Origin of the sequence: Gordonia insulae (genome assembly GCF_003855095.1) — a bacterium.
In the GTDB taxonomy this organism is placed as follows: Bacteria; Actinomycetota; Actinomycetes; order Mycobacteriales; family Mycobacteriaceae; genus Gordonia; species Gordonia insulae.
In genome coordinates, this window is the sequence record NZ_CP033972.1 from 1 (window position 1) to 112,472 (window position 112,472).

The following is a 112,472-nucleotide window of genomic DNA, read 5'->3' on the forward strand; positions in this document are numbered from 1 at the left end:
CCGGGGCTGCTGCGCCTGCGCGTGCAGCAACTGCCGATGCGCTTCGGCCTGCCGAAAGTGCGCGTCCGCGATCACCGGATCGGACGGTGGCGGATTCGAGGTGGGGCGTCGTGGCCACCGCATCACGCCTCCTCGAGCTGCTTGTGCAGAGCCTCACCGATCCGCACCTGCAGGTGCGCGGCGTCGGCGAGATCCGAGATGCTGTCGGCCTGAGTGGCATTCGTCGTGACCAGCGTGCTGTTGGTGTTCGTCAGCGCCACCAACGCACTGGCTTGGGCGGCGATCCGGTCCCGGAGCTCGGCGGTGTTCGATTCCACGGTGGCCTTGGGGACGAGGTCCCCGCGGACGATCGCCCTCATGACCATCGCGAGTACACCGATGAGCACGAGGGCGAGTGTCCCGACAACGTAGAGCGCGATGTTGTCGGTCAGGTGCGGCGGGATCATTCCGCGCTGGCGGGCTCGCTCGCCTTCGGGGTCACCTGCGGGCGGGTGCCGACGAAACCGAGTGCGATGGTCAGCAACGCGAGCAGCGCGCCCTGCTGTTCGGTGGTGAGGTCCAGGCCGAACGCGACGACGAGCGGGATGCCGGTCTGCACGACGGCGACGAGCGCCGGGTAGATGCTCTCGCGCACGGTGATCACGACGACGAGACCGAGGATCGCGTTCGCCGCGGCGAGGATGACGCCCTGGGTGTCGGTCGAGATGCTGAACCCGAACGTGGTCAGGAGCACGAGTGCCGCTGAGATGAGTGCTGTCCAGGCGGCGGGCTCACGTCCGAAGACGAGGCGGGCGGGTGAGGTGGTGGTCATCACTTCTTCCCTTCGAGGGTGTCGCGGGTGTTGGGCACACCGCTCTTCGCGGCCTCGGCGGCCACGAGGTCGTACAGGGTGCGGTTGCCGCCCTGCTCGAATCCGCCGTACTCGCCGGCGTTACGGCCGCCGGTGAGCTGCTGGCGGATGTCCTTCACGTCAGACCCGATCGGGCCGACGTAGACCTTGAGGCACTTGTAGATGAGGGCTTCAACCTCGGCCATTGTTGCCATCGCAAGCCAGTCCTTTCCTCCGTTGTAGATCGATGTCGCCCTCGAAATCAGTTCGTCCCAAGGGAAGTTCGGCCCCGGGTCGGTGTGGCCACCGCCCCATTGGCCGAAGTCTCGATGCCCGCACACGCCCGGCGCGGTCGGGAACTTGCCGCCGACGTACCGGATCGGGATGTCACGGACGGCACACCGCCAGGCGACGAGCGCGGCGGTGCGCGTGAGCTGGAGGTCTTCGTTTTTCCCATCGCGGGCGTCCGGCTCCAGCCACTTGTCGCGCTTCCACGCCGCGAACGATCCGGCCATCAGAATGTGATCGCCGCGGGTGTTGGCGTTCATCGCCGACCACGGGTTCTGATCCCACGGCACGACGAGGACGGTTTCCCGGTCGTCGCAGACGGCGTTGTAGGACACCTGCGCTGCTGGGGTGCAGAGGTAGTTCGTGATGCTCGCCGCGGTGCCCGAGCCCTCCTGGGTATGGATGACGATCCAGTCGACATCGCGGCCGCCAGAGTGGCGGTTCGGCGAGATCTGCGTGCGGGTGACCGGGTTGGGTATGGCAGCCATGGGAGCCTCCTTGGCGGGTGTCGATGATGTGGTCTCGCCCGGGAACCCGCGGCCGGCGAGCCACTTCGCGGGGTCGATGCGGGTGCCGCCGTAGCCGCGTTCCCAGACGGTGATGTGCAGGTGTGGTCCGGTCGATCCGCCGTTGGAGCCGACGTAGCCGATCAATTGGCCCGCGGCGACTTTCGAGCCGACCTTCAGGCCCGTAGCGAACGCGTCCCACATATGCCCGTACTCGACACACCCAGCCCCCTCGTCGTCGTCGGAGTCGATGACGATCCACTGGCCATAGCCGTCGGCGCCGCCGATGTACTGCACGGTGCCGCCCTGGCAGGCGTAGAACGGGGTTCCGTCCTTCGCGGCAAAGTCGAGGCCGTAGTGGAACCCGCCGTCACGCAGGCCGAAGCCTGAGCTGATTGAGTAGGTGCCCTTCTTCAGTGGATACACACGCATGGGTCAACCACCTTGTGTTGCAGAGGGATACGTCAGATCGCATTCGCGAGCGCGGCGAAACCGCCCTGCGCTTGACCGAGCAGCCCGAACGCGCGATCCCACGGACCCTGAGCGCGTTTGTCGAACCCGATCGTCGGCTGCTCGATCGCCGCCTCACCGGGCACATGCTCGATGGACACCTCCGACACATACTGTTCGACGACGTTGCCGGCATCCCAGCATGTGATGGTGTCGCCCAATTGGTAGCGGCGAGCGGTGCCGTTGTCGGCGCCGAAGCTGATGCCCCGACCGTCGGCGGTCCCCGCGGTGGCGGTGATGACCAGCGACTCCTTGCCGCCCTCATCGTCGAGCATCTTGTGCGCCACCGCGTACGCGTCGAGACTGTGCGCGGCGGTGTTGTCGGCGAACCGTTCCGGTAGGCAGTCGTCGGGGCCAACCGCGTTGCGGATGTCGTGATCCCAGAACACCTGGTAGGCGAAGAACACGTTGTCGAACAGGTCACCGACACCGACTGACAGCCCCGCGATACCACCGGCGCCGGGGATGGTGGCGATGGCCGCGATGATCGCGGCGATGGCGAGGTTGGCGCCGATCTCGATCACGTCGTTGATGACCGACGGCGACTTGCCGCCAACGATCGCCTGCCACAACGTCGGATGTGAGGCATGGTATTTGAATCGGCCGATCTGGCCTGCGTCGGAACGGAACTGGACGTTGCGACGGTCACGCTTGAGGTGGGTGTCGAAGACGTAGCCCGCCCGGTTCATGCTGTACGACCACAGCCCGTCGTTGACCGGCTTGAGGAGCTGGGTCAGGTCGAGGAAGTTGTCGGACGAGTAGTTGATGATCGACTGCAGCGCGGCTAGGGACGACGTGTTGAAGACCTGAGGGGAGGTGCCGTGCCCGTCCCACACGTTCATCGTGACACCCATCTCCAGGCGTTCGATTGTTGGCGTGAACAGGTCGGTGAGGCTCGGGAAGCGGGCCTGTAGCCCGACGCCGCCCTCGCCGATGTCGAAGATCAGGTCGAGCAGATCTTCGACCGAATCGATGTCATCGAGGTCGGGTTGCTCCCAGCCTTCCGGCTGTTTGATCGGCAGCGCCGCGAACACTGGCACATCGAGTCGGGTCGCCACCGAGGCGAGATACGACTTCATCACCGGGTCGGGCCAACCCCACCGGATGTCTTGCTTGCCGGTGATGTTGAACTGCACCTCGGGCGGGAACAGGTTGTTGACCCACGCGTTCATCGACGACAGCCAGATCGTCTTGTTGCTCTTGACTGTGTACTCCCACGGCGCGCGGCCGGGCGCCCCGTCGAAGTCGACATCCATGATCCGGCCGGAGAACGCGGGCAACCCGTTGTATCCGGCGCGGAAGTGCCAGCACGTGGTGTCGATGTTGTCCTTGCGGATCTGGTCGACCAGCGGATGGTCGGGCGCCAGCGAAAAGCGGCCCTCTTCTGGCGCGAGCCCCCACGTCGGTTTGATCATTGCGCGTTCGTAGCGGCCGATCGGACGCCATTCGATCACCGAGTTGGCGCCGGTACCGCTGCGGCGGCCGACGTCGAAGTAGTCGAATGCCGCCTCGTCGTTGTTGGGGCGCGCATACCCGGGTGCAGTCACAGGGCGCTCCGGTAGATCTGCGGCACCGTCACATCGAGCTTCGTCGCCCCGGTGGTGCTGGTGCCGGTGATGTTGACGGGGATGCCGGTGGTGCGGGCCGGAGCCTGGCTACGCCACCGGTCATCGTCGCCGCCGACCGCGGCCAGCGTGTACAGACTCATGGTGCGGTCGACGCCGGCCTGGTCGGTGACGCCGTACCAGTTCGGGTCGGTGTCGATTTCGAGATACTGGCCGCCCGCCAGGTTCGGCAATTTGACCTGCTCGTCGAGCAGGCCGAGGCGCGGGTTGGTGATCGGCCCGGTCAGCCGCATACGCACCCACGACGGCACGGTGCCGTGATTCTCGACGGTCGCGGTCGCGAATTGTGCTGCGGTGAAAGAGTATTCGAGCGGGTACGTGCGCCAGTCGGATTCGTCGGATTGCAGCACGATCTCGTCGAGGATGAAGGTGTAGCGGACGCGGTCCCAGTTGGCCGGGCCGGGGCGTTGCGCGAGACGCATCACCTGCCAGCGGTCGGACTCGACGAGACGCAGACGCATCTGATTGTCGCCGCGCTGCGTTTCACCCTCACCGAGCCCGTCCCGCCACTTCGAGAGGACGTTGACCGCGGCAGCGTCGGCGAGCCCGTGACGGACAGGATGCACGATGGCGCCGATCGCCACCTGCCCGGCCTGCAGGTCGGTGCCGGTGACGGTGATACCGCGCTGGCCGACACCGTGGATGGTGTCGTGTTCGAAGGGGGCGCCGTCGATGCCGCGCACGTACTGCGGGGTGACGGGGCTGCCCTGCTGCAGCCAGGTTTCACCGTTGAGGTCGGTGAGCTGATAGTGCGGCATCAGCGCCTCGATGCGATCTGTGGGGCGTTGAATGGGTCCTTGATGCCGTCGACCTTCACGGTGATGTTCTTGCCCTCCTTGACAGCCCAGATGAGTTCGGCGATCTGCTGCTGGATCTGGCCACCCACGCTCGACAGGGTCGAGGACACAAGCCCGGTGTCGGTGGTGCCGGTGCCGATCTGCGGGGTGATGTTGCCCAGGTCGACGTTGCCGGTGATCGCCATGTTGGCGTACGGCTCGATCGTGTTGTAGGCGGCAAACCCTGCACCGGTGGCCAGGCCGAGCCAATCGTTCCAGTTCTTCGGCGCCATCACATCCGAGGTGTCATGCGTGTAGCCGCCGAAGCCGACTGTGCCGCCCCCGGCGAACCGCGGCGGTTCCACCTGGCCGGCGTTGATGGCCTTGAGGAACGACCGCATGCCGGGCTGTTCGGCGACCTGCTTGCGGATGATCTCCTCGCCCGGCATGCCGAGAAGGTGGACGCTGTCAGTGTTGCCGACGCCGGGGATGGTGCCGCCGGTGGCCATCTTCGGAACCTGCTCGACCTTGTAGCCGGACGGATTCTCCTTGGCCAGCTTCAGCGCCGCCTCGGCGTCGCGAACCTTCTGCTGCGCCTTGGTGATCGACTGCTCGGCCGACATCCTCGTCGACTCTTTCGCCTTCGGGTCGAGTTCGCGCTGACGTTGTTCGGCGATCGCGAGCGCCGCCTTGGCATCCTCGAGGTCCTCGGTGGCATCGGGAACCGACTTGACCTTCGTCTTCTTGGTCTTCGTCTTCGAGTTGGTGCCGTCGGTGCTCTTGTCCGACTGGTCAGCCCAGTACTCGTCCCACGCCTTCTGCTTCTCGTAGTTGTCGATGATGCGCTGGCGGTACTGCTTTTCGCCCTTCCACCACCACGGTTCGAGCGGGTTGGAGAAGTTGAGCGTGACGAGGTTGGGGTCTTCGGGCGGCTTCGACGGGGTCGACGTCGCGCTGCTGTCCGAATCCGACGACGAGCTGTCGTCGCTCGGGCTGGCGGATGCGCCGGGGGTGGCCGACGGCGAAGTCATCGTCAGACCCGCGCGCAGCCCGTCGTCGGACTCGCGGCCGGGCAGGCCCGAGCCCCACGGGCTTCCGCCCTCGGCGTTGAAGATCTTCGCGGCGATGATCGACTGCTGCTCCGGAGTGGCCTGACCGGCGGTCGGTGCGTACTGCGTGCCGCCGTAGCCCGCCCACGTACCTTTTGCGATCTGGTAGAGGCCGGACGCCTCGTTGCCGCCAGAGTTGGCATCCTGGATGCCCTGCACGATGGTCGGGTTTCCGCCCGACTCACGCTGGATCAGGTGCGCCCACTCTGGGTTTGGCGACGTCCAGGTGCCGTCAGGCTTCTGAACGATGGGGACGATCGCGACCGAGGGTGCGGCCGCGGCCCCGCCTGCTGCGGCGAGCGCTGCCATGTGGCCGAGTGCCCAATGCACATGGTCGGCGTGACCGTTCATCGTCCCGGCGCCGTAGAAGCCGAAGCCGTCGCCGACATTCTTGCCGTCCTTGATGTTGTGGTCGAACGGCGAATGGATCAGCTCGAGCGAGTCGGCGAAGTTCTGCGCGATCCACGCGGCGATCTGGCCCATTGGTCCGCCGAGGTCGATCGCCTTGCCGGCGTTGTGGTAGTCGGCGTGTCCTTCCGTCTGCACGGTGCGGGTGGCCGAGGTGAGGACGGCGTTGGGGAACTGGGTGCGGACGGCATCCCACATCGACTGCTGCTCGGGCGTGGTGATGCCTTCGCCGGAGATGTTGCCCAACTGGACGAGCCCGCCGTCGGCGAAGCGGGGGAACTGGCGCTGGTTGACGGCGTTCATGAAGTCGACGCCGTAGTAGTCGACGGCGGAGGCCTGGTGCACGAACTCGCGGTTGGACAACGCGGCGAGCACCCGGTCGTCACGGGGTCCGCCCGGACCGGAGACCAGCCCGCCGTAGGCCCGTTTGAGCACGCCGAGACCCTGGCCGAACGCCGGGTTCTCGATGACCGATGCACCCGATCCGGTGACCGTCGCGTACACCTCGATGTTCTTGCGGGCGTTGGCGAGCCAGTCCCGCTTCTTGCCCTGATAGTCGCTGTCGTCGGCCTTGACGATGATCTGCTTGCCGTTACGGGTTTCGACCTCGACGCCGATCTCGCGCAGCTTGCCGAGCACCTCCGGTGCCAGCGGTGCCTGCACCTCGATGTTCTTGTCGTTGTTCGTGGTGACCTGGGCGCCCATCGCGCGCAGCCGGTCGAGCACGCCCTGACCGCCCGGGTCGGTCACCGAGATCGCCTTACCCTCGGGGATCTGATGGATGTTGTTGGCGAGCTCGAGCGCTTTCTGTCCGCCGGCCTTCATCGCGTCGCCGGCATCGATGGCGTTGGCAGCCATGGTGCGGATGTTGCCGCCCGCGTTCACTGCCAGGTCGCCTGCGGACTTCATCGCGCGCCCGGTCTCGCCCAGCGCCCCGGGGAGGTGCGACCCGAGTTCACCGGCCACCTTGAGCGCGTTGCCGATCGGGATGAGAAATGCATCGGCGATGTAGGAGCCGACCCCGAGGACGGTGGCACCGAACTGAGTGAGGTAGCCGCCAAGGATGAGTAGGCCACCGCCGAACTGAACACCCGCTTTCGCCGCGGCGAGGAAGGCGTTCTCGATGTCGCGGGAGTGCGTGGTCACCCAGTTCGCGGCGTCGCCGACCTGCGGAGCGAACGCCTCGGCCAGCTTCACCTTCATGTTGTCAGCGGCCATCGAGATGCGGTTCCTGACGCCCTCGATCGAGGATGCGGCGCCGCCCATGTCGTCACCGGCACGTTGCGCGGCGCCCCCGACGTCGCCGAATTCCCGCTTGGCTTTCGCCAGATCAAGGCTGTCGATCGCCTGGCCGAGGTCCTCCCACTGGGTGCCGAACAGTTCGACGCCAATACGGTTTCGCTCAACCGGGTCCTTGATGTTCGCCAGCGCGAGGAGCGTCGTGCGGGACATGCCCAGCGCGGCATCTCCACCCTTCGCGAACGCGGTCGCTGTTTCGTCGACGTTCAATCCGAGCGAGGTGAAAGCGTCCTCGGTCGACTTCGATCCGTCAACGACTCGAATGCTCAGTTCCTTCATCGCGTCCGCTGCGATGTCGGTGTCACGCGCACCGGCCTTCGACATCTGCGAGATCGTGCCCAGCGCTGTCGCCCCGTCGATTCCGAGCTTGCGCCACTGGGTCGAATACTCGACCAGAGTGTCGAGCAGGTCGCCAGAGACGTTGAGCCCCCTCTGCTGCGCGACCGTGATCAGATCGAATGCCTCGGTGGCGTTGTCGGCGAGGCCGGTCTTCACCATCTGCCCGGCCGCGCGCGCCGTCTCTTCGACGTCGTAGCCCATCTTCTTGAGAATCTCGAGCTTCTCGATGACCGGCTGAATCTGGGCCGCGCTCGCATTGCCATCGAGGAGCCCCGACTGCATGGCGACACCGGCGGCGCGCATGTTCTCGTTGACGCCTTCGCCCCACGCATTGCCGTAGGCACCGCCCGCCGCCTTGCCGACCTCAGCCATCTGCCGATCGGTGAAACCGAACGTGGCTTTTGTCTCGCCTCGCTGAGCCTGGATCTCGAAGCCCTGCATGACGTTGTCGGCGAGCAGCTTGCCTGCGCCGATACCGAGCGCCGCGGCACCGGCCAGCGCGATGCCGACAGCGCCGCCCTTGCCGCCGATCTTCGCGACACCGGGCGCGAAGCCATCCAGGAAACCGCCCGCCGACTCCCTGCCCGATTCGGCTGCCGCCTGACCCATGCCGGAAAACGACTGCGAGAGTGCCTGCTTGCTGTCGGAACCCGCCTTACGGAACGCGCCGGTGATGCCGTCACCCGCCGACTTCGCGTCGGCCTCGGTTTTCTTGAGCGCCGACGACATCTGCGTCTGCGCCTTATCGACCGACTGGGCGGCGTCCCGACTGCCCTTGGTGAACGCCTTCTCGGTCTGCTGGCCGGCATCCTCGGCTTTGCGGCCGAGCTGCTTGAACTCGGTGCCCGCCTTGTCGACATCGGACTTGAACTGGTCGATGTCGAGTTCCATCGTGGCGCGGAGCTTGCCAACGTCAAGAGGCATCGGGTGTGCTCCTTTCGGCGCGTAGGGCGCGAGCCAGCCGCGTTTCGGTTTCGATCAGGTCAAAGATGCGCAGTTGCAGCCACCGCCAGGTGCGTTCACGCAGGACACCCGATTCGACGTCGACCGCGAACTCGGTGTGCAGGTCGAGTTCGATTTCGCGCCAGTGTTCGAGCAGGTTGCGCCAGGTGAGAGGTTCAGGTTGCCGCGATGGGGCGTACTCGAGAGGGTTTTCCCACTCGCGGTAGTTGGTTCCGGGGACGGGTTGGCCGCCGCCGGGGTCGTCTACTCCGAGGGCGCCGGGGCGGGGGTCGTACCAGCCGCGCGAGCCTTTGACCCAGCCTTCTTGGCCGGCGCCTTCTTGGCGGCCGCCCGCCGCGTCGCCCGATTCGGCTTCTCCGGCTCCGGGTCCTGTTCGGTCTCCGATGCCGGTGCCGAGAAGTTTGGGAGCGGAATCATCCCCGATTCCCAGAACTTCTCGGCCATCTCGTGACTCATGCCGAACCACATGAGCGCGGTCTGCAGCGCACGCAGTGCTTGGTCGCCCGACACGTTGTCGGTTTCCATCTGCTCCCACGCCGACCCGGCATCACCGGTGATGACCTTGGTGTCGGGATCGTAGGTGGCGCCATAGATTTCGGCGCCGAGCTGCAGCGCCAACGTCTGCGACTCGTCGCGGGACTGCCCGATCAGGTCGGGGTTGGTGTAGTAGTCGCGGATGCGCAGCACCAGATCCGCCGACGGTGACACGGCGTACTTCTGGCCGTTGATCGGCAGGGCGAGTTCCGGGGTGAGGAACTCGCGCAGGTCAGAGAATCCCACTGAATGGCCTCCTATTCAGCGTGGGGATCAGGGGGTGGTGACGGTGGGCTTCGTGATGGACTGCGGCTTGCCCTGCACGAGGATCTGGCCGGAGAACTTCTGCAGCGAACCGGGCTTGCCGCCGTCGACGGTCACCTTCGAGATGACCTGCGCCTGGTAGGCGATGTCGAGGCCGTCACGCCGCCACCACCGCAGGATGACCGAGTTGCCGAAGTCCTCGGCGGCGGCGATCAGGGCGGCCTGGCCGGGGTCCTGGGTGAACTCGTCATCTTCGATGACACCGCGGACGTTGCCGGTGACGTCGATGTTGTAGGCGCCGGACACGCCGACCTCACGCTTCCAGCCGTCGTCGTAGATGTCGGTGGCGTCTTCGGTGCCGATATCGGGCTTCGGCGAGAAGTCCGTCAGGCCGTAGATGAAGCTGAACGTGGGGGCTTCGTCGGTGCCTCCGGTCTGGATCTGCACCTCCCATTTGCCTGCCTGGATCAGATCGGGTGCGGCGCCGGTTTCGTGAACGAGAGGAACTGTGGGCATTGTCATTCTCCTGGGTTGTAACGGATTTCGTACGAGTCGGGCTTCGACCAAGCGCCGTTGTCGAGCTGGGTCTCACCGACGACGGTGCGCAGACACCACAGGGGTGACACACCACCCGGCCACGGGCCGGGAGTCTCGGAATGCATCGCCTCGAAGAAAGCGTGCGTGCGGGCGTTGACCGCCAAGCCCCCGTCGTCGCCGGGTTCACGGAATCGCCACTGGGCGTAGATGAGAGGGTTGGCGGTCTGCAGGCTGTCGTCCTTCTCGGGGGCGACGTTGTACAGGTTGACCGAGACGGCGCGCACCGGCGGGTCGGGGAGTTGACCGAAGACGACGAGCGGCAGGTCGGGGACAGCCGGGATGTCAGGAGTCGGCCGGTAGCAGACGAGCCCGAGGTCGTGGGCGCGCTGCGCCATCGCCATGATGACGTCGTACGGGTTGACGGCGGTCACGACAGGGCATCCCGGATTTCGTCGGCGACCGCCTCGAGGATTTCGCCGACGTTGTTGGTCAGCCCGTTCTCGAGGTACTTCGCCTCACCCTTGCCCTTGTGCTTCCAGCCCAGTTCCTCGTGCTGCCGGGCGGCGTAGACGCTGGAGTATCCGACGGCGGCCTGGGTGCCTTCGGCTACGGCGACACCGGAGCGTTCGAGGTCGCCATACTCGAGCGGCACCTTCCGGTTCGATTCGTCGAGCAGAAGGTCGGCACCGGCCTGCAGTCCGCGTTCGGCGGCGGGTTCGATGTCGAGTTCGTCGCCGTCCCATTCGATCTGGATGCCCACGGCGGTCTCCTCAGTCGAGGTCGATGGTGTAGTGGTTGGGCATGTCGGCCATGCCGGTGTCGTGGCGTTCCTCGGCGATCACCCGACGTTCGAGTGCGGAGTGCGACGGCACGGTGACGATCGAGTCGACGGGGATCGTCGGCGTGTTCAGCGGATAGGTGATGTGCGCCTGCGACACGATCTGTTCGCCGTCACTGTTGCGGATGAGTTTGGCGCCGTAGCGAACCCGACCGTGTTCGGTGGTCGGGGTGGCGTAGGTGGCGCCGAACGAGCCTTGCCCCGTCTTGCGTTGGACGGTGGTGGCGATGGTGAGGAACTCGTCCATTAGACCAACCCGGATGCGAGACCCACGTTGCGTAGGACGGCGAGCGCGGTGGTGCAGAGCCGGATGGTGGAGTCGATGCGGGCCTGCGTGGCTGCAGCGACCGAGGCGGGGTCGTACTTCCAGGTGGCTCCGTCGACGGTCGTCTCCGTCTTGACCATCGCGATTCCTGCCGCGCCGGCCGCGACCGCCGTCACCCCCGCTTCGATCCACTGCTCGACCTGTGCGCAGGTGGCGTCGCGCATCGCGGCGGCGAGATCGTCGTCCGACGGCTTGCCGGACGGCACCGTGTCGTACAGGTCGTTGCGGCACGCCCGGCCGACGAGGATGGATGCCTGCCGCAGCATGCGGTCGACGTCGTCGGTGTCAGGTTCCGATCCGATCCAGGTGACCAGCTCGGCGTTGGTGGCGTAGACGATCATGATCAGGCGACATCCGGAGGTAGCGGTACGTCATCGGTGATCTCCGGTTCAGCCTGCTCGCCGAACGCGACATCTTCGGTGAGTTCCACTTCGCGCGGCTTGGGCTTGCGGCTGCGCTTCGCCTTGACCGGCTCCTCGTCGATGACGCTGTAGCCCTTCACTGACAGCGCGGCGGCCAAGGCCGGACTGTCGGGTGTGTCGGCGATGCCGTCAACGAACTCGAGTTCGCGGGCCGAATGGATCTCGGTGCCCGAGAACGAGGGTCGTTTGTGCTGGATTCGCACGATCGTTTCTCCTTGGGGGAGTGGGGAGTCAGGCGACCCAGCGGGAGGCCACGCCGGGCCGCCTGACATCTGGGGGCCTACTCGCTGGGCTTGGCCGCCGGCTTCCTGGCGGCTGCCCGCTTCGGCGTTTCCACGGTGTAGCCGTGGCGGTCGAAGTAGGCGAGTGCGTTCGGGTCGTCGGTTTCGCCGACACCGTCGACGAACTCGACCCCCGCCACCGTGCCGTTGTACTTCTCGACGGGGGTGCGGACCTTCGCGGCGGCCATGGTCACTGCACCTTGATGTTGCGCAGGACCGAGGCAGCCTTGGTGGCCTTGAGCGCGCAGCCGACCGGCCCGAGCTCCACCTCGCCCTTCTTCACCGCGCCCGCGGTGCTGAAGTCGGGCAGCCACGTCTGCACCAACTGGCCGCCAACCGTCGAGACGCCATGGAAGCCGTCGAGGGCTGCCCGGTAGGCGTAGATGTCGGTGAGGCCGGTGATGTTGCCGCCCGCACCTCCGCCATCGGTGTCGCGGGTGGCGATCGGGATGACCGGGTTGTTGGTGCCCGGCTTGTTGCCGGCGTCGACGAGCAGGACGCCACCGTAGGTCTCGCGCTCGATGGGGCGGCCGTTGGCGCCGACGAGACCGTCGACCGGGTCCTTCACGTACTGGCCGGAGCGGCGGGCGATGGCGCGCACGCGGGCCAGGGCGCGGGTGTTGGCGACGATGATGGTCGGCGATCCGTCGAGGGTGGACAGCCACTCGTCGAGCAGGTCGAGCGCCTTGAACGCCATCCGCTGGTCGGTGTCGAAGTCGGTCCAGTTGATGTAACCGGTCGACACGCCGTTGCTCAGCGGCAGGTACTCGGTGGCCGAGCCGGTGAGCGCCTTGTCGAGGCCGTCGAAGCCGTTGGAGTCGACGGCGGTGTCACCGTTGATGAGCTCGTCGTTGAACTTGGCGCTGGCGGCCTTCACCTTCTGGGTGATGTTCAGGGCGACGTTGCTGGATGCGGCGGGCCCGAGCTTGGCGAGGACACGGTCGACCTCGAACGAACCACCCATGACGGCGAGCGTGACGCTCTTCTTCTCGGTGGTGACGTTCTGCGGCGTGTACTCGGTGTTGTAGGCGCGGGTCGCGGCGGTCGGCTGGGTGACCAGTCGCCGGTAGCCGTAGTCGAGGGTGCCGCCGCCGGTGGGCGACACCGCATCGTCGAAGGGCAGCGAGTCGAGGACCGCGTTGGTCTTGCGGAACTCGTCGATGACCATCGGGTCGTAGTCCTCTTGCGCGTTGAGCTTGGACTCAGCGAGGGACACAGCCATGGTGTTCTCCTAGTTGTGTTGTGCCTCGCACGGCGCGAGGTCGGTGGGGTTATCCGCCAAGGGCTTTCGAGATGGCGCCCTCGAGGCTTGTGGGCTTCTTCGCTCCACGGTCTCCGCCGCCCTCGCTGCCGCTCCGTTCGGGCGGTGCAGCCTTCTTGAGTCGGTCGGCGAGCTTTTTGGCGCGGCCTTCGATCTGGTCGGCGGGTACGCCGTCGAGGAGTTCGAGGTCGTCCTTGTCGAGCTTGTAGTCGACGGCAGCCTGCAGGAGTGCGGCGCGACGCTCGGCAGCTTCGGCGCGGGTCGTCGCTTCGGTGGCGGCGGCCTCGGCTTTCTGCTGCTCGTTCATCTGGGACTTCTTGAGCTTCGCCAGTTCCTGCGCGGCGGCGTAGTTCTCCTTGGCGCGCTGTTCGTGCTTGCGCGCTTCGGCTTTCCAGTCGGTTGTGTCGGCCTTGGTGGCTTCGGTCTGTGCAGACTCGGTGCCGGTGGCCGTCTCGGTCGTCTGGGTGGCGGTGTTGGCGGCCTGGTCGGTCGCCGTGCTGTCTTCAGTTGTGGTGGTGTCGGCTTCGTCAGCCATGGGGTGTTCTCCTGCCATGCGGCATCGGACCGGCCACCGTGCGGTGGGTCGGCCTGGGTGGATAACGGGGTGGCCACGAGTGGCCGATCCTCACCGCGATGTCGGTGAGAAGCTCTACTGTGTCGCCATGGCAGAAGTGACAATGCAGGCGACCGGCCGCACCTGCGAGAAGTGCGGAAAGGGTTCCCTTTTCATCAAGACCGTGAAGATCTTGGGCCACGGATCGTCGACGCCGCGACGGGTTAACCGCTACGAGATGTGCGAGGGCAATCCGAAGTGCAGCTACAACGAGCCGCTGTAGCGGTGCAGCTGGTCTGTCGGGGTGCGCTCCTATCATGGTCGACATGAATAGAAGCTGGTTAGAACCGTCAGGTGAAGTGTGCCCGAGATGTGGTGTCGAGATGACCGTCAGGGTCGTCGAGGTGAATGCGTGGCAGGGCACTTTCGAGAAGCGCGGTGCCCCGACTTGCACGGAGACACCGGGCTGCAACTCGAGCCGGTCGACGTCGTGAGCGGCGAGCATGTCGGGCGATTCCATCAGCTATGAGGAGGCGGAGGGCGCGGGTCCGTGCCCCTCGTGCGGTGAGCCGCTCTACATCTGTGTTGTCGTGTTCCAGGACATGCGCCGAGGCGCGATTAGGGCGTCTTCGGACCCCGCGTGCTTCGCGCCGTGGTGCGAACGCAGTGTTGACTACTAGCTAGCGCGCCGCCGTGATGCGCTCACGTGCCGGCTGACGCTTCGCCGACGTCGTGTCGACGTGCTCGCGGATCTGCGCCTGCCGCGCCCGCACCTTCGCCCGCGCCGCCTTACGTCCCGCGTCGTCGAGCGCGGCGGCCTCCTCGCGCCTGGCCGCGCGCACCTGTCGTTCGAGGTAGCGGAGCTTCTGGCGGTCCTTGTCGCCCTGCGGGTCCGCCGTCTCGCCGAATGAGCGCGTCCGGCCCGGCTGGTAGCGCGTGATGCTGTGGCGGCAGCCCGGGTGGAACAGGCCGCGGCGCTTCGCCTCGTCAAGGGTGGTGCGTTGACCCTCGGGTTTCAAGGCCAGAACCTTGCCCTCGAATGGTCGGCACTTCTCGCACTCCTGCGGCACATCCGACACGATCACCAGGTTGTGGCCGTTGGCGATCAGCCGGTTCGTGTGGCCTTGGATCGCGGCCTCTTTCGTCGCCTGCCTGCTGGCCATCTCGACGTAGCTCGCTGCCTCCCAGCGTTTCCCGGCCCGGTCGATGAAGCCGGTCACCCCGTTGGCGGCCAGCCTGCGCAGCGCCCGGTCGGCGGCCTCGCGGCGGGTGATGGCGCCCTGCGCGGCCAGTGGGGTGGTCTCGACGATCACCCGGCGGTAGATGTCGTCGACCGACCGGAAGATGCGGGAGCGCGACGCGGTCAACGTCTGCTCGAGTTCAGCAGCCACGGCGGCCACGGCGTACGGGTCGACCATCGCCGAGGCGGCACCGGCCGCGGTCATCTGGCCGACGGCGACAGCAGCACCCCGGTTGCCCGCCTGGACGATGACCTCGCGCACCGCGATGGCCGAGTCGGCACGCAGCTTCTCCAGCACAGCGAGCGCCAGGCGTTGGAAAGTCTGGATCTCGCGCAGCTGGCGTTCGGTCCAGTGCTCGTCGGCGTCGAGCCCCTTGTTCAGGTGCACGGCCAGTTGCCGCAGCAGTTCGTACTCTGCGGTGCTGTACAGCTCGACGATGCGGGCGGCGAGCTCTTCGGCCTGATGCGGGGACAGCTCGGCCATCCGTCGATGCTACTTCGCGGGCGAGTCGGGCGTCGGAACTGCGTCCTTCGCCTCGTCATCATCGGCGAGCTCGTCCATCGGGTCATCGTCGTTCTCGTCGGTCGGCGCGTCGGCTCCGAAGTCAGACTCGCCCGGGCCCATGATCGAGATCGGCGCGGTGTCCTCATCCTGGATGCGAGCCACCTCGGCCTCGACCTGCTTGTCGTCCCAGTCGGGGTTGACCATGCGCACCCGCGTCTCCGTCGACGCCGCTTTCGCCTGCGCCAGGATGTTGACCGTGTCGGCGACCGCGCGCGGCGACTCCTGATGCGTGTCCGGCCACTCCACCTCGATCGGCTCGGCCGGCGCGGTGCCGCCGAACAGGTGGGCGTCGATGCGCAGCTGCGTGGTGGCCAGCCGTGACAGCCCCGACCACAGGCGGATCTTCGCCGAGCGGGTCGCGTTGGTGTCGCGCTCCTTGGCGTCCACCTCGGTGGCCGTGGCCGCGACCTCGTCTTGTAGGCCGAAGGTGATGGGGGAGTAGCCGACCCGCGAGATCGCCTGCCGCAGCAAGCCCTCGAAAGTGCGCTGGTGTTCGTCGACGCGGATGTCGAACTGCTGGGCTTCGAGCAGTGACACCGCCTCACCGTCCTTCGTCGCGGTGCCGATCGGCGAGAAGATCGTCTGATCGAGATCGAAGGCGCTACCCTTGCCCGCGCCCAACGAGGTCAGGATCTCCTGCGAGGCGAACATGCGGCCTTTGCCCAACTCGAGGTCGCGCATCCACGACGACCACGTCTCATCCATCGCATCCAGCAGTCGGATGACGTCGATGGTGAGGTCGGAGCGGCCGAGATGGCGCAGCGCGGGTTCGTTGCGCCACTGCGGGTTCGGTCGCATGTTCGGGAAGTACTCGACGGCCAGCTCGTCGACGCCGAGGCTGACGATGGTGCCGTCGGACAGGTGCTCGGCGAGGTGCTGGGTGTCGGGGTGCTCGGTGAGCGGCTTCTGACGTCCGATGTTGTCGCGGGAGCCCATGTACAGGCTGTGCTCGATGCGACCTTTGCCGTAGTACTCGACGTGGCGCAGCACCACGTTGTCGCCGAGGTCGTGATCCAGTTCGGTCCAGAAGGTGCAGCCAGTCAACCGTCCCCACCGGAACTCGGGGATGGCGCGGTCGGCGTCGACATAGTCGATCCAGGTGTGGTCGTCGACGTCCTTGTCCCAGACGACGCGGCCGTACACGCCGGACAGCATCGAGGCGGCCTCAGCGCCCACCAGCATGCGGCTGTACACGTCGTCGACGTTGAGGATGTCGTCGACGAGCTGCTGAGCGGCCTTGTCGCCCTCGGCGGCGCGGAAAGTGACCGGCTCTGACAGCAGGGTCGATGCGGCGATGCGGCCGATGTCGGCGGCCACCGGCACATGCAGCTTGCGCGGCGGATGCAGAGTGGACGGCGTCTTGCCCCACCAAGCATCCCAGGCGCGGCGGGTGCGGCGGGTGCGGGATCGGGTGCGCGCCTTGGACACGTCGTCGTAGCCGGTCGAGCCGCCGCGGTAGTAATCGACGAGGAGGTCGGGGTCGCCGGCCCACCAAGCTTGCCGTTCGCGGCACGCTTCGAGGACTTGGTCGTGTGGCTTGGGGGCCACGGGGAGTTGGCCGCGGGCAATCCGGTCACGCGGCCACCTCCTCATCTGTGGTGTCGTGCATGGTCAGGTCGATGTAGGGCTGCCACCACGGGCGGCTGGTCAGCACCCCGTAGCGCAGGGCGTCGACGGCGTGGTCGTCGACCTTGATCGGCGCATCCTCGCCCTTCTCCGACTTCTTGGTGTCCCACACGTAGTTGGGCAGTTCGCCGATCAGCTCGGTGCAGCTGTCGTGGATGAACAGGCGGCCCGCGGTCAGCAGGGAGGCGATGACGCCGATTCCGTCGAGCACCTTGTTGTTGCCCTTGAGAATCTGCTCGAAATGGTCGGCCAGTAGCTGTCGTCGGAAGCCTGCGGCGGCGGGGTCGACGAAGGTGCGGTCCGGTTCGCCTGCTGTGCGGTAGAACTCGGCGAGGCTGGCGGATCGTTCGGCTTCGGTGCCGGGCCCGGGCGCCCACTCGGCCACCACGTACAGGTTGTTGTCGACGCCGAGGCTGATGAGTTCGCCGCGGGTGGCGTTGGTGACGCCGTAGTCCACTCCGCAGCCGAGCAGGGCTTGCATCTGCGGCAGTTCGGTGACGACGTGGCGGTCGGGGTCGAACATGTCGTAGATGGCACCCTCGGCCAGCGACCATTCGCCCAAGATCATGCGCTTGTACCAGAGGCCGGTGTACATGGCTTTGGTGCTGGCGACGAACTCGGGGTCGAGGTTGTGGGCGTTGTCGTCGAGGGTGAAGCTGACCCTGACCAGGTTGATGGGTCGGTCGGGGTGACCTTCAGGTAGCTCGGCGTAGTCGGCGCGGCGGTCATGGAAGGTGCCGTGGCGGTCGATCCACAGCATCGCCTTGTCGAGCCAGTTGAGCTTGAACCAGTGCCGCGGGCCTTCGGGGTTGCAGGTGGCCCACAGGGTGGCTCCGCGCACCGAGAGGCGGCTGGTCAGCATGTTCCAGTAGCTCTCGGGCAGCGTGGACGCTTCGTCGACGTAGGCGCCGGCCAACGTGATGCCCTGGATCTTGGTGCGGGCTTCTTCGTTGTTGGCGCCGATGAGTAGGACGGGGCGGCCGCAGATCTGGACGATGCCGAGGCCGCGGAGGATCTTGACGCGGTGGGTGCCGAGCATGTCCTGGATGGGCAGGACGAGGTTGTTGATGACGGTGCGTTCGGTGCGGCCGGTCATCAGGAGGTTGCCGGCTGGGCCGGTACGGACGAAGCGGACCCATTCGATGAGTGAGCCCATGGTTTTGCCGGCGCGGACGCTGCCTTCGTAGATGTTGAGGCGTCCGCAGGAGTTCTGTGCTGCGAGTAGCGCTTTGCCTTGCAGCGGCGTGACGGAGAGTGTCACTGAACAATCCTCATCGTCCACGTCCTGGAGCACGTGACGCAGTCACATCGAAGGGACGGCTTCTGCCGAACGACGGCGACCTTGTGGCCAGGCATGTGGTGGTGCAGCACGATTCCTGGGATCATGCACAGGTTGCAGATCGCCGACCACCACATCGCAGCCGTGCTCACGCCGTCTCACCCCCGCCGAGCATGGCGTCCGCCCAGGCATCCACCGCGCTAGCCTCGGTGTCCACCGACAGGTCACGTAGTCGGTTCGCCGCGGTCGTCGCGATCGAGCTGGCCTGCATGATGTTGCGCTGGTCGGCATACGTCGGCTTGGCCAGCGTGTGCTCGTTGTAGATGTTCTCGGCGCCGCCGAAGCTGTAGACGACGGCCTCCTCGTGCAGCTGGTCGAGCAGGCCCTCGGCCTCGACCAGATAGCGTTCCTCGAGGCGGACCCGGCGGGCTGCGGCGTCGATCTTGCGGGCCTCCACCGCTTTCGCCGTCTTCGACCGGTCGAACGTCAAACCCGCCTGCTTCGCCCACCGATTGACAGTCTGCTTGCTGCGACCCATCTCGGCGGCGATGGCGTGCAAGCTCATACCGGTGGCGTGCAGGTCGGCGAGTGTGACGTCGTCCTGGTCGGTCCATGGTCGTGGCATGAGCGTTCTCCCGTGCGGGTGAAAGGTCGACCCGTGCGGGTCTGGTCAGGTTGGTTCGGCGATCCCGGTGATGTCGGTGAACCGATCCCACAGTTGATCGATGCGGCCAGGTCGGGGCGGTCGGCCGTCGCGAGCCTGCTGGCGGATCTCGTAGATGGGCTCGAGGAGGTGGTCGCGGATGTCGATGATGTGTCGTGGGTCGACGTGGCCACGGTCGCCTTTGACGGCTGCGGCGACTTCGGCGCAGAGCAGGGTGAAGCGGTCGTTGGTGTCGGCCTGGTCGGTCATCAGGACGCCTTGGTTTCGCGCCACGTCCCAAGGTCGCCGACCTTCACCACCAGATACCTGCGAGCCGCCGGCTTCGTCTGCTCAACCAGCTCGAGTACCACTTCGTCGAAGCTGCGTGCCCGCTCCACGAGTTGGCGGAGCGCGTCGAACGCTTCAGCTTGTCCGTCGACGGTGGGGGCGGCGGGGATGATGCCGATCGTATTGTGGTCGTCGGTCCACAGGACGCCGTAGAAGGGTCCTGCCAGCGTGATCCACCGTCCGGGCCGGTGGCGAGGTCGCCGGTGGTGGACCAGGCGGTCGGCGTGTCAGGCATGCGACCATGCCGCATCCCAGGCGTCCACCCACGCCTGGTGCTGACGGCTGCGGCGGGCTCGTGTGCTGCGCAACCATCCTGCGGTGACGACGGCGAGCCGTAGCGGCATCAGCAGGGCGTAGAGCAGCACGGTGGGACCTCCTGAATGGGATTCGGCGGTGGTTTCGGTGTCGAGGCTCGACCTGCGCTCGCACCCGACGCAGTCGCACGCCCTGCGCTGTTCCCGGAGATGGGAGATATGGCGAAGCCCGCCAGACCAGGGGGATGGTGGCGGGCTTGCTGGTTGCACACTGTGTGCGCATGCGCAGCATATCATTGGGGGTCGCCGGATTTGTCAAGCCTGCAGCATCTTCGGTCTCGCGCGTGTCTCCCGTGCCCGTTTGTGCGCGGCCAGCACATCGCCGAGATGGTAGAACCACAGGCCAGTGTCGACGTCGCGGGAACCGTTGAGTAGCTTGCGTTCCCGCAGGTGTTTCACGCGTCGCGCCGTCAGCCCCTTCGCCTGATCGCCGAGTTTGTGGGCCAGTTTCTCCACCTGGTCGGCGGTGACGACCTGCCGGTTCGCCTCGATGACCATCTTGTGATTGACGTGGTACTCGCGTTCCAATGTGCCTGTCGAGCGAGCACACCGGTCCAACACACGGCGCAGCGACTCGAAGATCTCGCGCCCGTCAGCCATCACCGCGATCGCCACCCGATGCTTCTTCAACCACGCCGCCGTGGCTTCGAGGCCCATCGGATCGGGGTCGACCTTGCGATGCTCGCAGATGTGGCGCACCGTCGTGCTCAGCTCGTTGGACAGCTCGTCGATGAGGTCCTGGGCGCCAATATCGTAGGGCGGGCGCGAACACGGCTGAGATTGGACGTGAGGCCCAGCAACACCATTGCGGGCCAACGTGTCCGTCGCGGCGATCGTCAACCGATCCACCATGTCCCCGACCCGCTCGAGCTTGCCCGCCAACTCGTCCAATTCACCGTCAGTGACGGGCAACTTTTCCTGCGTCATGCCTGCTCACCGCCCTGCACGCGCGACTCAGAGCTAGGAACGTGTGGTCGTTCGAGGGGTAGCGACTTCCAGACTTCCTCGTGAACCGACTTCCCGGGATTGATACCGAGGGCCGCGTTGATGACTGTCGTCATGGCGACGTCGATGATGATCGACAGAACGCCCCCGAGTGCCGGCCACCGATTCTCCGCCCAGTCGATGCATTCCTGCAGCGAGGCTCCCTCGGCGAGCGGTCTGTGAAGCGTGGGAACGCGATTGACGATGCGGTTCATGCTGTTTCCCCTCGACGGTTGTACACGGATGGCCGGATGGCGGCCGCCCCGATCTGGTCGCGACCGATGCGTCCCTCTTTCAGTCCGGGCGGCGGATGCCCGATGTGCCAGCCGTCGGAGTGCTGGCAGCGGTAGACGCTCATGGTGTTGTCGCCGATGTGGCGGCGGATCTTCTTGGCGTCGCTCTTGCGGTGGTAGGCGCGTTTGCCGCAGATGCAGGTGTGCCAGTCGGTGAAGGTCATGCCGCATCACCGCGGGCGTTCTTGTAGCCGGCCACCTCGAGCAGGGTCAGCATGTCCTCGAGCGGCATCACGGCCAGATGGATGGGCGGGCGTCCACCGACGCCGCGGCGCTTGACGGTGAGGAACCCGAACGCCGCGCGGGCCCGCCCGATCTGATCGTCGAGCTGCTCGAGCCAGTCCCGCCAGTTGGGCGTGGCGACGTCCTTGGTCTGGACGATGACCATGCCGTTGCGGTCGAGGAAGATGTCGCCCTGGTCTTCCATGCGGCCGGGGCGAGTGCGGACGGCATCAGTGAATCCTTTCTCGTGACAAATGGCGAGAATGTCTCTCTCGTATTTGTCGCCTTTTGCTTTCATGCGGTTCGCCATTGTTCGCCTTCTTTCAGAAATCGGGAGTGTCGGGGAATTCGGTGGTGCGTGTTTTCTCGGTCACGTTGTTTTCGACGAGGGCATCGGGTGTCGGCCGGTCGCAGTCGTGCTCGATGTGCGCCCAGCTACGCGCCACCGGTGGCCACCGGTGGGTGGCGCTGGCGATGTCGGCGCGCACTCCGACTCGGATGTAGATGCGGCGTCCGATGCCGGCGTAGGTGCGCCAGCCGATCTCGTTGAGTGGGCGCGGGTCGAGTTGGCGGGGCAGGCCGCCGATGCGGGCGGCGAGGACGGTTGCCCGGCATCGCGGGCACGCCACCGGGTCGAGGTCGGTGGTGTGGTCGCTCTTGGGTGTGGCGGGCCGCTTCGGCGCGGCTTTCTGGCGGTGGGATGCGCCGCAGTCGGGGCAGACGTGGGTGGCCATCAGATCGCCTCCGTGGCCTGTGGATAACTCACCCGACAGGGACCGCAGGGACCGAAATTGTGCATTGTTACTCCCGTAGCGTTTTTTCGGTGCTTGCTCTTGCTAATTCCCCTGGTCGCACTCTCATTTTTCGCATAGAGGAAACTTTTAGAAATTTCGGTCCCTGCGGTCCCTTTGGGGGTATATGCGCTGGTCAAAACAGGGACCGTTCGAAAAGTCTTCGGTCCCTGTACGGTCCCTTCGGTCCCTGTAGCACCTTGAGGCAGGGACCGAAGTGGGGACCGTGCGGTCCCTGTGCATAACTCACTCATTCGCCACTCCTCGGATCGTCGATATCTGCCTCGATGAGTGCGATTCCGCGGTAGAACTTCCGGTCGTTCGACTTGGCTATGCTGGTGCCCGTTCTGCGCCGGATTTCCCGGCCGAAAGTCTGCGCACTCAGCTCGCCGACCCCGTTGTCCTTGCACCACCGCGCATAGACCTTGCGGACCTTCGAGGTGTCGGCTTTGACGACGTCGGAGCCGGGCGCCAGGTGCAGGCAGTCGATGACGAACTGCCCGAACGCGTCCTCCTCGCGTTCGTAGCGCGCGGTGGCGTCGATAACCGACCGTGGCTCCCTGAGACCGCTGGTCGCGTCTTGGGCGCCCGCGACGATCCAGGCGAGAATGCCGGGTCCTTCTTCGTCGATGAGGATGTCGGCGAGTCCTTCGACTTTCTTCTCTTCGGGCACGGTGTGTGTGAACGGAATGAGCCGCAGGCGCCGCCAGAATGATTCCCCGCCCATTTCTACGGCGGGCTGATGATTGCCTGACAGGATGAGTGTGTGCGATGGCGTGAATTCGAATGGGTTGGAGTACAAGAATCTCGCGGTGATGCGATCACCGCCGGTGAGACTTTTCATCCGTTCCTCGTCGAACCGTCCGTCGGTCGGCACTTCGGAGCAGACAGCGAGTCGGGCGCCTGCCAGCCGGGCGAGTTCGGTGTCGTGGCTGTAGCGATTGGAGATGAGTACCGAGCTGGGCAGTGTGATGGCGTAGTCACCGAGGATGCGGGTGATGGTGTCGGTGACGACGCTCTTGCCGTTGCCGCCGGGCCCATGCAGGAAGGGGAGCACGTGATGGCTGACGCGGCCGGTGGCGGCATATCCGAGTACCCGCTGCAGGTAGCCGATCATCTCGACGTCGCCGTTGAAGGTGTCGAGGAGGAACCGGTCCCACCGCGGCGTGGGTAATGTCGGGTCGTATCCGGTGGCGGTGATCTTGGTGTGATTGCCGGCTGGTCGGTGCTCGTGCTGCAATCCGCTACGCAGGTCGATGGTGCCGGTGGGCGTATTGAGCGCGAACGGGTCGGCGTCGAGCTCGTCGGCGGTGACCCGGATGCGTCTGTCGCGGCGCGCGATGGCGATCATGTTCTCCAGCCCGGCGCGGCCGCGGCTCTTGGTCTTGAATGCCCGGTCTTCTTTGTCGCCTTCGGGGAGTGCGTTCGCAACCGCGATGGCTGCGTCGAGTGCGCACGAGTCGTCCTCGCTGATGGTCCACCGGTTGCTATCCCAGGAGAGCCAGGCCGATCGTGCCGGGTTGTATCGCAGCTTGTGACCGTGGTGATGGACGAGACGTTGCGAGTTGCCCAGGTCGGTGTAGCTGGCTCGGATTGGCTGTCCGGCCGGCGCGAGCGCTGTGGCGCCTTCGGTGCGTGCCGCTCGACTGATGGCGGCGATGTTGTCTCCGTCGATGACGGTGAATTTCGGCTCGTGGCTGTGTGCGCCGAGCTCGCGGTCGATCTGCGTCTCGCCCATGAATGCGGCACGCTGTTCGCCCCAGGTGATGCCGTCGCGGACTTCTGAGGGTGCGACGGCACGGGCGTTCGATCCGCTGCCGCACAGCTCTTCCAGGCGCCGGGTGAGCATCGCGATGGCGTCGGTGTGGCCGGCGGCGGTGATGCAGCCTTTGCGCCGCGCGCAGGCCAGCCGGGTGGCGCAGGCGAGCATCCATGGGTGGCGGGCGTCGGGTGTCTCGGTGGCCCAGGCGGCGATCATCTTGGTGACGTAGCCGCAGGTGGTTTCGGCCCATGTCCAGGTGCTGGTGTCGACGGGTTCGTCGAGCATGGGGTCGCTGGACAGTTCTGGGACGCCGTATTCGTCGAGGCGGTCGCAGATTTCGCCGAGGGTCAGTGGTGAGCCGGTGTCGCCGACTGCCGAGGTGGGGACGGGGTCGCCCTTGTGGTTGGTGGTGCCGGGGACGCGCAGGATTCGCGGTAGGTCGAAGACCGAGTCGACGGCGATGCCGCGGTGTCCGGCGATGGTGGCGACGAGGCGTCCCCACCGTTTGAGGATGGCGGCGGCCATCGCGGTGCGTTCGGCGGTGTCGAGGACGGTGTTGTCGTCGTCGTCGATTTCCCAGAGTGGTTGGAGTCCGTGGCCGGAGGAGATGATGATCGATGGTCGGGTGCCGATGGCGGCGCTGATGTCGTCGATGAGGGTGTGGGCGTCGTCGATGGTGGTGCAGGCCCCGGGTTTGATGTCGAGGTCTGCCCAGAGGCAGGTGAGGGCTTCGACGGTGTCGGCGGCGCCGCGGGGTCCGGTGCGGGGTGGTCCGGCGACGGGGTTGACGGCGAACCAGACGTCGGCGTCGGGGAGGCCGGTGGCGGCGATGGAGACGAGTTGCGGGGTGTTGACGATGGTCTGGAATCGTCCGTCTGCCGGTTTGTAGCAGAGTGCGGTGTGGGTGTGGTGGCCGAGCGTGTCGAGGACGTCGGCGAAGGTGAGTGGGGTGGTCGGCGTTGACCGTGGGTTCACGTTGCGCGCCTTTCGTTCTCGGTGGTTTGCTGGCAGGTGTGGCATTGTCTGCGGCGCCAGGTGGTGGCGGGTAGGCGTGCGCCGCATGTGATGCAGGTGGGGAAGTGGCCGGCGGGCATCAGACGGCGCTCCCGAATACTGGTTGCGCCGCCCACCATTCGAGCCGCTCAACCCGCATTTCGAGCGCTGAGGCCACATGCACCTCAAGTTGCGCGCCACGGGACTCCTCCCAACCAGTCAGGGTGGCGACCGCCGTGCAGCCGTCGAGCATTGCGATCAAGTCCTCTCGCAGGTAGTCAGCCCATGACTTGCCCTCGCCCTCCTCGCCGAACTCGTGCGGGGAGACGACGTCATAGCCGATGGCACGCAACATGTTCGCGGCCTGCTCAAATGCGGGGAAGTTGAAGCTGGGGTAGCCGGTCATGGGTCCGGAAATGTAAATGCGGTGCGCAGCCATCACGCCACCCCCAGCGACTCGGCGACCACACCGACGAGATCCCGCGCGGCCGGCGGTGTGACGGCGTTGCCCGCCATGCGCACCTGTTCGCGCCGGTTGCCGAGGACGATGTACTCGCCGGGGAAGTCCATGGCGGCGACGATCTCGCGCGGCTCGAGCATCCGGAATCGGACGTCCTCGATGTCGACGGTCGGCCGGGCGGCGTCGAGGAGTGGCTGGTGGCCGCTCGTGGTGATCGTCCGGATCGGTTCGGCTACCGGGGTGGACATCTCCGCGCCGCCCTCGTTGTTGCGCATGAGCAGCGCGTGCCGCTCGACCGTCGTGCAGGTGGGCAGGGCATCACCGGTCGTGACGGTGCCGCCATTGCCGTAGTACGTCGTCACCAGACCGTGGTGATTCCCGGACGCGGTGACCGTGCAGAGCGGGGCCGAGACGGGCCGGTGTTTCGAGCCGCCGCCGCGCAGCTCGGCGATGAACGCGAGCCCGTCAGTCTCCCGGGTGGTCCGCGTCGAGATCGGCTCCTCGGTCGGTGCGGCGTTCTCCCGCCACGTCCCGCCGCACGGCACCAGCAGCCCGGTCTCGTTGCGCGTCGTCATCGTTCGCGACGGCGCGGACACCGGTTGCGCCTGCTTACCCTCGCGGCCCTCGACCGGAACGAGCAGCGGTGCCCAATAGCGGTCGATCCCGGCCTGGATGCGGGCCATCGTCTTCGCGGCCAGTGGTTTCGTGCGGTCGCCGATGCGGACGCCTTCGAGGGTCCAGTCGATGATGTCGGCGGCCGGACGGAACAGTGGCTCAAGAATCTGGTTGCGGCACTTCACACTCGGGCAGCGGTAGACGTACTGGGCGCGATACCGGCCCCAGCGGCCGTCGGTCTTCTTGAACGACTGCATCGCCTTGACCGGTCCGCAGTCGGGGCAGATGGCGTCGGGGCGGGTGACACGCTCGAGCTCCGGGCGTTGGTTGCCGTGGCGCCAGAACACGACGTACATGCGGTCGCGGGACTGCGGCGCCCCCCGGCCGAGGGTCTGGGCGTGCATTGAGTTGAGCATCACGATGTGGTGGTCGTAGCCGAGGGCTTCCATCGCCATCAGCCAGGCGCGGAACGGAACCCAGTTGAACGCGTCGACGACGTTCTCGACGATCACCGCGTCGTACTGGTGGTGTTCAGCGAACCGTGGGACGTCCCACATCGTCGCCCGGGACCGCTCGGCGGCCGCGTCGGGCAGCACCTCGCCGAACAGATCAGGCTGGGTGCCTTCGCGTTTGCGGCCCTTCGCGACCGAGTGGTTGGTGCACTCGGGTGACGCCCACAGGATGTCGGTGTGGGGGAAGTAGCGCGGCGAGATCTGGGACAGATCGGCGCACAGATGGTCGGCGTCGGGGTGGTTGGTGTTGTGGGTCTCGACGGCGAGATCCCAGTGGTTCGAGGCGATCCGGACCGAGATGCCGGGCACCTGAATCGCGCCGGTCGACGATCCGCCGGCTCCACAGAAGAGGTCTGTCAGGGTGAGGGTCATGTGAGCCTCCCGGCGTCGTGGGGGTGGAGGCGCCCGCAGATGCACGCCCGATACGTGACCCCGTACGGCATACGGCGGTAGCGGTTGTAGTGGTGGATGCCGTGCCCGCACAGCCAGCGGTCGAGGCGGTCACGGGATTGGGTGGCGAGGTGGGGGAAGATCACGACACACCACCGGCTTCCTCGAAGCATGGGCAGTCGCAGAGCTCGCAGTTGCCGATGTCCGAGTGGTGGGCGGACATGTGGTTGCAGTCAGTGCAGCGCTGTGCGGCGTATCCGGTTATCGCGGCGGCCCACTCAGCGGCAGAGAAGTCTTCGGGCCTCATGACTCACCACCGTCAGGGCGGAAGAGGACGATGCAGCGCCCACCCTTCGCGTAGTACCGGAGGATCAGGTCGGACGGGACGGTGTCCTCGCCGTCATTGCGGTCGGCAGGGTCCATATCGATCCACTGATCGCCGCCCCACTTCTCGAAGTACTTGCCAATGACGTGCGGTCGGCCGCTGGCGAAGTGGCGGACCTCTTCAGCGCGTATGACCGTGTCGACCGGTAGCGCGTCCAGTTCCTCGACTGTGTCCACTGTGGTGTGGGCGGTGACAACAGACACGACAGCCTCGGCGACGGCGCGGGCATCCATACCGCCGCCGGGTCCGAAGCAGTTGCTACACGCGTTCGGTCCGTTGGTGCCGCACTCGTCGCCACGAAAGTGCATGCTCCGCAGTCGATCCGCGATCATGTCGGCGAGGTCTGTCATGACTGCCCACCGTCCCGAACGTCCCCGGCGGCAGGCAACACGACCTCTGCCGTGACGATGAGTGTTGCCCCCTCAGGGAAGTCGTCAGCCCACGCCTTAAACCCGGGGCCGTGTACAAAACCGTGGCGGTCCCAGAACTGCCTGTGATACATGACAGTCATGGGCACCTCGGTACGGACGCAAGTGTTCGTGGGAGACAGAACATCACCCCTACCGTCGTGCCGCAGACAACGCCAGGGCTTCTCTGACTGCCGTTTCCAGGCGGCCTGGTAGTCGGCCTTGTAGTCGACCACGCTGTAGTACTGCTCTCGGCATCCCTCGTGGGCGCATGTCCATCGGAGGGTGTATCCACGTCGGCTCACTGCTGTGCACCTCCATCGAGAATGCGGGCATAGGGATTCAGCGGCGGATCGTTGGGAATGCCCGTCGGTCCGCTCTGATGCCACGTCGCCCCAGCCTCGAACCCCTCGTCCCACGCATTCTGGAGAGTGGAGAGAGCAGCATCCCGCTCAGCGGCGACGCGGTTGTAGTCGTGGCGATGTATTGCACCCTGCCGATAGCCGCTCTGCTCCGCCGCGATCACCTCGGAGTCCGCCCGGTCTAGCTCGTCAATCAGTCCCCGCACCAACTCTGGGGCCGCAGCAATGAACTCGGCGTCATGCTGGTCGATACTGTTGGTCAGGAAGATCGGTGTCGCACCTTTACGGTCGGGATATGCGCCACCACGATAGGAACTTGAACCGTCTTCATGGACGACACCATCGAGCAGGGATGGACGCCACGGCCCCGGTGTGATTCCCTCCAGGGCTTGGCGTGCTGCATCCCGCACACTGACATCAGACATCAAGTTCCTCCTCCGAATAGACGAGACGGGCAGTGTCGCAGGGCCAGTCCATCGGCGTTCCGTCGGTGTACCAGCACGTCGTGCAGACACCGTGGGCTCGTTCGTGCAGCTCTCAGATCGGCACCAGAGCCTCACGGGCAGCGGCGACGGCCGCCTGTTCCAGCGACATGGTCGGGATGAATCGTTGCTCCGCTGACGCCCACGCCCTCTGTGCGGCCTTGACGGCTGGGTCACTCATGGCCGGTCCTCCGGCGCTGCCGTTTCTGCGACTGCCTCCACTCGTTCCAGCCGATGAACAGCACGACCGGGATCAGCAACACGCCCCCGATGAACTCGAAAGGGGTGGGGATCAGATCGGGATCTCTCATGCCGCACCGCCGGTGAATCGGATGTAGGCGATCTTGGCGCGGATGGTGGATTCGAATCCGGAACCGAAGCCGCCCTGCTGCTTTCGGATCATCTGGCCGATCGAGCCGACTCGTACAGGGTCCTGTTCGGGTGTCGGTGTGTATTTCACCCACTTGCCGGGATGTGAACGGCAGTAGTCGATGAGAGCCAGGCGGGCTGCGGGTATCGGCTTGGCGCCGTATCCGGTGCGCACTCTTGGCAGTTCGTCGACGGGCTCGAACGCTTGCGTGAGTGCGCGTTCGGCTTCTCTTCTCTCGCGTTGCTCGGCGAGGCGGTCTGCTCGCTCGTCGTCGAGGTCGAAATGTGTTGCAGTCATGGTCATCTCCAAACGGTGAGGGGGTGCTGGTGCCGGGTCGCGCATCCCCACGTGACCCGGCACCAGCGAGTGTTGGTTAGCTCTGGGCGGCGAGGATGGCCGTCTTGGTGGCGTCGGGCAGGCCCGCCCAGGTGGCGGCGTCGAAGCCGGCGGGGACGCCGCTCGGGTCGGACGGCTGGGCGGGGGCCGACTGGGCGGTGGTGAGTGCGTCGGCCGCCTGTGCCGCCTCGCGGGTAAACGCGTATCGGTAGGCCTTCATCGTGTAACTGCCCGACGGACCGCCCTGCACGCGCTGCTCGCCGAGATACTCGACCTCGAAGATCACCCCGGGCACCATCACTTCGGAGCCCTTGGTCGCGCCAGACTCGCGGATCGCCTCGGTGAGTGCGAGCTTGCGCTTCCCCCAGCAGGGGATGTAGATCGACCGGACGCCGTCGTCTTCGGAGTCCTGACGCTGGTCGGTCTGGATCGAGATGATGAACTGCATCTTGGGATCGCCCGACGGGAATGTGGCGGGCTGCTGGGTGGTGAAGTCGGTGACCTGGCGGTAATCGACCGCCACGATCGGCCCTCGGACCTTCTCTCCTGCAGCGCTCTCCGCGGTGAAGGCGGACTTGCTACCGGTGGACAGGGCCTTGTCGATGTCGTTGAGGATACTCATGACTCATTTCTCTTTTCTTATTGTGCCGCAGCCACTTTGGCTGTGGTGGTCTTGCCGTCGCACTGCAACGGGGAATCGGGGGAGCGCCGGTTATATGGACAGACGAAGCAGTCGACGGGCTTGGTCGGGATGAGCGACCAGTTCTCGGGTTTGTCGTCGACCTGCAGGTCCCACATGAGCGCCATCGCGGTGTCGATGCGGGTGAGCGTCTCGTCGACGACGGCATCCGAATACGGTTCGGTCCACAGGTGGGCGTGTTTCATCTGCCCGCCGCGCGGCATGAACGCGATGCCGACTCGTTCGATGGGGATGCCGATGTTGCGCATTCCGCGCCCGTACAGGTGCGCTTGGCGGCGGTATTGTTCGGACGGCCCGTGGTTGGTGTAGGTCGACATCTTCGACTGGCCGGGGAACTTCCAGTCGATGACGGTGGCGCTGTCGAGGTCGACGAGGTCGCAGGTGCCGGCCAGTCCTTGGCGGATGGTGACCCGGGTTTCTGGCAGCCAGCGGGTGCGGCCGAGTCGGGCGTTGGCGCGGCGGGCGAACTCTTCGAGCTGGGCGTGCGCGCCGGTGCCGACGACGGACGGCAGCGGGTCGTCGTACACGTTGACCTTGGGGGCGTGGATGAGCCCGAGGGCGAGTTTGCGCAGGCAGGGGTGTCCGACTTCAGAGGGTCCGAGGTCGCGCTGCTGTGAGCGTTCTTCGCCGGCCGAGCCGTCGATGATGAGCTGCTTGAGGTCGTCGAGCAGCGGGTCGGGTGCGGCGGCGAGCTGGTCGAGCGCTTCGGCGGCGGTCATCAGCCCAAGACCTTGAACGGGCGCGGAGCGTCGTTGAGTTCGGTGTACTGCTCCGCGAGTGCCGGGTAGTCCCTGCGGAATGCGGTGACATTGAAACGTTCTGGCTTCTTGGTGTACTTCCAGGTGACGACCGTGTGGCCGTCGAGCTTGCCCACCTCGGCAGCCCCCATCGCCTCCTTGATGTCGTTCTGCAGCGACGTCTTGGTTTCGGTGAGCGCGCGCATCTGCGAGTCGATCGCCTTGAGGGCGGCGACGGCGTCGCGCACCGTGTCGAGGTCGGTGGTGTTGAGTTCACTCATCGCGGGTGTCCTTGAGGGTGTCGATGGCGGTCATGCGCCGGGCGGTGGGGGTGAGGCCGAAGATGGAGCCTGCGGCGATGAAGCCGAGACAGGCGGCGACGAGCAGCAGTTCCATCACGCGACCTCTCTGATTCGGGATGCTTTGCCCGCCTTGCAGAGCGCGAAGGCAAGTGCGTCGTCGTGGGTGGGGAACGGTCCGTGTGGGTCGGAGTCGGGGTCGGTGATCTCGCTGACCCACCAGCCCTGCTCCGTGACGACGTCAGACGTGGTGAGGCTGTGACGATCGGTGTCGCAGCGTTCGATGCGGTAACGGGGTCGGTAGTGCTTGCTCATGCCGCGTCCCCGATCCAGTCGGCCCAGTCGATGTCGCCGTCGACGGGCGGTTCGGCTGGGATGTAGGGGCACAGGTCGTCATCGGCCGAATGCCAGCCGCCGCACCAGGGGCAGTCGATCGGCTCGTTGTCCTCGGCATGGAAGTCGGGATGGTCGCCTGCGATGTCGTGCAGGCCGAGGCCGATCACGATGCGCCGCCGACGATGCGCAGGTGCGATTCGGCGACTTGCGGCGGGAACACGAGGTAGGCGGCCGCGGCCTGGAGTGCACCCAGCAGGGTGGCGGCCTTGCAGTACAGGAGGTGCCCGGCGTAGGTGCTGGGGCTGGTCACCTGCACGCCGGCCTGCGGGTCCCCCTCGTTGTGCAGCGGAAAGCGGGTGACGTCGAGTCGATGCACCCACACGGTGGCCTGGTCGTTGCTGATGTCGAGTGTCATGGAGGCGTTCTCACCGATGAACTCGGTGATCTGTTCGATGAGGCGTCCGGTGGATTCGGCGACGCTCAACGCCGTCGGGGCGCTCATGCCGACACCCGGCCGTAGCGGGGGCAGCCCTGGGCGATCCAACGGTCGACGGCGGCCTCGGTGGTGAACCAGGTGCCGCCGGGTGCGGACTGGTTGCCGGTGAGTGCTCCGGAACGCAATGCGTCGCCGACGACGTTGAGGCTGCGGCCGGTGATGGCGGCGACGTCCTTGATGCGCAGGGCCTTTCGAGCCTGTGCGGTAGAGTTGATGCTCAATGGGAACTCCTATCTAGTTCCTGGGCCGTCTCGGTGTGTCAGCGCCGAGACGGCTTTTCTGTGTCAGGCGGCCGGTAGTCCATTGCGATTGCCGAGTGTGGAATCAACAATCACCTCGGGCAAAAAAAGAGAGCCCGGGGGAGCGTTGAGCGCCTTCTCGATTCTGGGACCGACCTTCGGGTCGCAGTAGTTGCGTGCGCCGCGGCGCAGGTGGGCGATGAGCGACGGGCTGCGCCCGACCTTCGCGGCCAGCGACCGGTTGGTTTCGTCGCGAAACTCCATGTACTGGCTGAGGACTTGGGGGCTGATGAGCCTCACCACGAGCCTCCTTCGTTGTGTCTTCAATGCACCTCCTGAGAGTAACCAATTGACTGATGATTGTCGAGCTGCCAATCAGAGTAACCGCAGTTGGTTACTCTGTCCAGTCTTTCGTGTCGCGCCTATCAGCAGGTCAAAGAACTACATCGTCGTAATTTGTAACCGCACCGGTTACGCTTCGGGTGTTCGAACATGCCGCCGAGCAGGAAGTATCCGTAACCGTGAGCCCACTGTCCGACCTGCTGACGCAGGCCCGAGGAGACCGGAGTGTCCGCGACGTCGGTAGGGCAGTGGCCAAGAAGTACGGGGTCGGCGAATCGACTGTCATCCCGTACTTCAGCGGCAATCACCGCACACCCCAGGATCGTGTGCTGGTTGCGCTCGCGAAAGAGCTGTCGCTCAACATCGGAGAGCTTCGTCAGGTGGCCGGCCTGCCGCGCGGTGAGCGCGAACCGTACGTGCCACCGACGGATGCGAACCTACTGACCGAGCGCCAGCGTCGACTCGTCGACGAGGTGATCCGCACTCTCGTCGACTCGATGTATGGAGGCGAGCATGGCATGGCAACGCTCAAGGAATCGGGAGCATCGATCGAAGCGGGTGAAGACCAGAAGACCGACCCCGCCACCGAGAGTGGCGGAGCTGTCCGCGACATCACCCGCCGCATCACGAACACTCGCGGAGTGGCCAGTGATTCGTCGAACGAGCTGGGGGAGGCGCCACCGATGGCGGCACGTCGCGGCGGCGGGAAATCAGAAGGGCGCAAGCGCCGTGAGCAGCAGGATCGTGACGCTGAACAGGACGAATGACATTCGTGTAGTTCCTGGTCAACGCCGTTTCTGTCGGTAGGTCGCCCTACCGTACCCGGCATGATGTATCACCCCTGGAGAGAGGCGCGGCGGCGTCCGCATCTGGTGATCGAGTTCGCCGACCTGCCCGATGATCACCGTGGCTGCCTGTCCGGATCGAAGGTCACCATCAATGCTGACGACCTTCAGGCCGAGCGCCGCTGCACTCTCACCCACGAGCTGGTGCACGACGAACGCCAGGTGTTCCCGGTCGAACCGGTCCTCGCGGTGCGCGAGGAGATAACGGTGGAGCGCATCGCTGCTCGCCGGCTGATCCGCCTCGAGCAGCTCGTCGAAGTCCTGTGCTGGACCCGGTCGACGCCGGAGGCCGCCGCTGAGTTGTGGGTGGATGTGCCGATGCTGACAGCCTTTGTCCGGTCGCTGACCGATGATGAGCGCGACTGGATCGATGATGAGTTGGCTGAGCGGGGCGTGGCATGACGGATCTCGAGCGGAGGATGCTCGACGTTTCGGGGCGGCGGTGGCGGTACGCCGGCAGCATGGCTGCGGCGGTCGAAGCCGAGTTCGGTGTAACGGTGACGAGGTTCTGGCAGATAATAAACGGCATCCTGGACGATCCGGACGCCATAGAGTACTCACCACTCACAGTGAATCGCCTGCGCCGGTTGCGGTCTGCGCGGGCCCAAGCAAGGAGCGCACGATGACACAGCCCCACCCGCCCGGCTGGTATCCCGACCCGCAGCGCGTGGAGATCCAGCGGTACTGGGACGGCGAGAAGTGGACCGATCAGACGCAGTCGAAGAAGCCGTCGAACCCGAAGAACGTGAAGTACCTTCTCGCCATCGTGGTGATTGTCATCGTGGTCATCGTGGTGGCCAGCATCGCCGGCGGCAACGATGACAAGTCTGAAACGGCATCCGACGTCTCGAATGTGCCGGTGCAGACGGTTACCACTCCGAACGCTTCCGAGCAGGCCGCGATAGCAAGTGCCGCGGAAGCCGCCGCTGAAACATCCCGGGCGGCAGAGAAGGCCGCGGCCGCAGCAGCAGCGGCACGTCGGGCCGCATTACTCGACAAGTCGAGCTATCAGGCTGTCGACTCACGGCAGTGGCAACTGGTGGCCAAGAGGCCCGACTCGCACACCGGTGAGAAGTATGTCGTCTACGGTCGGGTCGTCCAGGCCGACTCTGCGACGGGTGACGATATCCGCGTCAACACCGATGGTCAGCAGGTCGACTACTACGACATGGACATCAACACTGTCGCCAGCGAAGGGCAGCCAGGCATCTTCGGCAACATCGTCGAGGACGACCTGGTGACGATGTGGGTGGTGGTGACCGGATCGACGTCGTACGACACCACGATGGGCGGTAGCGTCACCGCGCCGACAGTCGACGTCAACATGATCGAGCCCTACGGTTCGACCGGATAGGCATCATGGGCTCGATCGACCAGTACGCAACGGCCGGCGGGCGGCGGTGGGAAGTCCGGTACCGCAAGCCGACTGGCCAGCAGACCCGCAAACGTGGCTTCGCGTCGAAGGCGGCGGCCACCGCGTTTCTACATTCGGTTGAGTCGTCGAAGGCCGCTGGCACCTACGTCGATCCGTCACGCGGAAAAGTCACGGTGACGGAATGGGCGCAGCGCTGGCTGGCGGGTAAGGCGAACATCAAGGAGTCGACCCGCTTCCGGTACGAGGGCATCATCACGAATTGGATCGAGCCGACTTTCGGGTCGACGGCCGTCGCGAATGTGCGGCACGTCGACGTCCAGGAGTGGGTGAGTGGGCAGGACTGCGAGGCCGCCTCGGTGGTCAAGCATCATCGCGTGCTGTCACAGATCATGAAACTCGCGGTTCGTGATGACCGAATCCCGTCGAATCCGTGCGACGGCGTGAACCTCCCGCGGGTGAAACACACGAAGCGCCGGTACCTCACCGCCGGTCAGGTTGAGGCGCTGGCGGCGGGGGCAGGTCCATGGCGTGTGCTCGTGTTGCTCCTGGCGTACACCGGTTTGCGGTGGGGTGAGGCCGCAGCGTTGCGCGGGAACGACGTCGACATGTTGCGCCGGCGGATTCACGTCGATGAGGCGGTCACCGTGGTCAACGGTCGCTTCGTGTGGGGTGAGCCGAAGGATCACGAGCTGCGGTGGGTGCCGGTGCCGAAGTCGGTGGCTGACGAGCTCGCTCAGTACATGATCGGCCGCAGCCGTGCCGACGGTCTGTTGTTCACGGGGGAGCGGGCGGGTGGGCCGGTGCGGGTGAAGGTGGCTCGCGAGTCGTGGTTCGATGATGCGGTCGTCGCGGCGGGATGCCCGGAAGGTTTCACTCCCCATGAATTGCGTCACACCGCAGCATCGTTGGCCGTCTCAGCGGGGGCATCTGTTCTGGCGCTGCAGAAGATGCTGGGTCACGCCAAAGCGTCGATGACGTTGGACGTGTACGCGGACTTGTTCGATGACGATCTGGATGCTGTCGCAGTGTCGCTCGAGGGTGTGCGGGAGAAGGCGCTGGCCGCGATGTGAGTGGACACATTATGGACACCGAGGGGTGCGCGATGGTGGTTAATTCTGTGGTGTGTTGCGGTGGGTTTCGGGTGGTGGTGGCCGGTTTCGGGGTTTGACCTGCACGGTTCTTTCGCCCTCTCAAGGCGGTAGCGCGGGTTCGAATCCCGTCGGGGCTACAACGAGAAGACCCCCTCTCCACATCCTGGAGAGGGGGTCTTCTCGTTGGTCGAGCGTGACGCTCAGATCGTCTTCACGGGGCGGTGGTCCCCGCCACCGGCATCTCCGGCAGGCCCAGCTTGCGGTGATCCCACGAACGGACGCGATCGGGGATCAGTCGGACCGCGACCCGCTTGTGCATCATCTGATCCACGAACGGCCGCGACTCCTCGGTGTAGGGACCCGTGTAGCGCTCCCAGACGCTGATGCCGATCTTCAGGCACGAGTCCGGGTCGTCGAGGATCTCCGCGCTTCCCTCGAAGGCGACGCCGCGCAAGGTGTCGTAGGTGTCCCCGTCCTCGATCAGCACCGAGCACCGACGGTTCCGTCGGAGGTTGACCGCCTTCTGTGATTTGGCCTTGGTCTCGAACCAGATCTCGCCGTCGACGACGCCGTACCACATGGCGACGAGGTGGATGCTGCCGTCCGGGCCGGTCGTCGCCAGGGTGGCGGTGCGCCCACGGGCGACGAAATCGGTGATCTCGGTCTCGGACATGACGATCTGATTGCGTTGGTTGACTCCCATGACCTGACGCTAACCGACGCCCGCCGGATTCACCCCCGCGTCGGCCCGAGCCGCTTGTGGATGGCGTCCGCGGCGGCCAGCAGGTCGGCGGCCCACCGCGCACCGGGGCGCCTTCCCATGCGGTCGATCGGTCCCGAGACCGAGATCGCCGCGACGACCTCCCCGGTGCCGTCGCGTACCGGTGCCGAGACGCTCGCGACTCCGGCCGCGCGTTCGCCGGCGCTCTGCGCCCAGCCTCGTCGCCGGATCTCGTGCAGCGCCCGCTCGCTGAAGACACTGTCGTGCAGCAGGGCTCGCTGCGTGGTCGGTTCGGCCCACGCGAGCAGGACCTTCGCCGCCGAACCCGCGCTCATCGGGAATCGTGTGCCGACCGGGACGGTGTCGCGCAGACCGGTCGGCGGTTCCATGGCGGCGATGCAGATGCGCTCGGCACCCTCGCGGCGGTAGACCTGGACCGACTCTCCGGTGATCTCGCGCAGGCGTGGCAAAACCATCAGCGCGGCCTCACGGACCGGATCATGTGCCGAGGCAGCCAGTTCGCTGAGAGCGGGGCCGGGATACCAACGCCCGGCGGCATTGCGGGCCAGCAGCCGATGCGTCTCGAGTCCGACGGCGAGCCGGTGGGCCGTGGCACGGGGCAGGCCGGTGCGATCACACAGTTCGGTGAGGTTGCAGGGAGCCTCCGCGATGGCTCGCAGAACGACCACCGATTTGTCGAGTACACCGATTCCACTGCTCACTGTCGATGCGCTATCCTGTCCCATAGGACGATACTAGCGTTCCAAATAGTGAGATGCACGCCGACGCTGATCGGTGTGGGCGTGTCGCGACGATTCGAATAGATGTGAGTACAGCCATGAGTTACAGCCCCAACACACCGCGTACTCTCGCCGAAAAGGTGTGGGACGACCATGTCGTCGTGCCCGGCGACGCCGATGCGAGCGGGAATCGTGATCCCGACCTGATCTACATCGATCTCCATCTCGTACACGAGGTGACGAGCCCGCAGGCCTTCGAGGGACTGCGTCTCGCGGGTCGGCCGGTGCGCCGGCCCGACCTGACCATCGCGACCGAGGACCACAACGTCCCGACCGTCGACATCTTCAAGCCGATCGCGGACGAGGTCTCCCGGACGCAGGTGGAGACCCTTCGCCGCAATTGCGAGGAGTTCGGTATCCGGCTGCACCCGATGGGAGATGCCGAGCAGGGCATCGTCCACGTCGTCGGCCCGCAGCTCGGGCTCACCCAGCCCGGTATGACCGTCGTGTGCGGCGACAGCCACACCTCGACGCACGGCGCATTCGGTGCGCTGGCAATGGGAATCGGCACCTCTGAGGTCGAGCATGTGCTCGCCACCCAGACACTCTCGCTGCGCCCGTTCAAGACGATGGCGATCACCGTCGACGGCGAACTCCCGCCCGGTGTCACGAGCAAGGACCTGATCCTGGCGGTCATCGCGAAGATCGGCACCGGCGGTGGCCAGGGCTATGTGCTGGAGTACCGGGGGTCCGCGATCGAGAAACTGTCGATGGAAGCCCGAATGACCATCTGCAACATGTCGATCGAAGCGGGTGCGCGGGCCGGCATGATCGCCCCGGACCAGGTGACCTACGACTTCCTGCAGGGCCGCCCGAACGCTCCGCAGGGTGCCGACTGGGATGCCGCTGTCGCGTATTGGGACAGTCTGCGAACCGATTCCGGCGCCGAATTCGACGCCGAGGTCCATATCGATGCGACACAATTGACGCCGTTCGTGACGTGGGGCACCAACCCCGGCCAGGGTGCACCTCTCGGATCCCGCGTCCCGGATCCGGCCGAGATCGCCGACGAGTCGGCCGCGAACGCCGCGAGTCGGGCACTGGAGTACATGGATCTCGCGCCGGGAACCCCGCTGCGGGATGTGAAGGTCGACACCGTGTTCGTCGGTTCGTGCACCAACGGTCGGATCGAGGATCTGCGCGCGGTCGCCGACATCCTCAAGGGCCGCAAGGTCGCCGACGGGATGCGCATGCTGATCGTTCCCGGGTCGATGCGCGTCCGTGCGCAGGCGGAAGAGGAGGGTCTCGGCGACGTCTTCGTCGCCGCCGGTGCCGAATGGCGACAGGCAGGCTGCTCGATGTGCCTGGGGATGAACCCCGATCAGCTCTCCCCGGGCGAGCGGTGCGCGTCGACCTCCAACCGCAACTTCGAAGGGCGGCAGGGCAAGGGCGGGCGCACGCACCTCGTGTCCCCGGCCGTTGCCGCGGCCACCGCGGTGCGCGGCACGTTGTCCGCGCCGACGGATCTCGGCTGATCTGCGCCCGTCACCCAACTCCACAGAATCGGACCAAGAATCATGGAACCCTTCATCACCCACACCGGCATCGGCGTGCCGCTGCGACGCAGCAACGTCGACACCGACCAGATCATCCCGGCCGTCTACCTGAAGCGGGTGACCCGCACAGGTTTTGAGGACGGCCTGTTCGCCGGGTGGCGCACCGCCCCGGACTTCATCCTCAACAACGAGCCGTGGAACCACGGATCGGTCCTGGTGGCCGGTCCGGACTTCGGCACCGGGTCCTCGCGTGAGCACGCGGTGTGGGCTCTGTCGGACTTCGGCTTTCGCGTCGTGATCTCGTCGCGGTTCGCAGACATCTTCCGCGGCAACGCCGGCAAAGCGGGTCTGGTGGCGGCTCAGGTGGAGCAATCCGACGTCGAACTGCTCTGGAAGCGGCTCGATGAGCAGCCCGGGCTGGAACTGACGGTCAGTCTTGCGGATCGGACCGTCACCGCGGCAGACCTTGTGGTGCCGTTGGCAATTGATGACTACACACGGTGGCGTCTGATGGAGGGTCTCGACGACATCGGCCTGACATTACGCCAGGTAGAAGCGATTTCTGAGTTCGAGGAAACCCGGCCGGGCTACAAGCCGGTGACCCTCGATCGCTGATCGCGAGGGCCTCCGCGAGTTGTCCTGGGCCTCACACCGGAAGGCGATTCCCGCTTTCGATTTCGCAACATGCCTGGTTAATTGGCGTGGAAGATGGACGTTTTCGAATTGGACGTTTACCGTGTGGAGATAGCTGACCATACAGATGTGTCAGGACAGCTTGCGGAGGTATTCAATGAACAAGGCAGAGCTCATCGATGAGCTGACCAAGAAGCTCGATGCGGATCGCAAGACTGCGACAGCCGCGGTCGAGCTCGTCGTCGACACGATCGTGCGCGCGGTGAACAAGGGTGAGAGTGTCACCATCACCGGCTTCGGTGTGTTCGAGAAGCGCCGGCGCGCTCCGCGTGTGGCGCGCAACCCGCGCACCGGCGAGACCGTGAAGGTGCGCGCGACTTCGGTTCCCGCGTTCCGTCCGGGCGCGCAGTTCAAGGCCGTCGTCGCCGGCAAGCAGAAGCTCGCCGCGTCCGGTCCCGCGGTGAAGCGCGGAAGCGGTGCCACCGCCGCGCCCGCCAAGAAGACCGCAGCCAAGAAGGCTCCGGCCAAGAAGGCGGCGCCGGCCAAGAAGGCGGCTCCGGCGAAGAAGACCGCGGCCAAGAAGGCAGCTCCCGCCAAGAAGGCGGCACCGGCCAAGAAGGCGGCTCCGGCGAAGAAGACCGCAGCCAAGAAGGCAGCTCCCGCCAAGAAGGCGGCACCGGCCAAGAAGGCTCCGGCAAAGAAGACCGCAGCCAAGAAGGCTCCGGCAAAGAAGGCTCCCGCCAAGAAGGCAGCCTCACGGCGCTGAGCCACAACGAATCACCGCACTTCGGCCCCCGACGTACTTCCCCCGTCGGGGGCCGACGTGTGTCCGGGGTCGTGGACCTCAGGTTTCGACGAGATCGGTTTCGGGCAGCGGGCTGTCGATGTGGTCGGCCGCGACCAACCGCCCGTTCATCGTCGACACCACCCAGACGCTGCCCTTGCGGTTGCGCTTGGCGGGCAGCGTGAGGTCATCGTGCTGTGCCCACCACTGCATCAACGGCGGGATGACCTTGCCCTGACTGCACACGGCATGGATCGCCGACGTATCCGAGGCGATCTCCTGAATCCGTTGGTGCGCCACGGTGGGGTCGAATCGATATTCCTCTTCGGCGAGTGATGTCTCGGCGACGATACGTACGGCGAGTTTGTCGGCGAGCGGCGCGAGCGTCTGCTCACACCGGACCCGGTCGGCCGCGTGGAGGCGCTCGGCGCCGAAGATCTCGAGCAGGCCGGCGAGCTCACGCGCCTGCTGACGACCGAGGCGATCCAACGGACGTAGCCGGTCGTCGCCTTTGTAGCGGGATCGCCGCCCGGCGTGTGCGTGGCGCACCAGCAACAGGGTGTGCACATCGGCCGGCAAGCGGGTGAACTCCTGCAGGATCTTGCGATCCAGACGGTAACTCAGGGTCTCGGCGGCGGACGGCAAGTCCAGCCAGCGCAATTCGTCGACCTCGTGGTTCGGCTCGAAGTCGCCGCCGAGTGCGCGGGCCGACCAGTAGCGCACGCGCTTGCGGTTGCCGTTGGGCAGGTCGTACCCGACGTCACGCAGGTGCCGGCCCAACCGCGACAGCTGGCCAGTCTCCTCCTGGATCTCTCTGGCCGCTGTGCGGATGAGGGTTTCGCCCGGGTCGACCTTTCCCTTGGGCAGGGTCCAGTCGTCATATCCCGGGCGGTGCACCACGCACACCTCGACCCGGCCGTCGCGGGTGGGGCGCCAGAGCACCCCACCCGCCGCCCACACCGTCTTCGTTGTCTTCGACATCGAAGGGAATCCTAGAGGGTCGAGGTTGCCGAGACGGTTACGAGTTCGGGTCCGGGCGGCGACGATTGCGCCGGATCATCTGGCGCTGATGGTCGCGGACCTCCTCGCCCGCGGCAGGAGATGCCACCCAACTGCCGTCGGACTGCAGCACCCAGCACCGGGTCCGCGGATCGAGGGCCGACGAGAACATGTCGCGCAGCTCACCGGTCAGCCGCTCGTCGCGCACCTGCACCATCACCTCGACGCGACGATCGAGGTTGCGGTGCATCATGTCGGCACTGCCGATCCAGTATTCGTTCTGCGCACCGAAGTACAGGATTCGCGAGTGTTCGAGGAACTGGCCCAGGATCGAGCGGACGACGATGTTGTCGCTGACCCCGTCCATGTCGGGACGCAGTGCGCAGATGCCGCGCACCACGATCTCCACCGGGACGCCGCTCTGCGACGCCCGGTAGAGCGCGTCGATCACCTGCTCGTCGACGAGTGCATTGGCCTTGAGTTGGATACGCGCGCGTGTGTCACCCTGACGCAGACGCTCGATCTCCTCGTCGATCCGTGCGATGATGCCGGACCGGATACCGTGCGGCGCCACGAGGATGTTGCGGTACTCCTTCTTTCGCGAGTACCCGGTCAGCGTGTTGAACAGGTCGGTGAGATCGGCGCCGATGTCGGGTGCGGCCGTGAACAATCCCACGTCCTCGTAGAGCCGCGCGGTCTTCGGGTTGTAGTTGCCCGTGCCGATATGGCAGTACCGACGGATCAGCGATCCCTCGCGGCGCACGACCATGCACGTCTTGCAGTGTGTCTTCAGGCCCACGAGGCCGTAGACCACGTGGACGCCCGCCTGCTCGAGTTGCCTGGCCCACTTGATGTTCGCCTGCTCGTCGAACCGGGCCTTGATCTCGACCAGCGCGACAACCTGTTTGCCCGCCTCGGCGGCGTCGATGAGCGCATTGACGACCGGGGAGTCACCGGAGGTGCGGTAGAGGGTCTGCTTGATCGCGAGCACCTGGGGATCGGCGGCCGCCTGTTCGATGAAGCGTTGCACGCTGGTGGAGAACGAGTCGTACGGGTGATGAACCAGCACGTCACCCTCGCGCAAAGTGGAGAACACACTCTTGGGTGTCTCCCGCTCGCCGAAGGCGGGATGGGTTGCGGGCACGAAAGGACGATCCTTGAGGTGCGGACGGTCGAGCCCGTGGATCTCGAACAGGCAGGAGAGATCCAGCAGCCCGGGCACCTGGATGACATCGGCCGGATTCACGTCGAGCTCGCGCAGCAACAGTTCGAGCATGTGCTCGCTCATGTCGTCGGCGACCTCGAGGCGGACCGGGGATCCGAAGCGCCGCCGGGCCAGTTCGCGTTCGAGTGCCTGCAGCAGGTCCTCGTCGCGATCCTCCTCGACCTCGAAATCCGCGTTGCGGGTGATCCGGAAGACATGGTGCTCAACGATTTCCATGCCCGGGAAGAGATGCTCGAGATTCGCGGCGATCAACGTCTCCAGCGGCAGGAAGATCGCCTTGCGGTCGACCTCCTTCGACGAATCCGTCCGCGGCATGAGGCGATCCACCCGGACGAACCGCTGCACGTTGTCGGGCACCTTGACACGCGCGAAATGTTCGCCGCCCTCATTGGCATCCCGCACGGTCACGGCGAGATTCAACGACAGCCCACTGATGTAGGGAAACGGGTGCGCCGGGTCGACGGCCAGTGGAGTGAGCACGGGGAAGACGTCTTCGTGGAAGTGATCCACCAGTCGCGCCCGCTCGTCGTCGGTGAGCTCGGCCCATGTGACGACGTGGATTCCGTTCTCCGCCAGCGCCGGGCGTACCGAGTCGAGGAAGACGCGGGCGTGGCGGTCGGCGATCGTCTGGGTGCGTCCGGCGATTCGCAGCAACTGTTCCCGCGGCGAGAGCCCGTCCGCGGACCGCACCGACAGACCGGTCTCGTCCCGACGTTTCAGGCCCGCCACACGAACCATGAAGAACTCGTCGAGGTTCGAGGCGAAGATCGCCAGGAACTTCGCGCGCTCGAGCAACGGCATCGAGGTGTCCTCGGCCAGGGCGAGAACACGCGAGTTGAAGTCGAGCCAGCTCAATTCGCGGTTGAGGTATCGGTCCTCGGGCAGGTCGGCGGACTCGTCGGGCAACAACGTCGCCGCCGGCGGGGCTCCGGGGATGGACGTGATCGGCTGGGTCGCGATGTCGTCGGCAGGGCTCACCGTTCAATCATGACGCATCAGGGGTGAGGCGGACATGTTTGGCGTCGCCGGACCGGACTACCGGCACCGCCCTGCGGTCGTGGCGGCATCGGTGACGGTGCCCTGGCGGCGTAGCGCATCGGTCGTGTGCCGACCCAGCCCCAGCGAACGCGCCGTCTCCAGGTCGGCCGCCGTGTCGACATCGGTGCGGAGATCGGGCCATCGCGCGTGCGTCGGATCGAGTTCGACGGCGCCCGCCATCCGATGCGCGGATGCGGAATCGGGGCCGAACAAGGGCAACTCGGTGATGTCGACGTCCCGGATCAAGATGGTCGTCCCGGTTCCGTCACGATCGGTGAGCACCGCTCGGCGATGTTCCGCGGCGCAGGCCACCACCGCGCGCAGGCTCTCGGCAGTGGCCGCGGGCAGATCCGCCTGCACCAACAGCACCGCCCGGGTTCCGGGCCACCACTCACGCACTGTCGTGGTCGCGTGCGCGAACGCGAGGTTGAGCCGCGCGTGCCCACCGGGGACATCGCGCCCGGTCGATTCACGCAACCCCACCGCTCCGGCGGCATGCGCGGCGGCGAGGACGTCTTCGTCGGGACTGATCACCACGATCCGCTCGATTCCGGCGGCTGCCACGGCGTCCACGGTGTCGCGCATCATGGCGAGTACGAGCGCACGGTGCAGCGGACCGGGGCCGGCGCCGTGACTCGCGGCCAGTCGTGTCTTGGCCTCGTCGAGACGTTTCACCGCGAGCACGGCGACGACATCATCGCCGGGCGTGCTGCCCGGGCCCGGATGATCGGTCGACGTCATGCAGACCATGATGCCCACCCGACGGTGGTCACGGAGAACGAGACCCCGGGTTGGCTCCCACACGGGATCCGTCACAGCACGGGCGCGCGGCGCACTAGGGTGAGGAACGAAGTGTCCGTCGGCGAAGGAGTGGTCGTGCGTGCTGTCGTGATGGGAGCGGGTTCCTGGGGTACCGCAGCCGCAAAGGTCCTGGTCGACGCGGGTACCGAGACGACGATCTGGGCGCGGCGGAGCGAACTCGCCGATCGGATCAACGCAGAGCACACCAACGCCGACTACCTGCCCGGCATCACCCTGCCGGACGCGCTCTCGGCGACCAGTTCGGTCGCGGACGCGTTGCCGGGCGCCGATGTGGTGGTCTGCGCGGTTCCGTCCCAGTCATTGCGGGCCAATCTGACCGAGTGGATGCCGCACGTGGGTTCCGCGACGACCTTCGTCTCTCTGGCGAAGGGCGTCGAGACCAGCACGTTGCTCCGCATGAGCGAGGTGATCGCCGAGGTCTCCGGCGTCCCGTCCGGTCAGGTCGCCGTGCTCTCCGGGCCCAATCTGGCACGCGAGATCGCGGAAGGGCAGCCGGCCGCCACCGTCATCGCGTGCACCGACGAAGACCGTGCGCGTGAACTCCAGCTCGCCTTCAACACCGGGTACTTCCGGCCGTACACCAACACCGACGTCATCGGATGCGAGATCGGTGGTGCGGTGAAGAACGTCATCGCGCTCGCGTGCGGCATGGCCAGCGGTGTCGGCTTCGGCCAGAACACCCTGGCCACCATCATCACCCGTGGGCTGGCCGAGACGATTCGGCTCGGCGTCGCCGTCGGCGCGCAGATCGAGACCCTCGCCGGTCTCGCCGGGATCGGCGATCTCGTGGCGACCTGCTCGTCTCCGCTGTCGCGTAATCGGACCTTCGGCGCCCGCCTCGGCGAGGGCGCGACGATGGAACAGGCCCAGGAGGCCACCAACGGTCAGGTGGCCGAGGGGGTCAAGTCCTGCACCTCGGTGCGTGCGTTGGCCGACAAGTTCGATGTCGAGATGCCGCTGACCGATGCCGTGCACCGGGTGTGCCACGGCGGGGTGTCGGTCGGCGACGCGGTCAGCTCACTCCTGGGCCGCAGCACCAAGCCGGAGATCTACGACTGACGTTGCGGCTCAACCGAAATCAAGCGGACCGCGGGGCAGGGTGCGCTCGATCACCGCGGACACGTCGGTGATCGGTCCGTTGCCGGCGTTGGCCGGTATCCACATCGCCACGTAGGGGCGGTGGTCGACGCACACGTAGGCCTGCCCGGAGCCTTCGACGGTGTCGGTGATGAACCATTGCACCGGGTGGATGACCTGCAGGTTGCTCGTCGGGGACAACTCGGATGGTCGGGAGATCCCGCAGCGGAGTGTGACGGCCTCACCGTCGCCGTCGGCCGGCCACGTGACAGTGCTGCCGTTGACCTGCTTGTCGCCGAATCCCTCGAATGTCTGCGGCACCTCGGCGACGAGCTTCGCGCACTCGGGAGAAGCCGATTCGGCGACCGTGTACGACTCGATCGGAGACTTCTCCTCGGGACGCAGCGCAGCGAATGTGATGAAGCCGACGATGACGATGACCGGGATCGTGACCAGGGTCGCGATCAACGCCGGGCTCAGTCGGGGGCCGGTTCCATAGCGTGATTCGAGCTCATCGGCCACCGTCTCGGGCTGCTGATCGGCCGGCCGCGGATCTTCGGGTGCGCCGTCGGTGTTCTTGTCGTCGGTCACGCCCAACACACTAGTGGTCGGCGTCGACGGGTCTCATTGCGGTCGAGCCTGCTCAGTGGGGCGTCTGGACCACCGGGCACGTGAGGGTCCGGGTGATGCCGTCCACCTTCTGGATCTGCGGTACGACGTTCTCGGTGAGATGTGTGGCGTCCGCGGCGTCGACCCGGACGATGACGTCGTAGGGTCCGCTGACCTCTTCCGACGAGGCGACACCGGAGATCTCCGCAATCGTCGCCGCGGCAAGCGCGGCCCGTCCGACCTCGGTCTGGATCAGTATGTATGCCTGAACCACGCCCATCCTCTCGTCTGTCCGGAGCCTGGCTGTCGACCCGGTGTCAGTATTGTCGCTGACAACCCCATCCAAGCGCGACTCAGAGAGATCGAGGAGACGTCGTGACCGTCGGAACCGCCGGGGACCCGGTAGATCGGTCGCGCACCGTCGGCGCCGTGGGGGAGCGCAGACTGATCGTCGAGCTCACCCGTGCCGCGACCGCCGACGATCCGTCGACGACCGCCGACGCGCACGACATCGTCATCGGTTCCGGTGACGACGCCGCCGTGATCGATACCGCCGGTCCGGCAGTGATCAGCACCGACACCGCGGTGCAGGGTCGGCACTTCCGCCTGGACTGGTCCGATGCGCGCACAGTCGGCGCGCGTGCCGTCGTGCAGAGCGCAGCCGACATCGCGGCGATGGGCGGCCGCACCACCGGGATAGTCGTGTCGATCGCGTGTCCGTCGGACACGACCGTCGGCACCGTACTCGATCTCAACGCCGGGATCGTGGCCGCGGCACATGGTCTCGGCGGGCGGGTGCTCGGCGGGGATCTGGTCGACGCCGACCAGGTCGTCCTCACCGTGACGACCCTCGGCGCGCTCGACGGCGCCGAACCTATCGTCGTCGGTGGTGCCCGACCTGGAGACGTCCTGGCGGTGACCGGCAACATGCTCGGGGCCAGCGCGGCGGGCCTGGCGCTGCTCATCGATGCCGAACGTCGTGGCGACGTCGAGTTGCTGCGACGCCATGCGCGATTGGTGGATGCGCACCTCCTGCCCGCGCCCGACCTCGGGCAGGGGCCGATCGCCGCACGGGCGGGCGCACACGCGATGACCGACATCTCCGACGGTCTGGTGGAAGAACTGATCACGATGGCGGCCGCTTCGGGCACACGTCTGGCGATCACCAGTGACCGGATACCCGTGGGAGACGAGATACGTTCGGCCGCAGCCGCGCTCGACACCGATCTGCGTGACTGGACGGTCGCCGGCGGCGAGGATCACGAATTGCTCGCCGCCTTTCCGCCGCACGCGGTGCCGTCGGGCTGGACGCGCATCGGGGAGGTGCTCGAGGGCACCGGTGTGCTGGTCGACGGTCGTCCGGCGGGCGGCCTGCGGGGCTGGCAGTCGTTCGGCGGCTGACCCCCATCCTTTAGATTCGGTGCATGGCTATCTATGCGCTCGGCGACCGCGAACCCACGATCGGTGACGACGTCTACATTCATCCGGATGCCGTCGTCATCGGCGACGTGACACTCGGCGACGGCGTCTCGGTGTGGCCGAGCGCCGTGCTCCGGGGTGATTCGGGGACCATCTCCATCGGCCGGCGGACGAACATCCAGGACGGCACGATCATCCACTGCACCCCGATCGATGCCACGGTGATCGGCGCGGAGTGCGTCGTCGGACACAATGCGCACATCGAGGGCGCCACGATCGGGGACCACTGCCTGATCGCGTCGGGCTCGGTGGTCCTCAACGGTTCCACGATCGGCGCCGGGGCCGTGGTCGGCGCCGGCGCGGTGGTCCCCTTCAAGTTCACCGTGCCGGAGCGCTCCATGGCGCTGGGTGTGCCCGCGAAGATCCGGGAGGGCTTCGAGGTCCCGGAGGGACATGTCGACCTCAACGTCGAGATGTATTTCCAGAACGGCAAGTACTTCCGCGACGCCCTGCGGAGGATCGGATGACCGCACCGAAACCCTTGTCGGAGTTGATCGATCCGGGCTGGGCTGCCGCGCTGGCACCGGTCGAGCCGGTGATCTCCACGATGGGCCGGTTCCTGCGCGAGGAGAACGCGGCGGGCCGCGGTTACCTGCCTGCGGGTACGAATGTCCTGCGGGCGTTCACCCAGCCGTTCGACGACGTCCGGGTGCTGATCGTCGGCCAGGATCCTTATCCGACCCCGGGACATGCGGTTGGCCTGAGTTTCTCGGTGGCCCCGGATGTCTCACCCGTGCCGCGTTCGTTGGGCAACATCTATCGCGAGTACTGCGAGGATCTCGGCTATCCGATGCCCGGCAACGGCGATCTCACCCCATGGGCGAAATCGGGTGTGCTGCTCCTGAATCGCGTTCTCACGGTGATGCCGGGTGAACCGGCGTCGCATCGCGGGAAGGGCTGGGAGCAGGTGACCGAATGCGCGATCAAAGCCCTCGTTGCGCGGCCCGCCGAGCCCCTCGTCGCGATCCTCTGGGGCCGTGACGCGGGCAGCCTCAAGCAATGGCTGCCCGACGTCCCGGTGATCGAGTCGGCGCACCCGTCGCCGCTGTCCGCCAGCCGTGGGTTCTTCGGCTCCCGCCCGTTCAGTCGTGCCAATGAGGCTCTCGAGGAGCTGGGCGCCGACCCCGTGGACTGGCGACTCCCGTCCTGACCGGCGGATCAGGACGGGCGGATCAGGAAGACGGGCGGATCAGGACGTGCGGGCGGCGGCGAAGTCGGGGGTGCGCTTGGCGATGAACGCGTCGACTCCCTCGATCCCCTCCGGGGTGCCCGACAACGCGGAGATCGACTGAGCCTCGGCGGAGAGCTGCTCGATCAGCGACACAGTGGCCGAGCGGGTGAGCAGGGATCGGGTGGCCGCGTCCGAACCCCAGGGACCCGCGGCGATCTTTTCGGCCGCCGCGCGAGCTTCGGCGTCGACCTGCTCGTCGGCGACGAGGTCGGCCAGCAGCCCCCAGGCGAGAGCCCGATCCGCGTCGATGATCTGGTCGGTCAGGATGATGTGCCGGGCGCGCGCGGGACCGACGATGCGGGGGAGCGTCCAGGTCAGTCCGCCGTCGGGCGAGAGCCCGATGCCGCGGTACGCGGGGCGCATACGGGTCGACGATCCGCCGATCGCGACGTCGGCGTGCAGCACCAGACTCATCCCGGCGCCGGCCGCCCAGCCCTTGACCGCCGCGACGACCGGACGGTCGGCGTCGTGGAGGGCGGTCACGAAGGCGTGGAAGTTCTCGGCGAGTCCACGGAGGTAGGTCGGCCGGTGCTCGGCCGAGGCGAAGGCGCGGACGTTTCCGCCCGCACAGAAGTTCGCGCCGGTACCGACGAGCAGAATCGCCCCGACCTCGCGCTCGCCACGCGCGACTTCGCGCAGTGCCGCGGCACCCTCGATCAGGGCGTCGTCGGCGAGCGAGGTCCCCGCAGCCGGGGTGGACACGGCGATCGTGAGGACGGCGCCGTCCTGCGTGACGAGGGATTCGGCGGCTTCGGTTACAGGCTCTGCGGTCATGGTCTGCAGACTCTATCGCCGAACGCACAAAGACCCGACACCAGGGCGAGCGAATGCTCGCTCGGTGTCGGGTTCAGCGTGAAGATCGGGTTGGTCGACGAGGGCGGTGGCCGCCCGACGATCAGACGCGTGCGGTCTTGCCGGCCTTCAGGCAGGAGGTGCACACGTTCTTGCGCTTGCGGTTCCCGGGTGCGACCTCGACGCGCACCGACTGAATGTTCGGGTTCCACCGGCGGTTCGTGCGCCGGTGCGAGTGCGAAACCGACTTGCCGAAGCCCGGTCCCTTGCCGCAGATATCGCAGACGGCAGCCATCGTCGAACTCCCTTGTGTTGATGAAAGTGGTCGTGTTCTCACCTGCTGCGGTCCACGATCGGCGACGGGCGACGACGGGCACGGCGGCAAGGCAACCCTGCAAGAATAGCCGCACCGGACCGGCGCAGCCAAATCCGCTCCGCCGACACGTCCGGAGGGGGCGCAAACGGTCGGTGACCTCTACGTCGTCGGAGGGCACGAGTAACCTCGAGCACATCCGGCGAGGGGCCTTCGCCACGTCCAACGGTAAGGGGTTTCATGGCGTCCGTGTTCGACGGTGGTCTCACCAGGACGATGAACCCGCAGCTCCTGCGGGACTGGGCGCACGCCGCGGTGGAGGGCCTCGATGGCCTGCGCGGCGAGATCAACGATCTGAACGTCTTCCCGATCCCCGATTCCGACACCGGCAGCAACATGCTCTTCACCATGGCGGCCGCCGCGGCCGCCGTCGACGAGGTCCCCGATGATGCGGGCATCGCAGCGGTGGCGCGCAAGATGGCCGACGGCGCGGTCGCACAGGCGCGGGGCAACTCCGGCATCATCCTCTCGCAGATCCTCGTCGGACTCGCGGATGCCGCGGAGCTGGTGCCCGACGAGACACAGATGACCTTCAACCAGTTGTGGTCGTCGGGTCTGCGGCTCGGTTCGCTGGCTGCCGTCCGTGCGGTGAGCGAACCACGCGAGGGCACGGTGCTCACGGTGATCAGGATCGGGGCCGAGACGGCGGCGGTGAACTTCGCGGAATCCGCCGGCGATCTGGCACGGGCCGTCGCGGACGATTGCGCGGAGGCGCTCGAGCGGACCCCCGAGCAGTTGCCGGAACTCGCCGACGCGGGTGTGGTGGATGCCGGTGGCCGAGGATTCCTCGCGCTCGCCGACGCGATGGTGGCGGTGCTGACCGGTGTCGCGCAGCGTCGGCGACGCTATCGCGGGATCCTTCTCGGCGGTGGCGACCCCGGGCATCAGCAGAACGACGGCTGCTCGGGCAGCAGCGAGATGGATTTCGAGGTGATGTACAGCCTCGACGGTGCGGCCGGCGATCAGGTCGGGTCCCTGCGCGAGACGCTGAACGAGCTCGGCGATTCGGTGGTGATCGTCGGCGACAGCTCGGCCGGTGAGGGAGAGCGGTTCTCGGTGCACGTGCACACCTGCGAGCCGGGTAAGGCGGTCGAGGCCGGGGTGATCCGCGGGCCCGTCACCGACATCCGGATCAGCTGCTTCGCGCTCGACGCGATCCGGTCGCAGGTCGACACGGCCGAGCCGCCGCCCCGACACAAGCGGGCGGTGGTGGCGGTGGTCACGGGTGAGGGTGCGGCCGAGTTGTTCTCGGAGGCCGGCGCCGTGGTGTTGCGGGCCGACGACGGTCTCACCCCGGAAGCGCTGGTCGACGCGATCCGCGCGACCGACAGCGCACACGTGGTGGTGATGGCGAACGGAAAACTCGCGTCGCAGGACCTCGTCACCGTGACGGCGGCCACGCGTTCGACCCTGCGGTCTGTGGTCTTTCTGCCGACATCGTCTATGGTGCAATGTCTTTCGGCGCTCGCGGTACACGATGCGAGCGAGTCGCCGGACGCGGACACATATGCGATGGCCGAGGCTGCGGCCGGTACGCGGTGGGGTTCGTTGGTTCGGGCACGGGCCAAGATCATGACCCTCGCCGGGACATGTGAGGTCGGGGACGTGTTGGGGCTGATCGGCTCCGACGTCCTGGTCATCGCGCCGGACCAGACCGGTGCCGCCACCGCTCTCGTCGATCTGATGATGACCACCGGTGGCGAGATGGTCACGGTGATGGCCGGCTCCCAGGTCGATGATGCGGCCCTCGACGCCGTGGAGCTCCAGATGCGGCGCAGTTACGCGGGTGTCGAACTGGCGGTCTACCGGACCGGACAGTCCGATCAACTCCTGCAGATCGGGGTCGAGTAGTGATCCAGATGTCGGACGCGCTCGACACGATCCTCGATCCGAAGTCGGTCGCCCGGTTGGAGTCGATCTCGGTCTCGACGGTCGGGGAACTGCTTCGCTACGTCCCACGACGATATGTGCGCCAAGGTCAGCTCTCCGACGACGACATGCCGGTCGACGACGAATGGGCAACCGTCGTCGGCCGGATCACCGGCTCCAGGATGATCCAGATGCGCAAGCGCCACGGTCAGTTCCTGAAGGTGACCGTGACCGACGACAACCACACCTACGAGGCGAACTTCTTCAACGCCCGCTTCATCCAGCATCAGCTGAAGTCCGGTGCCCGGGTGATGATGGCGGGCAAGGTCAAGATCTTCCAGGGCAAGGTCCAGCTCTCGCATCCGGAGTGGGCGGTGCTGCCCGACGGCGATCCCGAGGTCGACCGGGTCGTCGGGTCGGCGATGCTCTCGGAGATGTATGCGGTCGAGGCGGAGGTCACCGGTGGTGACGTCGAACTCGCGGGCCTGGATCGACCGATCGTGCCGATCTACCCGTCCACCAAGGAGATCCAGACCTGGCACATCTGGGGAGCCATCCGTCGCGTGCTGGCGGCGTTGGAGACCGACGGCACGCGCGCGGCGACGGAGGATGCACTCACGCCCGAGCAGCGTGCGCACCGAGGATTGATCAGCACGGACGACGCACTGGTGCGCATCCATCTGCCCGACACCGAGGACGACATCGACACGGCCCGCACCCGGTTGAAGTTCGACGAGGCGCTGGCCATCCAGACGGTGCTGGCCCAGCGGCGTATCGCGGGACGTGGCGAGAGCGCGCCCGCCTGCCCTCATGTGGTGGGTGGACTCGAAGATCGCCTACTCGAGCGTCTTCCGTTCACCCTGACCGACGGACAGCAGGCGGTGGTCGGCGAGATCGCCGAGGAGCTCGGCAGCGACAGCCCGATGAGCAGGCTGCTCCAGGGTGAGGTCGGGTCCGGAAAGACGTTGGTCTCGTTGCTGGCCATGTTGCGGGTGGTCGACAACGGCCACCAATGCGCCATCCTGGCGCCCACCGAGGTGCTGGCCGCGCAGCACTATCGCACCATGCGGAAGATGTTGGGGGATCTGGCCGAGGCCGGTGAGTTGTCGGCCGCCGAGAGGGCGACCAAGATCGCGTTGCTGACCGGCTCGATGAAGACGGCCGGCAAGCGGCAGACCCTGCTGGACGTGGTGACCGGAACCGCTGGGATCGTCGTCGGGACCCATGCGCTCCTCGAGGAGAACGTGACGTTCTTCGATCTCGGCATGGTGGTGGTCGACGAGCAGCACCGGTTCGGCGTCGAGCAGCGAGATGTTCTGCGCGCCAAGGGGAGAGACGGACTCATGCCGCACTTCCTGGTGATGACCGCGACGCCGATCCCCCGGACCGTCGCGATGACGGTGTTCGGTGATCTGGAGACCTCGGTGCTCACCGAACTTCCGCGCGGACGGCAGCCGATCAGCACGTCGGTGGTTCCGATGGGCAATGCGTCATGGGTCGACCGGGTGTGGGCTCGTGCCGCCGAGGAGATCGGCGCCGGCCGGCAGGTCTATGTGGTGTGCTCACGCATCGGTGACGATGCCGAGGACAAGAAGTCACGCCGCTCCGCCGACTCGGAAGCACCCAAGAGCACGTCGGTTCTCGACCAGTACGCCGAACTGCTCGCCGGCCCGCTGGGCGGATTCCGGATCGAGATGCTGCACGGCCGACTTCCGGCCGACGAGAAGAACGCCGTGATGGATGCGTTCGGTCGCGGTGAGGTCGACCTCGTGGTCTCGACGACGGTGATCGAGGTCGGCGTCGACGTCCCCAACGCCACCATGATGGTCATCGTCGATGCCGAACGGTTCGGCGTCAGCCAACTCCATCAGCTGCGCGGGCGCGTGGGTCGAGGCGGCCATCCCGGACTGTGTCTGCTGATGTCCGCGGCGCCACAGATCTCCCAGGCGATGCAGCGGCTACGAGCGGTGCAGGAGTCCAACGACGGATTCGAGCTCGCCCGGGTCGATCTGGAGCAGCGACGCGAGGGCGACGTCCTCGGGTCCCTGCAGTCCGGTGGGACGTCGTCGCTGCGTTTCCTGTCCTTGCTCTCCGATGCCGAGGTCATCGCCGACGCACGGGAGTTCGCCGACGAGATCGTGGGCGCAGATCTGCCGTTGGCCGACCATCGTCCCCTCGCCGATCTCGTCGACGCCATCCTGGTGCCGAGCAAGGTCGAATATCTGGACAAGTCCTGATCCGCCCCGGGCGCTGATCCATCCCGGGCACTGTTCGCCGTGTGATGGAACGGCGCGATCGACCGGCGCGTCCAATCATCATGGGGTTCATGGGCGATTGGCCGCTGCGCTGGTGGCTGGTGCTGTGCGGGTTCGTCCTGAGCGCGGTCATGGTGGCGGTCGGGAGCGTCGCGCATCACGTCGGGTCGGGTGCCGACCCGGAGCTCGCGGGTCCCGCACGGATTGCGCTCAGTGCGCTGTCCCGCGTATCGGTTCTCGCACAACGGCCGTCGCGCGACGATTATCGGCGGGAGATGTTCGGAACCGCGTGGAGTGATGGCGTCGGGGTGACCGGTGGCGGCAACGGATGCGATACGCGCAACGACGTGCTGGCCCGCGATCTGGCCGACACCCGACGGGCCGCGGTGGCGTCGTGCCCGCGCGCGGTGGTCGCCGGCGAGTTCCGCAGTCCCTACACGGGCGAGTTCCTGGTCTTCCGCCGCGACCGCCGTGCCGGCGCCGTCCAGATCGATCACATCGTGCCGTTGGCCTACGCATGGGATATGGGCGCCTTCGCGTGGCCGCCGACCACCCGGCTGAACTTCGCCAACGATCCCGCCAACCTCGTTGCCGTCGATGCGGCATCGAACCTGACCAAATCCGATCAGGAACCGGGGCGGTGGATGCCGTCGAACAAGGGATTCCACTGCCGATATGCCATCCAGTTCGTCACGATGGTGGTGGCCTATCGACTACTACTCGACCGACCTTCGCAAGAGGCTCTGCGTAAAGCGTTGCAGCGCTGTTGAAGACATTCCGGTCGGGGCGTCCGGCGGATGAGATGTACGCGACGTGCGTAGTTTCGCGCGGGCGCGGCGGAGAAATGGGTAGTGGGCTACGCATGTGATGCCGGGACCTCCGGGCGATTCTCGGATCACCAGTCGCCCACTCACCAGAGGAACACTCCCATGACAATCATCGAAGACCCGCGACAGACCACGGTGACCTCGGTCGCAGACGCCAACGCCCGGACCGTCGAGATGGCCACGGCGGGTGACCCGGATCTCGGCCAACTGGCTGCTCTGCCCGGCACCTGGGCCAACGAGCCGAATCTGGTCGGGCGTGGCTGGAACCTCATCGCCCTGCCATTCGCCACAGCGCCGGGTGAAGGATTCAACTATCGCGTTCTCGTCAACCAGTACAACGAGGTGCTGAAGTTCAGTCTGGTCGACAAGAACGTCCCGAATCGCGGAATCGCCCGCAACGGTACGACGGTGGAGGCGGACCAGGAGGTCGGCACCCTCGACTACGAGCAATCGATCAAACAGATGATCGCGGCGGACTTCCCGGTGAGCGGATTGGCCGGCGCCCCGAGCGCCGCGATCCACCACGAGCCGGGTCTGTTTCTGTTCATGCAGGACCACACGAATGGTGGGCCGACCATCGGTCGATTGGCGACCATCCCGCACGGCGACGCGGTCCTCGCGCTCGGCATCGCCGATACCGAGCCGGGGCCGCCGGAGATCGATGATGTGAACGCGTTGCCCATCGGGGTGGACGACGATCTCGATTCGCCGTATATGGCGCCCTATCGCCACTTCGTCGACAACCATTTCCAGGGAAAGCTCGACCCGACAGACGTCGCCGGGCTGCTCCGCACGGCGAACGAGGGCGTGAACATCATCGAGACCACCACCATCGAGCTCGACACGACCACGGCAACCGGAGGAATCTCGAACATCCCGTTCGTGGTGAACCAGGCCAATGCCACCGAGATGAAATCGACGTTCTGGATTCAGAAGATCGATGACAACGGAACCCCGAAGCTGCGGCTGCAGTACATGCAGGTCGTCATGCTCGAGTTCTTCCCGCGTCGCGACGGCGGTCCGGGACTCGTCAAGTGGCCACACATCACCTTCAACACGATGGAGAAGGTCAGCGACACAACCGATCCCGGGTACGGCGCGATCGAGCTCGGGATGCGCCCGGTCGACTGAGGTGATCACGCCGCGGCGCGACGACGGGTCTCGGACACGCTGATCGTCGGCGGCCGGACTCCTCGGCCGGACCTCTACGAACGTATGTTCGACATCAGTGCGACGATGTGCCTCGCGTGTCTCGCGCAACAGGCGCCATCGGGGTTTCCGCCGCCTCCCGCTACTCTGGTGGGCGACATAATGCCGCAGTCGAAGCCGAGGAATCCATGAGTGCTCCCACCGCCGATCCGGGCGTGGTCGCGACCGACATCGAGCAGGTCGTCGCAGGTCTGGGCAAGGCCGCCAAGGTCGCATCCCGGGCGCTGGGTCGTCTGACCACCGCCGCCAAGAACGAGGTCCTGCTCGCCGCGGCGGCCGCCGTAGAGGCCAACAGCGAGGCGATCCTGGCGGCGAATGCCGCCGACATCGAGCGGGCCGAGAACGATGGCACCGAGGCGAGCCTCGTCGACCGGCTCCGATTGACCCCGGAGCGCGTGACCGGTATCGCCGACGGTCTGCGTCAGGTGGCTGTGCTGCCCGATCCCATCGGCCAGATCGTCTCGGGCAAGACGTTGCCGAACGGACTGGAACTGCGTCAGTTGCGTGTGCCGCTCGGCGTGGTCGGCATGGTTTACGAGGCCCGCCCGAACGTGACCGTCGACGCCTTCGGCATCGCCTTCAAATCCGGCAACGCCGTGCTGTTGCGCGGCTCGTCGTCGGCGTCGAACTCGAATGCCGAGCTGGTACGAGTGCTGCGGGACGTGTTGCGCGACAAGGGGATCAACGCCGACGCGGTCGCGTTGCTGCCGAGCGAGGACCGCTCGAGCGTTACCGCGCTCATCCGCGCGCGTGGGCTCGTCGACGTGGTGATCCCGCGGGGCGGTGCCGGGCTGATCAACGCCGTGGTGGCCAATGCCACCGTGCCGACCATCGAGACCGGGACCGGCAACTGCCACGTGTACGTCCACGCGCTGGCCGACATCGATGTGGCGACCCGGATCGTCCTGAACTCCAAGACCCGACGCCCGAGCGTGTGCAACACCGCAGAGACCGTGCTCATCGACAAGGCGGTCGCCGCCGACGCTATGCCGAAGATCACGCAGGCCCTGCGGGCGCAGGGTGTGGTGATCCACGGTGACGAGCCGGGCATGGAACCGGCCACCGAGCAGGACTGGTCCGACGAGTACCTCTCGATGGACATCGCGATGAAGGTCGTCGACGACCTGGACGCGGCAGTCGCGCACATCGACACCTACGGCACCGGCCACACCGAGGCCATCATCACGACCGACCTGGCGGCGGCCCGCGAGTTCACCTCGCGCATCGACGCGGCCGCGGTCATGGTGAATGCCTCGACCGCGTTCACCGACGGCGAGCAGTTCGGTTTCGGTGCGGAGATCGGCATCTCCACCCAGAAGCTGCACGCCCGCGGGCCGATGGGATTGCCCGAACTCACCTCGACGAAGTGGATCGTCTGGGGCGACGGCCACATCCGGCCCGCGTGATGGGGGAGACGACCACCGCAGCGAGCGGTCCCACCACGATCCCGTCGTTCGGCGACGTCCCCGACGTGGTGTCGCGACTGCGCTCGACGGGGTACCTCGCCGACGACGCCACCGCGACCTCGACCTATCTCGCCGACCGTCTGGGCAAACCGCTGCTCGTCGAGGGTCCGGCCGGAGTCGGCAAAACCGAACTCGCGCGGGCGATCTCGCAGGCCACCGGTGCGGAACTGATCAGGTTGCAGTGTTACGAGGGCATCGATGAGGCCCGCGCCCTGTACGAGTGGAACCACGCCAAGCAGATCCTGCACATCCAGGCCACCGGCACGCGGGACTGGGACGACGCGAAGAGCGACATCTTCTCCGATGAGTTCCTGCTTCCCCGACCGTTGCTGCGGGCCATCTCGCGATCCGAGCCGACCGTGTTGCTGATCGACGAGGTCGACAAGGCCGACGTCGACATGGAGGGCCTGCTGCTCGAGGTCCTCAGCGACTTCGCGGTCACCATCCCGGAGATGGGTACCGTCGCGGCGACCCGACGGCCCATCGTCCTGCTCACGTCCAACGCCACCCGCGATCTGTCGGAGGCGCTCAAACGCCGGTGTCTGTACCTCTACATCGACTTCCCCGAGGCGGCACGCGAACGCGAGATCCTGGCGTCACGGGTGCCGGAGCTCTCGGACACGTTGGCGGCCGAGTTGGTACGGGTCGTCGGGGTGCTGCGCACGCTCGACATCCGCAAGAAACCGTCGGTCGCCGAGACCATCGACTGGGGCAATACGCTGCTCGCGCTCGGTGCGGGTGAGGCGGGCGGCGCCGGCGCCGGCAAGATCGACGACGGGCTGATCGCCCGCACGCTCGGGGTGGTACTCAAGCACCGTCCGGACCTGAAGACGGCCCTCAAAGAACTCAAGTTGGGCTGATGCCGAGAGTGTCGGGAGACGCGGGGGTGTCCGAGGTGCCGATCGTCGGCCACCTCACCGGGTTCGTAGACGAGCTACGTGCCCGCGGGATCGTCGTCGGGCCGTCGTCGCTCATCGACTCGGCCCGCGCGATGGAGGTGCTCGACCTCCTCGACCGTCGGAGCCTGCGTGAGGGCCTAGCGGCCACGCTGATCAGCGACCAGATGCACCGCAGGGTCTTCGACACCGTCTTCGATCTCTGGTTCCCGCTCGGCACCGGTGCACGCACCACCGTCACCGACCTGCCGAGAACCTCGGACGGCGGCGTCGACGTCGAGGCGATGCGGCAGATGGTCGCCGAGATGCTCGCCGACGACGAGGCCGCGGCGGACGGTCGGCTCGATCAGATGATCGCGCTCATCGTCGACGAGTTCGGTCGATACGACTCGACCCGCGGCGAGGCGTTCTCCGCGTATCAGGCCCTGTCCACGGTCAACCCGCAGACGCTCATCGCGCGCATCGCCGCGGCCATGGCCGGCGGTGGTGACGACGACGGCGCCGTCGGCGACCGGCCCGGAACAGACCCGATGTACCGACGGGCCGCCCGCGCCCGCGCGTCGGACCTCCGTGCCGCGATCGAGTCGGAGACGCAGCGTCGGATGGCCGGACGCAACGGACGCGACCGGGTGGCCGACTACGCCGTTCCGCCGCTTCCGGAGAACATCAACTTCCTGTCGGCCGGGGCGAACGACCTCGCCGAGATCCGACGCACGATCGGGCCACTGGCGCGGCTGCTCGCGTCCAAACTGGAGACCCGGCGCCGACGAGCACATCGTGGCGCGGTCGATGTCCGCAAGACCCTGCGGGCCTCGATGTCGACGGGCGGTGTGCCCATCGAACTCAGTCATCGTCGGCCGCGCCCCGGTCGCCCTGAGCTCGTGGTCATCTGCGACGTGTCCGGTTCGGTCGCGGGTTTCTCCCAGTTCACCCTGCGTCTGGTTTACGCACTGCGCCAACAGTTCTCGAAGGTCCGGGTCTTCGCGTTCGTGGACACGGTGGACGAGGTGACCGACTTCTTCGACCGCGGCGCCGACGACGAGGACTTCGGTGCCAGCATGCATCGGATGATCACCACCGCGCGGATCAGCACCCGTGACGGGCACTCCGACTACGGCAACATGCTCAAGGGATTCGTCGAGGAGTACGGCGAGTCGCTCACCCATCGTGGTGCGTTGCTGATCCTCGGTGACGCACGGACGAATTACCACGACCCGCGCCTGGGAGCGTTGCGCGAGCTGACCGATCGCGCCCGCCATGCCTACTGGCTCAACCCGGAGGCCCGGCGCAACTGGGGGACCGGCGATTCAGCGGCCACCGAGTACGCCGAGGTCATCGAGATGTTCGAGTGCCGCAACGCCACCCAGCTCGGCCGGGCGATCGCCGACCTGTTGCCGGTGTGACCTGGGCCCGCCCGGACGAACACGGCGCGACGACCAAGTAAGCTCACTCCTCATGGCCACCGACCGCCAGTCGTCACCGCAACGGCGCGCACGCCGCATCGGCATCATGGGTGGCACTTTCGACCCGATTCACAACGGCCACCTCGTCGCGGCCAGCGAGGTGGCGCACCGGTTCTCCCTCGACGAGGTCATCTTCGTCCCCACCGGTCGGCCCTGGCAGAAGCTCGGCGACGAGGAGGCCGATCCGTCCCGCCCGGTGAGCCCGGCCGAGGACAGATATCTGATGACGGTGATCGCCACCGCGTCCAATCCGCAGTTCACCGTCAGCCGGGTCGACATCGAACGCGCCGGGGACACCTACACGGTCGACACCCTGCGTGACCTCCGACGACTGCACCCCGAGGCCGAGCTCTACTTCATCACCGGCGCCGACGCACTCGAGTCGATCCTCTCCTGGCAGGACTGGGAGGAGCTCTTCGAGCTGGCCAACTTCATCGGCGTCAGCCGGCCCGGGTACGAACTGCACGTCAAACACCTGGCGCATCACCTGGCGCAGCTTCCCCCCGACACCCTGCAGATGCTCGAGATCCCGGCGCTCGCGATCTCGTCCACCGAATGTCGTGCGCGGGCGGCGCGCGGGCGGCCGGTCTGGTACCTGGTCCCCGACGGCGTCGTCCAGTACATCGCCAAGCGCAAGCTGTACCGTGCACCGAGGGCGTCATCGCCAGGGGTCTCGGCCCCATGAACGATCGCGGGGCGATCGCCCCGAATCCACCGATGGAAGGACACCTGTGACTGCCTCAGCCGAAGCGCTGGAGATGGCCAGGGTCGCGGCGCTCGCCGCAGCCGACAAACTCGCCCACGACGTCACGGTCATCGACGTCTCCGAACAGCTGGTCATCACCGACATCTTCGTGATCGCGTCGGCGGACAACGAGCGGCAGGTCACCTCGATCGTCGACGAGGTCGAGGACAAGTTGCGCGAAGCGGGGTACAAACCGGTGCGTCGCGAGGGAACCCGCGAAGGGCGGTGGGCCCTGATCGACTACGCCGACATCGTGGTGCACATCCTGCACGCGGACGAGCGCGAGTTCTACGCGTTGGAGCGCCTCTGGAAGGACTGCCCGATCGTCGAGGTGGACGGGCTGGAATGAGCGGGGGACCGGATTCTCATGACACCGCCGTCGAACGTCTCACCCCGGTGGTACGTCGGCTGATCCTGTTGCGGCACGGCCAGACCGAATACAACGCGGCGAGTCGGATGCAGGGGCAGCTGGACACCGACCTCTCCGCCGTCGGTGTCGGTCAGGCCGAGGCGGCCGCGGTCGCACTCGCCGAACGGGCGCCGATGGTGATCGTGTCGTCGGATCTGTCCCGCGCCCGGGACACGGCCGAGGCACTCGCACGCCGGACCGGGCTTCCCGTCAGCACCGACGTCCGGCTCCGGGAAACCCATCTCGGCGACTGGCAGGGGATGACCCACCTCGAGGTCGACGACGTGATGCCCGGCGCCCGACGTGTGTGGCGCGACGACGCGAGTTGGACGCCGCCCAACGGGGAGAGCCGCATCGACGTGGCCCGCCGTGCGGTTCCGCTCGTCGACGAACTCGTCGCCGGGCTCGACGACTGGGGCACCGGTGACCTCCCCGAGGCACCCGTGGTGTTGGTCGCGCACGGCGGGGTCATCGCGGCGATGACCGCAGCGCTGCTCGACCTGCCGGAGGCCTCGTGGCCGGTGTTCGGCGGCCTGGCGAACACGAGCTGGGTTCAGTTGTCCGGACACGGTGTGCCCGGGGAGCCGCCACGCTGGCGCCTCGATGTCTGGAACGCCTCGGCCGAGAGCGCTGACGCGGCCGTCCAATGACGTTGCTGGTGCTGTCGGATTCGTTGGCGTACTACGGCCCGGCCGGCGGGCTGGCCGCCGACGATCGGCGGATCTGGCCCAACCTCGTCGGCGAGCGCTGCGATAGGGAGGTCCGCCTGTTCGGTCGGATCGGGTGGACCAGCCGCGACATCTGGTGGGCCCTGACGCAGGACCCGAACATCTGGGCATCGGTCCCACACGCCGAAGTGGTCGTGCTGGCCTTCGGCGGCATGGACAGCCTGCCGTCGCCGCTGCCGACCGCGGTGCGCGAACAGATCCGGTACGTGCGCCCCAATCGCTTGCGACAGGTCGTCCGGGACGGCTATCAATGGGTGCAGCCGCGGCTGTCGCCGCTCGGTTGGCCGGTCGCGTTGCCGCCCAAGGTCACCGTCGAGTATCTGGAGAAGATCCGTTCGGCCTTGGTCCAGCTGCGGCCGGGGCTGCCGATCGTGCTGTGTCTGCCGCCCACGCATCGCAGCCCGTATTACGGACACGTGCACAGCGGGCGGATTCCGACGACGGCAGCCATGGCGGAATGGGCGACTGCGCACGACCTGCCGACAGCGGACTTCTACCCGACGACGCGCGACGCCTTTCTCGCCGGCAGCGGCGACATGAACCCGGACGGGATCCATTGGGGTTTCGAATGCCATCGCGGAATCGCCGACGTGGTGGTGCCGGTGGTGCGGACCGCTCTGGACGGGCCCGGCGACGGGCTTCCGGGCGAACGAAGCGACGGGGGATGTCCTCCGACCGGCGCCGGAGCGACCGGCTAACGTAGACCCGTGCCTGTCGTCGTCGTCACCGATTCATCGTCGCGGTTGCCGGCCGCGATCGCCGATCACTACGGCATCCGGCAGGTCCCGCTCCACCTGAGTCGCGACGGTGTCGACTATCTCGAGGGTGTCGACGACATCCCGGCGGACATCATCTCCACACCGGGCGTCACCACCTCCGGCGCCAATCCGCACGAACTGACCCTGGCCTATGAAGAGGCGCTCGAGGCCAGCGACGGCGACGGCGTCGTCGCCGTGCACATGTCGCGGAGACTGTCCGGGACGTGGGGCGCCGGTCGCCTCGCGGCAGAGAAGTTCCCGGGCCTCGTGCGCATCGTCGATTCCCGGTCCGTGGGTCTCGCGGTGGGCTTCACCGCGATCGGTGCCGCCCAGGCGGCGGCGGCCGGAGCCGATCGCGACCGTGTCTACGAATCGGCGATCCGGCAGGCGTCGACGGTCGACTCGATGGTGTGCGTGCACCAACTCGACAATCTCCGCCAGAGCGGCCGGATCAGTGCCGCCAGCAAGATGCTCGGGTCGGCCTTGTCGATCAAGCCGATCCTGCACATGGTCGACGGGATGCTGACCCTCAAGGAACGGCATCGGACGTTCTCGAAGGCCCTCGCCAAGATGGTGGATGCCGCCGTGGAGTCCGCGGGTGGCCGCCCGGTCACGCTCGGGGTCCAGCACAGCGCCTCGCCCGAGCTCGCGCGAGAACTCGCCGAGCAACTGACCGGCCGGCTGCGCCTGGTGACATCGGAACTCGTGGTCGACCTCGGCCCGATACTCGGTTGCCACGTCGGCCCCGGGGCCATCGGCGTCACACTGGCGTCGCATCTCGATCCGATCGACATCTAGCCCGCATCCTCCACAACGCCGGATCCATCCACAGATCCGGGCCGGGATGCGTTCGCGGCGTTTGCTCCCGCTGACGAGTCCCTACGCTCAGCGGGCATGAGCACCCCAGCACGACACCCTCGGCGCAGCGCGCTGGACCGGCTGTCATCGCCCGCGGTCGAGTCCCCGCGGGCGGCGCGACACGGTGGCGCGGTCGACGTCGACGTCTCCGACGTCTGGTCGCCGGCGACGGATCCTGCCGAGGCGCAACGGGATCAGCCCCTCGACGCCGATCTCCCGCCGGACGTCGCACCGACTCCGGACGTCGGGGTACGTCCCGCGGAGGACCGCCCGTGGGGCGTGACGGCCGTCCCGACCTGGCTGGAACCCATTGCGCCGCATGACCCGTCGCGTTCCCGGATGGCGATCGGGGACAGGTTCGGTGCACCGGACCCGGATGAGCCCGACGACGATCGGCCACGCCGCCGCTTCGCGGTCGCGCCGCCAGCGGCGATCGCGCTCATCGTCATCGGAATCGTCGCATGCGCGGTCGCCGGCCTCTCGTTGCTGCACGGCGGATCGGAAAGCACCTCGCCGGTGGCATTCCCGGCCTCCGCGGGACCGACCGAGCCGACCCCGGCCGGTCAGTCGCCGCCGGCGAACCCGGCCGCACCGTCGGTCACGTCCGGCGAGATGGTCGTGAGTGTGGTCGGTCTCGTCCGTCGGCCGGGCCTGGTCCGACTGTCCGGGCAACCGCGGGTCGCCGATGCCATCGATCGGGCGGGCGGCGCCCGACAAGGCGCAGATCTTCTCTCGCTCAACCTGGCCCAGCGGCTCAACGACGGCGATCAGGTCCTCGTCGGATACACCGGCGGCGGTGGCCGGATGTCGTTGCGCAGTGCCGTCGTCGGGGCCGGCGGAACGGGCGGTGCGTCGTCGGGGTCCGGATCCTCCGCGGCGGCAACGAGTTCGGCCGTGCCGAGCGGGGCGGGAGCCAAGGTCGACCTCAACTCGGCGACCGAGGCGCAACTCGACGAATTGCCGGGCGTCGGGCCGGTCACCGCCAAGGCCATCGTCGCGTGGCGGGATGCTCACGGCCGCTTCACCTCCGTCGATCAGCTCGGCGAGGTCGACGGGATAGGGCCCACTCGCTTGGCGAAACTGCGCGACCTGGTCACGGTGTGAGCCGCACGTCGGTGATCGGCGGGTTCCTCCCGTCGGGTGACTATCGGTTGGTCACACCGGCCGCGACGGTCTGGCTCGTCAGTCTCGTCGCCCTCGCCGCGTCGACGGTCCTCGTCCAGGCACTGGCCATCGCGGCCGGGGTGGTGTGCGCGATCGCGGTGGCGTCGGCGTGGCGCGGATGGGTGGGGTGGTCGACCGTCTCGCTCGTCGTGGTGGTGGGCGGCATGGCCGCGGTCACGGCGGGCGCCATCGCCTTTCGCCTCGAGGCCCGTGCGGTGCATCCGCTCTCGCACAGCGAGGGCAAGACGCGGGTGACGGCGATCATCCGCGACGACGCGGTCGCTCTCGGTCCGGCCGCCGCGTCGAGAGTGCGCGTGCGGGTCGACGTAGACGGGGTCGCCGGACGTCAGGTCGCGCCGGTGTCCGCGGAGCTGACGGGAGGATCGTCCGAGTGGTCTGAACTCCTTCCCGGGCAACACTTCACCGCAGTCGTGCGGGTCGCTCGGCCGCGCGGTGGAGACCTCATGGTGGCGCGTCTGTCCGCGGTGTCGACGCCCACCCTCCTCGGGCGACCGCCGCCGCACCAACGGCTCGCGGGTGCGATCCGCCAGCGCCTGCAGATGGTGTCGGCGCGAGCACTGGGACCCGAGGCGGCCGGTCTGCTGCCCGGGCTCGTCCTCGGTGACACCAGCTCCCTGGATGCGGTTGTCCGCGAGGACTTCCGAGACGCCGGACTGACCCATCTGGTCGCGGTGTCCGGCAGCAACTTCGCGATCGTGTGCGGTGCGGCGGTGATGGTGGTGCGGATTGCGGGGGCGTCACCGAGGGTCACTGCGATCGTCGGTGCGGTCATCGTCGTCGCATTCGTGATCCTGGTGCGCCCGTCGCCGAGTGTGTTGCGCGCGGCGATGATGGGCATGGTGGGTCTGTTGGCACTGGCAGGATCACGACATGCACAGGCGATGCCCGCACTCGGTGCCGCGACCATCGTCGGTCTGCTGTGGTGGCCGGAGCTCGCCGTCGCCCCCGGATTCGCGCTGTCGGTCCTGGCCACGGCCGGACTCGTCCTCTGGTCGGCCGGTCTGCGGGATTGGTTGCGCGATCGGGGATACCGTCGGGACTCGCCGAGCTGATCGCGATGGCGACCGCGGCGCAGTTGGTCACCGCCCCCGTCGTCGCGTTGCTGAGCGGACGGTTCACCGTCCTCGGACTCCTCGCGAACATCATCGTGGTCCCGGTGGTCGGACTCGTCGGCATCGCGGGCACCGCGGCCGCGGTCATCGGCGCGGTCGGCGGCCCGGACGGGCTCGGTGCCGGCATCGCCGAACTCATGATCAGAGCGCTCGGACCCGAACTGTGGTGGATGCTCACGTGTGCCCGGGTACTGGGCGGTGTGTCGTGGGCGGTGGTGCCGGTGCCGTCGGGGGTGCGAGGGGCGGTGGTCGTGGGGCTGGCCACGGTGGCTGCCGTGTTCACCATCCGCGTCCTGATCCGGTGGGGCGAGGTCCTCCGACGTGCTCGTCGGATGGGTGTCCGCCCGGTCTGGCACCATGGTCGCCGTGAGTGAACGCCTGCACCTGTTGCTCGGGGACGACGATTTCCTGACGGGTCGGGTGATCACGGCCGTCGCGGCCGAACGGACGGCCGCCACCGACAGCGACATCCCGGTCACCCGTGTCCGGGCCGGCGACGTCACCGAGCACGAGCTCGCCGAGTTGCTGAGCCCGTCGCTGTTCGCGGAAGACCGCATCGTGGTGATCGAGTCCGCAGCCGATGCGGGCAAGGAGCCGGCGTCCCTCATCGCCGAGGCGGCCGGCGAATTGCCGGACGGGATCACGCTCGTGGTCGTCCACACGGGCGGTGGCCGCGCCAAGTCGCTGGTGCCCGCCCTGAAGAAGGCCGGCGCGGTCGAGCACGATTGCGCCGCACCGAAATGGCCGTCGGAACGCGTCGACTTCGTGCGCAAGGAGTTCCGCTCGCTGGGCGTCAAGGTCGGCAACGATGTCGTCGAGCAGGTCGTCGAGGGCGTGGGATCAGAACTGCGTGAACTGGCCGCGGCGTGCAGCCAGTTGGTGGCGGACACGGATGGAAAGGTCACCGTCGATGCCGTCCGGTTGTATTACCAGGGACGGCCGGAGATCACCGGATTCGAGGTCGCCGACAAGGCGGTGACCGGCGACCGGCCGGGTGCGCTGGAGTCACTGGCGTGGGCCGAACATCACGGCGTGCCGCGGGTGCTGCTCGCCGACGCGCTCGCGGAGGCGGTCCACGCGATAGCGCGTGTGCGGGCGATGGGGTCGATGGACCAGTATGCGGCGGCATCGGAGCTCGGCATGCCGCCGCGGCGCGTCAAGAAGGTGCAGGCGCAGGCGCGTGCGTGGGACTCGGCATCGATCGCCGCCGCGATCGTGGTGGTCGCCAAACTCAACGGCGACGTCAAGGGTCAGGCCGCGGATGCGGACTTCAGTCTGGAACACGCGGTCGCGACCGTGGCCGGGCTGCGGCCGACCCGTGAGCGTGGCCGGGCGGACTGACCCGGGCCGCCTGCACGCCCACTCAGGTTCGGTACCAGCCCGCTCATGTCGCATACACGACGCGGCTCACCCCGGTGACCGCGTGGGTGTCACCGGGGTGAGCCGTGAGAACGTTGTGCTGAGGGCTACCGGGGGTAGATCAGAGCTTGTTGACGGCCAGCGCCATGGCCGACTTCTTGTTGGCGGCCTGGTTGGCGTGGATGACGCCCTTGCTGGCTGCCTTGTCGAGCTTCTGCCCCGCGGCGGCGGCGAGCTCGGTGGCCTTGGCCTTGTCACCTGCGTCGACGGCCTCGCGGAAGTGGCGGATTGCGGTCCGCAGCGCCGAGCGCACCGACTGGTTGCGCTGGCGGCTCGCCTCGTTGGTGCGAATCCGCTTGATCTGCGACTTGATGTTTGCCACGCGTGTATACCTCTTGGTTCTGGTTGGTTCTCGTTGTCCGTGTTCGGCGGCGAGCGGGTCGCGCCTGAGCAGGTCGGACGGTTGTGGATCAGGGGTGATCACGCCGACGCTGCGACAGCGTTCGACTTTACCAGCACGCCTTGTCACGACCCAAATCGCGCGGCGTCCCCGGGCGCCCGGCTCGTCGGTGGCCTTCGCCGCGGCCGGATGCGCAAGGGTTTTCACCAACTAGGCTAGAACATCATGTCTGTCGTCTTCGTGCACATCGGCCTGCCCAAAACCGGGACCACCCACCTGCAGGACCGGCTCTGGCGCAACCGCGACCTGGCGTTGCGGTCGGCGGGACTGCTCTACCCGGGCAACGTGATCTCCGATCATTTCCACGCCGCGGTGCACCTCCAGCCCGATCGGTACCTGGACTGGGTCGATCCGGCCTTCGCGGGTACGTGGCCGACGATGCGGGCGCAGATGAAGGCGTGGCCGCAGGCCTCGCTGCTGTCCCACGAGCTCTACGCCACCGCGAGGCCCGAGCACATCGCCACGTTGCTCGACGACCTGTCGTTCGCCGACGAGGTCCATGTCATCGCCACGGTCCGTGACCTGGCCCGGCAGCTGCCGTCGGTGTGGCAGGAGAACATCAAGAATCAGCGGGAGGCGACCTTCGACGAGTTCCTCCACTCGGTACACACCCACGGCCCGGCGCTGCCCGGTTTCACCCCGCCCGCCGACGGCGGGATCGAGGAGCCGTTCTGGGAGTTCCAGGACCACGTCCGGATCCTGAACGACTGGGCGGCGGCCGTAGGGCCCGAACGCGTGCACGTCGTCACCGTCCCCACTCGCCGCGACACGCCCGGGGACACGATCTGGGAGAGATTCCTGCGGGTTCTCGACGTCGACCCCGCGCCGCTCACCATTCCGGTGCCGAGCCTCAACTCGTCGCTCTCCTCGGCGCAGGCGGAATTCCTGCGCCGGCTCAACGGTCGGCTCCAGCCCACAGACGTCGAGTGGCGTCGATACGAGCGTGTCGTCAAGGGGCAGCTGATCGGCGAGATCCTGTTCGAGGCGCCGTCGGGTCCGCCGCGCGGGCTCACCTCCGATCAGCGCACGTGGGTGGCGCAGACCGCGGACGAGATGATCGCCGAGGTCCGCGCGGCCGGCTATCGGGTCTCCGGGGATCTCGACGATCTGACGGTCAGCAGACTCGCGGCCGGTGACGCACTGCCGCCCACCATGCAGGATGTCCTCGACGTCGCCCTCGACACTCTCGCCGAGGTCGTCAAGACGGCACCGCTGCCGGCAGTGGGGCCGCGCCGGCGGACCCGGGCGATGAACGTCGTGCGACGCGTGCGGCGGCGGGTGACAGGACTGCGCCGCTCCCTCTGACGTGGGCGTGTCCAACCGTCCTGCCGAATCCGTCGTTTTGTAGCACCATGTCAAGTTATGACTCCCGCGTCGACGACCCCAGCGTCCAGCAAGCGAACCGCCACCAAGGCCGCCGCCGGCAAGTCGAGCGCCACGAGTGCGGCAAAGGGCGCGAAGTCGGGTGGTGGCCGGGGTGCCGACGGCAAGGCGCCCGCAGCGGCGAAGTCGAAGCCCAGGGAGTCCACGCCACCCGCGCGGCGGGCCAAGACCGTTGTCCGGGAACCGAAAGCGGTCGACAACACCATCTTCGCCGGATACGGCCGAGGCCCGTACGGCAAGGCCTTCGACGAGATGTTCGACGCCGACGGGGATGTGCGGGGTCCGTACCGGGGGATCTACCGCGCCATGTCGGAGTACGACGCCGCCGACCTCGACGTCCGAGTCGACGCGCTCGGTCGCGCGTTCATCGATCAGGGCGTCACCTTCTCGCTGTCCGGCAAGGAACGTCCCTTCCCGCTCGACGTTGTGCCGCGGGTGATTTCGGCCGGTGAGTGGACCAAGTTGGAAGCCGGCATCACCCAGCGGGTGCAGGCGCTCGAACTGTTCCTCGACGACATCTACGGTGAGCAGGAGATCCTGCGTGACGGCGTACTGCCCAAACGTCTGGTCCACTCGTGCGAGCACTTCCACCGCCAGGCCGCAAACATCCGTCCGCCCAACGGGGTTCGTATCCATGTCGCGGGCATCGACCTGATCCGGGACGAGAACGGTGACTTCCGCGTACTCGAGGACAATCTCCGTTCGCCGTCGGGCGTCTCCTACGTGATGGAGAACCGCCGGACCATGGCCCGGGTGTTCCCGGATCTCTTCTCGTCGCATCGCGTCCGCGCGGTGGGCGACTACCCGAGTCACCTGCTGCGCGCGTTGCGTGCCTCGGCGGCCTTCAACGAGGCCGATCCGAACATCGTCGTGCTGACGCCGGGTGTCGCGAACTCGGCCTACTTCGAGCATTCCCTGCTGGCCCGGCTGATGGGTGTGGAACTCGTCGAGGGACGAGATCTCTTCTGCCGCGACAACGTCGTCTACATGCGCACGACCGAGGGTGAACAGCGTGTCGACGTGATCTACCGGCGCATCGACGACGATTTCCTCGATCCGATGCAGTTCCGGCCGGATTCCATGCTCGGAGTCGCGGGACTGCTGAACGCCGCCCGGGCCGGGAACGTGGTGATCTCGAGTGCGGTCGGCAACGGTGTGGGCGACGACAAACTGATCTACACGTATGTGCCCGAGATCATCCAGTACTACCTCGGCGAGAAGCCGTCGCTGATGAACGTCGACACCTTGCGCTGTTGGCTCGACGACGAGTGCGAGGAAGTCCTCGACCGCATCGACGAACTCGTCATCAAGCCCGTCGAGGGCTCCGGCGGATACGGCATCGTATTCGGGCCCGACGCCACCAAGGCGGAACTGGACACGTTGGCCCGCAAGGTGCGCAACGACCCGCGCGGGTGGATCGCCCAGCCCGTGGTCCAGCTGTCGACGGTGCCGACCAAGATCGACGGCGACGTCCGCCCGCGACACGTCGACCTGCGGCCGTTCGCGGTCAACGACGGAGAATCCGTGTGGGTGTTGCCCGGCGGCCTCACCCGAGTCGCACTGCCGGAGGGATCGCTGGTGGTCAACTCCAGTCAGGGTGGCGGTTCCAAGGACACCTGGGTGCTGGCATCGTCGCGGTCGTCGGAGGAGCGGGAACTGTCGGGTGCAAAGGTCGTCGACGCCAGCGGGGTGGCCGCGGCGCGGCCCGCGGAGAGCGCGCCCGATCCGCTGCACACCCAGACCCAGCAACAGCAGCAGGCCAGACAGACACAGTCGCCCGGTGGGCAATCGCAGACGATCGGCACCATGACACAGAGCCAGGGCGGTGATCCCCGATGATGCTGGCCCGCAACGCCGAATCGCTCTATTGGATCGGCCGCTATGTCGAGCGTGCCGATGACATGGCCCGCATCCTCGACGTCGCGATCCATCAGCTGCTCGAGGACGCCACCGTGGATGTCGACCGGCAGGCGCGCCTGGTGATCCAGGTGCTGGGTCTCGAGGCGCCGGATCCGGACGAACTCATGGACGTCTGGTCGCTGACCGAACGCGTTGCCTACGAGAAGGATTCGGTCGGATCCATCGTCGACCTCATCCGATCGGCACGCGAGAACGCGCGCGGGGCACGCGAGGTCACGTCGAGCGAGATGTGGGAGTGCCTCAACACCACCTACAACGGGCTCGGCGACGCAGAGCGGCGCGCCCGACGTCTCGGACCGCACGAGTTCCTGTCCTACGTGAAGAACCGGGCCGCCATGTTCGCGGGCCTCGCGGACGCGACCCTCAGCCACGACGACGGCTACCGGTACCTGCTTCTCGGGCGGTCGGTGGAACGCGTCGACATGACGATCAGGATGCTGCTGTCGCGGGCCGGCGACCGGGTGAGTTCACCCGCGTGGGTCAGCGTCCTGGTGTCGGCGGGAGCCCACGACACCTTCCTGCGGACCTATCGCGGGGTGCTCGACGCCGAGAACATCGTGGAGTTCATGCTGGTCGACCGGTTGTTCCCCCGCTCGGTGTTCCATGCGCTCCGGGTCGCCGAGCAGAACATGGGTGACCTGGAGAAGCGCACCAGCCGGGTCGGTGCGCAAGGCGAGGCGCTGTTGCTCCTCGGACGGGCGCGCAGCTCGCTCGAGTTCCTCGAACCGGGCAGGCTGCTCGACGACCTACAGGACCGGCTGCTCGAGTTGCAGGACACGTGCCGCGAGGTCAACGAGGCCGTGACCGCCCAGTACTTCCACGTATCGCCCTATGTGTCGTGGGCCGACGCCCGGGTGGACACCGAAGACCATGTCATCGAGGAGAGTGAACTGTGAGCTGGCGTCTACGGGTCGTCCATTCCACCGGCTTCGCCTACAAGAGTCCGGTCACCTCGTCGTACAACGAGGCGCGCCTGACCCCGCGCAGCGACAACCGGCAGAACGTCATCGTCAATCGGGTCGAGACGGTGCCGGCCACCAGGTCCTACCGCTACACCGACTACTGGGGCTCCGCCGTCACGACATTCGACCTGCACGCCCCGCACGAGGAGCTCGAGGTCTCGGGGATGTCGGTCGTGGAGACCGAGGCGGGTGAGCGGCCGACGAAGAAGGTCACCTGGGACGAGGTGCGCAGCGACTACGTCGCCGACCGCTACGACGAGATGCTGTCGTACACGGGTTATGTCTGCAAGAACCGTCAACTCTCTTCCGCGGCAAACCGATTGGCCAAGGGTCTCGAACCCGAGGACGCGGTCGAGGCGGTGTGCAAGTTCGTCAATGAGGAGATGGAGTACGTCCCCGGCACCACGGGCGTGCACACCACCGCCGTGGACGCATGGGTCGAGCGCAAGGGTGTCTGCCAGGACTATGCGCATCTGACCCTGCTGATGCTGCGAGGTCTCGGGATACCCGCCCGATACGTGTCGGGGTACCTGCATCCGCAGTCCGACGCGGAGATCGACACGACCGTCGAGGGACAGAGCCACGCGTGGATCGAGGCGTGGACGGGTGGCTGGTGGGGCTATGACCCGACCAACGACACCACCATCACCGAACGGCATGTGTCGGTGGGCGTGGGCCGCGACTACTCCGACGTGTCGCCCCTCAAGGGCATCTACACCGGCGGTGGCGCAACAGATCTCGATGTGGTGGTGGAGATCACGCGACTGGCGTGAGCGGTCAGCGCCACCCGAAGTCGCTCCGCAGTCGGGTTGCGACGATCTCGAACCGCACCCGGGCGAGGATGGCGCCCTCGCGCCGCACGCCGTGCTCCTCGATCGTCAGGACGCGATCGAGTCTCACGAAACTCTCACGCCCCCGGCTGTCCCACTCCCCGGTGCCGACGGAGATCCAGTCCGAGTCATCGCGGTGATAGTCCTTGCTGGACAACATGAGCCCGAGCAGGTGTGATCGGTCGGCGTCATCGATGTCGCGTCCGACGACGAGCACCGGTCGGTCCTTGCCACGCGCCGCGTCATCCTCGAAGACGACCCAGGTCCAGACGATCTCGCCGGGATCGGCGGCGCCGTCGAGATCGGGCGCGTAAGCGATGTGCCGGGCGAACTCGTGGGTCGGATGCCCCGGGCCGACGGTCATCGGCCGCGCCCGAGCAGGACCTCGACCACGGCATCGGCGGTCAACGTCGCGGTCGGCTTCCGATCGGGATTCAGATTGTGCCCGACCTTCTCGAGTTCGACGACCCGGGTGGCAGCCGGGATCAGCGCGACGGCCGCCGTGAGTTCGTCGGTGGTGGCGAACGGATCGGTGCTGCCGTGCACGATGACCGTGGGAACGGTGATCGACGGCAGGTGTTCGGTGCGCAGGCGGTCGGGCTTTCCGGGCGGGTGCAGTGGGTATGACGTGAGCAACAGGCCATCGGCGAGATCGGGATTCTCCGCGACGGCCATCGATGCCTGCCGGCCACCATACGAATGGCCGCCGACGATGAGCGGACCGGTGGACTCGCCCCGCAGCGCCGCGCAGGCCGCGACGATGCCGTCGCGGTCGGCGGCGGCCGTAGACGGACTCGGCGGACCCTTGGGGCGGCGCTGACGGTAGGGGAGATCGATCCGGGCGACGACCAGACCGCGTGCACACAACTCGCCGGCGACGGCCCGCAGGATCACCGCGTGCCGATCACCCCCGGCACCGTGTGCCAGCACGGCCACACCGATGCTGTCGCCGGGGGGACGGGACACCTCGGCGACCACGCCGTCGTCGTCGTAGGGCGTCGTCTCAGGGGTCGTCGCGGCCATGCCTCTCACGGTAGCGGCGGGAGCGCTGTGGACGGGGGTGCGGTCACTCATGAGAAACTGGTATGGACAACGCGGTCACCCGACCGCCGACCCCGTCTGACACGTCAGTGCCGCACGTTCGAGGAGCAGTTCGATTCCCAATTTCGCCGACACCACCTTCACCGACCCCGCGCGGATCCGGAACTTCTGCATCATCGCTCACATCGACCACGGAAAATCGACCCTGGCCGACCGGATGTTGCAGCTCACGGGTGTGGTCGAGGAACGACAGATGCGCGCGCAGTACCTCGACCGGATGGACATCGAGCGTGAACGCGGGATCACCATCAAGGCCCAGAACGTGCGTCTGCCCTGGCAGGTGACCACCGACGGCGTGACCACCGACTACGTCATGCACCTCATCGACACCCCCGGCCACGTCGACTTCACCTATGAGGTCTCCCGTGCCCTCGAGGCGTGCGAGGGGGCGGTTCTGCTGGTCGACGCCGCACAGGGCATCGAGGCGCAGACCCTCGCGAATCTCTACCTGGCGATGGACAACGACCTGACCATCATCCCCGTGCTGAACAAGATCGACCTGCCGGCGGCCGATCCGGACCGCTACGCCGCCGAGATCGCGCACATCATCGGCTGTGAGGCCGATGACGTGCTGCGCGTCTCCGGCAAGACCGGTGCGGGTGTGGGGGAGCTGCTCGACGAGGTGGTCAAGTTGATCCCGCCGCCCGTGGGCGATGCGGATGCGCCGGCCCGCGCCATGATCTTCGACTCCGTCTACGACACCTACCGCGGCGTCGTCACCTACGTCCGCGTGGTCGACGGCCGGATCGTGCCGCGCGAGAAGATCGCGATGATGTCGACGGGAGCGACGCACGAACTGCTCGAGGTGGGCATCGTCTCACCGGAGCCGAAGCCGACGAAGGGGCTCGGGGTCGGTGAGGTCGGCTATCTGATCACCGGCGTCAAGGATGTCCGCCAGTCGAAGGTCGGTGACACGGTCACGACGGCCCGCCACGGCGCCACCGAGGCGCTCACCGGGTATCGCGAACCGCGTCCCATGGTCTACTCCGGGCTGTATCCGATGGACGGATCCGATTACCCGGTGCTGCGTGAGGCGCTCGACAAGCTGCAGTTGAACGATGCCGCGCTGACATACGAGCCCGAGACCTCGGTGGCGCTCGGCTTCGGTTTCCGCTGCGGCTTCCTCGGGTTGCTGCACATGGAGATCACCCGCGAGCGGCTCGAGCGCGAGTTCAACCTCGAACTCATCTCGACCGCCCCCAACGTGGTCTACCGCGTGGTGATGGAAGACGGTACCGAGCACATCGTGACCAATCCGTCGGACTGGCCCGACGGGAAGGCCCGCCACATCTACGAACCGATCGTGAAGACGACGGTCATCGCGCCCAGTGAGTTCATCGGCGCGATCATGGAACTCTGCCAGTCCCGACGCGGCGAACTCGGCGGCATGGACTACCTGTCGGAGACCCGTGTCGAGCTTCGCTACACGTTGCCGATGGCCGAGATCATCTTCGACTTCTTCGATGCACTCAAGTCCCGGACCCGCGGTTATGCGAGTCTCGACTACGAGGAGGCGGGTGAGCAGGAGGCCGATCTGGTCAAGGTCGACATCCTGCTGCAGGGTGAGGCCGTCGACGCGTTCAGCGCGATCGTCCACCGCGACGCCGCCTACGCATATGGCAACAAGATGTCCACCAAGCTCAAGGAACTGATCCCGCGGCAACAGTTCGAGGTGCCGGTGCAGGCTGCCATCGGCTCGAAGATCATTGCGCGCGAGAACATCCGGGCGATCCGAAAGGACGTGCTCGCCAAGTGTTACGGCGGTGACATCAGCCGTAAGCGCAAGCTCCTCGAGAAGCAGAAGGAGGGCAAGAAGCGGATGAAGACCATCGGTCGCGTCGAGGTTCCTCAGGAGGCCTTCGTGGCCGCACTGTCCACCGACGCGGTCGGCGACAAGCCGAAGGGGAAATGACGATGGTGAATCCCGTTCTCGCGCCGAGTGACCTGCCGCACGGACTGCCCGATTTCGCATCGATCGGCGATGACGATTTCCTGCCCGCTTTCGCCGAGGCGATGGACACCCAACTCGCGGAGGTGGAGACCATCGCCGGCGACGGGCGGCCCGCCACCTTCGCCAACACGATCGAAGCCCTGGAGCTGTCCGGGCGTGACCTCGCGCGGGCTGCCGGAGTGTTCTTCAACCTCGTCGGACCGGACACCAACCCGCAGCGCAACGAGATCTCGCAGAAGCTGTCCACGCTGCTCACCGACCACGCGAACACCATTGCGATGGACGCGAGGCTGTTCGGGCGGATCGCCGACCTCTACGGACGCCGGACGGAGCTGGACCTCACCGAGGCGCAGGACCGCCTGCTGGCCAAGCGATATCGCGAGGCGGTTCGGGCGGGCGCGGGTCTGGGGCCCGAGGAGCAGGAACGGATGCGCCGGATCTCGTCCCGCCTGGCCTACCTCACCACGACGTTCTCGCAGATGATCCTCGACGACACGAACGAATCGGCCGTCTTCGTGGAGGACGTCGCGGACCTCGACGGTCTCTCGGCCGGGGAGATCGCCGCGGCGCGGCGGGCCGCGGCCGATGCCGGTCGCGGGGCCGGATATCTCATCACGCTGGAACTGCCGACGAGTCAGTCGGTGTTGACGTCCCTGACCGATCGCGGTGTGCGGCAACGGGTTTTCGACGCCTCGGTGGGCCGGTGCTCGCGGGGTAATTCGCATGACACGCGTGCGCTGGTTCTCGAGATCGTCGGGCTGCGTGCGGAGCGGGCGCGGTTGCTCGGGTACACCGACCACGCCGAGTACGTGATCGCCGAGGAGACGGCACCGAATCCGTCGGCGGTGCTCGACCTGCTGGGCGAACTCACCGCGTCGGCGATCCGGGCCGGTGGCCGGGAACTGACCCGACTGACCCGCCTGGCCGACGAGGAGATCGGTGCCGCCGACCTGACCTTCTGGCTGAACCGGGAGAAGCGGTCGACATCGGCTGTGTCACTTGATGATTTCGCCGACTACTGCGAACTCGATGCCGTGCTGGAACGCGGTGTGTTCCATGCCGCGGGCAAGCTGTACGGGCTGCGCTTCGCCGAACGACGCGATCTGGCGGGCTACCACCCCGACGTCCGTGTGTGGGATGTCCTCAACGACAGCGGGCGCAGCATCGGACTGTTCCTCGGTGATTACTTCGCGCGGCCGTCCAAACGGGGCGGCGCATGGATGAACAACATCGTCGACCAGTCGGCGGTGTTGGCGACGCAGCCGATCGTGGTCAACGTCCTCAATCTCACGAAACCCGATGAGGGTGAGCACTGTCTGCTCACCATGGATCAGCTGACGACCCTGTTCCACGAGTTCGGGCATGCCCTGCACGGGCTGCTGTCGGCGGTCGACTATCCGTCCCAGTCGGGGACGTCGGTGCCCCGCGATTTCGTCGAGTTCCCGTCGCAGGTCAACGAGATGTGGGCGCTGCATCCGGATGTGTTGTCGCACTACGCGCGCCATCACGTGACGGGCGAACCGATTCCGGCGGAGCTCGCCGAGGCGGCGCGCGCATCGGCCAACACCGAGAGCGCTCACGGCACCATCGAGTACCTGGCCGCGGCAGTTCTCGACCTCGCGTGGCACCGCCTCAGCGCGGATGACACCGTCGACGACGTCGAGGCGTTCGAGCGCGACGCGTTGCGGTCGGCGGGTTTCGTCGGCGACCTCATCCCGCCGCGCTACCGCAGTGCGTACTTCAACCACATCTTCGGTGGGGGATACTCGGCCGGCTATTACTCGTACATCTGGTCGGAAGTACTCGACGCGGAGACCGAGCAGTGGTTCCTCGCCGAGGGGGGTCTGCAGCGGTCCGCCGGTCAGCGTTTCGCCGAGGCCACCCTGTCTCGGGGCGACAGCGTCGATCCGCTTGTCGCACATGAGAAGCTGATCGGACGCAAGGCCGAGATCGGGCCGCTGCTGACGCGCCGGGGACTCGGCGCCGTCAGCAGCTGAACGCGGTCCGGTGACGGCCGCTCAGTGATGGGCCGGCTGGAACGTGCCGTGGCTGGCGGCCTCCTCGGCGCGGATCACGTGCATGACCGCGTTGATCAGTGCCAGGTGGGTGAACGCCTGCGGGAAGTTGCCCAGATGCTGCCCGGTCTTGGCGTCGATCTCCTCGGCATACAATTTGAGCGGACTGGAGAACGAGAGCAGCCGCTCGCACAGCGTCTTGGCGCGGGGTAGCTCACCGATCTCGACGAGCGCCGACACCAGCCAGAACGAGCAGATGGTGAAGGTGCCCTCCTCGCCCGAGAGGCCGTCGTCGGTCTCCTCGACCCGGTAGCGCAGCACCAGTCCGTTGTCGGTGAGTTCGTCGGCGATGGCGAGGACCGTGTTCCGCACCCGGTGGTCATCCGACGGCAGGAACCGCAGCAACGGCACCAGCAGCAGTGACGCGTCCAGAGCGTCGTCGCCGTACCGCTGGGTGAACACGCCGCGCTGGTTGACGCCGTTCGCGAGGATGTCCTCGCGGATCTCGTCGGCGATCTCGGACCACGTCCTGGCGTAGGACTTCTCGCCGTGCAGCGCCGCCAACCGGGAACCGCGATCGAGTGCGACCCAACACATGACCTTCGACGACGTGAAGTGCTTCGGTTCGCCGCGCACCTCCCAGATACCGCGGTCGGGCTTGCGCCAGTTCTTCACGGCCTCCTCGACCTGCGCCTTGAGGACCGGCCACAGGGTCTCGGGCACCGCCTCGTTGGACTTGGTGTTCAGGTACACCGAGTCGAGCATGGTGCCCCAGATATCGTGCTGCGCTTGGTTATACGCGCCGTTGCCGATCCGGACCGGCCGGGCGCCGTCGTAGCCGGAGAGATGGTTCAGTTCGTGTTCCTCGAGTGTCCGTTCGCCGCCGACGCCGTACATCACCTGAAGCGGATGATGCTCGGAGTTGGTCACCCCGGACACGTCGGCGATGAACGAGAAGAAGTCGTTCGCCTCCCGATCGAGTCCGAGCGTGTAGAGGCCCCACAGCGCGAACGTCGAATCGCGCACCCACGCATACCGGTAATCCCAGTTGCGTTCGCCTCCGGGGGTTTCGGGCAGCGATGTGGTGGCGGCGGCGAGCAGCGCGCCGGTCGGGGAGTAGGTGAGGCCCTTGAGGGTGAGTGCCGATCGCTGCAGATGGCTGCGCCACGGGTGGTCGGGGAAGGTGCCGATGTTGATCCACTGCCTCCAGCACTCCGAGGTGGCCCACATCTTCTGCGCCGCCTCCTCGAAGTTCTGCGGCGCCGGTTGACTCGACCAGGTCAACGCGACGAATCGGTCGTCGCCCTCGACGAGTCGGGTGCGGGCGCGCGCCTCGCGGCCCTCGAGTCCCAACCGCAGATCGGTGGTCATCTTCAGCGTGGGACTGGGAGTCGTCGTGTTGGTACCGGTGGCGATCGCCTCGCCGTACGCCGGTCCGGAGTACTCCCAGACGGTGTTGCCGCGGTGATAGTCGAAGGCGGGTTCGCAACTCATCGAGAGTTCGACGGTGCCCGACACACAGCGAACCGTGCGCAACAGGATGTGCTCGGCATCCCAATCGGTGGGTGTGCGGCGGTGCGTCGTCGAGCGGCGGTCGTTGTCGTGCCACGGGCCCATCACCAGGGCGTCGCGCACCACGATCCAGCCGGTCTCGGTCTGCCAGGTGGTCTCCACCATCAGACTGCCGGGCAGATACCGACGGTCCACCGGCACGTTGACCCCGTACGGCGCCAACCGGAAATGCCCGGCGCTGCGGTCGAGGATCGCGCCGAACACGCTCGGCGAGTCCGGGCGCGGCACGCACATCCACTCGACGGAACCGTTCCGGGAGATCAGACAGTTCGTCTCGGTGTCGGAGAGGAACGCGTAGTCCCCGATCGGGGGAAGGCGTTCTGGCTCGACGTCGCAGGTGAGAACGCCATCGCCTCCGGGTCCACCGGTCCCGCCTCCGGGTCGGGGGCCGAGCTCGCAGTGGGTAGCGCGGTGACGGCGGCGTCTTCCGGAGGAGTCATGGCTATATCATTGCGAGGTGCATCTGTTGTCGCCACTCGACAGCGATCGGGACAGGCGCACTTTTAATTCAAGCTGAGTCAAATTGTGGTCCGTGTCCGATTCGGGCGAAGTATGAGGTGAGGTGAGACGTGACGTCGGTGAGTTCCTGGTGGGACGGCGTGGAGGAATGGCTGACCGGACTCTCGTTCGTGCCGCAGCTGATCATGACCCTCATCGTGGTGATCCCGCTGGCGGTGCTGGTGGCTGCCGCCCTCAATCTGCTGGTCGACACCGTCTCGACGATCTTCGACCGACGTCGCTTCGCCGATGACGACGGAACAGGCCTCTGAGCGATGATCCGTTCCCGAGTCACCCTCGCCCTGATCGCCCTCATCCTGTTGGTCCTTCTCGCATGGGTTCTGACCCGATAGCACAGCGACCGCACGGACCCAAATCACGGGCTTGACGTGCGCAGGGCCCGCTCTGGCCATTGCTAGCGTTTACCCGTTCAAGGTGGTGTCGTGAGGGTCGGGGGAGTCCCGGCCGGTCCGGCAGCCGTGCGTGAGGGCCGGGAGGATTGCGTGGCGAGATCCGTGGTTGTGCAGAGGTGGCGTGCCGTCGTGGCGGCGGCAGTCGTGCTGATGGCGCTCACGAGCGTGACGGCCTGTGGCGCGGGTTCGACGGACGAACCCGGCGGTGCGGACATCTCCAGCGGCAGCAGGCACCTGAATCTGGTCGCCTATGCGGTGCCCAAGCCGGGCTACGACGTGATCATCCCGGCGTTCCGGGCGACCGAGGCCGGACACGACATCGGGTTCTCCCAGTCCTACGGCGCCTCGGGTGATCAGTCCCGCAAGGTGGCCCGGCGCGTGCCCGCCGACGTGGTCAACTTCTCCGTCGAGCCCGACATCACCCGTCTGGTGAAAGAGGGTGTCGTCGACGAGGACTGGAAGAAGCAGGCGCCCAACAACAGCACCCCGTTCGGGTCCGTGGTGGCGCTGGTGGTCCGCAAGGGCAACCCGAAGAACATCCGGGACTGGGATGACCTCCTCAAACCCGGTGTCCAGGTGGTGACCCCCAATCCGGGCAGCTCCGGATCCGCGAAGTGGAATCTCCTCGCCCCGTACGCGGCCAAGAGCAACGGTGGCCGGGATTCTGCGGCCGGTCTCGACTATGTCGCCGAGCTCGTCCGCGATCACGTGACCGTGGTGCCCAAGTCGGGTCGCGAGGCGACCACCGCCTTCGAGCAGGGGCAGGGTGACGTGCTGATCAGCTACGAGAACGAGGCGATCATGCTCGACCGCGCGAACGCGACGTCGCCGGCGGATCAGCAGGTCGAGTACGTGATCCCGCCACAGACCTTCAAGATCGAGAACCCGGTCGCCGTCGTCAACACGTCCACCGACAAGGCCGGCGCCAAGGCGTTCGTCGACTTCCTGTTCACGCCGGAGGCGCAGCGACTGTGGGCGAGCGAGGGCTTCCGCCCGGTACTCCCGGACATCGTCGCGCAGACCGCAGGCGAATTCCCCGGGGACATCGCCAAGCTGTGGACGATCAAGGAACTCGGTGCGGTGCTCGGTGAGGGCACCGCGGCGAAGAACGACGGCAAGGATCTCACCGGCTGGAAAGCCGTCGACAGCGCGCTGTTCGGCGCCAAGGGCGACATCACCAAGATCTACAACTCGGGAGGGCGGCAATGAGCACGCAGACGGTGGATCATCCGAACCCGCCCGGGGGATTCCTCGGCAGGTCACGGACATTCAGCGGTGTGTCGCCGCTCGGGGTCGGGGTGGCCTGGTTGTGGCTGAGCGTGATCGTGCTGCTGCCGCTGGCCGCGATCACCGTCCAGGCCTTCACCGACGGCTGGGGTGGATTCTGGGATGCCGTCAGTGACCCGAATGCACTGGACGCACTGTGGATCACCGTGCTGGTGTCCGTCGTGGTCGCCTTGATCAATGTCGTGTTCGGCACGCTCATCGCCTGGGTCCTGGTCCGTGACGAGTTCCCCGGCAAGGGATTCGTCAATGCCATCATCGATCTGCCGTTCGCACTCCCGACCATCGTCGCCAGCCTCGTGCTGCTGTCGCTGTACGGACCCAACAGCCCGATCGACATCCAGCTCAACGCGACCAAACCCGCGCTGGTGATCGCGCTGACGTTCGTCACCCTTCCGTTCGTGGTACGTCAGGTCCAGCCGGTGCTCATCGAACTCGACACCGACGTCGAGGAGGCCGCGGCCGTGCTCGGGGCGAGCAACTGGGTGACCTGGACCAAGATCGTGTTGCCTGCGCTCCTGCCGGCGATCCTGACGGGTGCGGGACTGGCGTTCACCCGGGCCATCGGCGAGTTCGGCTCGGTCGTGCTCATCGGTGGAAACATTCCCGGCGACACCCAGGTCGCCTCCCAGTACATCCAGCAGCAGATCGAGATCGACGAACCGGTGAATGCCGCCGCGGTCTCGGTGATGTTGCTGCTCATCGCGTTTGTCGCGCTGCTCATCCTGCGGGTGGTCGGCCGACGTCAATCCGTGCGGGAAGGACAGGATCGATGAAGGTCTCACCTTTCACCCGGTACACGCTCCGGACAATTGCGCTGATCTACCTGTTCATCCTGCTGATCGTGCCGGTCGGGCTGATCTTCTGGCGGTCGTTCGAGCACGGCCTCGGCCAGTTCTGGGAGTGGATCACCACGCCCGCCGCCATCGCGGCGCTCCAATTGAGCCTGCTGATCGTGGTGATCGTCGTGCCGCTCAACGTGATCTTCGGCATCGTCACCGCTCTGGCGCTGGTACGCGGCCGGTTCCGTGGCAAGGGTTTCCTGCAAGCCGTGGTGGATCTGCCCTTCGCGGTCTCGCCGGTGGTCGCGGGTGTCGCCCTGATCCTGCTGTGGGGCTACGGCGGTTGGTTCGGCGGCATCGAGAGCACCGGCTTCCGGATCATCTTCGGATTCCCCGGACTCGTCCTCGCCACACTCTTCGTCACCCTCCCGTTCGTGGTGCGTGAGGTCGAGCCCGTGCTGCGGGAGATCGGCACCGAACAGGAACAGGCGGCGGCGACCCTCGGCGCCAACGGGTGGCAGACATTCAGCCGGATCACGCTCCCGGCGATCCGCTGGGGCCTTACTTACGGCATCGTCCTGACGGTGGCCCGCGCCCTGGGCGAGTACGGGGCCGTCACGATGGTGTCGTCGAACTTCCCGGGGATCTCGCAGACGCTCACGTTGCTGGTCAACTCGCGCTACACCGACGACTACAACGAATTCGGTGCCTACGCCGCGGCGACGCTGCTGATGTTCGTCGCGATCCTGGTGCTCGTCGCGATGACCCTCGTCGAACGTCGGGCCAAGGGCCGCTACGCGGAGGCGAGCACCACCTACGCGGGCAGCACCGAGGCGACCGAGGTCGAGGCCGACCTCACCCCTCCGCACGGACCCCGATCCATCGATGCCCAGCAGCTCGTGCACCACAAGGAAGGCGTGTGACATGTCCATCTCGGTTATCGGCGCAAACAAACGGTACGGCGATTTCGCGGCGCTCGACGACGTGTCGATCGACATCCCGGCGGGCTCGCTGACCTCGCTCCTCGGACCGTCGGGCTCCGGCAAATCGACACTGCTACGGGCGATCGCGGGCCTGGACAGTCTCGACTCCGGCACTGTCATCATCAGCGGCAACGATGTGTCCGGCGCTGCTCCGCAGAAGCGCGACATCGGGTTCGTGTTCCAGCACTACGCCGCGTTCAAGCATCTGAACGTCCGGGACAACATCGCGTTCGGTCTGAAGATCCGCAAGCGTCCCAAGGCCGAGGTCGATGCCAAGGTCGATGAGCTTCTCGAGATCGTCGGACTCACCGTGTTCCAGAAGCGGTTTCCCGCCCAGTTGTCCGGCGGTCAGCGTCAGCGGATGGCGCTGGCACGGGCGCTGGCCGTCGACCCACAGGTGTTGCTCCTCGACGAGCCGTTCGGCGCCCTCGACGCCAAGGTGCGCGAGGATCTGCGAAAGTGGTTGCGCCGCTTGCACGAAGACGTCAACGTGACGACGGTTCTGGTCACCCACGACCAGCAGGAAGCGCTCGACGTCAGCGATCGCATCGCGGTGCTGAACAAGGGACGCATCGAGCAGGTCGGTTCGCCCGACGACCTCTACGATCGCCCGGCGAACGAGTTCGTCGCCTCGTTCCTCGGTTCCACCGTTCGTCTCAACGGAGAACTCGTGCGTCCGCACGACATCCGGATCGGTCGCAATCCGGAGTTGGCGTTGCCTGCCGCGGATGCGTCACTCGACACGGGCGTCATCAAGGCGACCGTGGCCCGGGTGGTGAACCTGGGCTTCGAGACCCGGGTGGAGCTGATCTCCGCCGCCACCGGCGACGAGTTCCAGGCGCAGATCACCCGCGGGGACGCCAACGCGCTGAATCTGCAGGCGGGGGAGACGATCTACGCCCGGGCGACGAAGGTCGCCGCGTTGACCGAAACCGTGGTTGCCGACTCCTGAACGGTGGGGCGGTCGGCAGACGCCGCAGCCCAGTAGTGGTGGCACACCGCGTCCACGATGTCGCGGTGTGCACCCAACGGCCCGGCCACCAGGGAGCCCGGTGCGTGGTCATCAAGGGCGGCTTCCACCCGTTCGGTGAGCAGTCCCGCGGACAAGAAGTAGGGACTGACCGCGATTCGCTGTGCGCCGGCCGCGCGCAGTCGTCGGATCGCGGAGCGCAGCCGATGTTCGCGAGGGCCGAGTTTGGTCGCGAACACCACTTCGACGGGGCGGTTCAGCAGCGTCGACAACTCGATCGCGCGACGCCGGACATGCTGATCGGCGCTCGGGTCCGACGATCCGACCGCGCTGAGCACGATGCCGGTCCGGCCGTCGGCGGCATTCACGCCTGCCTCGCGCAGGCGGTCGGCCAGCGCCGATGCGAGCGGGAACTCGCCGATGACATCGGCCTGCATGATCGCCCGCCCGGGTCGTTCGTGCGCGGCGACGATCGCGGGGAGATCGACCTTCTGGTGATAGCCCGCCGCGAACAGCAGCGGCACCACCACACAGTCCCCGGTCACCTCGTCGAGCGTGTCCCCGACCAACGGCTCGTTGAGATCCAGGTAGGACAACCGCACGTCGGCACCGGGCAGCGCATCGGCCACGGCGTCGCGCACACGCCCGGCGGTCGCCGGGAAACGTGCGTCGCGACTGCCGTGTGCGACGAGCAGCAGGGTGGGGAGCACCGGGGAACCGAACCGGCTCAGACGAGTTCGGGTGCCGCGGTCAGATGCAGATTCTCCAACGCGTCCCCGACGAGGCCGGCACCGAGGGTGTTGCCGCCCTGCGGATCGATCAGCAGGAAGCTGCCCGACTCGCGGTTGACCTGATAGTCGTCGGCGGCGATCGGCTCTGCGGTCTGGATCGCGATGCGTCCGATCTGGTTCAGCTCGACGGTGTCCGGCGCGTCCACCAGCGACAGGTTCTGCTCGTCGAAGAGCACCTCGAGTGACCCGACGATGGCCTGCGTCGTCTTGGTGCCGTGCTTGAGGAGTAGCCGTGCGCCGGGGCGCAGTGCCTTCTCGGCGAGCCAACAGACGGTTGCGCTGAACTGCTGCACCGGCTCCGGGGCGTCGACCGCGCTCGCGATGAGGTCACCGCGTGAGGCATCGACGTCGTCGGAGAGCAGGATCGTCACGCTGCGGCCGGTGTGCGCGGTGGCGAGTTGTCCGTCGGCGGTGTCGATCTGGCTGACCGTGGTGCGCGTGCCGGACGGCAGGATCACCACTTCGTCGCCGACCGACACCCGGCCGGCCGCGATCTGGCCGGCATACCCCCGGTAGTCGGGGAACTCCGGCGTCCGCGGGCGGATCACGTACTGGACCGGGAATCGCAAACCGACCTGCTTGCGGTCGGTCAGGTTCGGCACGGTCTCGAGATGCTCGATGAGAGTGGGGCCGTCGTAGAACGACGTGTTCTCCGAACGGGTGGCCACGTTGTCGCCGTTGAGCGCCGACACCGGGATCGAGATGACCTGTTCTGCCGACCAGCCGAGGGACCGGGTCAGTTCGGCGAACTCGGCCGAGATCTCCGCGTACACCGACGCCGCATCCTCGACGAGGTCGATCTTGTTGACGGCCAGCACGAGCTGCGGCACACCGAGGAGGGCCATGACCGCGGCGTGACGTCGGGTCTGGGAGACCACACCGTTGCGCGCATCGACCAGCAGGATCACCAGTTGTGCGGTGGACGCACCGGAGACGGTGTTGCGGGTGTACTGCACGTGCCCGGGGGTGTCGGCGAGGACGAATGATCGTGCGGGCGTGGCGAAGTAGCGGTACGCGACATCGATGGTGATGCCCTGTTCACGCTCGGCGCGCAGGCCGTCGACGAGCAACGACAGGTCCGGGCCCTCGAGGCCGCGATCCACCGACGCCTTCGTGACGGCGTCGATCTGGTCGGCGAGTACCGATTTGGTGTCGTAGAGCAACCGTCCGACGAGGGTCGACTTACCGTCGTCCACACTGCCCGCGGTCGCGATGCGCAGCAGGTCCGGAGCGTGGTGGTGGATCGAGCTCATCAGAAGTATCCTTCGCGTTTGCGGTCTTCCATGGCGGCCTCGGAGACGCGGTCATCACCGCGGGTGGCACCACGTTCGGTCAGCCGGGAGGCGGCGACCTCGTCGAGGACGGCGTCGTTGTCGGCGGCATCGGAGAGGACCGCGCCGGTGGACGAGCCGTCCCCGACAGTGCGGTAGCGCACCGAAAGTCGTTGCAGCTCCTCACCCTCGCGCGGACCGCCCCACGGCCCGGGGGTCATCCACATGCCGTCGCGGAGGAACACGTCGCGCTGGTGGGCGTAATAGATCTGCGGCAGCAACACCTGCTCACGGGCGATGTAGCGCCACACGTCGAGCTCGGTCCAGTTGGACAGCGGGAACACGCGGACGTGCTCGCCCGGCGCGTGCCGGCCGTTGTAGAGGTTCCAGAGCTCCGGACGCTGCCGCTTCGGGTCCCACTGTCCGAAAGCGTTGCGCAGGGAGAAGATCCGCTCCTTGGCGCGCGACCGCTCCTCGTCGCGACGACCACCGCCGAAGACCGCGTCGAAGCGGTTCTCGGTGATCGCGTCGAGCAGCGGGATGGTCTGCAGCGGGTTGCGGACACCGTCGGGACGTTCGGTCAGCCGGCCGTCGGCCAGATAGTCCTCGACCTTGGCGACGTGCAGCCGGAGGTTGTACCGCTCGACGACCTGGTCGCGGAACTCGAGCACCTCGGGCAGGTTGTGTCCCGTGTCGACGTGCAACAGCGCGAACGGCAGGGGAGCGGGCCAGAAGGCCTTGAGCGCAACGTGCAACAGGACCGTCGAGTCCTTGCCGCCGGAGAAGAGGATCACCGGGCGCTCGAACTCGCCTGCGACCTCACGGAAGATGTGGATCGCCTCCGACTCGAGGGCGTCGAGAGTGCTGAAGTCGTCCGCGGTGTCGACGACGGCAGCGGCCGCGGCGGAGTTGGCAGTCGTATCGGCGATGGTCATGCGTGCAGCCCACATTCTGTCTTGGCGCGACCGGCCCAACGGCCACTGCGCGGATCGGATCCGGGTTCGGGTTTGACGGTGCACGGCGCGCAGCCGATCGACGGATAGCCGTCGTCGACCAACGGATTGACCAGCACCCCTTTGCTGTCGATGTAGTCCTGCATGGTCTCGTCGGACCACGCGGCGATCGGGTTGATCTTCACCAGCCCGAAGCCCTCGTCGAAGGAGATGAGCGGCGCGTTCGCGCGGGTCGGAGCCTCGACGCGACGGATACCGGTGATCCACGCGTCGTAGGGCTGCAGTCCCGCCTTGAGCGGGACGACCTTGCGCAGCCGGCAGCATTCACCGGGATCGCTCGCGAACAGGTTGCGCCCCAACAGCTCATCCTGTTGAGCGACGGAGTGCTCCGGGGTCAGGTTGACCATCTCGACGCCGTAGACCTGCTCGACCGCGTCGCGTGTGCCGATGGTCTCGGCGAAGTGATAACCGGTGTCGAGGAACAACACCTTGACCGGCGATCCGTCCAGCAGCTCACGGTCGACGTGCTTGACGGCCAGATCGACGAGGGCCGCGTCCTGCATGTTCGACGCGACGACGAAGTTGTCGCCGAAGTTCTCCGCGGTCCAGCGGATCAGTTCTTCCGGGGTCGCGTCGGCACCGAGGTCCCGGGCGCCCTTCTCCGCGATCGCACGCAACTCGGATTCGGTATGCCGGCGCCCGGTGGTTGCAGATGTTGACGCGGTCATCGCAGTGCCTCCTCATCAGCACGAACGGCCCACTGTGCGAACCGCTCTCCTTGATCTCGCTGGTCCACGTAGTTCCGCACGACGCGGTCGATGTAATCGCCGAGCTCGGTCGAGAGGACCTTGTGCTGGCGCAGCTTCCGGCCGAAACCGGAGTCCTGCCCCAGGCTGCCGCCGAGATGCACCTGGAAACCGTCGGTCTGATTGCCGTCCTCGTCCTCGACGAGCTGACCCTTGAAGCCGATGTCGGCCACCTGCGAGCGCGCGCAGGAGTTCGGGCATCCGTTGATGTTGACGGTGATCGGGACGTCGAGGGCCGAGTTGATGTCGGCCAGACGCTCCTCGAGCTCGGGCACGAGCCGCTGGGAACGCTTACGGGTCTCGGTGAACGACAGCTTGCAGAACTCGATCCCGCTGCACGCCATCAGGTTCTGTCGCCAGTTGGACGGACGCGCCGACAGTCCGAGCGCGCCGACCTCGGAGATGATCTGCTCGACCTTGTCGTCGGGGATGTCGAGCACCACCAGCTTCTGGTACGGCGTGAAGCGGATGCGGTCGGACCCGGCACGCTCGGCGGCGTCGGCGACGGCGGTGAGAATGGTGCCGGAGACGCGGCCCGCGATGGCGGCGAATCCGACGGAGTTCAGACCGTTCTTGAGTCGCTGCACGCCGACGTGGTCGCGGGGGCGGGTCAGCGGCTGCGGGGCGGGGCCGTCGATCAGCTTGCGGCCCAGGTATTCGTCCTCGAGCACCTGACGGAACTTCTCGATGCCCCAGTCCTTGATGAGGAACTTCAGGCGGGCCTTGGCGCGCAGGCGACGGTAGCCGTAGTCACGGAAGATCGAGACGACGCCCTCCCACACATCCGGGACCTCGTCGAGCGGAATCCATGCGCCGACCCGTTGCGCCAGCATCGGATTGGTGGACAGACCGCCACCAACCCACAGGTCGAGACCGGGGCCGTGTTCGGGATGGTCCACTCCGATGAATGCGATGTCGTTGGTCTCGTGAGAGACGTCCTGCAGGCCGGAGATCGCCGTCTTGAACTTGCGGGGCAGGTTCGAGTACTGCGGATCGCCGATGTAGCGGCGCACGATCTCGTCGATCGCGGGAGTCGGGTCGAGCACCTCGTCGACGGCGTCGCCGGCCAACGGGGAGCCGAGCACGACGCGAGGGCAGTCGCCGCAGGCCTCGGTGGTCTTGAGGCCCACGCCTTCGATCCGTTCCCAGATCGTCGGGACGTCCTCGATGCGGATCCAGTGGTACTGCACGTTCTCGCGGTCCGACAGGTCCGCGGTGTCGCGGGCGAACTCGGTCGAGATCTGCCCCAGCGTCCGCAACTGCGCCACGTTCAGCGCGCCCGCGTCGCAGCGGATGCGCATCATGAAGTGGTTGTCCTCGAGGATGTCGATGTTCTCGTCGCCGGTCCAGGTGCCGTCGTAACCCTCTTTGCGCTGGGTGTAGAGACCCCACCAGCGCATGCGGCCACGCAGATCCTGCTTGTCGATCGAGTCGAAACCCTGCTTGGAGTAGATGTTCTCGATCCGCGCCCGGACGTTGAGCGGGTTGTCGTCCTTCTTGACCTGCTCGTTGGGGTTCAGCGGCTCGCGATAGCCGAGCTTCCACTGACCTTCGGCCCGACGCTTGGTGGGCCGCGCCTTGCGGGCCGGACGCTCGCCGCGCGCCGCGGGCTTGGTCCGGGTTGCGGGACCATCCCCGTTCGCCGGCTCACTTGCGGCCGCGTCAGAGGTGGTCACGGAAAGATCGTCGGTGGTGGACGTCATGAAGTCTCCTGCGCCGACGCGCACGCACGTCAGCAGTCACGAAAGGTGGGCTGGAAACGTGCCGGCATACCCGCGATGAGCGGGGACTTCTCTGGGCCGACCGTCGTCGTGGGACGACAGGGGGACACGTCGTCTAAGGACGACAGAATGCGCTGCAGACGCGCTTGAGATCAATGTGGCGTCGAGCTGCGAGCCACACCCCTGGGGAAGTCACGTCGTTCATAGTGCCACGATCACCCTTGACTCGTCTACTTGGGTTTATTTTGCCTCACCGTGAGGCAAACCCGGCTTGCGCTTCCTACTTGTTGGAGTCAAGGCATCCGGGGCGGGTGGTATTCCCGGGGTTCGGATCAGTCCGGCCGTGCTTCGGTTCCCGATCGTGACCTTCCGCGACGTGGTGCTGATCACACGACGGTCGGCGCGCATGATGGAGGTGTGCAGGTCGACAGCGAGGTGGATGTCTACGGCGTCGTCGGCGACGCCTGTGGTGCCGTCGACCCCGCGACTCCGCTCGGTCTCTACCTTCACGTCCCCTTCTGTGCGACGCGGTGCGGGTACTGCGACTTCAACACCTACACAGCCGGCGAACTGGGCAGCTCGTCGTCCCCGGAGTCCTGGCAGGAGGCTGTCGACCGGGAGTTGAGAAGTGCTGCGCGACTGCTGAATCCGAGCCGTCCGGTGTCGACGGTCTTCGTCGGTGGCGGCACACCGTCGTTGCTCGGTGCAGACGGTCTCGGGCGACTCCTGCAGTCGGTCCGGGACAACTTCGACCTCACCGACGACGCCGAGGTCACCACCGAATCCAACCCGGAATCCACCTCGCCGGAATTCTTCGACGGGCTGCTGCGTGCCGGCTTCACCCGGATCTCGCTCGGTATGCAGTCGGCGGCCCCCCACGTCCTGGCCACCCTTGATCGGACCCACACGCCGGGGCGTGCGGTCGCCGCGGCCCGAGAGGCGACGGCCGCCGGGTTCGCACATGTCAACCTCGACCTGATCTACGGCACGCCTGGTGAGACCGACGAGGACCTGCACGCAAGCGTCGACGCCGTGCTCTCCACCTCGGTCGACCACGTGTCCGCGTACGCACTCATCGTCGAGGACGGGACCGCGCTGGCCCGACGGATCCGCAGAGGTGAGCTACCGGCACCCGACGACGACGTCCTCGCCGATCGCTACCGAATCCTCGACGACCGGCTGCGCGCCGACGGCTTCGACTGGTACGAGGTGTCGAATTGGGCGCGCACGACGCCGGGCGAGTGCCGTCACAACCTCGCCTACTGGTACAGCCACGACTGGTGGGGGATAGGTCCGGGCGCGCACTCGCACGTGAACGGTGTGCGGTGGTGGAACCTCAAGCATCCGGCTCGCTACGCCGATTCGCTTGCCGCCGAACAACTTCCGATCGCCGGGCACGAGATGCTGACCGAGGAGGACCGACATCTCGAATCGGTGATGCTGACCGCACGCTGCCGCTCCGGGCTGGCCGTCGAGGAGTTGTCTCCCGAGGAGTACCGACGGGCGGCGGAGTTTGTCGCCGATGGTCTGCTCGAGCATGTGGGCAGCGTCGGAGCGCGCCTCGTGCTCACCGATTCGGGTCGACTGCTCGCCGATCGCGTGGTGCGCGAGATCCTCGTCGCGAGTTAGGACGTCACCCGGGTCCGGCGCCGATCGTCACCATTCGGGGGCCGACGGGTCCGACGGCGGCAGGGTCCAGCCGGTACTGCGAGCCGAGCGGCGATGTGCTCCCGGATTGGGAACACGACCCGGTGCCGGAAGGCGCTCGGTGTCGACCTGACCTTCGATGAACTCCGACCCCGGCTCCAGATCGAGCTCATCGAGATCGAGCATCCGGGCGTGGATGATGTGCCTGTTCCGTAGCGCCGAGCGCACGGCCCGATGCAGACCGTCCTCGAGGTAGAGGTCGCCCCGCCAGCGGACGACGTGCGAGAACAGGTCGCCGTAGAAGGTGGAGTCCTCGCTGAGCAATCTGTCGAGCGCCAGCACCGTGGTCACTGTGGTGAGTTCGTCGAGGCGGAATTGCCGGGGCGGGATCTTGGCCCAGGCGCGCGCAGACAACCCGTGGTCGGGATAGGGCTTCCCCTCCCGCACCCCCTTGAAGATCATCGAGCACTTCCTGAGTCCGGCGCGACCACGCGGATGATGTGGCTTCCGCGCAGCGGTTCGTAAGATGGATGTGACCTACTGTATGGCAGAGTCGGTGAACCGGGAGGTGTCACGTGTCGAGTACGGATGATCGGCGGTTCGAGATCCTGCGTGCGATCGTCACGGACTTCGTCGACACGCAGGAACCCATCGGGTCCAAGGCCATCGTCGAGCGCCACCAACTCGGCGTGTCCAGCGCCACGGTCCGCAACGACATGGCGGTGCTCGAGGCCGAGGGATACATTGCCCAGCCCCACACCAGTTCGGGACGCGTCCCGACCGACAAGGGCTACCGGATGTTCGTCGACCGGATCAGTGAGGTCAAACCCCTGTCGACGGCCGAACGCCGGGCGATCCTGTCCGTTCTCGATTCCGGCGTTGACCTCGACGACGTGCTGCGCCGGTCGGTCAAACTTCTCGCACAGCTGACTCGTCAGGTCGCGGTCATCCAGTACCCGGTGCTGTCCACGGCGACCGTCCGTCACCTCGAGGTCGTCTCGCTCTCGCCCTCGCGCCTGTTGCTCGTCGTGATCACCGACACCGGGCGCGTCGAGCAACGGATGGTCGCACTGTCGGAAGATCTCGCCGACGCCGACTACATCCGGCTGCGCGACATGTTCTCCGCGGCCTTGCACGGCAAACGCCTCGAGGCCGCCTCGGCCGCGGTTGCCGAGCTCGCCAACGACGCGCCGGACGACATCCGCGACGTGGTGATCACGGTGGCCACCGTGCTCGTCGAGACACTGGTGGAGCGCGGCGACGACCGTCTGGTGCTCGGCGGGACGTCCAATCTGGCGCGGTCGGCGGCCGACTTCGCACCGGTCGTCGGTGGCATGGATACCGTGCTCGACGCACTCGAAGAGCAGGTGGTGGTGTTGAAATTGCTCGCCGCCACACAACGTATGGGGCGGGTCACCGTGCAGATCGGAGAAGAGACCCAGACCGAGAACCTGCGTGGCACGTCCGTCGTCTCGACAGGGTACGGTGCATCGGGCACGGTATTCGGCAGCGTCGGTGTGGTCGGCCCCACACGCATGGACTACCCGGGAACAATCGCGTCGGTGGCAGCCGTTGCCAAATACGTCGGCGAGGTGTTGGCCGATCGCTGACCCGTGCGGCCGTGGCGAGCGGCCCGGGTGTGATTGTGCGCCGCGCGACCCCGCGCCCATGTGAGACGAAGTGAGATAGAGGACCGAGACGACTGTGGCACGTGATTACTACGGAATCCTGGGTGTGGCCAAAGGCGCCACCGACCAGGAGATCAAGCGCGCTTATCGCAAGAAGGCGCGTGAGTTGCATCCTGACGTCAATCCGGGCGAAGAGGAACGGTTCAAAGAGGTCAGCGCCGCCTACGAGGTGCTGACGGATCCCGAGAAGCGTCGCATCGTCGACGCCGGCGGCGATCCACTCGCCGGTGCCGGGGCGGGCGGCTTCGCCGGAGGTGGATTCGCCGGTGGCGGCCTCGGCGATGTGTTCGAGGCGTTCTTCGGCTCCGGTGGCGGCGGCTTCGGTGGCGGCGGTTTCGGTTCGGGCCGCGGACCGCGTAGTCGGGTCCAGCCCGGTGAGCCGGCGCTCGTCGCGGTCGAGCTCGATCTCGAGGAATGCGCCTCCGGCGTCAACAAGGAGATCACCGTCGACACCGCGATCCTGTGCGACCTGTGCAAGGGCGCCGGGACCAGTGGGGATTCGAAGCCGATCAGCTGCGACACCTGTAAGGGTGCCGGCGAGATCCAGGCCGTGCAGCGGTCGTTCCTCGGTCAGGTGATGACCGTCCGTGAATGCCCGACGTGCCACGGCGTGGGCGAGATCATCCCCGACCCGTGCCGCAAGTGCGGCGGCGACGGCCGGGTGCGGTCGCGTCGCACGATGACCGTGAAGATCCCGGCCGGTATCGAGAACGGGATGCGTGTGCGCCTCTCCGGACAGGGCGAGGTCGGGGCAGGCGGAGGACCCGCCGGCGACCTGTACGTCGAGGTCGGCGAACGCCAGCACGATGTGTTCGTGCGTGACAAGGACGACCTGCACTGCACGATCCGTGTGCCGATCGCCGACGCCGCCCTCGGTGGCGAGATCGAGGTCGACACCATCCTCGGTGGCACGGCGCGCGTCACCATCAACCCCGGGACCCAACCCGGACAGGTGGTCAGGGTGCGGGGCCAGGGCATGCCGCACCTCAACACAGGGGTTCGCGGCAACCTGCACGCACACCTCGACGTCGTGGTGCCGACCAAGCTCGACGCAGCACAGACCGAAGCGCTCCGTCAGTACCGTGACGCGTCCGAGGATCACGTCGAGGTGGTCTCGTCGGCGGGCGCTGCAGCAGGTGGGCTCTTCTCGCGTCTGCGCAACGCCTTCGCCGGGCGCTGACGATCGGGTCACCCGCGTGAGTCCACCTCTGTTCTGGCTCGACGAGGTCCCGCGCGCCGGATCCGACGTCACCCTCACCGGGCCGGAAGGCCGCCACGCGGTGACCGTCACACGCCTCGCCGTGGGCGAGGAACTGACCCTCGCCGACGGGCACGGTTCGACGGCCCACTGCGAGGTCACCGCCATCACCGCGAAGGACACGCTGGTCGCGCACGCCCACACCTACGCCTACGCCGAACCGCCACGCCCACGTGTGACGGTGGTGCAGGCGCTGCCCAAGTCCGAACGTTCGGAACTCGCCGTCGACCTGGCCACCGAGGCCGGTGCCGATCGGATCGTGCCCTGGCAGGCCGCGCGTTGCGTGGCACGGTGGTCCGGGAAATCCGAGAAGGGCATCGCGAAGTGGACGGCCGCAGCGTCGGCAGCTGCGAAACAGAGCCGGCGCTCCTGGATTCCGGAGATCGCGCCGCTGGCGTCGACCACGGATGTCCGCGCCATGTGCGCCGACGTCATCGCGTCCGGGGGGATCGTCGCGGTTCTCCACGAACACGGCACCACCCCACTGCGCGATCTCGCGCTCGCCGACGCCGGGGAGGTGGTCTTGGTGGTCGGCCCCGAGGGTGGCCTCGACGACACGGAGATCGCCGACCTCACGGCGCTCGGTGCGACGTCGGTGATCCTGGGACCCGAGGTGCTGCGCACCTCGACCGCGGCCGCTGTCGCGTTGGGTGCGATCGGCGTGCTGACCGACCGGTGGACCACCCCATGACCTGGAGTGCATGGTGAAGAAGTGTGCGGTGCATCGCACCAAGATCGAATACGGCAGTGCGCCATCACAATTCGGCCATGTCTATCACCCGGTCGATGGAGTTGCGTCGGATGCGTCGGTGCGGCCCGTGGTGCTCATCCACGGTGGGTACTGGACGACGGAGTTCGGGCTCACCATCGAGACCGCGATCGCGCGGCTGTTCGCAGAGCGCGGCGCGGTGGTGTGGAACATCGAGTACCGGCGCGTCGGCGAGCCGGGTGGGGGATGGCCGACGACGGGACGCGACGTCGTCGCGGCCATCCGTGCGCTCGACGGTCCGGTGCCCGCGGCGCTGCCTGCCGAGGTCGCCGAGCGGGTCGACTGGGGTTCCGTGGCCGTCGTCGGGCATTCCGCCGGTGGTCAACTCGCCGTATGGTCGGTGTCCCAACTGCGGGCGCGCACCGACACGTGTGCGATCTCGACGGTCATCGCACAGTCGGCGGCCCTGGATCTGGAGGCGGGCGCGGACCGTCCGTCGATCCGCGGACTGATGGGCCGGCCGGCCGACGAGATCCCGCACCGCTACCGCGACGCGTCCCCACTGTGCCAGGAGCCGTTCGAGGCGCATGTCGTCGCGCTGCACGCCGCGGACGACACCGCCATCCCGGTCGAGTCGAGCCGCCGTTACGTCGAGGCCGTGACGGCACGAGGGCAGTCCGCCGAACTGATCGTCGTCCCGGGCGAGGGCCATGACGCCTTCGTCGACCCGCGCAGCGCGTCGACCCGACAGACCGTGCGGCTACTGGGTCTCTGATCAGCCGTTTCTCGTCGCTGGTGGACATTGACGACGTATCCTGTGAAGGCCATGGACAGTCCGCGCTGCAACGCGACGGTTCGAGAGCGCGCCGGCCTCACGAGGTCAGTATCCGGTTCAGCCGTGGGAGGTCGCGGTGTTTGGCCTCAGATTGCGCCCGGTCGGTCGGCTGTTCGTCGCGGTCGGTGCGACGGTCGCGTCGCTCGCACTCGTGATCTGTGGTGAATCCACGGTCGCCGCCGAGCCGTCCTCGCCGACCATATGGTTGTGCAGTCCGACGATGGCGTCCGACCCGTGCGATCTCCCTCAGGACACCACCGACCTGTTGACCGGTCGGGTGAGCGCGCCACCACCGGTGACGGAATCCGAGAAGCCTGTGGATTGCTTCTTCGTGTACGGGACCGCGACGAATGCACTAGCACTCAACGCGGATCCCGTTGCGTCGCCCGAGATCCAAGCGGCCGCCAAACTGCATGGCGCACGGTTCAACCGGACGTGCCGCATGTTCGCCCCCGTCTACCGGCAGGTGTCGTTGCCGGCCGGGGTGCTCGTCAACCTCGGCTTGGCCGAGCCCTTCGCCATCGCCTATCGCGATGTCCGCAAGGCGTGGCGAGAATATCTCGCCCAGGCGGACGGTCGGGGAGTGATCTTCATCGCCGATTCGCAGGGCGCCTACCAGCTCCGCAAACTCATCCGCGAAGAAGTCGATCCCCGGCCGGCGCTGCGCAGTCGACTCGCCGGCGCATTCCTGATGGGCGCCAACGTGACAACCGCCAGAGGCAGTGTCGTCGGCGGCGACTTCCGCAACATTCCCGTGTGTAGCCGCCGGGGCGAATACGGCTGCGTGATGGCGTATTCGTCGAACGTCGTCTACCCACCGGTGTCGGCATTCGGCAACAGTGCGGTCGATGTCACGTCGCGGGCGTCGGGATTACCTTTCGGGCCGCAGTACCAGGTCGCCTGCACCGACCCGGCGGTGGTGAGCGGCGACCACGCACCGGTCGGCATCACGGTGCCGAGCGAGCCGTTCCCGCCAGGACTCCTCGCGGGATTTCTGGCCTACGCGAGGTTCCCGGACGCCTGGCCGACGTCGTCCTCGACGTGGACGACCGGCCGCGGTCGCGGGGTGGGTAGCTGCGACGAGGTGTACGGCATCCGCGAATACCACATTCGGATGATCCGACCGCAGCCGATCAACCAGCTGCCGCTGCTGGACACCCACGATCTCGACTTCAGTTTCGGGCTCGACCGGCTCGTCGGAATTGCCGCCAGGCAAGCGGAGGACTGGCGAGCACACTCTCGTTGAGGTCCGGGTGGGCACACCCTGTGGGGCGCTGCCCAATAATGCCCAGGTGGCGCCGACTCCGATCGAGTTAGACTGGGGTGATCCGGCGAACGCCGGACCCCGTTCGTCCACTGAGGAGTGATTGCATACGTGAGTGACGACAACCCCGACCTGAGCACGCCGACGAGCCGGACTCTTGCGGGTCGATCTGTCACCTCCAACGTGGAAATCTCTCCCGAGGTGGTGTTCGGGCTGCTCGGGACCAGTGACGTCAACCTCCGCACGCTCGAACAACTGCTGCCGGCGGACATCCACGTGCGCGGCAACCAGGTCACCCTGACCGGTGTGCCCGCCGACGTCGCGGCCTCGGAACGGGTGATCGCCGAACTCGTCGACCTGGTCGGCCGCGGCACGCCCCTCACCCCCGACCTCGTGCGGCACAGCGTCTCCATGCTGTCCGAGGGATCCGCCGAATCGCCCGCCGACGTGCTGTCGCTCGACATCCTGTCGCGGCGCGGTAAGACGATCCGTCCGAAGACCCTGAACCAGAAGAAATACGTCGACGCGATCGACAACAACACGATCGTGTTCGGACTGGGCCCGGCGGGCACCGGCAAGACCTATCTGGCGATGGCCAAGGCCGTGCAGGCGCTGCAGTCGAAGTCGGTCAACCGCATCATCCTGACCCGGCCCGCCGTCGAGGCCGGTGAGCGCCTCGGCTTCCTGCCGGGCACGCTCAGCGAGAAGATCGACCCGTATCTGCGCCCCCTCTACGACGCGCTGCACGACATGATGGACCCGGAATCGATCCCGAAGCTGATGGCCGCGGGCGTCATCGAGGTCGCGCCGCTCGCATACATGCGTGGGCGGGCCCAGCCCTTGTCGACCAGGGTCCTCACCGCGGCGGGATTCCGGCCGATCGGTGAGTTGCAGGTAGGCGACTCGGTCATCGGTTCGGATGGCACGCCCACCGAAGTTCTCGGTGTCTACCCGCAGGGTTTCAAGGACATCGTGCGTGTGACCACCCAGGACGGCGCGTCGACACTGTGCTCGACGGATCACCTCTGGTCGGTCTACACGCGGTCCGACCGGCGCCGCGGCAAGGGGCCCCGGGTGCTGGCGGCCAAGGAGATGATCGGAAATCTACGCGCCGCGCATCACCATCGCTTCGAGCTGCCGCTCGTGACCGCGCCGGTGTCTTTGGATGCGCAACCGGTGCCGTTCGATCCCTATGCGCTCGGGTTGATGCTGGGCGACGGCTGTATGTCCGGCGTGACGACACCGGCCTTCACGACAAAGGACCCGGAACTGGTCGACGCATTGGTGGATGCCGTACCCGGCATTCGCGCGCGGCAGAGGACCGAGATCGATTACGTGCTCAACCGGATCGCCACACCAGGTGAAGTGATCACCATCGAGAACCCGGTGACCGGCGCGATGCGAGCGCTGGGACTCTGGGGCACGAAGTCGCCGACGAAGTTCGTGCCGAGGCAGTACCTGCTCAACTCGGCGGCGGTACGGCTCGCGGTGCTGCAGGGTCTGCTGGACACCGACGGTGGGCCGGTTGGTCAGGCGGGACGTACCTGCCGCGTCCAGTACACGACCGTGTCCGACCGACTCCGCGACGACGTGATGTTCCTCGTTCAATCGTTGGGCGGCATCGTCACCATGCGCACGCGCGTCGCGGAGGGGCGTAACCCGGGCAAAGCGCGAGGGCGCGAAGTCTCGCACCGCCACGACGCCCATGTGCTCGACATCCGACTCCCAGCCGAAGTCGCGCCGTTCCGACTCGGCCGCAAGGCGGCCCGCTACAGCGCGGACGGCTTCAAGGAGCCCAAGCGCTACATCGAGAGCATCGAATCGGAGGGCACCGAGGAGGCCGTCTGCATCAAAGTCGCCGCCGACGATTCGCTGTACGTCACCGAGGACTTCCTGCTGACACACAACACGTTGAATGACGCCTTCATCATCCTCGACGAGGCGCAGAACACCACGGGCGAGCAGATGAAGATGTTCCTCACCCGACTGGGTTTCGGCTCCAAGGTGGTCGTCACCGGTGACACCACGCAGGTCGACCTGCCGGGGGGCGCGCAGAGCGGTCTGAGCGCCGCGACACGCATCCTCGACGGCATCGACGACATCCACTTCTCGCACCTCACCAGTGCCGACGTGGTCCGGCACCGACTCGTCGCCGACATCGTCGACGCGTACGGCCGGGCAGAGGACAACGAGCGGGGCGGGCGACTGCGCGATGCCGATCGGTTGCCGGGCAACCGCGCCGCGCGACGGGCGTCGACCCACGGGCGTCGCTCATGAGCATCGAACTCGCCAACGAATCAGGTGTCGAGGTCCCCGCGGATCTCATCATCGAGGCGGCGCGCTTCGCCATCGTCGCGATGGACGTCCACCCGGCCGCCGAGTTGTCGGTGCTGTGCATCGACGAGGACGCGATGGCCGACATGCACATGCAATGGATGGACCTGCCCGGCCCGACCGATGTGATGAGCTTCCCGATGGACGAATTGGTGCCGGGCGGGCGACCCGACGCCGCGGAACCGGGGCCGGCGATCCTCGGTGACATCGTGCTGTGTCCCGCGTTCGCCGCCCAGCAGGCGAAGACCGCGCGTCGCTCGTTCGAGCACGAACTCTCCATGCTCACCATCCACGGGGTGCTGCACCTTCTCGGGTACGACCACGCCGAGCCGGACGAAGAGAAAGAGATGTTCGGTCTGCAGAACCGGATCCTCGAGGAGTTCTACGCGGAGCGGCACCGTCGGGCGCAGGAGCAACGGCAGTCCGACCGGGACACACGCCTGCTGACGAACATCGGGTTCACCGAGACGTCGCTGCCCGAGAACGAAGCGACCGAGGACAAGTGAGCGTGCCCGACGACGTCTTGTTCGTCGTGGCCGCCCTCCTGCTCATCGGGATCGGGGGCCTGTTCGCCGCCATCGACGCAGCCCTCACGACGGTCTCGATGGCCCGTGTCGAGGACATGATGAAAGAGCGGCGGGCCGGCGCGGTCCGACTGGCGACAGTCCTGCAGGGCCGCGGCACCTACGTCGGTCTCGCCGTACTGATGCGCGTCACGTGCGAGACCGCATCGGTCGCGCTGATCGCCCTGGTCCTCACCGACTCGATCGGCGTCGGCTGGGGTCTGTTCGCGACGATCATCGGTATGGCGGTGGTCTCCTACATCGCGGTGGGCGTCGGTCCACGCACGCTCGGTCGCCAGCACGCGTACACCATCGCGCTCTCGTCGGCGATCGTGTTGCAGGCCATCGGTATTCTGCTGAAACCGTTGACCCGTCTGCTGATCCTGCTCGGCAACGCGGTCACCCCGGGTAAGGGTTTCCGCAACGGCCCGTTCGCGACTGAGGTCGAGTTGCGTGAGGTCGTCGACCTCGCGGAGGCCAGCGGCGTCGTGGCCGAAGGCGAACGCCGGATGATCCAGTCGGTTTTCGACCTCGGGGACACCAATGCCAAAGAGGTGATGGTGCCGCGTCCGGAGATGATCTGGATCGAGGAGGACAAGACCGCGGCGCAGGCGATGAACCTCGCCGTCCGTTCCGGGCACTCACGAATCCCGGTGATCGGCGAGAACCCCGACGACATCGTCGGGGTGGTCTACCTCAAGGACCTGGTCGCGGCGGGCGGACCGGCCATGTCGGCACTCGTGCGTGACGCGATGCGCGAAGCCGAGTTCATCCCCGACTCCAAGCCGCTGGACAAGGTGCTCGCCGACATGCAGCGCACCCGTAACCACATGGCGATGCTGGTCGACGAATACGGCGGAATCGCCGGACTGGTCACCATCGAGGACGTCCTGGAGGAGATCGTCGGGGAGATCACCGACGAATACGACACCGACGAGGTGGCACCGGTCGAGGATCTCGAGGACGGGTCCTACCGCGTGTCGGCCCGACTGCCGGTGGAGGACCTCGGCGAACTCTTCGGCCTCGACATCGACGACGACGAGGTCGAGACGGTCGGCGGACTGCTCGGACTCGAACTGGGCAGGGTGCCCCTGCCGGGGGCCCGCGTCGAGTCGAACGGGCTGCTCCTGGTCGCCGAGGGCGGACCGAATCGGCGTGGACGGCAGCGCATCACCACGGTCCTGGTACGCCGGGTCGACGAGCCGGAATCCACCGTCGAAGCCGACGGTGACCGTCGCGACGGGCATGCCGACGTCGAGTCCGCGGACACTCCGCCGAGCCCCGGTGACGACGGCGACACCGACACCCCGAGCGCGCCGTCGCCGAAACCGGACGCGGTGGGGAATACTCCATGTCCAGCCGGGGCCGTTCCCATCGGGGGCACGGCGACCGAGAGCGCGACACCACCCGGAGCGAGGACCGACCGTGACCCCACCCGCGAGCGGGCCAGAACTGTCCGACGAAGACCAGAAGCTGGTCGTGTTGGCGCGCGGTGCCCTGGCCCGCGCCGAGACCAGCAGCGCCGCCGCCGTGCGCGACGGCGACGGGCGGACCTACGCCGGCGCGCCCGTCACGACCAGCACCCTGACACTGTCCGGGCTTCAGGTGGCCGTCGCGAGTGCGCTGTCGAGCGGCGCGCGCGCATTCGAGGCCGCGGTCCTGGTCAACGGCACCGGCGACGACCCGGGGATGGCCACGCTGTCCGAGATCAGCCCGGACGCCTATGCGGTGGTGACCGACCTGTCGGGCACCCCCACCGATCGTCAGGACTCCGTCTGATGGCCGAATTCCGTTCCGGTTTCGTGTGTTTCGTCGGCCGCCCGAACACCGGCAAATCCACCCTGACGAATGCCCTCGTCGGTGAGAAGATCGCCATCACTTCCAACCGGCCGCAGACGACCCGCCACACGATCCGGGGGATCGTCAACCGCGACGACGCGCAGCTGATCCTGGTGGACACGCCCGGTCTGCATCGCCCGCGGACGCTGCTCGGACAGCGCCTCAACGATCTCGTGCGCGACACGTACTCCGAGGTCGACGTCATCGGCGTGTGCGTGCCCGCCGACGAGGCCGTCGGGCCCGGTGACCGGTGGATTGTCTCCCAGGTGCGCCAGATGGCACCCCGCACGACGGTGCTCGGCGTCGTCACCAAGATCGACCGGGTCACCCCGGACCGGGTCGCGGCGCAGTTGATGGCGCTCTCACAGCTCCTCGGCCCGACGTCCGAGGTGGTGCCCGTGTCGGCGAAGTCGGGCAAGCAACTCGACGTGTTGACCGATGTCCTGGTCGGCTTGATGGACCCGGGGCCGGCCTTCTACCCCGACGGCGAGCTCACCGACGAGCCCGAGGAGACGTTGATGGCGGAGTTCATCCGCGAGGCCGCGCTCGAGGGCGTTCGCGACGAGCTCCCGCATTCGCTGGCGGTCGTGATCGAGGAGGTCATCCCGCGTGATGACGGCGACGGGGATGGCCCGTCGATGGTCGATGTGCACGCGATCCTCTACGTCGAGCGCGACAGCCAGAAGGGAATCATCATCGGGCACAAGGGCTCACGACTCAAAGAGGTCGGGACCGTCGCCCGCGCCCAGATCGAGAAGTTGTTGGGCACCAAGATCTACCTCGATCTGCATGTGAAAGTGGCCAAGGACTGGCAACGGGACCCGAAACAGCTCAGGCGCATGGGTTTCTGACCTCTGCGGTCCGGCATCGGCGAGTCGAGAGGGAGCAGAGATGGGTCGGCACGACACAGGCGAGGAAGCGCGGCAGGTCGGCCGGGGTGGCCACGAGGCCCCGACGCACGACGCCGAGGCGGGCACCACCATCGCCGGCGTGCTCCGGTCGCCCCGATTCTGGCTGGCGCCGTTGCTCCTCGTCGTCGTCATCATGTCGCTGATGGCGGCGTTCTACATGGGAGCGGTGGCCGACCCGCAACGAAATCTGCACGATTTCCCGATCGCGTTGGTCAACGAGGATCGGGGCGGTGAGGTCGACAATCCCGACGGCGGGACGACGACTCAGAACTTCGGCGACGAGGTCGCGGACGGGGTGATCTCGGCCGCAGCCGAGAGTGGGATCGCCGTGCACCGGACCGACCGCACGACCGCGCTGAACGAGCTGAACTCCGGCAAGGCCTACGGGGTCGTCGTGATCGGTCCGAACTTCACCAATCGCGCGGTGAGCCTGGGCCGCTCCGCCGTGCTGCAGGCCAAACCGGACCCGATGGCCATCGACGTCTTCATCAACAGAGGTTCGGGCACCTTCGCCTCGGCGGTCACCACGACGTTCGCCGACCAGATGTCCGAGCAGGTCAACGCCCAGGTCGGGCAGCGGTTGGTCGCCACCGTCCGGCAGACCCTGGTGAAGGCCGACGTCCCGTTCTCCGGTGCCGCCCAACTCGCGCTGTCGAACCCGGTCGAGGTGAAGGTCGTCGAGCCGACGCCGTTGCCGGACGGTTCCGGGAACGGCCTGTCCGCGTTCTACTACACGCTGCTGCTGATCCTCGCCGGCTTCACCGGGGCGATGATGGTCAGCATCGTCGTCGACGGGATTCTCGGTCAGACCCCGATCGAGTTCGGGCCGTTCTATCAGCTCCGGCAACGGCTGGCGATCTCGCGGTGGGGCACCCTCGCCGCCAAATGGACGATCATGTTCCTTGTCGCGGTGGTGCAGTCGGCGTTGTTCATCGGGGTGTGTACGGCGGTCGGCACATCGCTGCCGAATGCGTTCTCGCTGTGGGTGTTCTCGGTGCTGGTGATCACCGCCGTCGGGGTCTCGGCGAGTTCGATGATGGCAGTGTTCGGCAACCCCGGGTTGTTGCTGAACCTCTTGTTCTTCGTGATCCTCGGCCTGCCGTCGTCCGGCGGCACCGTCCCGCTGGAGGCCAGTCCACGTCTGTTCGCGTGGATCGCCGCATTCGAGCCGATGCATCTGGTCTATCTCGGCGCTCGCGCGATCCTCTACTTCGATGCGGACTTCGACGCCGGGCTGGGTCGCTCGGTCATCCAGTGCATCATCGGTCTGATCGTCGGGCTCCTGCTCGGCTGGGGCGGAACCAAGCTCTACGACCGCAAGGGATGGCATCGCTTCCCGGGTGGCATGACGTTGCCACCCCGGTTGGCCAAGCTGTTGGACGGGGAGGGACCGGCCACCATCACCACTCCGTCGCCGGCGCATGTCGCCGCGGTGGACCGGGAGAAGGCGGCCGGCGAGGTGTCGGAATCCGGTCGGACCTGAGGCGACGCATGTCGTAGCGGTGCGCTGTCGGTGCGCGGTGGAAGAATGTCCCGGTGAGGTTCTATCGGGATGAGGCCGTGGTGCTTCGCCAGCACAAGCTGGGCGAAGCCGATCGCATCATCACGTTGCTCACCCAGGACCACGGCCTGGTGCGCGCGGTTGCCAAGGGGGTCCGCCGCACCCGATCGAAGTTCGGCGCCCGGCTCGAGCCGTTCGCGCACGTCGACGTGCACCTCTATCCCGGCCGCAGTCTGGACGTCGTGACGCAGGTGCACACCCTGAACGCCTTCGCGGACGCCATCGTCGCCGATTACGGCCGCTACACCACCGCGTGCGCGGTGCTCGAGACCGCGGAGCGGCTGGCCGGTGAGGAGCGCGCCCCGGCCGCCCAACTACACCGACTGACCGTCGGTGCGCTGTCCGCGCTCGCCGAGCGCCGCCGCCAGAACGAACTCATCCTCGACGCCTACCTGCTCCGGGCCATGCACTGTGCCGGGTGGATGCCGACGCTGGACCTGTGTGCACGGTGCGCACAGCCGGGACCGCATCGGGCGTTCCATGTGGCCGCGGGCGGCGCGGTCTGCATCCATTGCCGTCCACCGGGCGCGGCCACTCCGTCACCGGGTGTGCTGGATCTGATGGACGCGCTCTTCCGGGGCGACTGGGAGCACACCGTCGGGGTCAGTTCGTCGATGCAGCGCCAGGCCAGCGGGCTGACTGCGGCACATCTGCAATGGCATCTCGAACGTCAGTTGCGAACCCTGCCGCTCATCGAACGCGAAGCACCTCATAGGCTGGTGGACACCGCGTGAGAGGAGACGGTTGATGGCTCTACGACCCGGATCGCGACCCGGGAAACGGCAGTCCGCATCCGAACCCCGAGACCGCGTCCCGGTCCGTCCGCCCGACCCGCATCCCAGCGGCGCGCGGCCGCCGGGCCTCCAGCCGGAACTCATCCCACGGCATGTCGCACTGGTGATGGACGGCAACGGACGTTGGGCCCAGGACCGCGGTCTGCCGAGGACCGAGGGGCACAAGCGTGGCGAGGCGGTCCTGATGGACACCGTCTGCGGCTGTATCGAACTCGGGGTCGGCTGGCTCTCCGCCTATGCGTTCTCGACGGAGAACTGGTCCCGCAGCCCGGACGAGGTCAAGTTCCTGATGGGCTTCAACCGCGATGTGATCCGGCGACGCCGCGACGAGATGAACGAGATGGGGGTCCGGGTCCGGTGGGCCGGACGTCGACCTCGCCTGTGGCGCAGCGTGATCCGTGAACTCGAGGTGGCCGAGGAGCTGACCAGGGACAACACCGTCATGACGCTCACCATGTGCGTCAACTACGGTGGGCGGGCCGAGATCGCCGATGCGGCAAAGGAGATCGCACGCCGAGCCGCCGCGGGCGAGATCGATCCGGATCGGATCACCGAGGCGTCCTTCGCGCGTTATCTCGACGAGCCGGACATGCCCGACGTCGACCTGTTCCTCCGCCCGTCGGGGGAGCAGCGGATCTCCAACTTCCTGCTGTGGCAGTCCGCCTACGCCGAGATGGTGTACCAGGAGAAGCTCTTTCCGGACTTCGACAGGCGCGATCTCTGGGCAGCCTGCGTCGAATACGCTTCACGTGACCGACGATTCGGCGGAGTGATGCCCACGTGACCGCCCCGTCTCCCGGTGCGGCGCTCCCGGCTCGGGTGGCCGGACTCGTCGGCGAATTCGGTGATGTGGTCTCCGTGGACCCCGACTCGGTGGTGGTCCAGGTGGGAGCCACCCGGGCCTCGATCAGGGCCCTGACCCTCGCCCCGGGTCTCGATGTGCTGACCGTCACCCAGCTGGTCGCGGTGAACCTGCCCAACACCGACGCACTTCGCGACGACGTGCAGTCTGCGGACGGGCAACTGAGCTTCGGCGCACTGCGGCGTTCAGATCCGGAGGGCGTCACCACAGACGTATTGCAGTACTACACTTTTCCGGCCGGATCGCTCGACGACATCCCGTTGCTGACCGTGCTGCACATGGTGCTCTCGGCCGGCGCCGACGTCGCCCGGCGGTTGTCGGGTTCGTAGCAGGGGCCGGTCAGTTCGCCGACCGGCACGCCGCGCAGTACCCGAACACCTCGACGGTGTGGTTGATGTCGGAGAAGCCGTGTTGCGCAGCGACACTCGCTGCCCACTTCTCAACAGGGTCGGCCTGCACCTCGACGGTCGTCCCGCATCGTCGGCACACCAGGTGATGGTGATGTCCCGACGAGCAATGCCGGTACCGCGTCTCACCCGAGCCGTCCCACAGCACATCGATCTGCCCGGACTGACTCAACGCCTGCAGATTCCGGTAGACGGTCGTCAGTCCGATCGACTCACCCCGCGCCTTGAGCTGATCGTGCAGCTCCTGCGCGGAGACGAAGTCATCGCCGGCGGCGAGTGCATCGGCGATGGCGGCACGCTGTTTGGTCGAACGCACTCCGGTGACGGGCCGGTCGGTGGGCGAGGTCATTCCGCCACCGCCGGTGTGCCACCGGGGTCGACCGGGGAGGCGACGTCCTCCATGGCGTGCGTGAGCGCATCGGTGACGATGTGCGCGAGGTGGTCGTCGACGAGCTCGTACATGATCTCTCGCCCGTTGCGCTGCCCGCGCACCACACCGGCGTCCTTGAGGACGCGGAGATGCTGACTGACCAGGGGCTGGCTCAACTCGAGTGTGCCGACGATCTCGTGGACACACGATGGGCGTTCGCGGAGCAACAGAACGATGGCGATCCTGGTCGGTGACGCCAGCGCGCGGAGGAGCTCGCTCGCCGCCGTGCACTCCACCAGACCCGCGACGTCTGGCCGGGTGGTGACGCGATCTCGATCATGTGAGCCGATGGAGTCCATTGCCTCCATACTAAAGGAAGTCGTTTTCATTTGAGGTTGGTAGCCGGTAGGCGATCAAAGGGGGAGCATGGACGCATCGTCGCCGTCGCGAGGTCCATTGTCACAAGGGCCTGGCGTATCTGTCCTGGACGGACGAACGATCTGGAGTCACCGCGACATGGTCGAGGTCACGGATCGACATCGGCTGGCCGTCCGGCTCGTGCCCCTCCTGCTTCACTGGGTTGAGGATCCGGCGAATGGCGTCGACGGAATCTGTATGGGCAGGGTTCGGATCCTCGTTGATGGCAACGGCCGCGTCGACTACCAGTTGGTCGTCGTCGATGAGTGGCGCGTCCGCGACGGTGTCCTCGACGCGGTTCGCGATGATGTCGACGCCGAGTCTCCCCTCCGATCAGGGCTTGTCGATGCGTTCGTCCGGCGGATCGCAGAACTCATGCCCGATCACTCGATCGACGCCGCTGCGGGTCACGTGGTGGCCGTGCACGCGAAGGCGGTTTGCGAGTTGTCCAGGAACTCGGTGGCGCAGATCCGAGAGATCCGATATCTGCTCGAGGAGAAACTCGCGGATGAGTCCGCCGACGAGACAGCGGACGAGGCGCACACATGGATCGTGTCATCTGTGCTCAAGTTGAACATCCTGTGTGGACGGGTGGTGGACGGCGCGCGGGAAGCCGTCCGTGAAGGTATGTGGTCGTTCATCGACGACGATCAGGCCTATCACGCGTATCGCAAACTCCGAGATCCATCGCTGATCGTGAGCCAACCGGCGGCGACGATCGAGACACGTACATGGATGCGCATGCACGATGCCGCCATCCGTCAGTGCGAGCAGATCGCGGAACAGTTGAACGAGGAATCGACGACCTTGGTGGGCTTGTTGGAGGCGGCCTCATCGATATCGAGTTCCCGCGAGGCAGACGCGCAGACTCGTCTCAACACCCTGGTTGCCCTGCTGTCACTGGGAATTGGCGTACCTGCGCTGGTTCTCGCCCTGTACGGAGCTCAGTTGATTCTGCCGCTGGACACCATGCGTCAGCGGCTCGCCTTTCTGCCGATCGGCCTCTCGTTGCTGGTCGCCGCAATCCTCGCGATCGTGTTCGCACCCAAGGGGCAGACGCGGCGGATATGGATCGCCGCGGCCGTTGCCGTACTGGGCGTGCTGCTCTGCTTGGTCGTCGGTGCGCTGGTGGTCATAGCCGACCCGATTCCGATCAGCTAGGCGCCGTGGAGGCGGGTGAGTTGCCACGAGCACGTGTGTGATCCATCGCGAGCGCCCAGGTCCCCACCGCATACCCGACCGCCGACGAGTTGATCCCCAGTGCGACCCGGTCGACGTTGTCGACGGTGTCGCCCCTCCGGTGGTAGTTCGGGTCGAACGGGGCGTCGGCCCGGCCGCCCCAGAGCGTGGCCTGTTCCGCCGACTTCTTCTCCTCGGCGCCGGTCAGGATGCCGCCGGCGGGGACTCCGATCTCCAGGAACGGTCCGTAGTCCGAGCGTCCGGTGAAGTCGGCGGGTCGCGTCGGGATGCGGCGGCCGTCGTAGTACTCGGTGAAGACGCGCTCGATCTGGTCGGAGCCCGCCGGCCCGGGTCCGGCACCCCGGGACTCGGAATCGTCGCCGTCGTAGACGAAGTAGCCGGGGTTCGGGGAGCCCAGCATGTCGAAGTTGAGATAGCGGCCGATCGTGCGGCGCTGCTCGTCGTCGAGACCGCTCACGTAGCGCGACGACCCCACGAGCCCGTCCTCCTCGGCACCCCAGAACGTGAAGCGCACGGCGTTCTCGACGCGAGGTGACGAACCGAGCCGCAGCGCGGTCTCGAGGACCGCGGCCGTCCCGGTCGCGTTGTCGTTCATGCCCGGCCCGTCGGCGACGCTGTCGAGGTGGGCGCCCGCGACCACCACGTCGTCGACCGCGCCGGTCCGCGTCTGCGCGATCACGTTGCGGGAGGTGATCGTCCTGGTCTCCGCGGTGAGGTTCAGGGTGAGCGCGCCGGCATCGCGGAGTCCTGGGCCCGACGCCTGCGCCACGCCGACAACCGGGATGGCGGCGGCGCTATCGACGCCGAGGGTGGCACCGGTCAACGCATCGGGCGATGTGTTCACGACGACCACTGCGCGGGCGCCCGCATCCGCCGCGGCGCGGGCCTTGGCGGCGAATGTGCATGTCCCGCGATCCACCACCGCGATCGCGCCCGAGGTGGTCGGCGGATAGTCGGCGGGCGCACATCCGTGGCCGGTGATCGCCACCGGTCCGCCGGTCAGTGGCCGCCCGCCCGTCCCGGCGGAATACTGCACCACGGTGGCCTCGACGGGCCGGCCGTCGGCAGTGAGTGTCAGTGGTCCACTTTCGAACCGGGGATAGTCGAATGTCGGTGTGGTGACGGAGAACCCGGCGTCGGTCAGACGCCCGGCGACATAATCGACCGAGGCGTCGTACCCGGCTGTTCCGGACGCACGGTTCCCGTTGTGCCGCTCGGCGATCGACTGCAGGGCCCGGACATGGCCCATCACGTTGTCCAGGGTGACCGCGGCGGCGAGGCCGTCCGGTGTGAGGGAGGTGGCCACGGTGGGGCCGGCCGGAGACGAGCTGGTGCGGTCGGCGGTCGGGTCGGTGCCCGCGCAGGCCGCGACGGCGAACGCCAGGACAAGGGACAGCACCGCATGCGCGCGACGATCGTCGACGTGTCGCTGGGCCCCGGTCACCGCACCAGGGTAGGCGTTTCCGTGATCGGTCGATGGTTGCGATTCCATCGCCGCCGCGCCCTGCGGCTACCCTGTAAGGGTTGCCGTGTCGTCAGCGACGCTGACGCCGCACGCGACGCACCCGAACCCGAACTAGTCGTTGGAGATCATTCACCGTGGCCGCCCAGTCCAACCGCGTCGAAGCCGTCGTCAATCTCGCCAAGCGTCGAGGTCTGGTCTTCCCGAGCGGTGAGATCTACGGAGGGACCCGGTCCGCGTGGGACTATGGGCCGCTGGGCGTCGAGGTCAAGGAGAACATCAAGAAGCAGTGGTGGCGCTCGATGGTCACCAGCCGCGACGACATCGTCGGGCTGGACTCGTCGGTCATCCTGCCGCGACGGGTGTGGGAGGCCTCCGGGCACGTCGAGGTGTTCACCGATCCGCTCGTCGAGTCGCTGCACACGCACAAGCGCTACCGCGCGGATCACCTTCTCGAGGCCTACGAGATCAAACACGGGCACCCGCCGGTCAACGGCCTCGCCGACATCAACGACCCGGACACCGGGCAGCCCGGCCAGTGGACCGAGCCCAAGGCGTTCAGCGGTCTGATGAAGACCTACCTCGGCCCCGTCGACGACGAGGAGGGGCTGCACTATCTCCGGCCGGAGACAGCGCAGGGCATCTTCGTGAACTTCAAGAACGTGATGACGACCGCGCGCAAGAAGCCACCGTTCGGCATCGCGCAGATCGGCAAGAGCTTCCGCAACGAGATCACGCCCGGCAACTTCATCTTCCGCACCCGCGAGTTCGAGCAGATGGAGATGGAGTACTTCGTCAAGCCCGGCGAGGACGAGACCTGGCACCAGTACTGGATCGACCAGCGATTCGACTGGTACGTCGACCTCGGCATCGACCCGGAGAACCTGCGGCTCTACGAGCATGCGGCCGAGAAGCTCTCGCATTACTCCAAGCGCACCGTCGACGTGGAGTACAAGTTCGGTTTCTCCGGCAACCCCTGGGGTGAGCTCGAGGGCGTGGCCAACCGCACCGACTTCGACCTCTCGACCCACAGCAAGCACTCGGGCGAGGATCTGTCCTTCTTCGACCAGGCCTCCGGCGAGCGCTACACGCCGTACGTCATCGAACCCGCGGCCGGCCTCACCCGCTCGCTGATGGCATTCCTGTGCGACGCCTACACCGAGGAGGAGGTGCCGAACGCCAAGGGCGGCACCGACACCCGCACGGTGCTGAAGCTGGATCGGCGTCTGGCGCCGGTCAAGGTCGCGGTCCTGCCGCTGTCGCGCAACGAGAAGCTGTCGCCCAAGGCGAAGGATCTCGCGGCCGAACTGCGCAGGCACTGGAACGTCGAGTTCGACGACGCGCAGGGTATCGGCAAGCGCTACCGCCGCCAGGACGAGATCGGCACGCCGTTCTGCGTGACCGTCGACTTCGACACCCTCGACGACCAGGCCGTCACCGTGCGCGAACGCGACACGATGAGCCAGGAGCGAGTGGCGCTGGACAAGGTCGTCGAGTACCTCGGCGGCAAGCTCCTCGGGGCCTGACCGACCTCTCGGCCATCCCGCCGTCGCGAGGTGCGACCTGCGGTTATCTGTCATAGTTGATTGTGGAGTTGTCGCACGCCCGGGCATGGGGTCCGTGGCCGGTGCGGCGAGGAGAGTGAGTGCAGCAGTGACCGTCAGCGGCAAGGTCGTCCATTACGACACAAATCGGGGTTTCGGATTTCTCGCACCGGAGGCGGGCGGTGCCGACGTCTTCCTGCACATCAATGACATCGACATCGACGAGAACGCGCTGAAGCCGGGCGCGAAGGTCGAGTTCGACATCGAGGAGACCGACCGGGGGACCAAGGCGGTCAACGTGGCGGTCACCGAGGCGGCACCCGCCGACGACGGGCCGAGCACGTCGAGCGCTCGCGCCCACCGTCGCGACAACCACGATCACGGCGGCCGCTCGCACGACCGTGGCGATCGGGGTGACCGTGGCGATCGCGGTCGACGCCCCCGCAGCGGCGGAGGCTCGCTGGACGCGTCCTCGTTCACCGAGGAGGTCACCGAACTCCTGCTCGACTCGGCCGATGACCTGACCGCGGCGCAGATCGTGGCGATCCGACAGCGGATCACCGACTTCGCGGTTGCGCGGGGATGGGTGCTTGACTAGCACCACCGGTGTTCCCGCCATCCCTCTGGCGGCCGCCTACGGCGACGAGGCCGTCGAACGGATCGTGCCGGAGGCCCCCAAGGTGGCGAGTCTGCCCGGGACCCGCACCGATCACCGCAGCGACTACGCCCGCGACCGGGCTCGTGTCCTGCATTCGGCCGCCCTGCGCCGGCTGGCCGACAAGACCCAGGTCGTCGGCCCGCGCGAGGGCGACACCCCCCGCACCCGGTTGACCCACTCGCTCGAGGTCGGGCAGATCGGCCGCGGCATCGCCATCGGCCTGGGCTGCGAGCCGGATCTGGTGGAACTCGCGGGGCTGGCCCACGACATCGGCCATCCGCCCTACGGGCACAACGGGGAACGCGCACTGAACGAGGTCGCGGTCGACATCGGGGGCTTCGAGGGCAATGCGCAGAACCTGCGCATCCTGACCCGGCTCGAACCCAAGCTGCTCGACGCGAACGGGCGCAGCGCCGGACTCAACCTGACCCGCGCGTCGCTCGACGCCACCCTCAAGTACCCCTGGTTGCGCAGACCGCCGGCGATCAAGTTCGGCGCCTACGACGACGACGCGGCGGCGCTGGAGTGGGTCCGCCGGGACGCGCCGGGTGATCGGCAATGCATCGAGGCGCAGGTGATGGATTGGTCCGACGACGTCGCCTACTCGGTGCACGACCTCGAGGACGGAGTGATCGCCCACCGCATCGACCTGCGCACGTTGGGTGACCCGACCGATCAGCGCGCGCTCGCCGACATCGGGGTCAAGGAGTTCGACGGACTCGAGGCGGGTGCCCTGATCGATGCGGCCCAACGGCTGTC

123 protein-coding genes and 2 pseudogenes (1 of these 125 running past the window's edge) are annotated in these 112,472 nt (G+C 66.9%); 59 read left to right on the forward strand and 66 right to left on the reverse strand.

Features of this window, described 5'->3' with window-relative positions; all coding sequences use genetic code 11:
- Positions 1–122: 122 nt before the first annotated feature.
- The 16 genes from D7316_RS00005 to D7316_RS00090 form a co-directional block, all read right to left on the reverse strand.
- On the reverse strand, positions 123–446 hold the full coding sequence (locus D7316_RS00005; RefSeq protein ID WP_124706481.1) for a hypothetical protein: 324 nt from the start codon (positions 444–446) through the stop codon (positions 123–125).
- Positions 443–811, reverse strand: a complete 369-nt coding sequence (locus D7316_RS00010) for a hypothetical protein (protein ID WP_124706482.1) — start codon at positions 809–811, stop codon at positions 443–445. The genes D7316_RS00005 and D7316_RS00010 overlap by 4 nt, the downstream gene beginning before the upstream one ends.
- Positions 811–2,055 (reverse strand): peptidoglycan DD-metalloendopeptidase family protein, encoded by a 1,245-nt coding sequence (locus D7316_RS27345; protein ID WP_232016697.1) that lies wholly within the window; start codon positions 2,053–2,055, stop codon positions 811–813. The genes D7316_RS00010 and D7316_RS27345 overlap by 1 nt, the downstream gene beginning before the upstream one ends.
- 32 nt (positions 2,056–2,087) lie before the next feature.
- The gene (locus D7316_RS00025) at positions 2,088–3,680 is read right to left on the reverse strand and encodes a Gp37-like protein (RefSeq protein ID WP_124706483.1); all 1,593 of its coding nucleotides are present in this window, start codon (positions 3,678–3,680) and stop codon (positions 2,088–2,090) included.
- Positions 3,677–4,516, reverse strand: coding sequence for a hypothetical protein (locus tag D7316_RS00030; RefSeq protein WP_124706484.1), 840 nt, complete (start codon positions 4,514–4,516; stop codon positions 3,677–3,679). The genes D7316_RS00025 and D7316_RS00030 overlap by 4 nt, the downstream gene beginning before the upstream one ends.
- Complete coding sequence (locus D7316_RS00035; RefSeq protein ID WP_124706485.1) at positions 4,516–8,613, reverse strand: phage tail tape measure protein; 4,098 nt, start codon at positions 8,611–8,613, stop codon at positions 4,516–4,518. The genes D7316_RS00030 and D7316_RS00035 overlap by 1 nt, the downstream gene beginning before the upstream one ends.
- A gap of 282 nt (positions 8,614–8,895) precedes the next feature.
- Positions 8,896–9,432: a DUF7426 family protein gene (locus D7316_RS00045; protein WP_124706486.1), complete on the reverse strand. Its 537-nt coding sequence runs from the start codon at positions 9,430–9,432 to the stop codon at positions 8,896–8,898.
- Positions 9,433–9,459: 27 nt separating this feature from the next.
- Positions 9,460–9,966 carry a phage tail tube protein gene (locus tag D7316_RS00050; protein WP_124706487.1) on the reverse strand — a complete coding sequence of 169 codons (507 nt, stop codon included), beginning with the start codon at positions 9,964–9,966 and terminating at the stop codon, positions 9,460–9,462.
- A 2-nt stretch (positions 9,967–9,968) separates the two neighbouring features.
- Positions 9,969–10,418, reverse strand: a complete 450-nt coding sequence (locus D7316_RS00055; protein WP_124706488.1) for a hypothetical protein — start codon at positions 10,416–10,418, stop codon at positions 9,969–9,971.
- The gene (locus tag D7316_RS00060; protein WP_124706489.1) at positions 10,415–10,747 is read right to left on the reverse strand and encodes a hypothetical protein; all 333 of its coding nucleotides are present in this window, start codon (positions 10,745–10,747) and stop codon (positions 10,415–10,417) included. The genes D7316_RS00055 and D7316_RS00060 overlap by 4 nt, the downstream gene beginning before the upstream one ends.
- A 10-nt stretch (positions 10,748–10,757) precedes the next feature.
- Complete coding sequence (locus D7316_RS00065; protein WP_124706490.1) at positions 10,758–11,072, reverse strand: hypothetical protein; 315 nt, start codon at positions 11,070–11,072, stop codon at positions 10,758–10,760.
- Positions 11,072–11,491, reverse strand: coding sequence for a hypothetical protein (locus tag D7316_RS00070; protein ID WP_124706491.1), 420 nt, complete (start codon positions 11,489–11,491; stop codon positions 11,072–11,074). Before D7316_RS00070 ends, D7316_RS00065 begins: the two co-directional genes overlap by 1 nt.
- A 2-nt stretch (positions 11,492–11,493) precedes the next feature.
- On the reverse strand, positions 11,494–11,775 hold the full coding sequence (locus D7316_RS00075; protein ID WP_124706492.1) for a hypothetical protein: 282 nt from the start codon (positions 11,773–11,775) through the stop codon (positions 11,494–11,496).
- 77 nt (positions 11,776–11,852) lie between these two features.
- Positions 11,853–12,041, reverse strand: a complete 189-nt coding sequence (locus D7316_RS00080; RefSeq protein WP_124706493.1) for a hypothetical protein — start codon at positions 12,039–12,041, stop codon at positions 11,853–11,855.
- A 2-nt stretch (positions 12,042–12,043) separates the two neighbouring features.
- Positions 12,044–13,075, reverse strand: a complete 1,032-nt coding sequence (locus D7316_RS00085) for a major capsid protein (protein WP_124706494.1) — start codon at positions 13,073–13,075, stop codon at positions 12,044–12,046.
- A gap of 49 nt (positions 13,076–13,124) precedes the next feature.
- Entirely contained in the window at positions 13,125–13,649 is a 525-nt protein-coding gene (locus tag D7316_RS00090) for a hypothetical protein (protein ID WP_124706495.1), read from the reverse strand.
- A gap of 127 nt (positions 13,650–13,776) precedes the next feature.
- Between D7316_RS00090 and D7316_RS27025 the strand changes: the two genes are divergently transcribed.
- Positions 13,777–13,950, forward strand: coding sequence for a hypothetical protein (locus tag D7316_RS27025; protein ID WP_164473699.1), 174 nt, complete (start codon positions 13,777–13,779; stop codon positions 13,948–13,950).
- A gap of 397 nt (positions 13,951–14,347) precedes the next feature.
- On the opposite strand, the gene D7316_RS00095 is transcribed toward D7316_RS27025, so the two are convergent.
- The 28 genes from D7316_RS00095 to D7316_RS00215 form a co-directional block, all read right to left on the reverse strand.
- The gene (locus D7316_RS00095; protein WP_124706496.1) at positions 14,348–15,391 is read right to left on the reverse strand and encodes a phage minor capsid protein; all 1,044 of its coding nucleotides are present in this window, start codon (positions 15,389–15,391) and stop codon (positions 14,348–14,350) included.
- Between the two features lie 9 nt (positions 15,392–15,400).
- Positions 15,401–17,020, reverse strand: coding sequence for a phage portal protein (locus D7316_RS00100; RefSeq protein ID WP_164473700.1), 1,620 nt, complete (start codon positions 17,018–17,020; stop codon positions 15,401–15,403).
- 25 nt (positions 17,021–17,045) lie between these two features.
- Entirely contained in the window at positions 17,046–18,359 is a 1,314-nt protein-coding gene (locus D7316_RS00105) for a PBSX family phage terminase large subunit (protein ID WP_124706498.1), read from the reverse strand.
- Positions 18,360–18,525: 166 nt separating this feature from the next.
- Positions 18,526–19,002 carry a helix-turn-helix domain-containing protein gene (locus D7316_RS00110; protein WP_124706499.1) on the reverse strand — a complete coding sequence of 159 codons (477 nt, stop codon included), beginning with the start codon at positions 19,000–19,002 and terminating at the stop codon, positions 18,526–18,528.
- Positions 19,003–19,047: 45 nt separating this feature from the next.
- Positions 19,048–19,290, reverse strand: coding sequence for a hypothetical protein (locus D7316_RS00115; protein WP_124706500.1), 243 nt, complete (start codon positions 19,288–19,290; stop codon positions 19,048–19,050).
- Positions 19,291–19,595: 305 nt separating this feature from the next.
- Positions 19,596–19,733 carry a hypothetical protein gene (locus tag D7316_RS27030; RefSeq protein WP_164473701.1) on the reverse strand — a complete coding sequence of 46 codons (138 nt, stop codon included), beginning with the start codon at positions 19,731–19,733 and terminating at the stop codon, positions 19,596–19,598.
- A gap of 204 nt (positions 19,734–19,937) precedes the next feature.
- Entirely contained in the window at positions 19,938–20,609 is a 672-nt protein-coding gene (locus D7316_RS00120; RefSeq protein WP_124706501.1) for a hypothetical protein, read from the reverse strand.
- Complete coding sequence (locus tag D7316_RS00125) at positions 20,606–20,881, reverse strand: hypothetical protein (RefSeq protein ID WP_124706502.1); 276 nt, start codon at positions 20,879–20,881, stop codon at positions 20,606–20,608. The genes D7316_RS00120 and D7316_RS00125 overlap by 4 nt, the downstream gene beginning before the upstream one ends.
- Complete coding sequence (locus D7316_RS00130) at positions 20,878–21,123, reverse strand: hypothetical protein (RefSeq protein ID WP_124706503.1); 246 nt, start codon at positions 21,121–21,123, stop codon at positions 20,878–20,880. The genes D7316_RS00125 and D7316_RS00130 overlap by 4 nt, the downstream gene beginning before the upstream one ends.
- Positions 21,120–21,491 (reverse strand): hypothetical protein, encoded by a 372-nt coding sequence (locus D7316_RS00135; protein WP_124706504.1) that lies wholly within the window; start codon positions 21,489–21,491, stop codon positions 21,120–21,122. Before D7316_RS00135 ends, D7316_RS00130 begins: the two co-directional genes overlap by 4 nt.
- A gap of 13 nt (positions 21,492–21,504) precedes the next feature.
- On the reverse strand, positions 21,505–21,915 hold the full coding sequence (locus tag D7316_RS00140; protein ID WP_124706505.1) for a hypothetical protein: 411 nt from the start codon (positions 21,913–21,915) through the stop codon (positions 21,505–21,507).
- Between the two features lie 307 nt (positions 21,916–22,222).
- On the reverse strand, positions 22,223–24,709 hold the full coding sequence (locus tag D7316_RS00145) for a DNA primase family protein (RefSeq protein ID WP_124706506.1): 2,487 nt from the start codon (positions 24,707–24,709) through the stop codon (positions 22,223–22,225).
- Positions 24,710–24,827: 118 nt separating this feature from the next.
- On the reverse strand, positions 24,828–25,166 hold the full coding sequence (locus D7316_RS00150; RefSeq protein WP_124706507.1) for a DUF4406 domain-containing protein: 339 nt from the start codon (positions 25,164–25,166) through the stop codon (positions 24,828–24,830).
- Positions 25,166–26,686 carry a DNA cytosine methyltransferase gene (locus D7316_RS00155; protein WP_124706508.1) on the reverse strand — a complete coding sequence of 507 codons (1,521 nt, stop codon included), beginning with the start codon at positions 26,684–26,686 and terminating at the stop codon, positions 25,166–25,168. Before D7316_RS00155 ends, D7316_RS00150 begins: the two co-directional genes overlap by 1 nt.
- Positions 26,687–27,007: 321 nt before the next feature.
- Positions 27,008–27,439: a hypothetical protein gene (locus D7316_RS00160; RefSeq protein WP_124706509.1), complete on the reverse strand. Its 432-nt coding sequence runs from the start codon at positions 27,437–27,439 to the stop codon at positions 27,008–27,010.
- A gap of 358 nt (positions 27,440–27,797) precedes the next feature.
- Entirely contained in the window at positions 27,798–28,283 is a 486-nt protein-coding gene (locus D7316_RS00165) for an ead/Ea22-like family protein (protein WP_124706510.1), read from the reverse strand.
- Positions 28,284–28,395: 112 nt separating this feature from the next.
- Entirely contained in the window at positions 28,396–28,521 is a 126-nt protein-coding gene (locus tag D7316_RS27580) for a hypothetical protein (protein ID WP_269462475.1), read from the reverse strand.
- The gene (locus D7316_RS27035; RefSeq protein WP_164473702.1) at positions 28,514–28,651 is read right to left on the reverse strand and encodes a hypothetical protein; all 138 of its coding nucleotides are present in this window, start codon (positions 28,649–28,651) and stop codon (positions 28,514–28,516) included. The genes D7316_RS27580 and D7316_RS27035 overlap by 8 nt, the downstream gene beginning before the upstream one ends.
- Positions 28,648–29,013: a hypothetical protein gene (locus D7316_RS00175; RefSeq protein ID WP_164473703.1), complete on the reverse strand. Its 366-nt coding sequence runs from the start codon at positions 29,011–29,013 to the stop codon at positions 28,648–28,650. The genes D7316_RS27035 and D7316_RS00175 overlap by 4 nt, the downstream gene beginning before the upstream one ends.
- A 70-nt stretch (positions 29,014–29,083) precedes the next feature.
- On the reverse strand, positions 29,084–29,668 hold the full coding sequence (locus D7316_RS00180; protein ID WP_124706512.1) for a hypothetical protein: 585 nt from the start codon (positions 29,666–29,668) through the stop codon (positions 29,084–29,086).
- Between the two features lie 17 nt (positions 29,669–29,685).
- Positions 29,686–30,465 (reverse strand): hypothetical protein, encoded by a 780-nt coding sequence (locus D7316_RS00185; protein WP_124706513.1) that lies wholly within the window; start codon positions 30,463–30,465, stop codon positions 29,686–29,688.
- Complete coding sequence (locus D7316_RS00190; RefSeq protein ID WP_124706514.1) at positions 30,465–30,764, reverse strand: hypothetical protein; 300 nt, start codon at positions 30,762–30,764, stop codon at positions 30,465–30,467. The genes D7316_RS00185 and D7316_RS00190 overlap by 1 nt, the downstream gene beginning before the upstream one ends.
- Positions 30,757–30,879, reverse strand: a complete 123-nt coding sequence (locus tag D7316_RS27585; RefSeq protein ID WP_269462476.1) for a hypothetical protein — start codon at positions 30,877–30,879, stop codon at positions 30,757–30,759. The genes D7316_RS00190 and D7316_RS27585 overlap by 8 nt, the downstream gene beginning before the upstream one ends.
- Positions 30,879–31,097, reverse strand: coding sequence for a hypothetical protein (locus D7316_RS00195; RefSeq protein WP_124706515.1), 219 nt, complete (start codon positions 31,095–31,097; stop codon positions 30,879–30,881). The genes D7316_RS27585 and D7316_RS00195 overlap by 1 nt, the downstream gene beginning before the upstream one ends.
- Positions 31,094–31,285, reverse strand: coding sequence for a hypothetical protein (locus D7316_RS00200; protein ID WP_124706516.1), 192 nt, complete (start codon positions 31,283–31,285; stop codon positions 31,094–31,096). Before D7316_RS00200 ends, D7316_RS00195 begins: the two co-directional genes overlap by 4 nt.
- Positions 31,282–31,620: a hypothetical protein gene (locus tag D7316_RS00205; RefSeq protein WP_124706517.1), complete on the reverse strand. Its 339-nt coding sequence runs from the start codon at positions 31,618–31,620 to the stop codon at positions 31,282–31,284. Before D7316_RS00205 ends, D7316_RS00200 begins: the two co-directional genes overlap by 4 nt.
- Positions 31,617–31,835, reverse strand: coding sequence for a hypothetical protein (locus D7316_RS00210; protein ID WP_124706518.1), 219 nt, complete (start codon positions 31,833–31,835; stop codon positions 31,617–31,619). Before D7316_RS00210 ends, D7316_RS00205 begins: the two co-directional genes overlap by 4 nt.
- A gap of 63 nt (positions 31,836–31,898) precedes the next feature.
- Positions 31,899–32,153 carry an XRE family transcriptional regulator gene (locus D7316_RS00215; RefSeq protein ID WP_124706519.1) on the reverse strand — a complete coding sequence of 85 codons (255 nt, stop codon included), beginning with the start codon at positions 32,151–32,153 and terminating at the stop codon, positions 31,899–31,901.
- Positions 32,154–32,374: 221 nt separating this feature from the next.
- Between D7316_RS00215 and D7316_RS00220 the strand changes: the two genes are divergently transcribed.
- The 5 genes from D7316_RS00220 to D7316_RS00240 are packed head-to-tail and all read left to right on the forward strand — an operon-like array spanning position 32,375 to position 35,485.
- A complete protein-coding gene (locus D7316_RS00220; RefSeq protein WP_124706520.1) occupies positions 32,375–32,962 on the forward strand; it encodes a hypothetical protein in 588 nt (195 codons plus the stop codon).
- Positions 32,963–33,022: 60 nt separating this feature from the next.
- A complete protein-coding gene (locus D7316_RS00225) occupies positions 33,023–33,442 on the forward strand; it encodes a hypothetical protein (protein ID WP_232016698.1) in 420 nt (139 codons plus the stop codon).
- A gap of 17 nt (positions 33,443–33,459) precedes the next feature.
- Entirely contained in the window at positions 33,460–33,666 is a 207-nt protein-coding gene (locus tag D7316_RS00230) for a DUF3263 domain-containing protein (protein ID WP_232017104.1), read from the forward strand.
- Positions 33,663–34,394: a DUF2510 domain-containing protein gene (locus D7316_RS00235; RefSeq protein WP_124706522.1), complete on the forward strand. Its 732-nt coding sequence runs from the start codon at positions 33,663–33,665 to the stop codon at positions 34,392–34,394. Before D7316_RS00230 ends, D7316_RS00235 begins: the two co-directional genes overlap by 4 nt.
- A gap of 5 nt (positions 34,395–34,399) precedes the next feature.
- Positions 34,400–35,485: a tyrosine-type recombinase/integrase gene (locus D7316_RS00240; protein ID WP_124706523.1), complete on the forward strand. Its 1,086-nt coding sequence runs from the start codon at positions 34,400–34,402 to the stop codon at positions 35,483–35,485.
- A 232-nt stretch (positions 35,486–35,717) separates the two neighbouring features.
- On the opposite strand, the gene D7316_RS00245 is transcribed toward D7316_RS00240, so the two are convergent.
- Both D7316_RS00245 and D7316_RS00250 read right to left on the reverse strand, forming a co-directional pair.
- Positions 35,718–36,209, reverse strand: coding sequence for a PPOX class F420-dependent oxidoreductase (locus D7316_RS00245; RefSeq protein ID WP_124706524.1), 492 nt, complete (start codon positions 36,207–36,209; stop codon positions 35,718–35,720).
- Between the two features lie 29 nt (positions 36,210–36,238).
- Entirely contained in the window at positions 36,239–36,973 is a 735-nt protein-coding gene (locus tag D7316_RS00250; protein WP_124706525.1) for an IclR family transcriptional regulator, read from the reverse strand.
- A 92-nt stretch (positions 36,974–37,065) separates the two neighbouring features.
- Between D7316_RS00250 and leuC the strand changes: the two genes are divergently transcribed.
- The 3 genes from leuC (at position 37,066) to D7316_RS00265 (ending at position 39,922) form a co-directional block, all read left to right on the forward strand.
- Positions 37,066–38,502, forward strand: coding sequence for a 3-isopropylmalate dehydratase large subunit (gene leuC, locus D7316_RS00255; RefSeq protein WP_124706526.1), 1,437 nt, complete (start codon positions 37,066–37,068; stop codon positions 38,500–38,502).
- Between the two features lie 42 nt (positions 38,503–38,544).
- Positions 38,545–39,138 carry a 3-isopropylmalate dehydratase small subunit gene (gene leuD, locus D7316_RS00260; protein ID WP_124706527.1) on the forward strand — a complete coding sequence of 198 codons (594 nt, stop codon included), beginning with the start codon at positions 38,545–38,547 and terminating at the stop codon, positions 39,136–39,138.
- A gap of 175 nt (positions 39,139–39,313) precedes the next feature.
- Complete coding sequence (locus D7316_RS00265; protein WP_124706528.1) at positions 39,314–39,922, forward strand: HU family DNA-binding protein; 609 nt, start codon at positions 39,314–39,316, stop codon at positions 39,920–39,922.
- A gap of 78 nt (positions 39,923–40,000) precedes the next feature.
- Here the strand turns inward: D7316_RS00265 and D7316_RS00270 are convergent, their stop codons facing one another.
- Genes D7316_RS00270 through cofC form a run of 3 tightly spaced genes read right to left on the reverse strand, consistent with a single transcriptional unit; the run spans position 40,001 to position 43,943 of the window.
- Positions 40,001–40,921, reverse strand: coding sequence for an NUDIX hydrolase (locus D7316_RS00270; RefSeq protein WP_124706529.1), 921 nt, complete (start codon positions 40,919–40,921; stop codon positions 40,001–40,003).
- Positions 40,922–40,958: 37 nt separating this feature from the next.
- Positions 40,959–43,142, reverse strand: coding sequence for an RNA degradosome polyphosphate kinase (locus tag D7316_RS00275; protein ID WP_124706530.1), 2,184 nt, complete (start codon positions 43,140–43,142; stop codon positions 40,959–40,961).
- A 57-nt stretch (positions 43,143–43,199) separates the two neighbouring features.
- Positions 43,200–43,943, reverse strand: a complete 744-nt coding sequence (gene cofC, locus D7316_RS00280) for a 2-phospho-L-lactate guanylyltransferase (RefSeq protein ID WP_232016699.1) — start codon at positions 43,941–43,943, stop codon at positions 43,200–43,202.
- A 135-nt stretch (positions 43,944–44,078) separates the two neighbouring features.
- On the opposite strand from cofC, the gene D7316_RS00285 reads away from it, so the two are divergent.
- A complete protein-coding gene (locus tag D7316_RS00285) occupies positions 44,079–45,083 on the forward strand; it encodes an NAD(P)H-dependent glycerol-3-phosphate dehydrogenase (RefSeq protein WP_124706531.1) in 1,005 nt (334 codons plus the stop codon).
- Positions 45,084–45,092: 9 nt separating this feature from the next.
- Here the strand turns inward: D7316_RS00285 and D7316_RS00290 are convergent, their stop codons facing one another.
- Complete coding sequence (locus D7316_RS00290) at positions 45,093–45,692, reverse strand: DUF3515 domain-containing protein (protein WP_124706532.1); 600 nt, start codon at positions 45,690–45,692, stop codon at positions 45,093–45,095.
- Positions 45,693–45,744: 52 nt separating this feature from the next.
- Positions 45,745–45,990, reverse strand: a complete 246-nt coding sequence (locus D7316_RS00295) for an Lrp/AsnC ligand binding domain-containing protein (protein WP_124706533.1) — start codon at positions 45,988–45,990, stop codon at positions 45,745–45,747.
- Positions 45,991–46,085: 95 nt separating this feature from the next.
- Here D7316_RS00295 and thiL point away from each other — a divergent pair, with 95 nt between their 5' ends.
- Genes thiL through D7316_RS00310 form a run of 3 tightly spaced genes read left to right on the forward strand, consistent with a single transcriptional unit; the run spans position 46,086 to position 48,339 of the window.
- Positions 46,086–47,111 carry a thiamine-phosphate kinase gene (gene thiL / locus D7316_RS00300; protein WP_124706534.1) on the forward strand — a complete coding sequence of 342 codons (1,026 nt, stop codon included), beginning with the start codon at positions 46,086–46,088 and terminating at the stop codon, positions 47,109–47,111.
- 23 nt (positions 47,112–47,134) lie between these two features.
- Positions 47,135–47,656: a gamma carbonic anhydrase family protein gene (locus tag D7316_RS00305; protein ID WP_124706535.1), complete on the forward strand. Its 522-nt coding sequence runs from the start codon at positions 47,135–47,137 to the stop codon at positions 47,654–47,656.
- Positions 47,653–48,339 carry a uracil-DNA glycosylase gene (locus D7316_RS00310; protein ID WP_124706536.1) on the forward strand — a complete coding sequence of 229 codons (687 nt, stop codon included), beginning with the start codon at positions 47,653–47,655 and terminating at the stop codon, positions 48,337–48,339. Before D7316_RS00305 ends, D7316_RS00310 begins: the two co-directional genes overlap by 4 nt.
- Before the next feature lie 39 nt (positions 48,340–48,378).
- On the opposite strand, the gene D7316_RS00315 is transcribed toward D7316_RS00310, so the two are convergent.
- Both D7316_RS00315 and rpmB read right to left on the reverse strand, forming a co-directional pair.
- Entirely contained in the window at positions 48,379–49,194 is an 816-nt protein-coding gene (locus D7316_RS00315) for an enoyl-CoA hydratase/isomerase family protein (RefSeq protein WP_124706537.1), read from the reverse strand.
- Positions 49,195–49,315: 121 nt separating this feature from the next.
- Positions 49,316–49,507: a 50S ribosomal protein L28 gene (gene rpmB, locus D7316_RS00320; protein ID WP_124706538.1), complete on the reverse strand. Its 192-nt coding sequence runs from the start codon at positions 49,505–49,507 to the stop codon at positions 49,316–49,318.
- A 258-nt stretch (positions 49,508–49,765) separates the two neighbouring features.
- Between rpmB and D7316_RS00325 the strand changes: the two genes are divergently transcribed.
- The 16 genes from D7316_RS00325 (at position 49,766) to holA (ending at position 66,706) form a co-directional block, all read left to right on the forward strand.
- Positions 49,766–51,436: a DAK2 domain-containing protein gene (locus D7316_RS00325; protein ID WP_232016700.1), complete on the forward strand. Its 1,671-nt coding sequence runs from the start codon at positions 49,766–49,768 to the stop codon at positions 51,434–51,436.
- Positions 51,437–51,444: 8 nt separating this feature from the next.
- Positions 51,445–53,691: an ATP-dependent DNA helicase RecG gene (gene recG / locus D7316_RS00330; RefSeq protein ID WP_124711003.1), complete on the forward strand. Its 2,247-nt coding sequence runs from the start codon at positions 51,445–51,447 to the stop codon at positions 53,689–53,691.
- An 89-nt stretch (positions 53,692–53,780) separates the two neighbouring features.
- Positions 53,781–54,479, forward strand: coding sequence for an HNH endonuclease family protein (locus D7316_RS00335; protein WP_232016701.1), 699 nt, complete (start codon positions 53,781–53,783; stop codon positions 54,477–54,479).
- Between the two features lie 159 nt (positions 54,480–54,638).
- A complete protein-coding gene (locus D7316_RS00340) occupies positions 54,639–55,667 on the forward strand; it encodes a heme-binding protein (RefSeq protein ID WP_124706539.1) in 1,029 nt (342 codons plus the stop codon).
- A 206-nt stretch (positions 55,668–55,873) separates the two neighbouring features.
- The gene (locus tag D7316_RS00345) at positions 55,874–57,151 is read left to right on the forward strand and encodes a glutamate-5-semialdehyde dehydrogenase (RefSeq protein WP_124706540.1); all 1,278 of its coding nucleotides are present in this window, start codon (positions 55,874–55,876) and stop codon (positions 57,149–57,151) included.
- Positions 57,151–58,071: an AAA family ATPase gene (locus D7316_RS00350; protein WP_124706541.1), complete on the forward strand. Its 921-nt coding sequence runs from the start codon at positions 57,151–57,153 to the stop codon at positions 58,069–58,071. The genes D7316_RS00345 and D7316_RS00350 overlap by 1 nt, the downstream gene beginning before the upstream one ends.
- Positions 58,071–59,510, forward strand: a complete 1,440-nt coding sequence (locus D7316_RS00355; RefSeq protein WP_124706542.1) for a vWA domain-containing protein — start codon at positions 58,071–58,073, stop codon at positions 59,508–59,510. The genes D7316_RS00350 and D7316_RS00355 overlap by 1 nt, the downstream gene beginning before the upstream one ends.
- A gap of 52 nt (positions 59,511–59,562) precedes the next feature.
- Positions 59,563–60,255, forward strand: coding sequence for a nicotinate-nucleotide adenylyltransferase (gene nadD / locus D7316_RS00360; protein WP_124706543.1), 693 nt, complete (start codon positions 59,563–59,565; stop codon positions 60,253–60,255).
- Positions 60,256–60,301: 46 nt separating this feature from the next.
- Entirely contained in the window at positions 60,302–60,664 is a 363-nt protein-coding gene (rsfS, locus tag D7316_RS00365; RefSeq protein ID WP_124706544.1) for a ribosome silencing factor, read from the forward strand.
- Positions 60,661–61,374 (forward strand): histidine phosphatase family protein, encoded by a 714-nt coding sequence (locus D7316_RS00370; RefSeq protein WP_124706545.1) that lies wholly within the window; start codon positions 60,661–60,663, stop codon positions 61,372–61,374. Before rsfS ends, D7316_RS00370 begins: the two co-directional genes overlap by 4 nt.
- A complete protein-coding gene (octT, locus tag D7316_RS00375) occupies positions 61,371–62,150 on the forward strand; it encodes a diglucosylglycerate octanoyltransferase (RefSeq protein WP_124706546.1) in 780 nt (259 codons plus the stop codon). Before D7316_RS00370 ends, octT begins: the two co-directional genes overlap by 4 nt.
- Before the next feature lie 9 nt (positions 62,151–62,159).
- Positions 62,160–63,008, forward strand: a complete 849-nt coding sequence (locus D7316_RS00380; protein WP_124706547.1) for a DegV family protein — start codon at positions 62,160–62,162, stop codon at positions 63,006–63,008.
- A gap of 96 nt (positions 63,009–63,104) precedes the next feature.
- Entirely contained in the window at positions 63,105–64,172 is a 1,068-nt protein-coding gene (locus D7316_RS00385) for a ComEA family DNA-binding protein (protein ID WP_124706548.1), read from the forward strand.
- Entirely contained in the window at positions 64,169–65,305 is a 1,137-nt protein-coding gene (locus D7316_RS00390; RefSeq protein ID WP_331852551.1) for a ComEC/Rec2 family competence protein, read from the forward strand. The genes D7316_RS00385 and D7316_RS00390 overlap by 4 nt, the downstream gene beginning before the upstream one ends.
- Before the next feature lie 5 nt (positions 65,306–65,310).
- Positions 65,311–65,739, forward strand: a complete 429-nt coding sequence (locus D7316_RS27665) for a ComEC/Rec2 family competence protein (protein WP_331852552.1) — start codon at positions 65,311–65,313, stop codon at positions 65,737–65,739.
- Entirely contained in the window at positions 65,723–66,706 is a 984-nt protein-coding gene (gene holA, locus D7316_RS00395; RefSeq protein WP_124706549.1) for a DNA polymerase III subunit delta, read from the forward strand. Before D7316_RS27665 ends, holA begins: the two co-directional genes overlap by 17 nt.
- A gap of 139 nt (positions 66,707–66,845) precedes the next feature.
- Here the strand turns inward: holA and rpsT are convergent, their stop codons facing one another.
- On the reverse strand, positions 66,846–67,106 hold the full coding sequence (gene rpsT, locus D7316_RS00400) for a 30S ribosomal protein S20 (RefSeq protein WP_124706550.1): 261 nt from the start codon (positions 67,104–67,106) through the stop codon (positions 66,846–66,848).
- A gap of 243 nt (positions 67,107–67,349) precedes the next feature.
- Between rpsT and D7316_RS00405 the strand changes: the two genes are divergently transcribed.
- The 4 genes from D7316_RS00405 to D7316_RS00420 are packed head-to-tail and all read left to right on the forward strand — an operon-like array spanning position 67,350 to position 72,222.
- Positions 67,350–68,489, forward strand: a complete 1,140-nt coding sequence (locus D7316_RS00405) for a sulfotransferase family protein (RefSeq protein WP_124706551.1) — start codon at positions 67,350–67,352, stop codon at positions 68,487–68,489.
- 57 nt (positions 68,490–68,546) lie between these two features.
- Complete coding sequence (locus D7316_RS00410) at positions 68,547–70,406, forward strand: circularly permuted type 2 ATP-grasp protein (RefSeq protein ID WP_124706552.1); 1,860 nt, start codon at positions 68,547–68,549, stop codon at positions 70,404–70,406.
- Complete coding sequence (locus D7316_RS00415) at positions 70,403–71,383, forward strand: alpha-E domain-containing protein (RefSeq protein ID WP_124706553.1); 981 nt, start codon at positions 70,403–70,405, stop codon at positions 71,381–71,383. Before D7316_RS00410 ends, D7316_RS00415 begins: the two co-directional genes overlap by 4 nt.
- Positions 71,380–72,222 carry a transglutaminase family protein gene (locus tag D7316_RS00420; RefSeq protein WP_124706554.1) on the forward strand — a complete coding sequence of 281 codons (843 nt, stop codon included), beginning with the start codon at positions 71,380–71,382 and terminating at the stop codon, positions 72,220–72,222. The genes D7316_RS00415 and D7316_RS00420 overlap by 4 nt, the downstream gene beginning before the upstream one ends.
- A gap of 4 nt (positions 72,223–72,226) precedes the next feature.
- Here the strand turns inward: D7316_RS00420 and D7316_RS00425 are convergent, their stop codons facing one another.
- Both D7316_RS00425 and D7316_RS00430 read right to left on the reverse strand, forming a co-directional pair.
- Positions 72,227–72,643 (reverse strand): type II toxin-antitoxin system PemK/MazF family toxin, encoded by a 417-nt coding sequence (locus D7316_RS00425; RefSeq protein ID WP_124706555.1) that lies wholly within the window; start codon positions 72,641–72,643, stop codon positions 72,227–72,229.
- Entirely contained in the window at positions 72,640–73,302 is a 663-nt protein-coding gene (locus tag D7316_RS00430) for an alpha/beta hydrolase family protein (protein ID WP_124706556.1), read from the reverse strand. The genes D7316_RS00425 and D7316_RS00430 overlap by 4 nt, the downstream gene beginning before the upstream one ends.
- 175 nt (positions 73,303–73,477) lie before the next feature.
- Between D7316_RS00430 and lepA the strand changes: the two genes are divergently transcribed.
- Positions 73,478–75,292, forward strand: coding sequence for a translation elongation factor 4 (gene lepA, locus D7316_RS00435; RefSeq protein WP_232017106.1), 1,815 nt, complete (start codon positions 73,478–73,480; stop codon positions 75,290–75,292).
- 2 nt (positions 75,293–75,294) lie between these two features.
- Positions 75,295–77,328 (forward strand): M3 family metallopeptidase, encoded by a 2,034-nt coding sequence (locus tag D7316_RS00440; RefSeq protein ID WP_408609953.1) that lies wholly within the window; start codon positions 75,295–75,297, stop codon positions 77,326–77,328.
- Between the two features lie 21 nt (positions 77,329–77,349).
- Here the strand turns inward: D7316_RS00440 and D7316_RS00445 are convergent.
- Positions 77,350–79,268 (reverse strand): annotated as a pseudogene (locus D7316_RS00445) (glycoside hydrolase family 15 protein).
- A gap of 219 nt (positions 79,269–79,487) precedes the next feature.
- Here D7316_RS00445 and D7316_RS00450 point away from each other — a divergent pair.
- From D7316_RS00450 to D7316_RS00470, 5 genes are all read left to right on the forward strand, one after another.
- Positions 79,488–79,688 (forward strand): hypothetical protein, encoded by a 201-nt coding sequence (locus tag D7316_RS00450; RefSeq protein WP_124706560.1) that lies wholly within the window; start codon positions 79,488–79,490, stop codon positions 79,686–79,688.
- 291 nt (positions 79,689–79,979) lie between these two features.
- Positions 79,980–81,038, forward strand: a complete 1,059-nt coding sequence (locus tag D7316_RS00455) for a sulfate ABC transporter substrate-binding protein (protein ID WP_124711005.1) — start codon at positions 79,980–79,982, stop codon at positions 81,036–81,038.
- Complete coding sequence (gene cysT, locus D7316_RS00460) at positions 81,035–81,889, forward strand: sulfate ABC transporter permease subunit CysT (protein WP_124706561.1); 855 nt, start codon at positions 81,035–81,037, stop codon at positions 81,887–81,889. Before D7316_RS00455 ends, cysT begins: the two co-directional genes overlap by 4 nt.
- Complete coding sequence (cysW, locus tag D7316_RS00465; RefSeq protein ID WP_124706562.1) at positions 81,886–82,818, forward strand: sulfate ABC transporter permease subunit CysW; 933 nt, start codon at positions 81,886–81,888, stop codon at positions 82,816–82,818. Before cysT ends, cysW begins: the two co-directional genes overlap by 4 nt.
- 1 nt (position 82,819) lies before the next feature.
- Complete coding sequence (locus D7316_RS00470) at positions 82,820–83,830, forward strand: sulfate/molybdate ABC transporter ATP-binding protein (RefSeq protein ID WP_124706563.1); 1,011 nt, start codon at positions 82,820–82,822, stop codon at positions 83,828–83,830.
- Here the strand turns inward: D7316_RS00470 and D7316_RS00475 are convergent.
- From D7316_RS00475 to D7316_RS00495, 5 genes are read right to left on the reverse strand one after another with little or no spacing between them, the layout of a single operon-like run.
- Positions 83,773–84,558, reverse strand: a complete 786-nt coding sequence (locus tag D7316_RS00475; RefSeq protein WP_124706564.1) for a sirohydrochlorin chelatase — start codon at positions 84,556–84,558, stop codon at positions 83,773–83,775. The two genes, D7316_RS00470 and D7316_RS00475, sit on opposite strands and share 58 nt — an antisense overlap.
- Before the next feature lie 17 nt (positions 84,559–84,575).
- Positions 84,576–85,892, reverse strand: coding sequence for a sulfate adenylyltransferase subunit 1 (locus D7316_RS00480; protein WP_124706565.1), 1,317 nt, complete (start codon positions 85,890–85,892; stop codon positions 84,576–84,578).
- Positions 85,892–86,860 carry a sulfate adenylyltransferase subunit CysD gene (gene cysD, locus D7316_RS00485; protein ID WP_408609954.1) on the reverse strand — a complete coding sequence of 323 codons (969 nt, stop codon included), beginning with the start codon at positions 86,858–86,860 and terminating at the stop codon, positions 85,892–85,894. The genes D7316_RS00480 and cysD overlap by 1 nt, the downstream gene beginning before the upstream one ends.
- The gene (locus D7316_RS00490; protein WP_124706567.1) at positions 86,842–87,591 is read right to left on the reverse strand and encodes a phosphoadenylyl-sulfate reductase; all 750 of its coding nucleotides are present in this window, start codon (positions 87,589–87,591) and stop codon (positions 86,842–86,844) included. The genes cysD and D7316_RS00490 overlap by 19 nt, the downstream gene beginning before the upstream one ends.
- Positions 87,588–89,372, reverse strand: a complete 1,785-nt coding sequence (locus D7316_RS00495; RefSeq protein ID WP_124706568.1) for a nitrite/sulfite reductase — start codon at positions 89,370–89,372, stop codon at positions 87,588–87,590. The genes D7316_RS00490 and D7316_RS00495 overlap by 4 nt, the downstream gene beginning before the upstream one ends.
- Positions 89,373–89,807: 435 nt before the next feature.
- Between D7316_RS00495 and hemW the strand changes: the two genes are divergently transcribed.
- Entirely contained in the window at positions 89,808–91,019 is a 1,212-nt protein-coding gene (hemW, locus tag D7316_RS00500) for a radical SAM family heme chaperone HemW (RefSeq protein WP_124706569.1), read from the forward strand.
- Between the two features lie 27 nt (positions 91,020–91,046).
- Here the strand turns inward: hemW and D7316_RS00505 are convergent, their stop codons facing one another.
- Positions 91,047–91,499 carry a type II toxin-antitoxin system VapB family antitoxin gene (locus tag D7316_RS00505; RefSeq protein ID WP_124706570.1) on the reverse strand — a complete coding sequence of 151 codons (453 nt, stop codon included), beginning with the start codon at positions 91,497–91,499 and terminating at the stop codon, positions 91,047–91,049.
- 113 nt (positions 91,500–91,612) lie between these two features.
- Here D7316_RS00505 and hrcA point away from each other — a divergent pair, with 113 nt between their 5' ends.
- The 14 genes and pseudogenes from hrcA (at position 91,613) to D7316_RS00575 (ending at position 105,984) form a co-directional block, all read left to right on the forward strand.
- On the forward strand, positions 91,613–92,647 hold the full coding sequence (gene hrcA / locus D7316_RS00510) for a heat-inducible transcriptional repressor HrcA (RefSeq protein WP_124706571.1): 1,035 nt from the start codon (positions 91,613–91,615) through the stop codon (positions 92,645–92,647).
- A 94-nt stretch (positions 92,648–92,741) separates the two neighbouring features.
- The gene (gene dnaJ / locus D7316_RS00515) at positions 92,742–93,905 is read left to right on the forward strand and encodes a molecular chaperone DnaJ (RefSeq protein ID WP_124706572.1); all 1,164 of its coding nucleotides are present in this window, start codon (positions 92,742–92,744) and stop codon (positions 93,903–93,905) included.
- A gap of 16 nt (positions 93,906–93,921) precedes the next feature.
- On the forward strand, positions 93,922–94,674 hold the full coding sequence (locus D7316_RS00520; RefSeq protein WP_124706573.1) for a 16S rRNA (uracil(1498)-N(3))-methyltransferase: 753 nt from the start codon (positions 93,922–93,924) through the stop codon (positions 94,672–94,674).
- A gap of 10 nt (positions 94,675–94,684) precedes the next feature.
- Complete coding sequence (locus D7316_RS00525; protein ID WP_197718157.1) at positions 94,685–95,467, forward strand: alpha/beta hydrolase family protein; 783 nt, start codon at positions 94,685–94,687, stop codon at positions 95,465–95,467.
- Between the two features lie 136 nt (positions 95,468–95,603).
- Positions 95,604–96,773 carry a DUF3089 domain-containing protein gene (locus D7316_RS00530; RefSeq protein ID WP_232016702.1) on the forward strand — a complete coding sequence of 390 codons (1,170 nt, stop codon included), beginning with the start codon at positions 95,604–95,606 and terminating at the stop codon, positions 96,771–96,773.
- A 129-nt stretch (positions 96,774–96,902) separates the two neighbouring features.
- The gene (locus tag D7316_RS00535; protein WP_124706574.1) at positions 96,903–99,068 is read left to right on the forward strand and encodes a PhoH family protein; all 2,166 of its coding nucleotides are present in this window, start codon (positions 96,903–96,905) and stop codon (positions 99,066–99,068) included.
- Positions 99,065–99,631 (forward strand): rRNA maturation RNase YbeY, encoded by a 567-nt coding sequence (gene ybeY, locus D7316_RS00540; RefSeq protein ID WP_124706575.1) that lies wholly within the window; start codon positions 99,065–99,067, stop codon positions 99,629–99,631. Before D7316_RS00535 ends, ybeY begins: the two co-directional genes overlap by 4 nt.
- Before the next feature lie 2 nt (positions 99,632–99,633).
- Positions 99,634–100,974, forward strand: a pseudogene (locus D7316_RS00545) (hemolysin family protein); the annotation flags it as partial.
- A 166-nt stretch (positions 100,975–101,140) separates the two neighbouring features.
- Positions 101,141–101,467 (forward strand): cytidine/deoxycytidylate deaminase family protein, encoded by a 327-nt coding sequence (locus D7316_RS27350; protein WP_124711008.1) that lies wholly within the window; start codon positions 101,141–101,143, stop codon positions 101,465–101,467.
- Entirely contained in the window at positions 101,467–102,378 is a 912-nt protein-coding gene (era, locus tag D7316_RS00555; RefSeq protein ID WP_124711009.1) for a GTPase Era, read from the forward strand. Before D7316_RS27350 ends, era begins: the two co-directional genes overlap by 1 nt.
- 40 nt (positions 102,379–102,418) lie before the next feature.
- On the forward strand, positions 102,419–103,921 hold the full coding sequence (locus D7316_RS00560; RefSeq protein ID WP_124706576.1) for a YhgE/Pip domain-containing protein: 1,503 nt from the start codon (positions 102,419–102,421) through the stop codon (positions 103,919–103,921).
- Between the two features lie 53 nt (positions 103,922–103,974).
- The gene (gene recO, locus D7316_RS00565; RefSeq protein WP_124706577.1) at positions 103,975–104,733 is read left to right on the forward strand and encodes a DNA repair protein RecO; all 759 of its coding nucleotides are present in this window, start codon (positions 103,975–103,977) and stop codon (positions 104,731–104,733) included.
- A 13-nt stretch (positions 104,734–104,746) separates the two neighbouring features.
- On the forward strand, positions 104,747–105,577 hold the full coding sequence (locus D7316_RS00570; protein WP_124706578.1) for an isoprenyl transferase: 831 nt from the start codon (positions 104,747–104,749) through the stop codon (positions 105,575–105,577).
- Positions 105,574–105,984, forward strand: coding sequence for a hypothetical protein (locus D7316_RS00575; RefSeq protein ID WP_124706579.1), 411 nt, complete (start codon positions 105,574–105,576; stop codon positions 105,982–105,984). The genes D7316_RS00570 and D7316_RS00575 overlap by 4 nt, the downstream gene beginning before the upstream one ends.
- Positions 105,985–105,994: 10 nt before the next feature.
- Here D7316_RS00575 and D7316_RS00580 read toward each other — a convergent pair whose 3' ends face one another.
- Together D7316_RS00580 and D7316_RS00585 are read right to left on the reverse strand one after the other, a co-directional pair.
- Positions 105,995–106,411 (reverse strand): Fur family transcriptional regulator, encoded by a 417-nt coding sequence (locus D7316_RS00580; protein WP_124706580.1) that lies wholly within the window; start codon positions 106,409–106,411, stop codon positions 105,995–105,997.
- The gene (locus tag D7316_RS00585; protein WP_408610062.1) at positions 106,408–106,800 is read right to left on the reverse strand and encodes an ArsR/SmtB family transcription factor; all 393 of its coding nucleotides are present in this window, start codon (positions 106,798–106,800) and stop codon (positions 106,408–106,410) included. Before D7316_RS00585 ends, D7316_RS00580 begins: the two co-directional genes overlap by 4 nt.
- Positions 106,801–107,047: 247 nt before the next feature.
- Here D7316_RS00585 and D7316_RS00590 point away from each other — a divergent pair, with 247 nt between their 5' ends.
- Entirely contained in the window at positions 107,048–108,010 is a 963-nt protein-coding gene (locus tag D7316_RS00590) for a hypothetical protein (RefSeq protein WP_124706581.1), read from the forward strand.
- Here the strand turns inward: D7316_RS00590 and D7316_RS00595 are convergent.
- A complete protein-coding gene (locus tag D7316_RS00595) occupies positions 108,003–109,493 on the reverse strand; it encodes a M28 family peptidase (RefSeq protein WP_232016704.1) in 1,491 nt (496 codons plus the stop codon). The two genes, D7316_RS00590 and D7316_RS00595, sit on opposite strands and share 8 nt — an antisense overlap.
- 155 nt (positions 109,494–109,648) lie before the next feature.
- Between D7316_RS00595 and D7316_RS00600 the strand changes: the two genes are divergently transcribed.
- From D7316_RS00600 to D7316_RS00610, 3 genes are all read left to right on the forward strand, one after another.
- Positions 109,649–111,037, forward strand: coding sequence for a glycine--tRNA ligase (locus D7316_RS00600; RefSeq protein WP_124706583.1), 1,389 nt, complete (start codon positions 109,649–109,651; stop codon positions 111,035–111,037).
- A gap of 127 nt (positions 111,038–111,164) precedes the next feature.
- Complete coding sequence (locus tag D7316_RS00605; RefSeq protein WP_124711011.1) at positions 111,165–111,653, forward strand: cold-shock protein; 489 nt, start codon at positions 111,165–111,167, stop codon at positions 111,651–111,653.
- Positions 111,646–112,472, forward strand: the 5' portion of a protein-coding gene (locus D7316_RS00610) for a deoxyguanosinetriphosphate triphosphohydrolase (protein WP_124706584.1). It continues 475 nt past the right edge of the window; the window shows 827 of its 1,302 coding nt (coding positions 1–827); it begins with the start codon at positions 111,646–111,648; its stop codon lies beyond the right edge, outside the window. Before D7316_RS00605 ends, D7316_RS00610 begins: the two co-directional genes overlap by 8 nt.

Excerpts from the sequence above, each read along its gene's own strand:
- D7316_RS00005 (WP_124706481.1), bottom strand. The coding sequence starts at position 446 with ATGATCCCGCCGCACCTGACCGACAACATCGCGCTCTACGTTGTCGGG.
- D7316_RS00010 (WP_124706482.1), bottom strand. The coding sequence starts at position 811 with ATGACCACCACCTCACCCGCCCGCCTCGTCTTCGGACGTGAGCCCGCC.
- D7316_RS27345 (WP_232016697.1), bottom strand. The coding sequence starts at position 2,055 with ATGCGTGTGTATCCACTGAAGAAGGGCACCTACTCAATCAGCTCAGGC.
- D7316_RS00030 (WP_124706484.1), bottom strand. The coding sequence starts at position 4,516 with ATGCCGCACTATCAGCTCACCGACCTCAACGGTGAAACCTGGCTGCAG.
- D7316_RS00035 (WP_124706485.1), bottom strand. The coding sequence starts at position 8,613 with ATGCCTCTTGACGTTGGCAAGCTCCGCGCCACGATGGAACTCGACATC.
- D7316_RS00050 (WP_124706487.1), bottom strand. The coding sequence starts at position 9,966 with ATGCCCACAGTTCCTCTCGTTCACGAAACCGGCGCCGCACCCGATCTG.
- D7316_RS00065 (WP_124706490.1), bottom strand. The coding sequence starts at position 11,072 with ATGGACGAGTTCCTCACCATCGCCACCACCGTCCAACGCAAGACGGGG.
- D7316_RS00070 (WP_124706491.1), bottom strand. The coding sequence starts at position 11,491 with ATGATCGTCTACGCCACCAACGCCGAGCTGGTCACCTGGATCGGATCG.
- D7316_RS00080 (WP_124706493.1), bottom strand. The coding sequence starts at position 12,041 with ATGGCCGCCGCGAAGGTCCGCACCCCCGTCGAGAAGTACAACGGCACG.
- D7316_RS00085 (WP_124706494.1), bottom strand. The coding sequence starts at position 13,075 with ATGGCTGTGTCCCTCGCTGAGTCCAAGCTCAACGCGCAAGAGGACTAC.
- D7316_RS00090 (WP_124706495.1), bottom strand. The coding sequence starts at position 13,649 with ATGGCTGACGAAGCCGACACCACCACAACTGAAGACAGCACGGCGACC.
- D7316_RS27025 (WP_164473699.1), top strand. The coding sequence starts at position 13,777 with ATGGCAGAAGTGACAATGCAGGCGACCGGCCGCACCTGCGAGAAGTGC.
- D7316_RS00095 (WP_124706496.1), bottom strand. The coding sequence starts at position 15,391 with ATGGCCGAGCTGTCCCCGCATCAGGCCGAAGAGCTCGCCGCCCGCATC.
- D7316_RS00110 (WP_124706499.1), bottom strand. The coding sequence starts at position 19,002 with ATGCCACGACCATGGACCGACCAGGACGACGTCACACTCGCCGACCTG.
- D7316_RS00115 (WP_124706500.1), bottom strand. The coding sequence starts at position 19,290 with ATGACCGACCAGGCCGACACCAACGACCGCTTCACCCTGCTCTGCGCC.
- D7316_RS00120 (WP_124706501.1), bottom strand. The coding sequence starts at position 20,609 with ATGACGCAGGAAAAGTTGCCCGTCACTGACGGTGAATTGGACGAGTTG.
- D7316_RS00125 (WP_124706502.1), bottom strand. The coding sequence starts at position 20,881 with ATGAACCGCATCGTCAATCGCGTTCCCACGCTTCACAGACCGCTCGCC.
- D7316_RS00130 (WP_124706503.1), bottom strand. The coding sequence starts at position 21,123 with ATGACCTTCACCGACTGGCACACCTGCATCTGCGGCAAACGCGCCTAC.
- D7316_RS00135 (WP_124706504.1), bottom strand. The coding sequence starts at position 21,491 with ATGGCGAACCGCATGAAAGCAAAAGGCGACAAATACGAGAGAGACATT.
- D7316_RS00140 (WP_124706505.1), bottom strand. The coding sequence starts at position 21,915 with ATGGCCACCCACGTCTGCCCCGACTGCGGCGCATCCCACCGCCAGAAA.
- D7316_RS00150 (WP_124706507.1), bottom strand. The coding sequence starts at position 25,166 with ATGGCTGCGCACCGCATTTACATTTCCGGACCCATGACCGGCTACCCC.
- D7316_RS00155 (WP_124706508.1), bottom strand. The coding sequence starts at position 26,686 with ATGACCCTCACCCTGACAGACCTCTTCTGTGGAGCCGGCGGATCGTCG.
- D7316_RS00160 (WP_124706509.1), bottom strand. The coding sequence starts at position 27,439 with ATGACAGACCTCGCCGACATGATCGCGGATCGACTGCGGAGCATGCAC.
- D7316_RS00165 (WP_124706510.1), bottom strand. The coding sequence starts at position 28,283 with ATGTCTGATGTCAGTGTGCGGGATGCAGCACGCCAAGCCCTGGAGGGA.
- D7316_RS27580 (WP_269462475.1), bottom strand. The coding sequence starts at position 28,521 with ATGAGTGACCCAGCCGTCAAGGCCGCACAGAGGGCGTGGGCGTCAGCG.
- D7316_RS27035 (WP_164473702.1), bottom strand. The coding sequence starts at position 28,651 with ATGAGAGATCCCGATCTGATCCCCACCCCTTTCGAGTTCATCGGGGGC.
- D7316_RS00175 (WP_164473703.1), bottom strand. The coding sequence starts at position 29,013 with ATGACCATGACTGCAACACATTTCGACCTCGACGACGAGCGAGCAGAC.
- D7316_RS00180 (WP_124706512.1), bottom strand. The coding sequence starts at position 29,668 with ATGAGTATCCTCAACGACATCGACAAGGCCCTGTCCACCGGTAGCAAG.
- D7316_RS00185 (WP_124706513.1), bottom strand. The coding sequence starts at position 30,465 with ATGACCGCCGCCGAAGCGCTCGACCAGCTCGCCGCCGCACCCGACCCG.
- D7316_RS00190 (WP_124706514.1), bottom strand. The coding sequence starts at position 30,764 with ATGAGTGAACTCAACACCACCGACCTCGACACGGTGCGCGACGCCGTC.
- D7316_RS27585 (WP_269462476.1), bottom strand. The coding sequence starts at position 30,879 with ATGGAACTGCTGCTCGTCGCCGCCTGTCTCGGCTTCATCGCCGCAGGC.
- D7316_RS00195 (WP_124706515.1), bottom strand. The coding sequence starts at position 31,097 with ATGAGCAAGCACTACCGACCCCGTTACCGCATCGAACGCTGCGACACC.
- D7316_RS00205 (WP_124706517.1), bottom strand. The coding sequence starts at position 31,620 with ATGAGCGCCCCGACGGCGTTGAGCGTCGCCGAATCCACCGGACGCCTC.
- D7316_RS00225 (WP_232016698.1), top strand. The coding sequence starts at position 33,023 with ATGATGTATCACCCCTGGAGAGAGGCGCGGCGGCGTCCGCATCTGGTG.
- D7316_RS00230 (WP_232017104.1), top strand. The coding sequence starts at position 33,460 with ATGCTCGACGTTTCGGGGCGGCGGTGGCGGTACGCCGGCAGCATGGCT.
- D7316_RS00235 (WP_124706522.1), top strand. The coding sequence starts at position 33,663 with ATGACACAGCCCCACCCGCCCGGCTGGTATCCCGACCCGCAGCGCGTG.
- D7316_RS00240 (WP_124706523.1), top strand. The coding sequence starts at position 34,400 with ATGGGCTCGATCGACCAGTACGCAACGGCCGGCGGGCGGCGGTGGGAA.
- D7316_RS00245 (WP_124706524.1), bottom strand. The coding sequence starts at position 36,209 with ATGGGAGTCAACCAACGCAATCAGATCGTCATGTCCGAGACCGAGATC.
- D7316_RS00250 (WP_124706525.1), bottom strand. The coding sequence starts at position 36,973 with ATGGGACAGGATAGCGCATCGACAGTGAGCAGTGGAATCGGTGTACTC.
- leuC (WP_124706526.1), top strand. The coding sequence starts at position 37,066 with ATGAGTTACAGCCCCAACACACCGCGTACTCTCGCCGAAAAGGTGTGG.
- leuD (WP_124706527.1), top strand. The coding sequence starts at position 38,545 with ATGGAACCCTTCATCACCCACACCGGCATCGGCGTGCCGCTGCGACGC.
- D7316_RS00265 (WP_124706528.1), top strand. The coding sequence starts at position 39,314 with ATGAACAAGGCAGAGCTCATCGATGAGCTGACCAAGAAGCTCGATGCG.
- D7316_RS00270 (WP_124706529.1), bottom strand. The coding sequence starts at position 40,921 with ATGTCGAAGACAACGAAGACGGTGTGGGCGGCGGGTGGGGTGCTCTGG.
- cofC (WP_232016699.1), bottom strand. The coding sequence starts at position 43,943 with ATGACGTCGACCGATCATCCGGGCCCGGGCAGCACGCCCGGCGATGAT.
- D7316_RS00295 (WP_124706533.1), bottom strand. The coding sequence starts at position 45,990 with ATGGGCGTGGTTCAGGCATACATACTGATCCAGACCGAGGTCGGACGG.
- D7316_RS00305 (WP_124706535.1), top strand. The coding sequence starts at position 47,135 with ATGGCTATCTATGCGCTCGGCGACCGCGAACCCACGATCGGTGACGAC.
- D7316_RS00310 (WP_124706536.1), top strand. The coding sequence starts at position 47,653 with ATGACCGCACCGAAACCCTTGTCGGAGTTGATCGATCCGGGCTGGGCT.
- D7316_RS00315 (WP_124706537.1), bottom strand. The coding sequence starts at position 49,194 with ATGACCGCAGAGCCTGTAACCGAAGCCGCCGAATCCCTCGTCACGCAG.
- rpmB (WP_124706538.1), bottom strand. The coding sequence starts at position 49,507 with ATGGCTGCCGTCTGCGATATCTGCGGCAAGGGACCGGGCTTCGGCAAG.
- D7316_RS00325 (WP_232016700.1), top strand. The coding sequence starts at position 49,766 with ATGGCGTCCGTGTTCGACGGTGGTCTCACCAGGACGATGAACCCGCAG.
- recG (WP_124711003.1), top strand. The coding sequence starts at position 51,445 with ATGTCGGACGCGCTCGACACGATCCTCGATCCGAAGTCGGTCGCCCGG.
- D7316_RS00335 (WP_232016701.1), top strand. The coding sequence starts at position 53,781 with ATGGGCGATTGGCCGCTGCGCTGGTGGCTGGTGCTGTGCGGGTTCGTC.
- D7316_RS00340 (WP_124706539.1), top strand. The coding sequence starts at position 54,639 with ATGACAATCATCGAAGACCCGCGACAGACCACGGTGACCTCGGTCGCA.
- D7316_RS00345 (WP_124706540.1), top strand. The coding sequence starts at position 55,874 with ATGAGTGCTCCCACCGCCGATCCGGGCGTGGTCGCGACCGACATCGAG.
- D7316_RS00350 (WP_124706541.1), top strand. The coding sequence starts at position 57,151 with ATGGGGGAGACGACCACCGCAGCGAGCGGTCCCACCACGATCCCGTCG.
- D7316_RS00355 (WP_124706542.1), top strand. The coding sequence starts at position 58,071 with ATGCCGAGAGTGTCGGGAGACGCGGGGGTGTCCGAGGTGCCGATCGTC.
- nadD (WP_124706543.1), top strand. The coding sequence starts at position 59,563 with ATGGCCACCGACCGCCAGTCGTCACCGCAACGGCGCGCACGCCGCATC.
- D7316_RS00370 (WP_124706545.1), top strand. The coding sequence starts at position 60,661 with ATGAGCGGGGGACCGGATTCTCATGACACCGCCGTCGAACGTCTCACC.
- octT (WP_124706546.1), top strand. The coding sequence starts at position 61,371 with ATGACGTTGCTGGTGCTGTCGGATTCGTTGGCGTACTACGGCCCGGCC.
- D7316_RS00385 (WP_124706548.1), top strand. The coding sequence starts at position 63,105 with ATGAGCACCCCAGCACGACACCCTCGGCGCAGCGCGCTGGACCGGCTG.
- D7316_RS27665 (WP_331852552.1), top strand. The coding sequence starts at position 65,311 with ATGGCGACCGCGGCGCAGTTGGTCACCGCCCCCGTCGTCGCGTTGCTG.
- holA (WP_124706549.1), top strand. The coding sequence starts at position 65,723 with ATGGTCGCCGTGAGTGAACGCCTGCACCTGTTGCTCGGGGACGACGAT.
- D7316_RS00405 (WP_124706551.1), top strand. The coding sequence starts at position 67,350 with ATGTCTGTCGTCTTCGTGCACATCGGCCTGCCCAAAACCGGGACCACC.
- D7316_RS00410 (WP_124706552.1), top strand. The coding sequence starts at position 68,547 with ATGACTCCCGCGTCGACGACCCCAGCGTCCAGCAAGCGAACCGCCACC.
- D7316_RS00415 (WP_124706553.1), top strand. The coding sequence starts at position 70,403 with ATGATGCTGGCCCGCAACGCCGAATCGCTCTATTGGATCGGCCGCTAT.
- D7316_RS00425 (WP_124706555.1), bottom strand. The coding sequence starts at position 72,643 with ATGACCGTCGGCCCGGGGCATCCGACCCACGAGTTCGCCCGGCACATC.
- D7316_RS00430 (WP_124706556.1), bottom strand. The coding sequence starts at position 73,302 with ATGGCCGCGACGACCCCTGAGACGACGCCCTACGACGACGACGGCGTG.
- D7316_RS00440 (WP_408609953.1), top strand. The coding sequence starts at position 75,295 with ATGGTGAATCCCGTTCTCGCGCCGAGTGACCTGCCGCACGGACTGCCC.
- D7316_RS00455 (WP_124711005.1), top strand. The coding sequence starts at position 79,980 with ATGGCGCTCACGAGCGTGACGGCCTGTGGCGCGGGTTCGACGGACGAA.
- cysT (WP_124706561.1), top strand. The coding sequence starts at position 81,035 with ATGAGCACGCAGACGGTGGATCATCCGAACCCGCCCGGGGGATTCCTC.
- cysW (WP_124706562.1), top strand. The coding sequence starts at position 81,886 with ATGAAGGTCTCACCTTTCACCCGGTACACGCTCCGGACAATTGCGCTG.
- D7316_RS00470 (WP_124706563.1), top strand. The coding sequence starts at position 82,820 with ATGTCCATCTCGGTTATCGGCGCAAACAAACGGTACGGCGATTTCGCG.
- D7316_RS00480 (WP_124706565.1), bottom strand. The coding sequence starts at position 85,892 with ATGAGCTCGATCCACCACCACGCTCCGGACCTGCTGCGCATCGCGACC.
- cysD (WP_408609954.1), bottom strand. The coding sequence starts at position 86,860 with ATGTGGGCTGCACGCATGACCATCGCCGATACGACTGCCAACTCCGCC.
- D7316_RS00490 (WP_124706567.1), bottom strand. The coding sequence starts at position 87,591 with ATGACCGCGTCAACATCTGCAACCACCGGGCGCCGGCATACCGAATCC.
- D7316_RS00495 (WP_124706568.1), bottom strand. The coding sequence starts at position 89,372 with ATGACGTCCACCACCGACGATCTTTCCGTGACCACCTCTGACGCGGCC.
- D7316_RS00505 (WP_124706570.1), bottom strand. The coding sequence starts at position 91,499 with ATGATCTTCAAGGGGGTGCGGGAGGGGAAGCCCTATCCCGACCACGGG.
- D7316_RS00525 (WP_197718157.1), top strand. The coding sequence starts at position 94,685 with ATGGTGAAGAAGTGTGCGGTGCATCGCACCAAGATCGAATACGGCAGT.
- ybeY (WP_124706575.1), top strand. The coding sequence starts at position 99,065 with ATGAGCATCGAACTCGCCAACGAATCAGGTGTCGAGGTCCCCGCGGAT.
- era (WP_124711009.1), top strand. The coding sequence starts at position 101,467 with ATGGCCGAATTCCGTTCCGGTTTCGTGTGTTTCGTCGGCCGCCCGAAC.
- D7316_RS00560 (WP_124706576.1), top strand. The coding sequence starts at position 102,419 with ATGGGTCGGCACGACACAGGCGAGGAAGCGCGGCAGGTCGGCCGGGGT.
- D7316_RS00570 (WP_124706578.1), top strand. The coding sequence starts at position 104,747 with ATGGCTCTACGACCCGGATCGCGACCCGGGAAACGGCAGTCCGCATCC.
- D7316_RS00580 (WP_124706580.1), bottom strand. The coding sequence starts at position 106,411 with ATGACCTCGCCCACCGACCGGCCCGTCACCGGAGTGCGTTCGACCAAA.
- D7316_RS00585 (WP_408610062.1), bottom strand. The coding sequence starts at position 106,800 with ATGGAGGCAATGGACTCCATCGGCTCACATGATCGAGATCGCGTCACC.
- D7316_RS00590 (WP_124706581.1), top strand. The coding sequence starts at position 107,048 with ATGGGCAGGGTTCGGATCCTCGTTGATGGCAACGGCCGCGTCGACTAC.